This is a genomic window from Vreelandella titanicae (genome assembly GCF_014697095.1).
In the GTDB taxonomy this organism is placed as follows: Bacteria; Pseudomonadota; Gammaproteobacteria; order Pseudomonadales; family Halomonadaceae; genus Vreelandella; species Vreelandella titanicae.
This window is the reverse complement of the sequence record NZ_CP059082.1, coordinates 1315719-1431061: the sequence shown is the minus strand read 5'-3', so window position 1 is coordinate 1431061 and position 115343 is coordinate 1315719. Positions and strand designations below refer to the sequence as shown.

Annotated in this window: 109 protein-coding genes, 1 tRNA gene and 7 pseudogenes (2 of these 117 cut by a window edge); 69 read left to right on the top strand and 48 right to left on the bottom strand. The window is 55.4% G+C overall.

All coding sequences use genetic code 11. The features are described from left to right. From HZS52_RS06770 to HZS52_RS06750, 5 genes are all read right to left on the bottom strand, one after another. On the bottom strand, positions 1-134 hold the 5' end (the start) of the coding sequence (locus tag HZS52_RS06770; RefSeq protein WP_190374387.1) for a LysR family transcriptional regulator. The gene continues 775 nt to the left of window position 1, outside the view; only the first 134 of its 909 coding nucleotides appear in the window; it begins with the start codon at positions 132-134; the stop codon falls past the left edge of the window. A gap of 2 nt (positions 135-136) precedes the next feature. Next, positions 137-1048, bottom strand: a complete 912-nt coding sequence (locus HZS52_RS06765) for a LysR family transcriptional regulator (protein WP_053856945.1) — start codon at positions 1046-1048, stop codon at positions 137-139. A 79-nt stretch (positions 1049-1127) separates the two neighbouring features. Next, positions 1128-2099 (bottom strand): M23 family metallopeptidase, encoded by a 972-nt coding sequence (locus HZS52_RS06760; protein ID WP_190374386.1) that lies wholly within the window; start codon positions 2097-2099, stop codon positions 1128-1130. Continuing rightward, entirely contained in the window at positions 2096-2773 is a 678-nt protein-coding gene (locus HZS52_RS06755; protein WP_190374385.1) for a DsbA family protein, read from the bottom strand. The genes HZS52_RS06760 and HZS52_RS06755 overlap by 4 nt, the downstream gene beginning before the upstream one ends. A 101-nt stretch (positions 2774-2874) precedes the next feature. Next, positions 2875-3789 carry a cation diffusion facilitator family transporter gene (locus tag HZS52_RS06750; RefSeq protein ID WP_190374384.1) on the bottom strand — a complete coding sequence of 305 codons (915 nt, stop codon included), beginning with the start codon at positions 3787-3789 and terminating at the stop codon, positions 2875-2877. Between the two features lie 240 nt (positions 3790-4029). Here HZS52_RS06750 and HZS52_RS06745 point away from each other — a divergent pair, with 240 nt between their 5' ends. Then, positions 4030-4884, top strand: coding sequence for a sensor domain-containing diguanylate cyclase (locus HZS52_RS06745; protein WP_190374877.1), 855 nt, complete (start codon positions 4030-4032; stop codon positions 4882-4884). A 245-nt stretch (positions 4885-5129) separates the two neighbouring features. Here the strand turns inward: HZS52_RS06745 and HZS52_RS06740 are convergent, their stop codons facing one another. The 5 genes from HZS52_RS06740 to HZS52_RS06720 form a co-directional block, all read right to left on the bottom strand. After that, on the bottom strand, positions 5130-6125 hold the full coding sequence (locus HZS52_RS06740; protein ID WP_027958390.1) for an isoaspartyl peptidase/L-asparaginase family protein: 996 nt from the start codon (positions 6123-6125) through the stop codon (positions 5130-5132). Beyond that, positions 6122-6919, bottom strand: coding sequence for an amino acid ABC transporter ATP-binding protein (locus HZS52_RS06735; protein ID WP_027958391.1), 798 nt, complete (start codon positions 6917-6919; stop codon positions 6122-6124). Before HZS52_RS06735 ends, HZS52_RS06740 begins: the two co-directional genes overlap by 4 nt. Further along, positions 6916-8016, bottom strand: a complete 1101-nt coding sequence (locus HZS52_RS06730) for an amino acid ABC transporter permease (RefSeq protein ID WP_223828073.1) — start codon at positions 8014-8016, stop codon at positions 6916-6918. The genes HZS52_RS06735 and HZS52_RS06730 overlap by 4 nt, the downstream gene beginning before the upstream one ends. 9 nt (positions 8017-8025) lie before the next feature. Then, positions 8026-9183, bottom strand: a complete 1158-nt coding sequence (locus HZS52_RS06725) for an amino acid ABC transporter permease (protein WP_027958393.1) — start codon at positions 9181-9183, stop codon at positions 8026-8028. Positions 9184-9314: 131 nt separating this feature from the next. After that, on the bottom strand, positions 9315-10349 hold the full coding sequence (locus HZS52_RS06720) for an amino acid ABC transporter substrate-binding protein (RefSeq protein ID WP_190374383.1): 1035 nt from the start codon (positions 10347-10349) through the stop codon (positions 9315-9317). 293 nt (positions 10350-10642) lie between these two features. On the opposite strand from HZS52_RS06720, the gene HZS52_RS06715 reads away from it, so the two are divergent. Next, the gene (locus HZS52_RS06715; RefSeq protein WP_190374382.1) at positions 10643-11521 is read left to right on the top strand and encodes a LysR family transcriptional regulator; all 879 of its coding nucleotides are present in this window, start codon (positions 10643-10645) and stop codon (positions 11519-11521) included. Here HZS52_RS06715 and HZS52_RS24350 read toward each other — a convergent pair. Further along, positions 11520-11892: pseudogene (locus HZS52_RS24350) on the bottom strand (integrase core domain-containing protein); the annotation flags it as partial. The gene HZS52_RS06715 and the pseudogene HZS52_RS24350 sit on opposite strands and share 2 nt — an antisense overlap. Before the next feature lie 391 nt (positions 11893-12283). Between HZS52_RS24350 and HZS52_RS06705 the strand changes: the two are divergent. Beyond that, complete coding sequence (locus HZS52_RS06705; protein ID WP_022521385.1) at positions 12284-12769, top strand: hypothetical protein; 486 nt, start codon at positions 12284-12286, stop codon at positions 12767-12769. Positions 12770-12896: 127 nt separating this feature from the next. Here HZS52_RS06705 and HZS52_RS06700 read toward each other — a convergent pair whose 3' ends face one another. Both HZS52_RS06700 and HZS52_RS06695 read right to left on the bottom strand, forming a co-directional pair. Next, positions 12897-13289, bottom strand: coding sequence for a histone-like nucleoid-structuring protein, MvaT/MvaU family (locus tag HZS52_RS06700; RefSeq protein ID WP_027958395.1), 393 nt, complete (start codon positions 13287-13289; stop codon positions 12897-12899). A 427-nt stretch (positions 13290-13716) separates the two neighbouring features. Next, a complete protein-coding gene (locus HZS52_RS06695) occupies positions 13717-13941 on the bottom strand; it encodes an MFS transporter (protein ID WP_190374381.1) in 225 nt (74 codons plus the stop codon). Between the two features lie 205 nt (positions 13942-14146). On the opposite strand from HZS52_RS06695, the gene HZS52_RS06690 reads away from it, so the two are divergent. After that, a complete protein-coding gene (locus HZS52_RS06690) occupies positions 14147-14335 on the top strand; it encodes a hypothetical protein (RefSeq protein ID WP_039857510.1) in 189 nt (62 codons plus the stop codon). Positions 14336-14414: 79 nt separating this feature from the next. Here HZS52_RS06690 and HZS52_RS06685 read toward each other — a convergent pair whose 3' ends face one another. Continuing rightward, the gene (locus tag HZS52_RS06685) at positions 14415-15299 is read right to left on the bottom strand and encodes a LysR family transcriptional regulator (RefSeq protein WP_041157235.1); all 885 of its coding nucleotides are present in this window, start codon (positions 15297-15299) and stop codon (positions 14415-14417) included. A gap of 161 nt (positions 15300-15460) precedes the next feature. Between HZS52_RS06685 and HZS52_RS06680 the strand changes: the two genes are divergently transcribed. From HZS52_RS06680 to HZS52_RS06625, 12 genes and pseudogenes are all read left to right on the top strand, one after another. Then, on the top strand, positions 15461-16438 hold the full coding sequence (locus HZS52_RS06680) for a hydroxyacid dehydrogenase (RefSeq protein WP_223828072.1): 978 nt from the start codon (positions 15461-15463) through the stop codon (positions 16436-16438). 42 nt (positions 16439-16480) lie between these two features. Next, positions 16481-17161 carry an RraA family protein gene (locus HZS52_RS06675; RefSeq protein ID WP_138800734.1) on the top strand — a complete coding sequence of 227 codons (681 nt, stop codon included), beginning with the start codon at positions 16481-16483 and terminating at the stop codon, positions 17159-17161. Between the two features lie 2 nt (positions 17162-17163). Beyond that, positions 17164-18420, top strand: a complete 1257-nt coding sequence (locus HZS52_RS06670; RefSeq protein WP_027957848.1) for an MFS transporter — start codon at positions 17164-17166, stop codon at positions 18418-18420. A gap of 482 nt (positions 18421-18902) precedes the next feature. Then, positions 18903-19886 (top strand): TRAP transporter substrate-binding protein DctP, encoded by a 984-nt coding sequence (dctP, locus tag HZS52_RS06665; RefSeq protein WP_200890205.1) that lies wholly within the window; start codon positions 18903-18905, stop codon positions 19884-19886. Between the two features lie 23 nt (positions 19887-19909). Next, positions 19910-20434, top strand: a complete 525-nt coding sequence (locus HZS52_RS06660) for a TRAP transporter small permease (protein WP_039857514.1) — start codon at positions 19910-19912, stop codon at positions 20432-20434. Continuing rightward, the gene (locus HZS52_RS06655; RefSeq protein ID WP_190374380.1) at positions 20434-21729 is read left to right on the top strand and encodes a TRAP transporter large permease; all 1296 of its coding nucleotides are present in this window, start codon (positions 20434-20436) and stop codon (positions 21727-21729) included. Before HZS52_RS06660 ends, HZS52_RS06655 begins: the two co-directional genes overlap by 1 nt. A gap of 2 nt (positions 21730-21731) precedes the next feature. After that, positions 21732-22667 (top strand): SMP-30/gluconolactonase/LRE family protein, encoded by a 936-nt coding sequence (locus HZS52_RS06650; protein WP_190374379.1) that lies wholly within the window; start codon positions 21732-21734, stop codon positions 22665-22667. After that, positions 22667-23830, top strand: a complete 1164-nt coding sequence (locus HZS52_RS06645) for an amidohydrolase family protein (protein WP_141440437.1) — start codon at positions 22667-22669, stop codon at positions 23828-23830. The genes HZS52_RS06650 and HZS52_RS06645 overlap by 1 nt, the downstream gene beginning before the upstream one ends. A 210-nt stretch (positions 23831-24040) precedes the next feature. Further along, positions 24041-24862 carry a tripartite tricarboxylate transporter substrate binding protein gene (locus HZS52_RS06640; protein WP_223828071.1) on the top strand — a complete coding sequence of 274 codons (822 nt, stop codon included), beginning with the start codon at positions 24041-24043 and terminating at the stop codon, positions 24860-24862. 336 nt (positions 24863-25198) lie between these two features. Continuing rightward, positions 25199-26155: a Bug family tripartite tricarboxylate transporter substrate binding protein gene (locus HZS52_RS06635; protein WP_190374378.1), complete on the top strand. Its 957-nt coding sequence runs from the start codon at positions 25199-25201 to the stop codon at positions 26153-26155. Between the two features lie 149 nt (positions 26156-26304). Next, entirely contained in the window at positions 26305-26772 is a 468-nt protein-coding gene (locus HZS52_RS06630; RefSeq protein ID WP_190374377.1) for a tripartite tricarboxylate transporter TctB family protein, read from the top strand. Between the two features lie 14 nt (positions 26773-26786). Then, positions 26787-28292: pseudogene (locus HZS52_RS06625) on the top strand (tripartite tricarboxylate transporter permease). A 240-nt stretch (positions 28293-28532) separates the two neighbouring features. Here the strand turns inward: HZS52_RS06625 and HZS52_RS06620 are convergent. The 5 genes from HZS52_RS06620 to HZS52_RS06600 are packed head-to-tail and all read right to left on the bottom strand — an operon-like array spanning position 28533 to position 33243. After that, complete coding sequence (locus tag HZS52_RS06620; RefSeq protein WP_190374376.1) at positions 28533-29618, bottom strand: ABC transporter ATP-binding protein; 1086 nt, start codon at positions 29616-29618, stop codon at positions 28533-28535. After that, entirely contained in the window at positions 29615-30469 is an 855-nt protein-coding gene (locus HZS52_RS06615) for an ABC transporter permease (protein ID WP_223828070.1), read from the bottom strand. The genes HZS52_RS06620 and HZS52_RS06615 overlap by 4 nt, the downstream gene beginning before the upstream one ends. Continuing rightward, positions 30453-31286 carry an ABC transporter permease gene (locus HZS52_RS06610; protein ID WP_190374375.1) on the bottom strand — a complete coding sequence of 278 codons (834 nt, stop codon included), beginning with the start codon at positions 31284-31286 and terminating at the stop codon, positions 30453-30455. Before HZS52_RS06610 ends, HZS52_RS06615 begins: the two co-directional genes overlap by 17 nt. Further along, positions 31283-32107, bottom strand: coding sequence for an alkaline phosphatase family protein (locus HZS52_RS06605; RefSeq protein ID WP_190374374.1), 825 nt, complete (start codon positions 32105-32107; stop codon positions 31283-31285). The genes HZS52_RS06610 and HZS52_RS06605 overlap by 4 nt, the downstream gene beginning before the upstream one ends. Positions 32108-32163: 56 nt before the next feature. Next, positions 32164-33243 (bottom strand): ABC transporter substrate-binding protein, encoded by a 1080-nt coding sequence (locus tag HZS52_RS06600; RefSeq protein ID WP_223828069.1) that lies wholly within the window; start codon positions 33241-33243, stop codon positions 32164-32166. A 269-nt stretch (positions 33244-33512) separates the two neighbouring features. Between HZS52_RS06600 and HZS52_RS06595 the strand changes: the two genes are divergently transcribed. Further along, on the top strand, positions 33513-34289 hold the full coding sequence (locus tag HZS52_RS06595) for a UTRA domain-containing protein (protein ID WP_190374373.1): 777 nt from the start codon (positions 33513-33515) through the stop codon (positions 34287-34289). 95 nt (positions 34290-34384) lie between these two features. Here the strand turns inward: HZS52_RS06595 and HZS52_RS06590 are convergent, their stop codons facing one another. Next, complete coding sequence (locus HZS52_RS06590) at positions 34385-34621, bottom strand: hypothetical protein (RefSeq protein WP_190374372.1); 237 nt, start codon at positions 34619-34621, stop codon at positions 34385-34387. 348 nt (positions 34622-34969) lie between these two features. Between HZS52_RS06590 and HZS52_RS06585 the strand changes: the two are divergent. Beyond that, a pseudogene (locus tag HZS52_RS06585) lies at positions 34970-35428 on the top strand (IS5 family transposase); the annotation flags it as partial. Between the two features lie 118 nt (positions 35429-35546). Then, positions 35547-35675 (top strand): annotated as a pseudogene (locus HZS52_RS24345) (IS3 family transposase); the annotation flags it as partial. 156 nt (positions 35676-35831) lie between these two features. Here the strand turns inward: HZS52_RS24345 and HZS52_RS06580 are convergent. After that, positions 35832-37409 carry an aldehyde dehydrogenase (NADP(+)) gene (locus HZS52_RS06580; protein ID WP_190374370.1) on the bottom strand — a complete coding sequence of 526 codons (1578 nt, stop codon included), beginning with the start codon at positions 37407-37409 and terminating at the stop codon, positions 35832-35834. A gap of 23 nt (positions 37410-37432) precedes the next feature. Next, a complete protein-coding gene (gene araD1, locus HZS52_RS06575) occupies positions 37433-38419 on the bottom strand; it encodes an AraD1 family protein (protein WP_190374369.1) in 987 nt (328 codons plus the stop codon). 249 nt (positions 38420-38668) lie between these two features. Here araD1 and HZS52_RS06570 point away from each other — a divergent pair, with 249 nt between their 5' ends. The 7 genes from HZS52_RS06570 to HZS52_RS06540 all read left to right on the top strand — a co-directional run bounded on the left by HZS52_RS06570 (position 38669) and on the right by HZS52_RS06540 (position 45339). Beyond that, positions 38669-39679, top strand: a complete 1011-nt coding sequence (locus HZS52_RS06570) for a TRAP transporter substrate-binding protein (RefSeq protein WP_223828068.1) — start codon at positions 38669-38671, stop codon at positions 39677-39679. 67 nt (positions 39680-39746) lie between these two features. Further along, positions 39747-40286 carry a TRAP transporter small permease gene (locus HZS52_RS06565; RefSeq protein WP_190374368.1) on the top strand — a complete coding sequence of 180 codons (540 nt, stop codon included), beginning with the start codon at positions 39747-39749 and terminating at the stop codon, positions 40284-40286. Next, complete coding sequence (locus HZS52_RS06560; protein WP_190374367.1) at positions 40283-41557, top strand: TRAP transporter large permease; 1275 nt, start codon at positions 40283-40285, stop codon at positions 41555-41557. The genes HZS52_RS06565 and HZS52_RS06560 overlap by 4 nt, the downstream gene beginning before the upstream one ends. 74 nt (positions 41558-41631) lie before the next feature. Further along, positions 41632-42792 (top strand): alpha-hydroxy acid oxidase, encoded by a 1161-nt coding sequence (locus tag HZS52_RS06555; protein ID WP_223828067.1) that lies wholly within the window; start codon positions 41632-41634, stop codon positions 42790-42792. A gap of 34 nt (positions 42793-42826) precedes the next feature. Further along, the gene (locus HZS52_RS06550; RefSeq protein WP_190374365.1) at positions 42827-43780 is read left to right on the top strand and encodes a 2-hydroxyacid dehydrogenase; all 954 of its coding nucleotides are present in this window, start codon (positions 42827-42829) and stop codon (positions 43778-43780) included. Positions 43781-43887: 107 nt separating this feature from the next. Then, positions 43888-44565 (top strand): GntR family transcriptional regulator, encoded by a 678-nt coding sequence (locus tag HZS52_RS06545; protein ID WP_190374364.1) that lies wholly within the window; start codon positions 43888-43890, stop codon positions 44563-44565. A gap of 318 nt (positions 44566-44883) precedes the next feature. Next, the gene (locus HZS52_RS06540) at positions 44884-45339 is read left to right on the top strand and encodes a dihydroxy-acid dehydratase domain-containing protein (RefSeq protein WP_317890289.1); all 456 of its coding nucleotides are present in this window, start codon (positions 44884-44886) and stop codon (positions 45337-45339) included. Between the two features lie 168 nt (positions 45340-45507). Here HZS52_RS06540 and HZS52_RS06535 read toward each other — a convergent pair. Continuing rightward, positions 45508-46944, bottom strand: a pseudogene (locus tag HZS52_RS06535) (IS1182 family transposase). Positions 46945-47092: 148 nt separating this feature from the next. On the opposite strand from HZS52_RS06535, the gene HZS52_RS06530 reads away from it, so the two are divergent. The 8 genes from HZS52_RS06530 (at position 47093) to HZS52_RS06495 (ending at position 53709) form a co-directional block, all read left to right on the top strand. After that, positions 47093-47719, top strand: a complete 627-nt coding sequence (locus HZS52_RS06530) for a tyrosine-type recombinase/integrase (protein ID WP_190374363.1) — start codon at positions 47093-47095, stop codon at positions 47717-47719. A gap of 345 nt (positions 47720-48064) precedes the next feature. Further along, on the top strand, positions 48065-49207 hold the full coding sequence (locus HZS52_RS06525; protein WP_190374362.1) for an NADH:flavin oxidoreductase: 1143 nt from the start codon (positions 48065-48067) through the stop codon (positions 49205-49207). After that, positions 49176-49895, top strand: coding sequence for a TetR/AcrR family transcriptional regulator (locus HZS52_RS06520; RefSeq protein ID WP_190374361.1), 720 nt, complete (start codon positions 49176-49178; stop codon positions 49893-49895). Before HZS52_RS06525 ends, HZS52_RS06520 begins: the two co-directional genes overlap by 32 nt. Before the next feature lie 228 nt (positions 49896-50123). Next, positions 50124-51155, top strand: coding sequence for an ABC transporter substrate-binding protein (locus tag HZS52_RS06515; RefSeq protein WP_083025692.1), 1032 nt, complete (start codon positions 50124-50126; stop codon positions 51153-51155). Beyond that, positions 51152-51916: an ABC transporter permease gene (locus HZS52_RS06510; RefSeq protein ID WP_190374360.1), complete on the top strand. Its 765-nt coding sequence runs from the start codon at positions 51152-51154 to the stop codon at positions 51914-51916. The genes HZS52_RS06515 and HZS52_RS06510 overlap by 4 nt, the downstream gene beginning before the upstream one ends. Next, positions 51913-52680 (top strand): ABC transporter ATP-binding protein, encoded by a 768-nt coding sequence (locus tag HZS52_RS06505; RefSeq protein WP_190374359.1) that lies wholly within the window; start codon positions 51913-51915, stop codon positions 52678-52680. The genes HZS52_RS06510 and HZS52_RS06505 overlap by 4 nt, the downstream gene beginning before the upstream one ends. Before the next feature lie 25 nt (positions 52681-52705). Further along, positions 52706-53005, top strand: a complete 300-nt coding sequence (locus tag HZS52_RS06500) for a hypothetical protein (RefSeq protein ID WP_190374358.1) — start codon at positions 52706-52708, stop codon at positions 53003-53005. 269 nt (positions 53006-53274) lie between these two features. After that, complete coding sequence (locus HZS52_RS06495) at positions 53275-53709, top strand: tripartite tricarboxylate transporter permease (protein ID WP_223828124.1); 435 nt, start codon at positions 53275-53277, stop codon at positions 53707-53709. 217 nt (positions 53710-53926) lie between these two features. Here the strand turns inward: HZS52_RS06495 and HZS52_RS06490 are convergent. Then, positions 53927-55358 (bottom strand): annotated as a pseudogene (locus tag HZS52_RS06490) (IS1182 family transposase). Positions 55359-55766: 408 nt separating this feature from the next. Between HZS52_RS06490 and HZS52_RS06485 the strand changes: the two are divergent. The 14 genes and pseudogenes from HZS52_RS06485 to HZS52_RS06425 form a co-directional block, all read left to right on the top strand. Beyond that, a pseudogene (locus HZS52_RS06485) lies at positions 55767-56108 on the top strand (transposase); the annotation flags it as partial. 38 nt (positions 56109-56146) lie between these two features. Further along, positions 56147-57151, top strand: a complete 1005-nt coding sequence (locus HZS52_RS06480) for a DUF4238 domain-containing protein (protein ID WP_190374356.1) — start codon at positions 56147-56149, stop codon at positions 57149-57151. Between the two features lie 85 nt (positions 57152-57236). Further along, entirely contained in the window at positions 57237-58238 is a 1002-nt protein-coding gene (locus HZS52_RS06475) for a hypothetical protein (RefSeq protein ID WP_190374355.1), read from the top strand. Between the two features lie 221 nt (positions 58239-58459). After that, positions 58460-60166: a class I SAM-dependent methyltransferase gene (locus HZS52_RS06470; protein WP_190374354.1), complete on the top strand. Its 1707-nt coding sequence runs from the start codon at positions 58460-58462 to the stop codon at positions 60164-60166. Between the two features lie 357 nt (positions 60167-60523). Beyond that, positions 60524-61825, top strand: coding sequence for a tyrosine-type recombinase/integrase (locus HZS52_RS06465; protein WP_190374353.1), 1302 nt, complete (start codon positions 60524-60526; stop codon positions 61823-61825). Between the two features lie 547 nt (positions 61826-62372). Further along, a complete protein-coding gene (locus HZS52_RS06460) occupies positions 62373-62576 on the top strand; it encodes a helix-turn-helix transcriptional regulator (RefSeq protein ID WP_190374352.1) in 204 nt (67 codons plus the stop codon). After that, the gene (locus tag HZS52_RS24625) at positions 62573-62698 is read left to right on the top strand and encodes a hypothetical protein (RefSeq protein ID WP_263365327.1); all 126 of its coding nucleotides are present in this window, start codon (positions 62573-62575) and stop codon (positions 62696-62698) included. Before HZS52_RS06460 ends, HZS52_RS24625 begins: the two co-directional genes overlap by 4 nt. Continuing rightward, on the top strand, positions 62695-63021 hold the full coding sequence (locus HZS52_RS06455) for a hypothetical protein (RefSeq protein WP_190374351.1): 327 nt from the start codon (positions 62695-62697) through the stop codon (positions 63019-63021). Before HZS52_RS24625 ends, HZS52_RS06455 begins: the two co-directional genes overlap by 4 nt. Next, a complete protein-coding gene (locus HZS52_RS06450) occupies positions 63011-63256 on the top strand; it encodes a hypothetical protein (protein ID WP_190374350.1) in 246 nt (81 codons plus the stop codon). Before HZS52_RS06455 ends, HZS52_RS06450 begins: the two co-directional genes overlap by 11 nt. An 11-nt stretch (positions 63257-63267) precedes the next feature. Further along, on the top strand, positions 63268-64218 hold the full coding sequence (locus HZS52_RS06445) for a toprim domain-containing protein (RefSeq protein ID WP_190374349.1): 951 nt from the start codon (positions 63268-63270) through the stop codon (positions 64216-64218). Beyond that, complete coding sequence (locus tag HZS52_RS06440; protein WP_190374348.1) at positions 64215-66170, top strand: DUF927 domain-containing protein; 1956 nt, start codon at positions 64215-64217, stop codon at positions 66168-66170. The genes HZS52_RS06445 and HZS52_RS06440 overlap by 4 nt, the downstream gene beginning before the upstream one ends. Beyond that, entirely contained in the window at positions 66160-66888 is a 729-nt protein-coding gene (locus HZS52_RS06435; protein WP_190374347.1) for a hypothetical protein, read from the top strand. Before HZS52_RS06440 ends, HZS52_RS06435 begins: the two co-directional genes overlap by 11 nt. Beyond that, complete coding sequence (locus HZS52_RS06430) at positions 66878-67156, top strand: hypothetical protein (protein ID WP_190374346.1); 279 nt, start codon at positions 66878-66880, stop codon at positions 67154-67156. Before HZS52_RS06435 ends, HZS52_RS06430 begins: the two co-directional genes overlap by 11 nt. A gap of 12 nt (positions 67157-67168) precedes the next feature. Then, positions 67169-67642 (top strand): hypothetical protein, encoded by a 474-nt coding sequence (locus HZS52_RS06425; RefSeq protein ID WP_190374345.1) that lies wholly within the window; start codon positions 67169-67171, stop codon positions 67640-67642. Between the two features lie 241 nt (positions 67643-67883). On the opposite strand, the gene HZS52_RS06420 is transcribed toward HZS52_RS06425, so the two are convergent. Continuing rightward, positions 67884-68399 (bottom strand): hypothetical protein, encoded by a 516-nt coding sequence (locus HZS52_RS06420; protein ID WP_190374344.1) that lies wholly within the window; start codon positions 68397-68399, stop codon positions 67884-67886. Positions 68400-68703: 304 nt separating this feature from the next. After that, positions 68704-68780 (bottom strand) — tRNA-Arg (locus HZS52_RS06415). A 144-nt stretch (positions 68781-68924) separates the two neighbouring features. Here HZS52_RS06415 and HZS52_RS06410 point away from each other — a divergent pair. Then, positions 68925-69920 (top strand): TRAP transporter substrate-binding protein, encoded by a 996-nt coding sequence (locus HZS52_RS06410; RefSeq protein WP_022521381.1) that lies wholly within the window; start codon positions 68925-68927, stop codon positions 69918-69920. A gap of 107 nt (positions 69921-70027) precedes the next feature. After that, positions 70028-70993: a LysR family transcriptional regulator gene (locus tag HZS52_RS06405; RefSeq protein ID WP_190374343.1), complete on the top strand. Its 966-nt coding sequence runs from the start codon at positions 70028-70030 to the stop codon at positions 70991-70993. A gap of 14 nt (positions 70994-71007) precedes the next feature. Here the strand turns inward: HZS52_RS06405 and HZS52_RS06400 are convergent, their stop codons facing one another. Then, the gene (locus HZS52_RS06400; protein ID WP_190374342.1) at positions 71008-72399 is read right to left on the bottom strand and encodes an FAD-binding oxidoreductase; all 1392 of its coding nucleotides are present in this window, start codon (positions 72397-72399) and stop codon (positions 71008-71010) included. Positions 72400-72667: 268 nt separating this feature from the next. Between HZS52_RS06400 and HZS52_RS06395 the strand changes: the two genes are divergently transcribed. The 3 genes from HZS52_RS06395 to HZS52_RS06385 are packed head-to-tail and all read left to right on the top strand — an operon-like array spanning position 72668 to position 75489. After that, entirely contained in the window at positions 72668-73705 is a 1038-nt protein-coding gene (locus tag HZS52_RS06395; protein ID WP_190374341.1) for a TRAP transporter substrate-binding protein, read from the top strand. Next, positions 73706-74230 (top strand): TRAP transporter small permease, encoded by a 525-nt coding sequence (locus HZS52_RS06390; RefSeq protein WP_223828066.1) that lies wholly within the window; start codon positions 73706-73708, stop codon positions 74228-74230. Continuing rightward, on the top strand, positions 74227-75489 hold the full coding sequence (locus tag HZS52_RS06385) for a TRAP transporter large permease (protein ID WP_088699473.1): 1263 nt from the start codon (positions 74227-74229) through the stop codon (positions 75487-75489). The genes HZS52_RS06390 and HZS52_RS06385 overlap by 4 nt, the downstream gene beginning before the upstream one ends. Positions 75490-75588: 99 nt before the next feature. Here the strand turns inward: HZS52_RS06385 and HZS52_RS06380 are convergent, their stop codons facing one another. Further along, positions 75589-76641 carry a GlxA family transcriptional regulator gene (locus HZS52_RS06380; RefSeq protein WP_039857585.1) on the bottom strand — a complete coding sequence of 351 codons (1053 nt, stop codon included), beginning with the start codon at positions 76639-76641 and terminating at the stop codon, positions 75589-75591. Positions 76642-77196: 555 nt separating this feature from the next. Between HZS52_RS06380 and dctP (HZS52_RS06375) the strand changes: the two genes are divergently transcribed. From dctP (HZS52_RS06375) to HZS52_RS06365, 3 genes are all read left to right on the top strand, one after another. Next, positions 77197-78222 (top strand): TRAP transporter substrate-binding protein DctP, encoded by a 1026-nt coding sequence (dctP, locus tag HZS52_RS06375; protein ID WP_190374340.1) that lies wholly within the window; start codon positions 77197-77199, stop codon positions 78220-78222. Positions 78223-78284: 62 nt separating this feature from the next. After that, positions 78285-78791: a TRAP transporter small permease gene (locus tag HZS52_RS06370; protein ID WP_027957883.1), complete on the top strand. Its 507-nt coding sequence runs from the start codon at positions 78285-78287 to the stop codon at positions 78789-78791. Further along, positions 78788-80071: a TRAP transporter large permease gene (locus tag HZS52_RS06365; RefSeq protein ID WP_009286147.1), complete on the top strand. Its 1284-nt coding sequence runs from the start codon at positions 78788-78790 to the stop codon at positions 80069-80071. Before HZS52_RS06370 ends, HZS52_RS06365 begins: the two co-directional genes overlap by 4 nt. 138 nt (positions 80072-80209) lie before the next feature. On the opposite strand, the gene HZS52_RS06360 is transcribed toward HZS52_RS06365, so the two are convergent. After that, positions 80210-81265: a substrate-binding domain-containing protein gene (locus tag HZS52_RS06360; RefSeq protein ID WP_190374339.1), complete on the bottom strand. Its 1056-nt coding sequence runs from the start codon at positions 81263-81265 to the stop codon at positions 80210-80212. A 129-nt stretch (positions 81266-81394) separates the two neighbouring features. Between HZS52_RS06360 and HZS52_RS06355 the strand changes: the two genes are divergently transcribed. Genes HZS52_RS06355 through HZS52_RS06335 form a run of 5 tightly spaced genes read left to right on the top strand, consistent with a single transcriptional unit; the run spans position 81395 to position 87411 of the window. Further along, on the top strand, positions 81395-81889 hold the full coding sequence (locus tag HZS52_RS06355; protein ID WP_190374338.1) for a formate dehydrogenase subunit gamma: 495 nt from the start codon (positions 81395-81397) through the stop codon (positions 81887-81889). Further along, the gene (locus tag HZS52_RS06350) at positions 81886-83442 is read left to right on the top strand and encodes a formate dehydrogenase beta subunit (protein ID WP_190374337.1); all 1557 of its coding nucleotides are present in this window, start codon (positions 81886-81888) and stop codon (positions 83440-83442) included. The genes HZS52_RS06355 and HZS52_RS06350 overlap by 4 nt, the downstream gene beginning before the upstream one ends. After that, positions 83439-86330, top strand: coding sequence for a formate dehydrogenase subunit alpha (gene fdhF, locus HZS52_RS06345; RefSeq protein ID WP_190374336.1), 2892 nt, complete (start codon positions 83439-83441; stop codon positions 86328-86330). The genes HZS52_RS06350 and fdhF overlap by 4 nt, the downstream gene beginning before the upstream one ends. Then, entirely contained in the window at positions 86327-87154 is an 828-nt protein-coding gene (fdhD, locus tag HZS52_RS06340; protein ID WP_190374335.1) for a formate dehydrogenase accessory sulfurtransferase FdhD, read from the top strand. Before fdhF ends, fdhD begins: the two co-directional genes overlap by 4 nt. 11 nt (positions 87155-87165) lie before the next feature. Beyond that, positions 87166-87411: a formate dehydrogenase subunit delta gene (locus HZS52_RS06335; protein ID WP_022521360.1), complete on the top strand. Its 246-nt coding sequence runs from the start codon at positions 87166-87168 to the stop codon at positions 87409-87411. Between the two features lie 101 nt (positions 87412-87512). Here the strand turns inward: HZS52_RS06335 and HZS52_RS06330 are convergent, their stop codons facing one another. Beyond that, positions 87513-89300 carry a methyl-accepting chemotaxis protein gene (locus HZS52_RS06330; protein WP_190374334.1) on the bottom strand — a complete coding sequence of 596 codons (1788 nt, stop codon included), beginning with the start codon at positions 89298-89300 and terminating at the stop codon, positions 87513-87515. A 440-nt stretch (positions 89301-89740) separates the two neighbouring features. Between HZS52_RS06330 and HZS52_RS06325 the strand changes: the two genes are divergently transcribed. Beyond that, positions 89741-90667: a YihY/virulence factor BrkB family protein gene (locus HZS52_RS06325; protein WP_022521358.1), complete on the top strand. Its 927-nt coding sequence runs from the start codon at positions 89741-89743 to the stop codon at positions 90665-90667. A 2-nt stretch (positions 90668-90669) separates the two neighbouring features. On the opposite strand, the gene ureG is transcribed toward HZS52_RS06325, so the two are convergent. The 8 genes from ureG to HZS52_RS06285 all read right to left on the bottom strand — a co-directional run bounded on the left by ureG (position 90670) and on the right by HZS52_RS06285 (position 97809). After that, on the bottom strand, positions 90670-91308 hold the full coding sequence (gene ureG, locus HZS52_RS06320; protein ID WP_009286151.1) for an urease accessory protein UreG: 639 nt from the start codon (positions 91306-91308) through the stop codon (positions 90670-90672). Positions 91309-91337: 29 nt separating this feature from the next. Continuing rightward, a complete protein-coding gene (locus HZS52_RS06315) occupies positions 91338-92093 on the bottom strand; it encodes an urease accessory protein UreF (protein WP_190374871.1) in 756 nt (251 codons plus the stop codon). Beyond that, complete coding sequence (gene ureE / locus HZS52_RS06310) at positions 92083-92610, bottom strand: urease accessory protein UreE (RefSeq protein WP_022521356.1); 528 nt, start codon at positions 92608-92610, stop codon at positions 92083-92085. The genes HZS52_RS06315 and ureE overlap by 11 nt, the downstream gene beginning before the upstream one ends. A 199-nt stretch (positions 92611-92809) precedes the next feature. Further along, positions 92810-94525: an urease subunit alpha gene (gene ureC / locus HZS52_RS06305; RefSeq protein WP_022521355.1), complete on the bottom strand. Its 1716-nt coding sequence runs from the start codon at positions 94523-94525 to the stop codon at positions 92810-92812. Then, a complete protein-coding gene (locus tag HZS52_RS06300; RefSeq protein WP_190374333.1) occupies positions 94522-94842 on the bottom strand; it encodes an urease subunit beta in 321 nt (106 codons plus the stop codon). Before HZS52_RS06300 ends, ureC begins: the two co-directional genes overlap by 4 nt. A 153-nt stretch (positions 94843-94995) precedes the next feature. After that, positions 94996-95298, bottom strand: a complete 303-nt coding sequence (locus HZS52_RS06295) for an urease subunit gamma (RefSeq protein ID WP_022521353.1) — start codon at positions 95296-95298, stop codon at positions 94996-94998. Between the two features lie 37 nt (positions 95299-95335). After that, a complete protein-coding gene (locus HZS52_RS06290) occupies positions 95336-96220 on the bottom strand; it encodes an urease accessory protein UreD (RefSeq protein WP_159177683.1) in 885 nt (294 codons plus the stop codon). Positions 96221-96447: 227 nt separating this feature from the next. Beyond that, the gene (locus tag HZS52_RS06285) at positions 96448-97809 is read right to left on the bottom strand and encodes a diguanylate cyclase (protein WP_022521351.1); all 1362 of its coding nucleotides are present in this window, start codon (positions 97807-97809) and stop codon (positions 96448-96450) included. 188 nt (positions 97810-97997) lie between these two features. Here HZS52_RS06285 and parS point away from each other — a divergent pair, with 188 nt between their 5' ends. The 6 genes from parS to HZS52_RS06255 all read left to right on the top strand — a co-directional run bounded on the left by parS (position 97998) and on the right by HZS52_RS06255 (position 102951). After that, on the top strand, positions 97998-98447 hold the full coding sequence (gene parS / locus HZS52_RS06280) for a type II RES/Xre toxin-antitoxin system antitoxin (RefSeq protein ID WP_022521350.1): 450 nt from the start codon (positions 97998-98000) through the stop codon (positions 98445-98447). Continuing rightward, complete coding sequence (locus tag HZS52_RS06275; RefSeq protein WP_089691167.1) at positions 98444-98908, top strand: RES family NAD+ phosphorylase; 465 nt, start codon at positions 98444-98446, stop codon at positions 98906-98908. Before parS ends, HZS52_RS06275 begins: the two co-directional genes overlap by 4 nt. A gap of 242 nt (positions 98909-99150) precedes the next feature. Then, on the top strand, positions 99151-100119 hold the full coding sequence (locus HZS52_RS06270) for a metal ABC transporter solute-binding protein, Zn/Mn family (protein ID WP_089691169.1): 969 nt from the start codon (positions 99151-99153) through the stop codon (positions 100117-100119). A 22-nt stretch (positions 100120-100141) separates the two neighbouring features. Continuing rightward, entirely contained in the window at positions 100142-100924 is a 783-nt protein-coding gene (locus HZS52_RS06265) for a metal ABC transporter ATP-binding protein (RefSeq protein ID WP_089691170.1), read from the top strand. A gap of 3 nt (positions 100925-100927) precedes the next feature. Then, complete coding sequence (locus HZS52_RS06260; RefSeq protein WP_009286157.1) at positions 100928-102034, top strand: metal ABC transporter permease; 1107 nt, start codon at positions 100928-100930, stop codon at positions 102032-102034. Beyond that, complete coding sequence (locus tag HZS52_RS06255; RefSeq protein ID WP_009286158.1) at positions 102031-102951, top strand: metal ABC transporter permease; 921 nt, start codon at positions 102031-102033, stop codon at positions 102949-102951. Before HZS52_RS06260 ends, HZS52_RS06255 begins: the two co-directional genes overlap by 4 nt. Before the next feature lie 97 nt (positions 102952-103048). On the opposite strand, the gene urtE is transcribed toward HZS52_RS06255, so the two are convergent. From urtE to HZS52_RS06205, 10 genes are all read right to left on the bottom strand, one after another. After that, positions 103049-103756, bottom strand: a complete 708-nt coding sequence (urtE, locus tag HZS52_RS06250) for an urea ABC transporter ATP-binding subunit UrtE (RefSeq protein WP_009286159.1) — start codon at positions 103754-103756, stop codon at positions 103049-103051. After that, complete coding sequence (gene urtD, locus HZS52_RS06245; RefSeq protein WP_009286160.1) at positions 103756-104592, bottom strand: urea ABC transporter ATP-binding protein UrtD; 837 nt, start codon at positions 104590-104592, stop codon at positions 103756-103758. The genes urtE and urtD overlap by 1 nt, the downstream gene beginning before the upstream one ends. Further along, positions 104589-105758, bottom strand: a complete 1170-nt coding sequence (gene urtC, locus HZS52_RS06240) for an urea ABC transporter permease subunit UrtC (protein WP_009286161.1) — start codon at positions 105756-105758, stop codon at positions 104589-104591. The genes urtD and urtC overlap by 4 nt, the downstream gene beginning before the upstream one ends. A gap of 3 nt (positions 105759-105761) precedes the next feature. Beyond that, a complete protein-coding gene (urtB, locus tag HZS52_RS06235; protein WP_039857605.1) occupies positions 105762-107375 on the bottom strand; it encodes an urea ABC transporter permease subunit UrtB in 1614 nt (537 codons plus the stop codon). 105 nt (positions 107376-107480) lie between these two features. Continuing rightward, positions 107481-108842, bottom strand: a complete 1362-nt coding sequence (gene urtA, locus HZS52_RS06230) for an urea ABC transporter substrate-binding protein (RefSeq protein ID WP_009286163.1) — start codon at positions 108840-108842, stop codon at positions 107481-107483. Positions 108843-109304: 462 nt separating this feature from the next. After that, positions 109305-110807: a tripartite tricarboxylate transporter permease gene (locus tag HZS52_RS06225; RefSeq protein WP_009286164.1), complete on the bottom strand. Its 1503-nt coding sequence runs from the start codon at positions 110805-110807 to the stop codon at positions 109305-109307. A 54-nt stretch (positions 110808-110861) separates the two neighbouring features. Then, positions 110862-111344, bottom strand: a complete 483-nt coding sequence (locus HZS52_RS06220) for a tripartite tricarboxylate transporter TctB family protein (protein WP_022521342.1) — start codon at positions 111342-111344, stop codon at positions 110862-110864. A gap of 107 nt (positions 111345-111451) precedes the next feature. Further along, positions 111452-112450, bottom strand: a complete 999-nt coding sequence (locus tag HZS52_RS06215; RefSeq protein WP_022521341.1) for a Bug family tripartite tricarboxylate transporter substrate binding protein — start codon at positions 112448-112450, stop codon at positions 111452-111454. Positions 112451-112641: 191 nt separating this feature from the next. Then, positions 112642-113373, bottom strand: coding sequence for a response regulator (locus HZS52_RS06210; RefSeq protein WP_022521340.1), 732 nt, complete (start codon positions 113371-113373; stop codon positions 112642-112644). A 24-nt stretch (positions 113374-113397) separates the two neighbouring features. Beyond that, positions 113398-115104, bottom strand: coding sequence for an ATP-binding protein (locus HZS52_RS06205; protein ID WP_190374332.1), 1707 nt, complete (start codon positions 115102-115104; stop codon positions 113398-113400). 101 nt (positions 115105-115205) lie between these two features. Between HZS52_RS06205 and HZS52_RS06200 the strand changes: the two genes are divergently transcribed. After that, positions 115206-115343, top strand: the beginning of a protein-coding gene (locus HZS52_RS06200; RefSeq protein WP_009286167.1) for a DUF481 domain-containing protein. 633 nt of this gene lie beyond the right edge of the window; 138 of the gene's 771 nt are visible here — the first part of the coding sequence; its start codon is at positions 115206-115208; its stop codon lies off the right edge, out of view.

Genomic DNA, 115343 nt, shown 5'->3' with positions numbered 1-115343 from the left:
CGCAGCAGACGGTGGAGCTTCGCCGCCGACTGGCTGCACGCTTCAGCCGCGGCTTGCACGCTGCCGTGCCTGGCAACGGCGGAAAGCGCCTTTAAGGCCTCAAAGCGTAGCGGTGATTCAGGAGAGAGTGCCATAGTTAACTGCGGTAGGCGAGCGCCGGGTCGGCACGTAGCCGCTCGGCAAGAAAATCAACGAAGGTACGCACACTGGCGGCACGCCCACGGCCCGCTGTCACCCAGATATTGATGGGAATGGCCACTGGTTCGAAACGCGTTAACACGCGCCGTACTCGACCTTCGGCTTCACTGGCAGCCACCTGGTAAGACAGCAGCCGAGTAAGCCCGGCACCTGCCTCGACCGCCGTTAACGCCGCATGAATAGCGCTGATGCGCAGCCGTGGCGAGGGCGTTACTTCAATGCGTTTGCCCTCCTCCTCGAACCACCAGTGGCCGCTCAAGTTGCCGCCTTCGGCCACCACGGTAGGCAATGCTTCCAGTTCTTGCGGGTGCGTTGGCTCATTGTGCTCGGCCAGCCACGCGGGGCTTGCACAAACTACCTGCCGCACCTCACCGACTGGCACGGTCAAGTGCTGACAATCCTGGGGCACATGGCCGATGCGCACCGCCACATCGATGCCCTCCTCCTGCAGGTTGACCGGTCGATCGATCAGTTCAGCGCGCACCTGCACGTCAGGGTATTGCTCCAGATAATCGACGATCTGCGGGGTAACGAAGTACTCGCCGAACAGCACCGGCGCGGTCACCTGCAACAGGCCACGTGGGGTAAGGTAACTGCCGGTCGCAGCGGCCTCGGCCTCCGCAAGCTGAGCAAGCACCTGCTGGGCATCCTCCAGATACCGGCGCCCCGCCTCCGTCACGCGCACCTGCCTTGTGGTGCGCTGTAACAAGGCAACGCCCAAGCGCGCCTCAAGCGCTGCCACCGCCCGGGTAACCCGAGGCGGCGACAACGCAAGCTGCCGTGCGGCGTCCGCAAAGCTCTCCAGTTGCGCCACCGCTGCAAACACGCGCATCTCTTCGAATCTATCCAAGGCAGCTCCAGAGTCAGGGGAGTAATCACCATTAATACAAAGCAATGGAGCACTGAGTTTCATTGCCCGTAAATTACAATCACGTCTTAACAGAGGACGTCCCAATCGCTTGCTCTAAACGTCGCCTTACTTCGTATAGCGAGGTTTGATATTCCAGGCGCGTGGGTTGTTCACCCAGGATAATGCGGCGCCCTTGAACGAGAGGATCAACAGGCCGGTCATCCACTCTCACTTCATAATGCAAGTTGGGGCCAGTTGCGACGCCGGAGGCACCTACTTCACCTAGGGTTTCTCCAGCATTGACCAAGCTCCCGACTACAAGGTGTGGGGAAAAGCGGCTTAGGTGCGTATAACGGCTGATAGCCCCCGTATCGTGTTCTACTTCCATCACGCGACCATAACCGCCTTGGCGGCCGATGAAGGAAATGCGTCCAGGTGCGGTGGTTATTACCGGTGTGCCATAAGGAGCGGCAAGGTCAATGCCATTATGAGGACGAACGCCGCCATACACCGGATGCCGCCGATTTCCAAAGCGAGAAGTCAGCCGTGCGCCAAGAACCGGCAGTTGCAAAGTGTCTAAAAGCGTTTCGTTCTTGAAGAGCATCACGCGGCCTTTTTTAGCTACCGGCCATACCACCTCTAGTCGTTCTGCCTGATTAGACAATCCCGCATAACTTAGACGCGGAGGCCCCACGCGGGAGCCATCCTGGTGTCGATCTTCTTCCCACAATAACTGGATACGCTCACTACCTGAAAATTCAAGAGGCGTCTCCATGAACTCGCCCAGCAACGTTTCCAGCTTGGTAACGAAACGTGCGGGAACCCCCTCCGCTGACAAGGCATCATAAAGCGAGGTTTCAACAATCACATCACGCCCAAAGGTCAAGGTATCGAGGCGAGGCTGAGTCGTGGAGCGCCCTTGTTCGGTAGCTGCTTGCAACCCGTTTAATGTCGGGTCTGACGGCGAGAGTAAGAGGTGCTCTCGCCAACCGCCCTCGACCAGCGCGGGGCTTAAACTCATAAGCCCTATCAGCAACCAGCGCTGATTCATTGGGCTTTTGCTTCTTCAGATATCTCCTCGATTTCACTCTTTACGACATCAATCAGCTCCTGCATACCAAAGGGTTCTAGCAGCTCACCGTTGACAAAAAAGGTTGGCGTCTGGCGAATCTGATTCGTTTTGACGTCTGCCATGTCTTGGTCAATCACCGCTTGCACCTCAGCTGAGTTGAGTTGCTCCTCAGCGGCAGCTCGGTCAAGACCGGCTTGGCTGGCAATCTCCAAGATAGCTGATTCATCGAAACGGCCATGAGATGCCCATTGATCCTGACGAGAGAGCAGAGCTTCGAGTACCGGTTCGAATACGTCCTGGTGTCGAGCGACTTCCAGCACGCGTATGGCCGTATCAGAAACCTCACCGTGGAAAGGGGTGTAGCGCACGATTAGCTGCACTTGCTCAGGATAGGTCTCCAGAATACTTTTGGTGAGAGGATAGAAAGCACGGCAGGCTTCGCAGGCCGGGTCGAAAAATTCCACAATGGTGACAGGTGCCCCTTTCGGCCCCAGGATCGGTGAGTGTGAACGCACCAAGGAGCTCTCGGCCTGTCCAGCATCCTCACTCGCCGCCTCAGCTTGCATGCCCAACAGTGCAGGTTTCGATACCACCACGATGGCAGCTGTCAGCATCAACGTACCCGCAAGCATAAAAGTCGCTTTTTTGAACATTTTTCTCTCTCGATTTCAGTGATTATTTGGCAATTTAGGCCAAGATTTGATTGCACAAACCAAGCTAAATGACTGCCTATGTAGACCAGCGTTAGCATGTATTATTCATGCCCATAAAGGTTGGCATCCTGATGTGCGTGATCAATATGCTCAAACTCTAAGCTGGAATGGACAATGTTGAAGCGCGTTTTTAACTGCTCTTTGATCTCTGTCTTAATCGACTCAAGCTGCTGCCAGCCTGCTTCCGTAATGACCACGTGGCAGTCAAGGGCGGCCATGTTTTCCTGCATCTGCCATAGGTGCACATGATGAATATCGTGGACACTTTCGACACCACGCACGGCTTCAATGACGAGTTGACCGTTAATATCTGGGGGAGAGCCCAGCATCAGTGTACGGATAGGCCCCCCAATCTCCGAAAAGGCGAGGTAAAGGATATACAGAGCAATACCTATCGTAATCGCAGGGTCTACCCAGCGCATGTCGTAGAGCAGAATTAATGAACCGCCGATAATCACAGCGATGGAGGCGAACGCATCAGACAGGTTATGCAGAAAAAGGGCGCGAATATTGACGCTACCTTTTTGCATTGACCAAGTAAGCATGGCGGTGAGGGCATCGACAACAAGAGCGACGCCACCGATGATAACGACCAACCAACCCTGGATCTCTGGCGGTTCAATCATGCGCATGGCGCCTTCGTAAATCAGATAGAGGCCAACGAGAATGAGCGTAGTGTAGTTAATCAGTGCTGCCACTATCTCGATTCGGCCATAGCCGAAGGTCATTTGCGCATCGGCGGGCCGTCTTGCGATCTTGCGCGCAGCAAAGGCAATAACAAGCGCTGCCATATCAGAAAAATTATGCAGCGCATCAGCGATCAGCGAGAGGCTGCCCGCCATAATACCGCCGACGATCTGGGCGATGGTTAATAAGCCATTTGCCCAAATGGAAATACTGACACGTCGGTCGCCAGAGGCAGGATCAATGTGGGGATGATCATGATGATGTCCCATATATAAACCTCGTTAAGTTTTTTCATTCCCGGTACTATAAAACCTCTAGTAACTAAAGCTTCAACCCCTGAATGTCGTCCGTTGGCACTCGCCCCGGGAGGGCAAAGCCTACCCTGGCGATGGCCGATACGCGCTTGTCATTACGGGAGTGACCTTTCCCCCAAAATTTCCAGAATTCTTTATCGTCCACTTCGCGATTGCTCTATAGTCGAGGAACGCTAACCGGATTATCCCTTGTCTATGACCGTTGACCTGCAAGCCCTTTACCCCAAACTGATTCACCTGATGCTGGACACCGTCTTCGTGGTCGATAAAGACAACCAGATCGTCTTCGTGAGTGATGCCTGTGAGTCGCTGCTCGGTTACCTTCCTCAAGAGTTGATCGGCACTCTAATCACGAACTACATGCACCCTGACGATTTAGCCGCAACGCGGGACTCCATTGTTCGTGTGATGAGCGGTAAGCCCCATATTGATTACCGCAACCGCTATATCCGCAAAGACGGCGGTATCGTGCATATCCTGTGGTCTGCCCGCTGGTACGAAGCAGAGGAAGTGCGGGTCGGTGTAGCGCGCAACGTCACAGCGCTTATGCAGGCCGAGGAAGAGTTACGCTACCTCGCCCACCATGATCCACTGACAAAGTTGACCAACCGAGCGCTCTTCTATGACCGCCTTACCTTGGGCCTGAGCATGGCCCATCGCTATCAGAACAACCTGGCATTGCTATTTCTGGATATTAACGACTTCAAAAGCATCAACGATATTCATGGACATGCGGCGGGTGACCGGGTGCTCTGCACGGTAGCAAGACGATTGGAAGGCTGTGTACGCGAGACGGACACGGTGGCCCGCATGGGCGGTGATGAATTCACGGTGCTGTTAACGGACATCAAGTCAGCGCACACTGTGACAGAAAAGGTGGAACAGATTCTCACGGTCATGAACGAGCCACTAGGCGCTGAATTCGGCGAGGTCAAAATGCCATCCTGCAGCATCGGCGTGGCCTGCTACCCCGCCGACGGGGAAGACGCCGATACCCTGCTGAGCCGTGCTGACAGCCATATGTATCAGATCAAAAGGCGCAGCCGTTAGCGGGTGATGAACCACCGAAGGAGATCGACTACAACAAGCAGCGGCGGCAGAGATGATCAGCCCGGAGGCTTTTGAAGCCCGGATAATCGCTTAAACCAATGTCTATCGTTGCTGGAGAAGAATGACAGAGCAAAGGACTGAGGAACGAACACCGTAGGTGCTTCACTTATTGATTGAGTTCCAGATTATAGCCAAGATGGTAGGAAGCCATTGGCTTCCCAACCTCTTTTTCCCTTAATATCCGATTAGCCATGCACTCGGTCGTCTTCTGCATAAATCGCAGTGTGAAGCTGACCGTAATCATCCCTCCACGCCCGATACATGCCAGGTGTATTGAAGCTCAACTGGGTTTTTCCATTCGGTGACACGGCGATAACGCCACCCTGTCCTCCTAACGTTTTTAGCTCCTGATGGACGACTTCGTCACAGGCCCTATGAAGATCGCGGCCAGCAAAGCGCATGCGGGCGGCTATGTCATGCCCTACTACAGCACGCATGAAGTATTCACCGTGCCCTGTCGCCGATATCGCTGCACTACGGTCGTCTGCCCAAGTGCCCGCGCCAATAATCGGCGTGTCGCCTATACGTGAGTAACGTTTATTAGTGATGCCGCCGGTCGATGTGGCGGCTGCGACATGACCATGGCTATCAAGAGCAACAGCCCCTACGGTGCCAAATTTATGTCCCGAGTTATCATTTACCACAGTTTCTTCAATATGGTGATCAGCGTGGCTTGGTTCGAGACTGGGGGCTGTTGAGCTAGAGCGGTTGCCCTGCCATTGACGACGGCGTAGCTCGGTATCAAACCAATCATTGGCTACTTGAGGCTGATTCTGCTCACGCAAGAAACGATCGGCGCCTTCTCCAGCCAACATGACATGATCACTGTGCTCCATAACAGCACGAGCTCCACGGATCGGATTACGGACATAATGAGCACCCGCAATGGCACCTGCACTCCGATCAGCTCCGTTCATTATAGCAGCATCCATTTCATGAATGCCGTCTGCAGTGAACACAGCACCTTTGCCTGCGTTGAACCAGGAACACTCTTCTAGCGACACGACACAGGCCTCAACTGCATCCAGACTGGTGCCACCTGCTGCCAGTATCCGGTGGCCAGCATCAATAGCTTGGCGCAAGGCCTCATGAATCGCGTCCTCATCCTGAGGCGACAACAAGCCGGGGGTTAGCACACCGGCGCCACCGTGAATCGCAATGGCGATAGGGGGCTTATTCATGCAGCAGTTACTCCATGGTCGAGAATCTGTGTCAGGAATCGCTTGGTACGGGCTGACTGAGGGGTATCAAAGAACTGCTGCGGTGGAGCTTCTTCAACGATTTCGCCCTGATCCATAAAGACAACACGGTCGGCGACGCGCCGCGCGAACCCCATTTCATGAGTGACGCACAGCATGGTCATGCCATCATTGGCAAGATCCACCATTACCTCCAGTACTTCAGCAATCATTTCGGGATCTAGTGCCGAAGTAGGTTCGTCAAAGAGCATTATTTTTGGCCGCATACACAATGCTCGAGCTATAGCGATACGCTGCTGCTGGCCACCTGAGAGTTGGCCAGGATATTTATTGGCGTGCTCTCGCATCTGAACACGATCCAGAAGAGACAGCGCATACTCAATCGCCTCCGCCTGGGGAACCCTCAAATTCGCAGTTTGAGGCAGCGTACAATTCTTGAGTACGCTCAAGTGGGGAAAAAGATTGAAATGCTGAAAACACATCCCGACGTTGCGCCGGATCCGTTGCAGGCGCTTACGGTTTTCATCCAGCGTTTCTCCTAGCACGGTCAGAGACCCTTGCTGATGCCGTTCCAACTGATTGACGCAGCGAATCAACGTTGATTTTCCAGACCCCGAAGGCCCACAAACCACAATACGCTCGCCACTGGTTACCTTGAGAGAGATGTTTTTTAGCGCGTGGAAGTCGCCATACCACTTGTTGAGATTGTCGATGCTAATCGCAGTAGTGTCGTGGTTAGCTGATACTGTGCTGCTGAATTGGGATGCAGTACTCATGAGCGACTCTTTTCCATTTGTTTTTCCAAATGTCGCGCGTAGCGAGACAACGTGAAGCAGATCGTAAAAAAGAATAAGGCTAGGAAGAGGTAGACCTCATGCTCGAGTCCGAGCCATTCAGGAGCTGCTGTGGTACTCATCGCGATACCGACGACATCAAGCACGCCGACCACCACGACGAGGGTGGTTTCTTTGAAGAGACCAATGAACTGGGTAAGCAATGGAGGTATGGTGTTACGTAAGACCTGCGGCAGAATGATCAGCCCCATCGTTTTCCAATAGGAAAAACCCAGGGCTTTTGCGGCTTCATATTGCCCACTTGGCATGCCCTGCAGGCCGCCACGAATGGTTTCTGCCATATAGGCCGCAGTGAACATAATCAACACGATCAGCACGCGCAGGAAAATGTCGATGGTCATCCCTTCGGGGAATAGCAGTTGGATCATGAGCGACGCCATAAACAGCAGCGTGATCACCGGTACCGAGCGCACGAGCTCGATATAAAGTACTGAAAGTAGTTTGATCACCGGCTTATTAGAGCGTCGACCGAGGGCAAGCAGAATCCCCATCGGCAGAGCGAATAGCATGCCGATTACGCCAAGAAATACGGTAACCAGAATCCCTGCAAATTTCGTTGAGGAGACCTCGGGCAGGCCAATACCACCCTTTAGAAGCCACCACATCAAAAACGGAAGAACGATTAGGTATCCCAACACCCAGCGGCGATCAATTTGCTTGATATACAGCAAAGGCAAGATTGCCGCTGCTAGACCGAACGCGATATTGACGCGCCAAATTTCGGTATCAGGATAAAACCCATAGACAAATAGCTCGATACGTTGTGTCACTGGTAGCCAGCAGGCTCCGCCACCGACACAATCGGCCTTGCTGTCGCCAACAAAGGTAGCGGAGAACAGCAACCAATCCAGTGCGAGCGGAGTGAACCATACCAATAGCGCCAATGTGATCAGGCTCAAACAAGACTGAAATGGAGTAGGGAAGAGTTGCGTCTTGATCCATCGAGTCACTTGATGCCCCAAAGGATGGTGAGGTGGTACTTGTACACCGCTATGACTTTGTGTAGCTGATACGGTCATCATCGCTCCTTAACCGTGGGTGCGCAGGCTGATGCGGTAGTTGTAAATATTCATCAGCAGCGATGTAATGAGGCTAATAGCGCAGTAGGTAGCCATCACTAAGGCAATGCATTCGATCGCCTGGCCAGTTTGGTTAAGCGTTGTGCCTCCCGTGGCAGACACTAACTCCATGTAGCCTACGACCACGCCCAAAGAAGAATTCTTAATGATATTGAGATAGGTGCTGGTGACTTGGGGAACCATTGGGTAAATTGCTTGGGGTACGATCAGACGCAGCATGGTAGGCATTTCAGAGAAGCCTAAGGCGCTGGCTGCTTCGTACTGGCCGCGTGAAACAGACTGAATCGAGCCCCGCACGATCTCGGCAATATAGCTCGCGCTATAAAAGGAGAGCGCTAACCAAAGAGCCAGTAGCTCGGGTGGTAAGTTGACCCCACCTGCAAAGCCAAAACCTCGCGAAACCGGCACATCCCATTGCCAGGAACTACCAGTAAAGAGGTATACGAGTATCGGAACTGCGATGGCACCGGCCAATATCGCTGGCCACACTGGAGGGCCAAATCCCTTCCATTGTAAACCTGCTCGATAACGTGCAATCAGTGCGTAACCGAGGACAGCGCCTCCGATGATAGACACGACTCCCCAGCCGACTAAAGAACCATCGGATGCCCATGCAACGGTCAACCCACGGTTGCTAAGAAAGGCACCATCCTGAAAAGAGATCGCTTGGCGAACATTAGGGAGGGCCAGCATAAGCCCGTACCACCAAATCAAATGCACAATGAGTGGCACGTTTCTGAGGAACTCAACTGCTAGGTGACTAAGACGCCCAAGCAGCCAATTTTCAGAAACGCGGCATACACCAAGGAAGACACCAATAATCGTCGCGAAAACAATACTCAATACTGAAACAAGTAATGTGTTGAGAAGCCCTACTGCATAAGCACGCAAATAGGTATCATTCGGGCTATAGTCAATCAGTTGGAAGCTAATCGCATAGCCAGCCCGCTCTTGAAGAAAACCGAATCCCGAGGCGATGCCTAAAGCATCAATATTCGCACTGGCATTAGTGATCAGCACATAGAAAGCAACAGCAACAACGGCTAACACAATACACTGCTGTAATGCGCTGAGTACGCGGGCGTTATGAACAATCTTGGTCCACATAAGTGTTACCTGTTGTTAGGCCGTGTGATGACGAAATAGCAGTTGAGACATGAGAGGCAAGACAAGGGCGGCCTGATAGCCTTATTGTTCGAACGCCCCAGTCAGTCAATGCCTACTAAGTAGGCACAGAGTTATCGAACGGGAGCAGCGTAGAGGATGCCATCATCGCTCCACAGACGATTAAGCCCGCGCTCGAAATTCAGTGGAGTATCGGGACCGACATTGCGATTGAAGATCTCTTCATAGTTCCCGACCTGTTTGATGGCCTGGTATGCCCATGCATCATCCAGCCCGAACTTCTCTCCAATATGACCATCGCTGCCAAGCAGCCGCGCAACGTTGGGGTTGTCAGAATTATTGCGCATTTCTTCGACATTCTCTGACGTCACGTCGAGCTCTTCAGCATTCATCAATGCGAAGGCTGTCCAGGTAACAATATCGCGCCATTGAGCATCACCCTGAGGGACATAAGCACCCAAAGGCTCCTTTGAGATGGTTTCGGGTAGAAGGGTAAAGGCATCTGGATCAGCAAACTGTGTTCGCCTTGACGCAAGGCCACTCATATCGTTGGTGATGGCATCACAGCGGCCATGCTGAAAGGCGTTATACAATTCAGTGCTCTTCTCGATCACCACAGAGCTATAACTCATGTCGCGACGACCAAAGTAATCCTCAAGATTTTGCTCGGAGGTAGTGCCGGGAGAAAGGCAGAAGACAGCCCCATCGAGCTCTTCGATAGTGCTAACACCGAAGTCGGCATGCGTCATTACACCTTGGCCGTCATAAAACCAAGGTGTTGTGAAATCAACCCCGAGGTTGGCGTCACGCGAAGCTGTCCAGGTAGTAGCGCGAGCCAGCACATCCACCTCTCCTGAGGCGAGTGCAGTAAATCGGTTTTTCGCCGTAGTGATCACGAAATCGACCTTACTGGCATCACCGAGTACCGCTGCGGCCACGCTGCGACAGAGATCGACATCCATCCCACCCCATTCACCGTCATCTGTTAGATGAGAGAAACCTGCCTTATCGCTGCTGACACCACAGCGCAGTGTGTCGCGGGATTTCACATCTTCGAGCAGACTTGCTTGAACGCTGCCCATCATGGAGATACCAACACTTAGAACACTGTAGACTGCACATTTTTTCAATAAGAGTGTTTTTTTCATATCTTTATCCTTGTTTCGTCAAGATTTTAATCTGACTTATTATTGATATTGCTTTGTTTCTTCTCGATAACTCTACTCCCCCTAAGAATCGCTCGCGAGTGCTGACTGATCGCCATTCTTGCACCCAGTATCTAATATACGGATAGTCTAATATTAAAGATGCCCGCTAATCTGGCACACTAGCTACCAGTTCCAGTGCAGTTCTCAAGTAATATTGGTTAGCAATTTTATTGAACTTCCGCATATGGCTTACAAACAGAGACTGCTATCCCTAAGGTCTATCTGGAGACGACATGGACATTACTTGGTACCAAGATTTTCTAGCACTTGCGGAAACGGGCAAGTTCACAGCTGCTGCAAGCTTAAGGCAATGTTCACAATCTACTTTAAGTCGCAGAATTCAGTTGCTGGAAAATCACCTAGCCACACAGCTTTTTGATCGACGTGTCACACCTATTCGCCTGACCCCATCTGGTAAAGCGCTCACGCCTACTGCGTCTGAGTTAGTACGGCTTTCTCAAGAATGCGAACAGAGTGTAAGAGTACTTGACCACCCTTTGACCTTTGCATCGTTGCATACGCTTGCCTGCAACTTCTTTCCACAATGGATATCTCAGTACTCCACTCTAGACGAACCATTATTTACACGGATCGATACAGGGCATAAAAGTACCGAGAATTATTACATGTCACTTGTGTCTGGGCGCAGCGACTTTATTCTGTTCTACCGTGACATTGAATCGGAGCGGTATTTTCAGCGCGATGACTTTGAAGTGCTCTCGCTAGGAACAGAAGAGCTTTATTGGGTAGGCACACCGGAGATGGCCAAATTGTGCCAACAGTCTCATGGCACTATTCCTTGGCTCACTTATGCCAGATCGGCTCAATTACATGAATTATCGCGACCTCAAGTAGCTCGGCATCCTGAACCAAATCGCCTAAAAAGAACCTTCGAAGCTACTGTATCAGAAGCGCTCAAGCCTATGGTTTCGTTAGGGATGGGCATCGCCTGTATGCCACATAACATGATAGCTCCTCTAGTCGAGGAAGGCCGGTTGGTTAGACTATACCCCGATATGCCCTCGAATCATTTAGAGATAATTTTGGTGAGATGGCTAGGTAATCATGATGCAACTGCTGATACTTTCTGGAAGCGTCTTAGCAGCAATTAGTATCGATGACGACCTTGGCGTGATGAGGGCTGGTGAACCAACGCTCGTTCAGACATTCATCTCGAAACCGCCCGTTGAACGATGCGATGTGGGCGTTATGATTGATTTTTCCAGACTCAATTAAAAACAGTGCAACGTCACGCTGATGAGCCCACGTCAACATAGCGCGCCCACAGAATTCCTTTCCATCATCTGTACGAATGGTGCTAGATGGCCCACGCTACACAGCCAGTTGATCCAGAATCTGCGTTAATGACAGCCCATAGCATGCTCGGGCACGATGGCCATGCTTCATGGGTATCGTCGTCGACAACGGTTAAGTTCTTTATCCCTCGTACTTCAGCGGTACGGTCAAATACAAAATCTATTGATCAGACCTGATCAAAGCACAAGAACCTACGAACAGCCATTACGGCTTTATACTACTGCGATAGGGTAGCTATCAGATTACGACCCGTGTGAGGCTTAGCATCTACATCCCCCCAGCACCGCCGAGGAGAATCACTGCATTAGTAAAGTTAAATTTGCGAGCCCGCTCACTACCACTAATATTAGAAGGCGCCGTCCGAATCACTGCACGGAACTAAGGTGTTGTGGTTGCTTGCTGGGGTAGGTGCCCATAGGCCTGCACCCACATGAATTGCTTTAGAGCACTCTATCGGGCAGCAGAGGAAAGCCTCTATAGCCTATGTGGTCATCAGTCGCCCTACGCTTATGCTCGGCTTCTAGTTGAGCGGAGCTAAAAAATAAAGGGAAATGGGAATGTTAAAAAACAGCTATTTAATCTCTCGTTCGACCGCCACGGCTCTTTCTCTGCTGCTATCTTCCTCGGCTTTGGCGGATGAGGTGTACAGCGAGACAGCAACCGGTATGGTCGAAGCCGCTGTTCAAGCGATCTGCGAGGGTGATAAAGAAAGACATCTTTCAATGCACCAGCGGAAAATTGAACCCGATCTATATTATGAGGAAAAATTCTCTGCCTTCCATACAGCATGCAGAGATAACGGTATAGCAGATATTGAAACGACATCTGATTTTGATGATGCATTAATGCAAGAGCAAAAGCGTCGATTTCACATTGATGCAAACATCGTCATGGGAGACGGGTCTGTGTACGCAACCACGTTTCGAGTGATTTGGGGGTCGTTCAACGTGCCAGAGGGTAGCAACTCAGTCGAGGCGTGGAGATTGGGCGGCCTTAGTAGAGTAGAAGTACCTATCCTCAGGGAAGACCTGTCGCGAAATTAACGGATGGCTGATGGACTTACTCGTAGCACATCGCTTAAATAATTTTTCGCTCACTGAGCGGGCTCAGTGAGCGTTTTAAAGGGTAACTTTGCCAAGCTGGCGTTGTCACCACTAATAAAAATTAGTCTTATTGCGCGATTTCTTTCACAACCCAACTGACCACTTCTTCATTACCAAATTCAGCCTTCCACTCCTGGATAACTTTGTGATTCCCGCCACGGGTTTCTACTACCTCACCAGTGTGTGGGTTCTTGTATACCTTCAAGGGACGTTTTTTACGCCCATCTGTGCTGCTGGTGCTTACCTTTCCAGCTTTTGCTGGTTTAGAGCGGTAAGATGGGTCAAGCATTTCACATACGTCGCGCGCTAATTTTCCGTGCTCAGTCATAAGTGCTTGTAGTCTTTCTTTGAATTCAAGCTCTGCTTTTAGCTCACTGTTGTTTTCCAGCGCTTGCAGCTCTTCCTGCAGCTGCTTTAACATCTGTTCTTTTTTGAGATAGTTACTCAGTACCGACGCCATAGTCTAAATTCCTATATTTTTAAAATTTAAGGTAACCCTTAAACATATATCTTACGCATTATAGCTTTAATATAGCCATTGAGAAAAGGAAAGCTCAATTTTGATCACTGGGTATGGGGCGCGCCAGTTGGCCACACCCCAAAAAGGGCCTGCGAGAAATCGCAGGCCCCTCTTAAAAGTGGGGACGCTGGAGCCAAAGGTAACCAGCCTCCTAATCGTTATCCGGTAGTGAGAGTGTCCCACTAAGACTCTATCCACGCTAGTTGCAACTCCCCAGTGCCAAATGCTGGGAATACTACTAGGAAGTTGCCAATGCATTCCACAAAGTTGTGGGGTGTATCACTCTCCTACTCAAAGTATCGGTAAAACCGTTGAATCCCTATATTCGAGCCATACCCGTTTAAGCGTCCTGCTCTCGGGACAGGGCTCATTTCGGAGCATGCTTCAAAGCGATCAGCAGCGTGGGAACACCGATGAGCGCCGAAATAGACATGACCGACCAGGGATCAAAATGGTCAACGATAACTCCTCCGACCAATGCGCCTGCTGCAATCGCGCCGTTATAGGCGGAAACGTAGAGCGAAGATGGCGCTTCGGGACCGTTAAGGTGTGCGGCAGCCTTAAACACCCACGTCTGCATCAGCACCGGCAAGGCCGTGTAGGCCGCCCCCAGACCAGAAGCAGAGCGATAGCAAGCGCATGGTTCGTACCTGCGAAACTCAGCGCGGCGAGACTGCCGATCAGCAGCACCATTGTCGCGAAAAGTGTGGGTCGGTAACCGAGTGACATGATTGGAGCAATGCCGAAATTACTGATCAGTCCCGCGGCTCCATAGGCAAGCAGCAGGCCGCCAATCCATGCTCCCTGTTAGCCACAATGTGGACAGCTTTGGTTATCGCACAGACATGCTCCCCAAAGGGCTGGATATCAACAAAGAGAGCTGGAGCTGGTTGATGGGCATAAGCGTTAATATCAAAGTGCTTGCGCCAGGTAAGTGGCCAGTAACCCTAAAGGCGAATGCGGCCCAGGTGATCGCGCATTACTAGGGCCTGTTGACGTTTCATCAGCGTAGCGGGGACGGCTCGGGCAAGTGCGATATTGTATCTACGACTTCCGTAATGACGGCTATTCTCGATAAACACCAAACTCTCCCGCAACTTCCGCCAGCTTATTGTGTAACGCTGTCAGTAGCTCGGCCTTGGCCGAACTGGCGCGATGGATCATGCCAATTTGTCTGAAGACTTGGGGCTCACCGAACGGCAATGTCAGCATGTCGCGACCGTTCTCGCGCACCGCGACATTTGGCACGATGCTGGCACCAAGGCCCGCGGCCACGCACTCCACGATGGCTGGCACGGTGTCGATCTCAGCGATGTCCTGCACCGCTATGCCTAGCCGGGCCAGCTCGTTGTTGATCATTGCGCCCAGCGGCACGTTACTGCCAAAGCGCACGAAGGGCAACGTTTCCAGCAACTGCTGAACCGGCATCGGCGGTGTTCCGGGCGGCGCTATCACCACTAACGGCTCGCGTATGAACGGCGACCACAAGAGATCGCGCGACACGCCGGAGTGCTCGGCGACCACCGCCACATCCAGCCGGTCGGCGTTGACATCACTGATCAGCGTCGAAGACATGCCCACTCGTAGGTTTACGTTCAGCTCGGGGAACTCCTGTCGCAGTGCCACGATGGCACGTGGCAGTAGGCCGATAGTACTGGTGCGCACCGAGCCAATATTGAGCGTACCCGTTATCTGCTTCCCGGACAGAACGCCACGCGTTTCATCCACCAAGGCCAGAATCTGTTTAGCCGTTTCAAGCATTTTCAGCCCCTGGAGGTTGAGGCTAGGAGGGCGGGAGTCACGATTGAACAGCTTGGTATCCAGTTCCTGCTCAAGCGAATGGACCTGTTGGCTAACAGCGGAAGGGGTCAAATTTACAATCAAGGCCGCCCGCGCGAATGTGCCATGCTCAGCGATCGCTACGAATGTTCGTAGTTGGCGAGTGTCCATAAACCCTCCTTAAATGAAGAAATGCTTAACATAAAGGCAAATTTTATTCGCTTTTGTATAAAAAATCTTCCTGTATTCTAAAAATCAATTCGAAAGCAGTCGCCTGTGATGCTACGCCGATCAGTGTCCGGCTGCCCTCGTTACAACAGGGAGGATCTGATTTGGCACTACAACCTTTGATTCTAATAACAGGCCCCGACCTTGCCCCCACTGCAAAGCAAATGGCCGAAGACGCTGGCTATACCCTTGTTCACACACCCCCCTATCCATCTGAGGAGGTACTCGCTGACTTCCTCAAACAGTACGACCCGGTTGGGGTCGTGTCTCGAATGGGGCAATTTGGTGCCGGTGCTGTCGCAGCAGGGAAATCGCTGCGCGTTATCTCCAAGCATGGCGCAGGCGTCGACAATATCGACATCGATGCAGCAACCCAACATGGTATCCAAGTCATCCGGGCGGCAGGTGGCAATGCAGTTTCTGTTGCGGAACACACGGTTGCTCTAATGTTCTCGACGATCAAACGTTTGCTGCCACTGGATGCAGGCATGCGGGCAGGACGCTGGGAAAAGGCGGGATTCCTCGGTCGAGAATTATCCGGCATGCGTTTAGGTCTAGTGGGTGGCGGCGCCATCGCTGCCGCCGTAGCGAAGCTGGTGAAAGGCATGGATCTCGACGTGCTCGTCTACGACCCCTATGCCTCGGTGGACGCCATCGAAGCTATGGGCGCACGCCGCGCCGAACGCATCGAGGACCTGCTCCGCCAATCGGACATCGTCAGCCTGCACTGCCCCCTTACCGAAAGCAATACGCACATGCTTAACGCCGCGATGCTCGCCCTGATGCCGGCCGACAGCTACGTCATCAATACTTCTCGGGGTGGTCTGATCGACGAGGCGGCCCTGCTTGCCGCCCTAGAGAGTGGGCATATCGCAGGCGCAGGACTAGACACTTTCGAACAGGAGCCGCCATTGGACGTGAACGCTCTGGCCGCGTCTGAGCGAGTCATTCTCACGCCCCATATCGCAGGCGTCACCAAAGAAGCTGGCAAGCGCGTCGGCGAACTGGCGGTAAGCGGTATCGTGGACTTCCTCGCTGGAGAAACCCTACCGAAAGCCCGCTTGGTCAACACCCTAGCCTGAACGCACCATCTTTAATGTTGAGTCACATGACGGAGTAATGCCATGACAGTCGGAAATAGAGTTCTTCAGCGCCAGCGCCGTGTCGACGACGACCTCGTTAAGGCGTTCGCAGTACTGCCCGTAGCGGTGGTCAGCGATAGCATGTCCCGCGTCTTCGCCGGTGGCCCAGACCTTCGCCCGATGCATCGCGCTGGCAATTTAGCCGGGGTCGCCCTTACTGTTCGTACGCGCCCCGGTGATAACCTGATGCTGCACAAGGCCATCGACATGGCCCAGCCCGGTGACGTCATCGTCTGCGATGCCGGAGGGGACACCACCAATGCCCTGATGGGTGAGTTAATGCTGGCTTACGCGGTCAAGAAAGGCGTTGCGGGTTTCGTGCTCAACGGTGCGCTGCGCGACCTGGACGGCTTTCGCGATACCAACCTGCCGACCTTCGCCGTGGGCGTCACGCATCGCGGCCCATACAAAAACGGGCCAGGTGAGATCAATACTCCGATCAACCTTGGCGGGATGGTTATCGAGCCGGGCGACCTAATTCTGGGTGACGCCGATGGCGTGCTGGCCGTTCCCTACGCTGATGCCGAGACAGTGCTAAAAGCCGCCCAAGCGAAACAGGCCTCCGAAGAGAAGCAAATGGTCGCCATACATACTGGCGAGAACGACCGCACCTGGGTCGATAAGGCTTTGGAAATGACGGGCTGCAGCCTCCTGCGAGGCTGAGTTTGCACCTGCCCAAAGCCGCCGCCCCGCTGGCAAACGCTCGGCTTCGCGCGTACTTGGCGGGTAACGCGGCTTCGGCTGTTGGCACCTGGGCGCAACGTGTGGTGCTGCTATGGCTCGCCTGGGAGATGACACAGTCGAGCTTCATGCTAGGGCTAATGGCAATGGCGGACCTGCTGCCATCAATGGTCGTGGCTCCCTTTGCAGGCACATTGGTCGATAGACAAGACAAAATTCGCCTAGCCCTGTGGCTGCAGCTTCTCTCAATAGCGCCGCCTTGCATTATGCTGATTGCCATAATGGCCGAGCTTGTCAGCCCGACAATGTTGCTAATCGTGGCTGGATTAACTGGCATCCTGAACGGATTCGATCATCCAACGCGTATGGTCGTTGTCGGTAGCATCGTCCCTAAAGAAGATGTGCCTGGAGCGATAACGATCAACTCCATGGTGTTTAACCTTGCGCGGATGTTAGGTCCAGCCGCCGCCGGCATGGCGCTAACGCTGGAAGCACTTTGGTCGGTCTTCTTATTTAACACAATTAGCTATTTGCTCTTTGCACTGATACTAGCGCGGCTTTCCCAATCAGAAAATACTAACCAAAGGCGAGGGTCTGAGGGACTGGAAGGGTCGACGGAAGGCAAACTCAGCCACTCAACATGGTCAGCGGTAATACATGCACTGACTGGACATCACAAGCTCTTGCTGCTGTTCTTCGCCCTTCTAGCGCTATGTTATAGGCCTATTTTCGAATTATTACCGGCTTTTGCCGGTCAGGTCGTTATTGGAGAAGCAGCAAGAGCAAAGGCCTTCTCTTTGATGACATCAGCTCAAGGGCTCGGTGCGATAGGCGGTGGGTTGATGACCTCCTTCTTACTAACAAAAGGCTCTCCTCTCTCACTGGCCATAGGCTTCGGACTATCGGCAATATTGGCATGCGGATTATTTCTGATTAGCCATGTGTTATGGGCAGGATTATTAACCCTCGCCTGTTTGTCAGGAGCCATCCTGGCCAATGGTGTGTGTACGCAAGTTGTTCTGCAGACACAGGTGCCAGAGTCGGTGAGAGGAAAAGTGCTGTCACTCTATACAATGATCTTTCGAGGCCTACCAGCGATGGGGGCTATGGTAGCCGGACTAATCGCCGAGAATACATCCAACCGCGTCATCTTCGGCTTGAGCAGCCTACCAATAGTAGCAATGTTGCTTGTGCTGCTAGTGGCTCTAAACAAGGATCGAAAAAAGCTGAGTGACTCATAGCCCTTGAATCTGCAGAAGACTTCAAATCAATAACGTTCATAGATACGTTACTATTATGGGTTACTAGATAATCTGTAAAACCTCATCATTTTCCTCTTTTGATACAGATTGGCGGAGTTCGATTCGGCGCGCTTCCCGTTCCAAGATTGTCTCCCCCCCGATACAGTCGTATAGGTTGATATCGCCTCAGGTACGTTTGCATCTTTTTGCTACGCCATGCCAATAAACTACCACTAAAGCGGCATATACAAGTCTATAAAAACACGAATTTTTAATAAAGAAATTCTTCATACTTCTTCAAGAAAAACGCGCTTTATACAGAAACTCTTTTCATGTTCCACTTCTGCTAGAAACACGCTTACCAATGGCTTAGATGCCCGTGGTTCGCGTCTTTTCGATCATAGATCAACATCTAACAACATGCGCTGTACCGCCAGTTCCTCGAACGGTAGAGACATAACAACGATTAATGAGGTATCGATATGAAAGCCTTCAAGCCCTCTTTGGTAACTAGCCTACTCATCATGGGTATAGCCACGACAGGTGCTGCTCAAGCCGCTGATTGGACCGGCTACACCTATTCGTCGGTTTCCACTACCGCGGCAGTAAAGGGAATGCAGCGCATCATAGACCGTACTGAAGCTGAAACCGAAGACCTGTCGATCACGCTGCATTTGGGAAAGACACTGCAGATTGCCTCCAGCGATATTACCCAGGCGGTCGGTAATGGCTTTATCGATTTCTCGGCTGATCTCTTTTTTTCCGGCAATGTGCCCATAGCGCGTATCCTCAATCTGCCAATGCTGATCCAGAACGATGAGGAGTGGGATAAAGCCTACGCGGCCATGTCTCCCTATCTCACGCAAGGCTTCGCCGAGCAGGATGTTACCTTTCTGGGCGCTTATCGCTACCCTCAACAAGTCATTTTCACCTCGTTCGAGATCGACTCCCTCGACGATCTCGAAAGTCATAAGATCCGCGTGACCTCGCCCGAGCAGGGTGCCTTCGTCGAGGCCTTCGGGGGCTCACCGATCACCCTATCCGGCTCCGAGGTTCCAACTGCCCTGGAGCGCGGCGTAATTGATGGTGTGCTAACAGCCAGTGCGGGCGGTGCAAAAAACTGGCACGAGTTCCTCGACTACAACTACCGATTACCGGTGAACTACGCCTATAGCGCCATTATCGCCAATACCAACGCCTACGAGTCCCTGAACGAAGCCGATCGCGAAACCTTCGCCACCATCATCAGAGAGGAGGCTTCTAACATCACCGAGGCCTTCCTTCTAGACGAGCAGGCCCAAAAGGAATCTCAGGGGGACGCTGGCATGACCATTGTTGAAGCAAGTGACGCAGAGATCGTCAAGGCCCAGGAAGCCCTCGCCCCCTTCTGGCAGGAATGGGCCAGCGAAGCCGGTCCTGAGCATGAACAGGCACTGCAGGATGTGCTCACAGCGCTCGGCAAGTAATTGATCTTTCAGAGGATCTCAACATGTCTGCCTCCCAACATGAAACAAGAAAAGGGCCGGCCTCCGCCGGCCCCATCTTTGACGTACTCTCCGCTATTGTGCGCATTCTCGCTAGCGCTGGGCTAATAACGCTAACGGTATTGGTCGTCGCCGAGATCGGATCACGGTTGCTTTTCAACAGTTCCCTACATGTAGTGGAGGAGCTCTCCGGCTACTTGGTTATCGCCACCACTCTGTTCGGCGCTAGCCTAGCAATCAGGAACAATGCATTGTTTCAGGTCGGTTTTATATACGAAACCTTGCCGCCTCGGGTCAGACAGGTGCTTGGTCTGGTGTACGTCGCGCTAGCCATGGGCATCTGCGGTGTGCTCGCCTGGCACTCCTTCCTGCTCGTCATGAGTTCGTTCGCACGCGGCAACGTGGCGCCCACCGCCCTGATGACACCGCTTTGGATCCCGCAGATGCTGCTGCCTGTGGGCCTGTCCGTGATGACCCTATTCCTGTTAGAACGTGCCTTGCTGCAACTAGGCATCGGAGGACAGCGCTGATGGATGCAATCATTGCCTTTTCCGTCTTGCTGCTACTGATCCTAGGCGGTCTTTGGGTGCATTTCGCTGTAGGAGCCGCGGCCCTTGGGTATCTTTGGCTGATGAAGGGATTTGCTGGCTGGAATGCCCTTGGAATGGTTAGCTGGGGGGCATCCAACAGCTTCACTCTAGCCGCCATTCCGCTGTTCATCTTGATGGCGGAAATCCTGCTCGGCAGCGGCCTGAGTGGCCGTCTCTATAACGGCATCGCACCCTTCATGCGCCGCCTGCCGGGCGGACTGCTACATACCAACATCATAGGCAGCGGCATCTTCGCCGCCGTCGCTGGCGGCAGCGCTCCCACAGCCGCAGCCATGTCGACTGTAGCCCTGCCAGCCCTATCCGCACGGGGCTACCAGAAGCGTATCATCGCAGGCTCACTGGCCGCCGGTGGCACCCTGGGCATATTGATTCCACCCTCGATCACCATGATCATCTACGCCACCTTCACCGAAACCTCCATCGCCAAGCTGTTCGCGGCCGGGCTGGTGCCCGGTATCCTGCTGGCTGGCTGCTATAGCCTGTTTATTGCCGCGCGCTCGCTACTCAACCCCTCGCTGGTGCCACGCGACACCACCCAGTTGCGGCTTTCCGATTACCTGAAGGCGGCGCTGGATGTCGTGCCATTCATGATATTGATCAGCTTCGTACTGGGCAGTATCTATTCGGGCATCGCTACGCCTACCGAGGCCGGTGCTGTTGGCGTAGTTGGGGCAGTAGTGATCGCTGCCGCCTACCGCAGGCTCAGCTTGAGCATATTGCGCAAAGCCATCTCACGTACCCTGGTGATGAGCGGCAATGTTCTGTTTATCGTCTTCATTTCGATGATTTTCGCCTACGCCACCGCGCTATCCGGCGTCGGCGAGGATCTGGTTAGCTGGGTGTCCGAGGCGGACATGTCGCCGTTCGTTTTTCTAATGATCTTGCTGGTCACCTTCGCCATCCTCGGCTGCTTTATGGAAGGTCTAGGCATGATCGCGATCATTGTACCGGTCATCTTTCCAGTGCTGATGGCGATGAATATCGACCCAGTGTGGTTTGGCGTGTTCGTGGTCATCCTGGTCGAGCTCGGCCAACTGACGCCGCCACTGGGCATTATCCTGTTCGTGGTCGCCAGTTCGGACCCCACCGTTAAAGTCGAAGACGTCGTCATGGGTGTGCTGCCCTTCTTCCTGATCATCCTGGCCTTCCTGGTTCTGCTGATCTGGTTCCCCGATATCGCCCTGTGGCTCCCAACCACGACCTTTGGAGGTTGAACATGGCATTCCCCCACCCCGACCCGATACTGATTGAGGCCGAGGTTTTCACCACACTGCCGACGTCACTGAGAAGATCCGGCCAACGCTCTTACTGGGCGGATCGCAACCGGCGCGGGGCGGTGGTCGACAGCTTCATTGAGGGCCCATCCTTCGATCTTGAGGGCAACCTGTGGTTCGTTGATATTCCCTTCGGTCGGGTCTTTCGCGCCTCACCTAACGGCGCCGTCGAGCAGATCACCGAGTACGAAGGCCAACCCAATGGCCTGAAGATCAATACGGGCGGGCACATCTACATTGCCGATTTTCGTAACGGCATCATGCAGTTGAATCCGAACACCGGCGAAGTGATCACCGCGCTGGGCGATGCTGACACCGAGGGCTTCAAGGGCTGCAACGACCTGCACTTCGGCCCCGACGGCTCGCTGTACTTCACCGACCAGGGCCAAACCGGCTTGCAGGATCCCTCTGGCCGTGTCTACCGCTGGCACCCGGACAGCGGTCGGCTGGACTGCCTTATCGACAAAGTGCCGAGCCCCAACGGGCTGGTGCTCGATAAGGCTGGCCATGCACTCTATGTGGCGGTAACCCGTGCCAATGCTGTCTGGCGTCTGCCGATCTCGGACAGCGGACGCGTGGTAAAAGCGGGGCTATTCCTGCAGTTTTCCGGCGGCCGTGCGGGCCCGGACGGTCTGGCGCTTACCAAGGATGGTGGCGTGGTGGTCTGTCAGACCGGCATGGGACTGGTTTGGGTACACGATGCGCTCGGTGTGCCAATCGCCGTGGTGAGATCCCCTCGTGGGCTCGGCACCACCAACTGCGCCTTCGGCGGGCCGGAAGGCCGTACACTCTTCATCACCGAGTCTGACACCGGCACTATTCTGCGCGCTGAGCTGCCCGTCGGCGGCTTTCCCATGGCTTCCGGCTGGGGTATGTGATGCTGACGACGAAGCCGCAGCCCTACGACAGCTTCCTTGCCTCCTGTTCCACGACCCAGCGGAATCACCAAGACAGTGACGATGCCGCCAACGAGCGACCCTGGCGCCGACGCCCCGTCGTAGACTCACCGAACCCGCCGCCGCGGCCGGACTGGCTCACCCAGGTTCGGGAGCCCTCGCTGGCTCCGGATCAGAAGATCGTCGATGCCCATCACCACCTTTGGGATCGCCGAGGCTTTCGCTATCTGCTTGAGGAGTTCACCGACGACATCGGCGACAGTGGCCATTGGGTGACTGCCTCGATCTACATCCAGTGCCGGACGATGTATCGCGCGAGCGGCCCCGAGGCCTATCGATCCGTCGGTGAGATCGAGTTCGTTCGCGGCCTCTCCGCTCAGTCGCGTAGCGGCCACTACGGGCCCACCGACGTGGCAACGGCCATCGTTGGCTATGCCGACCTACTGATGGGGGCCAGCGTCGCGCCGGTGCTCGAGGCGCTGATGGAGGCTGGCGGCGGGCGCTTTCGCGGTGTGCGCATGCCCGTCGCGGCGCATCCCGACCCCACCGTTCGTTCCAACCCCGTGCCAGCACCGGAGGGGCTGATGGTCAGCAAGCCCTTCGTCGAGGCAGCACGGCAGCTGTCCCGCCTCGGCCTGTCGTTGGATATATGGGCCTACCAAACCCAGCTCGACGAGGTAGCAACCTTGGCCCGCCGCCTGCCCGAGCTGACCATCGTTCTCGACCATGCTGGAGGGCCTCTGGGCGTCGGATCCTATCCCAGTCCTCATAGTGACCATAACTCGATCCATCGCCAGGCCTGGCGCGACGGTTTGGCGCGACTGGCCGAACTCCCCAATGTGATGCTCAAGATCGGCGGCTTTGGCATGCCGATCATGGGCTTCAGCTTCAACACAGGAAAGACGCCACCGAACTCACAGCACCTTGCCGATGCCATCGCCCCCGACGTGGACGCCTGCATTGAGCGCTTTACACCATCGCGCTGCATGTTGGAGAGCAACTTTCCTGTCGATAAGGGCAGTATCTCCTACGGCGTGCTGTGGAATGCCTATCACCGACTCACCGCCTCCTGGAGCCAGGAGGAACGCAACGCCGTGTTTCACGACACGGCTACACGGGTCTACCGGCTACCCGCCGGTTCATGACCTAACTAACCGCGCCGTTAATGAGCCATGCCCGCAAGTTCAACAACAAGATCGGAGTACGCCAACATGAAACAACGTTTTTTAAGCTTGTCCCTCGCCGCTGTCGCGTCGACTTCCCTCCTGGTCGGCACCAGCCTCGCTCAAGCCGACTATCCCGACAAACCGATCAACTTGGTGGTCGGCTACTCCGCCGGGGGCGGCACGGACGTCATGGCCCGCACAGTCGCCAAGTATCTGGAGGAGCAGTTGGGCGACGGCGCCACGGTGGTGGTTAAGAACATGCCTGGCGCGGGCGGCCAGATCGGATTTTCGGCGCTAGCCTCGGCCAGTCCAGACGGCTACACGATTGGCACCATGAATCTGCCAGCTGCCCTGGCGCTGACCTATGACCGCGAGGCTGACTACGACGTGGACAGCTTCACCTGGCTGGCCAACTTCGTCTCCGACCCTAATACCCTAGTGGTGCCGAAAGACTCTGACATCGCCTCGGTGGAAGACCTGATCGCGTACGCCAGGGACGTCCAAGGCAAGATGCCGGTGGGCCTGTCCTCGCTAGGCGGCAACGACCATTTCTCCGCTATCCAGTTCGCCGAGGCGGCCGACATTGAACTAAACTACGTACCGTTTAATGGCGCAGCCCAGGCGCGCAGCGCACTGATGGGCGGGCACGTGGCCATGGGCACCATGGCATATAGCCAGACGGTGGGCTTTGAAGATGAGCTACGCGTACTGGCCGTGCTGGCTGACGAGCGCCTGGAACAAGCCACCAACGTGCCGACGGCGAAGGAGCTCGGCTTCGATATCGAAATGGGCTCGTTCCGCGGCTTGGCGGCACCGGCCAACCTACCGGTTGACATCCGCTCTGCTCTGCTGGGCGCCCTTGAGGATGTGGCCGAGGACATCAACTTTAGCTCCGACATGGCACAGCAGGGCAACCCGCTGAGCGTCATCTATGGGGAAGACTATCGAGCCCTGGCCGAGGCCCAGGATGAGTTGGCGCGGCGCACCTGGGAAGAGACGCCCTGGAAGTAATCTTATTTAACAGACCGACGCGAGGCACTGCTGTCCCGCGCCGGTTTATCTCTATTTCATCCCCCCGGCGCACCAGCCTCACTCAATACATAGTCACACTGAATTACTCCCACTCCCCCCGACCATAGTCGTAAGCCCTTTACTGGCCGTTCGTCATAGCATTAGCGGCCAACCCCGATGACATGGGCTTTATCGCCTATCCTCCCCATAGATACAGAAAAACTTACCACACAGTTAAACATTATTCGCTTTAATCAAGTAATTCTGTACTGTTCACTGCACTAGACAGGCTTTGCCATTTAGACCATCCGTGAATGTAAACGGGAGTACAACAATATGCTCACTAAGTTTTCAACCATCGCCGCCACTCTCTGCCTCGCAAGCATTACCTCGGCTCAGGCCCTCGCCGACTATCCAGAGAAAAAGATAGACCTGATCGTCGGCTATGCGGCAGGTGGTGGAACCGACGTAATGGCCCGCACCGTTGCGCCTTTCCTTGAGCAGTATCTTGGCGACGACGCTACCGTCGTAGTAAAGAATATGCCCGGCGCCAGCGGCCAGATCGGTGTAACCGCCACGGCCCAGGCCGATCCCGATGGTTACACTATCGGCACCTACAACCTGCCCGGCATGATGGCCCGCACCCTTGACCGCGACGCCGACTACGACGCCGATAGCTTCACCTACCTGGCCAACGTGGTAGACGATCCCAACGTGATCGTCACACCTAAGAGCAGCGACATCGACAGCATGGAAAAACTGGTCGCTGCAGCCCAAGAACGTGATGGCGCCATCACCGTCAGCATGTCAAGCCTCGGCGGCGATGATCACTTCTTCCTTATTCGGCTCTCCGAGGAGACCGACGCTGACTATACCATCGTTCCCTTCTCAGGCTCCGCGCCAGCACGTAGTGCGCTTATGGGCGGTCATGTCGCAATGGGGATCATCAACTTATCGGAGGTGGTTAACTTCCGTGACGAGCTAAATGTGCTGGGCATTGCCACCAACGAACGTTCTGAACTACTGGAAGGTGTGCCGACCTTTACCGAGCAAGGCTACGATCTTGTCAACGGTTCGCTGCGTGGGTTTATTGCCCCCTCCGGCCTGCCGGAAGAGGTCGAGGCCAGCCTGATTAGTGCCTTCGAGAAGACTTACGAGGATCCAAAATTCCAAGAGGCGATGCTCAAATCTGGGAATCCTATCAGTCTGACGACAGGCGATGATTTTCAAGCACTGAACGCAGAGCAGCTTGAACTGGCCGAGCGTGTTTGGGAATCCTCACCCTGGAAATAAAGTGATTGGCCGGGGTGTTCGATCACCCCGGCTGGCCATAACCAGCCCCCTTCGTCACGCCCCGTCACTGAATAAACGTCCCCTCCACCATGTCGCTCGACTCGCTTGGTGGTAGACGCTCTACGAGCAAGCCAGCCAGAGAATAGAACATGAAACAAACCACTTCAGGGCAAGGACCTCATCCCGACCTCATCACCGGTATCGCCATCATCGTTGTCGCAGGGTTTCTTCTGCTACGCACACCCGACATGCCGACCATGAGCTCGTTGCTGCCAATAACAATGCTGAGCACGCTAATCGGGCTCTCTGTATTAATGATCTTACGGGTTTTCGTCGCTACTCGAAGCGAGCGTTTTAAAGCCCCGCGACACCAAATATTCGAGAATTTGCCGCGCTTTTTCGGCATCGTCGTGGCCATTGGGCTCTACGTGGCCAGCGTGAGCTTGATCGGCTTTTACACAACCACCGCGGTTATGGTGCCTTTGGTGGCATGGAGCTTCGGCTATCGGGATATCAAGCGGTTGCTGCTGGCGGATCTGATATTCACCGGAGGCTTGGCAATAATTTTCGCCTTGCTGATGGGTCAGGATCTCCCCACTGAATTCTTCATGCGCTGAAAGAGGGCTGACACATGTATGGAAGTTTGATTGATGCACTCCCAGCGGTGCTGTCTCTCGGTAATTTCGCCGCTGTCGTGCTCGGCGTTATAACGGGCATCTGTATTGGTGCCTTGCCCGGGCTCAGCGCCACCATGGCAATCTCGGTACTGATTCCCTTCACCTTCGGCATGGATCCACTAGTGGCACTAGGCATGATGGCCGGTATCTATAACGGCGCCATGTACGGTGGTGCTATTCCCGCGGTGCTGCTGCGCATTCCCGGCACCCCCGCCGCCGTAGCCACCAGCTTCGACGGCTACCCAATGGCCCAGCAAGGCAGGGGCGGCTATGCGCTTCAGGTCTCAGTGGTGTCATCCGCCATCGGTGGCATCGTCTCAGCCATCGTGCTCATGCTATTGGCCCCGCCGCTGGCCAAGGTAACACTGCTGTTTGGTCCCTCCGAGGTTTTCTGGGTCGCCGTCTTCGGCCTCTCGGCCATCGTCTTCCTGCTCGGCGGCGACGTCCTCAAGGGCTTGTTGAGCGCCTGTTTCGGCGTTTTCGTCTCGCTGGTCGGGCTAGACTCTATCTCCGGATATGACCGCTACACCTTCGGCCACTTGGAGTTACTCGACGGCATCAACATCGTGGTGCTGCTCGTCGGGCTCTACGCCATACCGCCGGCAATCGCCCTCCTGGAGGAAGTCGTGGATGTCGACACCTCCACGGCCAAAAAGCTCAATACGACGAGCCTCTGGAAGGCCTTTCCGAGCATGCTGAGATTCTGGAAGACTTGGCTGCGCTCTTCGGTGATCGGCGTGTTCGTCGGCATCCTGCCGGGCGCTGGCGGATCAATGGCGGCCTTTCTCAGCTACAACGAAGCACGTCGCGCATCCAGTAATCCCGAAGACTGGGGCAAGGGATAACCCGAGGGCGTAGCGGCCTCCGAGACTGCCAACAACGCCGATACCGCCTCAGCACTGATTCCCGCCTTGACGCTCGGCATCCCCGGCACCGCGGTGGCTGCAGTGATGCTCGGTGGCCTGATGATTCACGGTCTGCAACCTGGCCCGATGCTCTTCCGTGACAACCCCGGCATTGTGTTCGGCTTCATGTGGCAGTTCCTGTTCGCCGCCATCTTGCTGATCGTACTTGGCGGCGCCCTGGCCACCAACAGCTTTGCACAGGTTCTGCGTCTGCCGCGCCCACTGCTTGGCGCTTTCATCATCACCCTGGTTCTAGTGGGGGTCTACTCGATCAATGGCCGGATGTTCGACGTCTACTTGATGCTGGGCTTCGGTTTTATCGGCTACTTTATGGACAAGCTGAAGTTCCCATTGCCCCCAGTCGTGCTGGGCCTAATTCTCGGTGGCTTCGCCGAGCAGAACTTGCGTCTGGCTCTGCGGATTGGTGGAGGCGATTGGGCAGCCTTGGCAGCGAATACAACGTCAAAGGTGCTTATTGCCATGATTCTTCTTGTCATTCTTACGCCACTCTTTTCACGACTGTCCCGCCGTAAGAAGAGTCAGTCGACGGCATAGTACCCCCGTTAATAATTTATGCCCTCCGGTCTGATATGGCATGAAAGCGCGGCGCCCCTGCCGCGCTTCTTCTGTTGTTTGCCTCCGGTGACCAAGGGGATGTCAGCCCTTCATTCGCTTCGACTACTGGCACTTCAGCGGGCGTTCTCTTCTGCCGGCGCTGGCTATCGTTACAATATGCCTTGCCACCGCTATGCTTTAGAGCGCCACTGATAAAGGCACATGATAAACGGGGCCTAATTACTCTACGAACGCCTGAACCTCATCGAGGTCCACCACCACCCCTACTTGGCTGCCTTCCGTGAGCAGATGCCGGCTACCACGGTTAAGCGTATCGACAGAGAGCACCACCCCGGCGCACTCCACCGAATAGCGCACGATGTTGCCGAGCAGCTGGCAGCGGCGAATGATCCCGGGGCACTCCGGGCCAGGGCGATCCGGTCGTTCCACGTCCATCGCTCCTTCAGTCAGCGGCTGGAGGTAAAGGGCCTCTGGCCGCAGCGCCACGCGTGCTGAGTCGAAAGCCTCTCCCAGCAGTGGACGGGCCTGATTGCCGAAAAGTACGTTGTAGTGCCCCATAAAGCCCGCTGCTTGGTAATCCCTGGGCCGCGTATAGAGCTCTTCGGCGCTTCCCTGCTGCAGGATGTGCCCGTCATGCATCAGGAAGATACGATCAGACATCACCAATGCCTCTTCCTGGTCGTGGGTCACAAACAGGGTCGTCAGCCCTAATGTCTGCTGGATATCGCGCAGTTGCTGGCGCAGATGGCCGCGGATGCGGGCATCGAGCGCTGATAGCGGCTCATCCATCAATAGGATACGTGGCTCAACCACCAACGCTCTGGCTAACGCCACGCGCTGGCACTGCCCGCCGGAGAGCTGGTGGGGAAACTTGTCAGCATGCACATTGAGCTCTACCAGACGCAGTACCTCATCCACCCGGCGGCGGCGCTCCTCATGCGGCACCTTCTGCATACGCAGGCCAAAGGCGACGTTGTCGGCCACCCGCATGTTGGGAAACAGCGCATAATGCTGGAAGACCATGCCAACACCACGCTGCTGCGGTGGAAGCGCGGTGATCTCTTCGCCATCCACCACGATTCGCCCCTCATCCAGCCGATTCAGCCCGGCAATAGATCGCAACAGGGTCGATTTTCCGCAGCCAGAGGGCCCCAGCAGCGTGACGAATTCACCCTTGGCGATCACTGCATCGATGTGCGAAAACACCTGGGTAGTGCCGAAACGCTTGGCCAACCCCTCGAGATGGAGATAGCCAGAGGCCAGGGTGCTGTCGTGGGCTAACGGCGCACCGTTTAGGGTCGTCATGGGTTGGCCCCCTTGGTAATGGCGTGACCGGCCTGACGGTTCCCCAACCAGGTCAGCAACAGGGTGAACAGGAAGAGCGTTATCACCAATGCGCTGGTGAAGTGGCCGCTGGAGCCACGCATATTGTTGAGATACACCTGCAGGGTCTCGAAGCGCGTGCCTACCAGCATGTTGGCGAAGACGAACTCGCCGATCAGGAAGGAGAAGGACAGGAAAACAGCGACCTGCACCCCCACGCGGATGTTGGGAAGAATGACCAGGAAGAAGGCCTTGAAGGGCGTTGCCCCCAGCAGTTGCGCAGCTTCCATCAGTGACCTTACATCGATGGTGCGCAGGCTGTTGGCAATGGCCCGGTAGACGAAGGGCAGCGCGATCGTCACGTAGGTAAACATCAGAATCCAGGGGGTGCCCACCAGGGGCAGCGGGCCGCCAGCGTAGAGTTGCAGCAGGCCTACCGAGGAGACCACAGGAGGCACGGCAAAGGGCACCAGGATGAGGCCACTCATCCAGGCATCCAGCCGGGGATAGCGGGTATGCGCCAGGAACGCCACCGGCACCACCAGCACCAAACTCAGCACCAGCGCCCCTACTGTGACCAGCATTGAGCGGGCGAAGGCCCACTGAAAGCGCGGTGTACTCCATAGCTCCCAAAACCACTTCAGGGTCAGCCCGTCAGGCAGGAGGGTGGCTCCCCAGCTGGACGCCAGCGCATACCCCAGGGTGGCGAGCAGCGGCAGTAGCGTGAACACACTCCACACCACCAGTGCATAGGGAGATGGCCAGGCAAGGCGACATATTGGCAGTGGCGATACCCCAGATCGGGAAAGGGTGAGATCAACGCTCTGCGACATAATGGCTCCTGCGCACTATCCACTGCTGAATCAGGGTGACCATTGCCAGTAACCCGACCAGCACCAGCGCCAGGGCGCTGGCCAGATTGGGCTGCAGGAAGAGATCCCCCGAGACCAGATTGGCGATACGGATAGTCATGAGGTTGTAGCTGGTATTGACCAGCGCATAGACAGTGGCATAGGCGCCCATGGCGTTGGCGATCAGAATCGTCAGCGTCCCCGCCAGTGCCGGTCGGAGGATTGGCAGACCGATATGGCGCCAGTAGGCGATGCGCCCGGCACCCAGCAGACTGGCAGCATCCCGCCACTCTGCCCGCACCCCCTCGAAGGCAGGAAACAGCAGCAGTATGCCCAGGGGAATCTGGAACCAGGTGTAGATCACGATCAGGCCGTTGCGCGAATAGAGCGAGAAGCTATCGATCAGCCCCACACGCTGAAGAGCGATGGTCAACACCCCGTTGGCGCCCATCAGGATGATGAACGCGAAGGCCAGCGGCACACCGGCAAAGTTGCTGGTCATGTTTGTGAAGGCGATCATCCAGCGCCGCAGCGGGCCGCTGGTGCGGGTCAGGCTGTGGCATGCCAGGGTGGCGATGATCAGCCCCAGCAGGCTCGAAATCAGTGAAATCTCCAGGCTGCGCCCAATGGCCTGACGAAAGAAGGGCGAACCCGCGATCTCCCTGAAGTGGCCGAGTCCCCAGGCGCCCTCGACGTGGAAGGCACTGATGGCGATCCAGCCGAGCGGCGCCAGTTGGAAGGCCACGAATACCAGCGCAAAGGGTACCAGCCATAGCCAGGCGGGCAGCAGGCGCTTCACGACGCCGCCCTCCCCTCGGCCAGCAGCTCGGCGTGATAGGGTTTGTCATGCTCCAGGCCCAGCAAGGTGGCCAAGGTACCGCACAGCCTTGGCTGCTGCAGCGATGCCACCGGCGCATGAGCAAACGCCTCGCCAAATAGCCACAGTGGCACCCGGCGCTCCTCCTCCAGCAGGCCCGAGTGAGAACCGTCGGCGTTCATGCCGTGGTCGGCGGTCACCATCACCTGGTAGCCCTCAGCCAGCCACTGCGGCAAATAGTCGGCCAGGGCGCTATCGACGCGACGTGCGGCGTTGCGGTACTGGGGCGACTCACCACCATGGCGATGGCCGGCATCATCAACATTCATGCTGTGCACCAGCAAAAAGTCTGGGGCGTTGAGCCGGCGCAGCGCTTCGGCGTCGCTGAACAGGTGATCGTCAGGGTAGTGATCCTGCCAGTAGAAGAGGCCCACCTGGATCGCGCTCTCCGCATTCTGGTGGAAACGGTGGCGGGCAGGCACGAAGGGAGCCTCAAGATAGAGCTCGCTGACCCAGTGATAGGCCGCTGCCGCAGTACGCCGCCCTTGACGAACCGCCAGATCGAACAGGCTGGTGCCGGTTGATCGGCGTACCACTTGGTTATGCACCACCCCAGAGTCCACAGGCCGGTCGCCGGTCAGCAAACACTCATAGAGGGGACGGGACATGGCTGGCAGCTCGCAGTTAAGCGCGTGGAAGCTGCCACGGCCCGCTTCACAGAGGGCATGCAGGTGGCCCATAGCGTGCCGCCCCACGGCATGGTTAAGGCCATCGAGCACTACGAGAATGATGCGCTGAGACATCACAGGCTCCTTGCCGCCTCCTGAGGAGACGGCAGTTAGTCGGAAAGAGGAGGCGGTTACTGCTGATGGATCAGCACCTGGGACTGCCACTGGCTCGGCAACTGCCGTGCGCTCATTTCCCAGGCGTCGAAATCCTCTACCGCACGGGCATTGGCGTACTGCTCATTGGGCAGCAGTTTGGCGGCGATCTCGTCGGGGAGGGTCAGGTGCTCGGCGCGAATCGGGCGGGCATATCCCTCCGCCAGGTTGAACTGCCCTTCGTCAGAGAGGATGAACTCGCGAGCCAGCTTGGCCGCGTTAGGATGCGGGGCGTGCTTGTTGATGATGGTGGCGTAGCCAGAAGTCACCGAGGCATCGCCAGGAATGACCACATCGAAGGCATCACGGTTGATCTGATCACGGTAGTTCAGAGCGTTGAAGTCCCACATCAGCGCAACCTCGACCTCCCCCTTCTCGAGGTTGGCGATGCTGGGATCCGCCAGTGACAACCGCCCCTGGCGGGCCAGCTCGGCAAATAGCTCCAGCCCTGGCAGCAGGTTATTTTCATCACCACCGTTGGCATAGGCGGCGGCGAGCACAGCGCTGTTAGCCTGAGCCGCTTGCCCTACGGCGCCCAGCGCTACGCTGTAGTCGCCCTCAAGCAAGTCAGCAAAGGTGCGCGGCCGTTCCGCTTCCGGCACTAGCTGCTTGTTGATCATCAAGGCGATAGTGCCGGTATAGCCCAACACCCAGTGGCCGTCCTCATCCTTGGCCCAATCGGGAATCTCTTCCCAGGTCGTTGGCTTGTAGGGCTGAGTCACGCCTTCTGACACGGCGATGGGGCCAAAGCTGATGCCCACGTCACCGATGTCAACGGTGGCGTTTTCACCCTCGGCCTTGAACTTGGCTATCTCCTCGGCGGAGCTCATGTCGGTATCCATGTGCTCCAGACCATACTGTTCGTGCAAGTCGGCCCAGGTGTCTTTCCAGTTGGCCCAAGAGTCCGGCATGCCGACACTATCGACGCGCCCCTCCTCCTGGGCAGCGGCGATCAGTTCGGACAGGTCGGTATCCGCTTGGGCCGGGCTTGCGAGAAGCGCCGTTCCGAGCGCAGCGGTTAGCGTCAGTTGCAGCAGCGACGAGCGTGTCGGATTCACAGTATGGCCTCATTCGGTTAGTCAGGGTGATGCCGCCATCTGGTCTAGTTCAGTAACGGCTGACAAAAGGCATACTAGGGGGTGGAAATGACAAAGGCATGTCGCTTGAATGACATTCACATGTACTTACAATAGCGGCAATTGCTGCTGAAATTGGCGGTTATAGCTCAGACATGTCATCACCCTGACATGATACCTTCGCTAAAATAGCCTGCAGACGACTGCGTGCGAGCTTACGCAGTCTGAACTAGACCAGAAGCGAGCTTCCTTTGACCACTACGCTGCCACACGCCACGCCATTTAGCGCGAATAACGCTTCACCCTGTCTGACGCCACCGACCAGCCGCCTTCAGCAGGCGCTACTGGGCATGCTGGCCGAGGAGGCCCCCTCTGCCACTGGGCGCCTACCCTCCGAACGACAGATGATGGAGCGCTTCTCAACCACACGCATCACACTGCGTGAGGCGTTGATGCAACTGGAGGCCGAAGGTCGCATCTATCGGGAGAGCCGCCGCGGCTGGTTCGTCTCCCCGCCTCGTCTTCGCTACGACTTACTCGCCTCTCTGCCGTTCAAGGAGATGGTAGCGTCCCAGCAGCGCCACCCGGAAACCGAGGTACTCAAAGCCACCCAGTGCCCCGCCCAACCCAGGGTAGCGGCCCGTCTGGGTATCCTGGAAGGAGCACCGGTTTTCCACATCATCCGGGCACGCCGTATCGATGGGCGCCCCGTGCTATATGTCGAACACTACCTACGCGCGGACTGCTTCCCCGGGATTCTCGCGCACGACCTCGTGACCTGCTCACTCACCGAGCTCTATCGCAGCCACTACGGCATACGCATCAGCCGTGTCAGCTTCGAGCTCTGCTCCACGGTGCTGCATTGTCGTGCGGCTGAGGCACTGCGCGCGGCCTCAGGAGGGCCTGCTCAGCGCGTCACTCGCATCAACTACGACCAGAATGGCCGAGCCATCGATTACGACGATGAGCTTTGGCGGCATGATGCGATTGAACTCACTGTGTCGGCGGCGCCGCAGAGTAGTGCGTAGCGCCGCCCCGACGCGTTATAGAGGAACCTTAACCGTTTCGTGCATCAAGCACCCTTGAGCCAGAGCTGCTTTCTGAAAACGGCAATCACGCCATGTTAGAGGGCTTCAACTGAAGCATCCGGAGGAGAAACGCAGCCACCCTGGTCGTCGATATGCTGTGTACCGACAGCGCACACCAGCGGGTCTTCTGGGGCGTCTCCGAAGGCATGCTGGCCGCCATGCTTATCGTGCTGGCGGGCGATGCCGGGCTGACCGTATTGTAAAAAGTGATCACCGTCCTCAGCCTGCCTATGTTTATCATGATGTTCGTGCTCTACCGCGGCCTCTCGCATGAGAAACTCAGCGAAATCAAGGTAGGCGCACCGCCCAATCAGAAAGAGCTAAGGAAGATTAGGTGGTAAAAAACAGGGGGCTGCGAGTGATTGCAGGTTCCTGTTTTTGATTGTCTCGTTCGGTAGGTTGAGTCTGTGAGCGTAAGAAAGACACTTGAACGTTACTCCGTAGTCAACGCAAGTCTCTGCTTATCTATCTCGGACAGCTGGATTGCGCCGTTTAAGATCAATTTAAAGGGTAGGCGAAACGTTGAAATATCATGCCCACTAGCCTCAGTCTTCTTAAGCAGCTTATGTTAGGCTAATTTTAGTAGTTGGTTTATCAGGTACTAGATGCATGAAAAGGGGGCTAACGACCCAAACCCGACAGACCGTGGGCGACCCGGAACTAAACGGCACCTACTGACTGATCGAAAGGGAACACCGCTGGCGGTCGTTCTCTCCGGGGCCAATATGCATGACAGTGTTCCCCTATCTGTCCTGCTAGACGAGGTACCCCCCGTCGCTGGTCGTCTGGGTCGTCCTCGCCAGCGACCTCGTAAGCTTCACGCCGACAAGGCATACGACTTTGCTCGTTGTCGCCGTGCCTGCAGTAGACGCCATATTCAGGCTCGTATAGCCAGACGTGGTGTGGAAGATACTCAGCGACTGGGACGACATCGCTGGGTGGTTGAAAGAATCTTCGCCTGGCTGGAACAGATGCGTCGGCTCGCAACACGATATGAGCGGCGTACTGACATCCACTATGCGTTCACTTTACTGGGCTGCTCCCTGATCTGCTTGAAGCGACTCACGCGACAGTTTTGAAAGGCGCTCTAACACTGACCGCCACATCTCCCACGAAGCCATCTACAACGCGCTTTACCTCTTGCCGCGCGGCTCGCTCAAGAAGGAACTGATTGCCTGTTTGCGCCAGGGTGAAGGTAAACGACGCCCTGGCAGCTATGGCGGTGGAAAACCAGCTGTTGTATCACTCAACCATTTAGACCATCAGTTTGAAGTAACAGCGCCAAATGTTGCTTGGGTGACGGACATCACTTACATCCGAACGTACTAAGGCTGGCTTTACTTAGCGGTGGTTATCAGAGTGCGCGAAAAACCCCGCACTCAAAAAGTACGGGGTTTTTCGCGCACTCTGATAAAACAAGGGGCAGCCCATGGCTGCCCTCTACTGACAGGCTGCGAGATAGGCCGCTTTCCATGGGGTTGCTTACGCTTCGCGTTTGCCATCCACCAAGCGCGACAGCTGCCATGGGTTGCCGTCCTTGAGCGGCTCGGGCAATAGCCCTTCCGGCAACGCCTGGTAGCACACCGGGCGCAGGAAGCGGAAGATCGCAGCACTGCCTACCGAGGTGGTGCGGCTGTCGGAGGTCGCCGGGTACGGCCCGCCGTGAACCATGGCGTGGCACACCTCGACCCCGGTTGGCCAGCCGTTGGCGAGAATCCGCCCGGCCTTGCGCTCGAGTACCGGCATCAGCGCCTTGGCCGCTTGCAGATCGCCGTCGTCCATCTGCAGGGTAATGGTCAACTGGCCTTCGAGCTGGGCCGCGACACGCTTTACTTCATCCTGGTCGGCACACTCGATGACCAGCGAGGTAGAACCGAACACTTCTTCTTGCAGCTCGGTCTCGTTCAGGAAGTCGTTCGCCGTGGTGACAAACAGCCCCGCCTGGCACTGGTTGGGCGACTCGCCCACCTGGCCACGTGCGGCTTCACGCACCTTGCTGCTGTTGGACAGCTGGCCAACACCCTGCTGGTAAGCATCGTAGATGCCCGGCGTGAGCATGGTCTGGGGCGCGCTGCCCTTCACGCCTTCTGCAGCGGCCTCGACGAAGGCATCGAGCTCGGCGCCCTTGACCGCAATCACCAGCCCAGGATTGGTGCAGAACTGGCCTGCACCCATGTTGAGCGAGCCGACGAAGCCTTCGGCGATCTGCTTGCCGCGTGCCTTGAGCGCCTCGGGCATCAGGAACACCGGGTTGATCGAGCTCATCTCGGCATATACCGGGATCGGCTGCGGACGCGACTGAGCGGTCTTCATCAGCGCGGTACCGCCGCTCCGCGAGCCGGTAAAGCCCACCGCCTGGATACGCGGGTCGGCGACCAGCGCCTGGCCGATCTCGCTACCCGAACCGAACATCAGCGAGAAGGTGCCTTCAGGCAGCCCGCGCGCTTTCACTGCACGCTGTACCGCACGGCCGACCAGTTCGGAGGTGCCGGGGTGGGCGGAATGGCCCTTGACGATCACCGGGCACCCGGCGGCCAAGGCCGAGGCGGTATCGCCGCCGGCCACCGAGAAGGCCAGCGGGAAGTTGCTGGCACCGAACACCACGACCGGGCCCAGGCCGATATGGCGCTGGCGAAGGTCGGCGCGCGGCATCGGCTGGCGGTCCGGCATGGCCGGGTCGATGCGCACGTCGAGCCATTCGCCGGCACGCACCACGGAAGCGAACAGGCGCAGCTGGCCGCAGGTACGGCCGCGCTCACCTTCCAGGCGGGCCTTGGGCAGGCCGGACTCGGCCATGGCGCGCTCGATCAGTTCATCGCCGATGTCCTCTATCTCGCTGGCGATGGTCTCGAGGAATACCGCGCGCTCCTCGAGAGAAGTCTCGCGATAGGTGGCGAAGGCCGTCTCGGCGAGCTCACAGGCACGCTCGACCTCAGCCTTGGTACCACCCAAGTAGGTCGGCTCGAGGATCTCGTTGGTGGCCGGGTTGATGGCGTTGATGGGCTTGGAACTGCCGCTGACGGCGTCCTGGCCAATGAGTAACTTGCCTTCTAGGGTCATGTCGAACTCCTTGCTGTTTGCTGTCAAAGCGATTTCACGTCGATAGGCGCGCTGTCCGCTTCAAAGCGTAGTGGATTGCGCAACGGACGGCCGAAATCGGCGAGGCTGATCTCGAAACGGTCACCCTCGCGGGTGCGAATGTCATCGGCGAAGCTCAGCGTGGCGGTGCCGAAGAAATGCACATGCACGTCGCCGGGCCGACGGAAACCGACGTATTTGAAGTGATGGTGCTCGAGGTTGGCCAGACTGTGCGCCATGTTGACCTCACCGGTGAGGAAGGGTTTCTCCCATACCGTCTCGTTGTCACGCACGATACGGCTGACCCCCTCCAGATGCGCAGGCAGTTCACCTACCATTAGTTCGGGGCCGAAGCTGCAGGCCCGCAGTTTCGAGTGGGCCAGCCACAGATAGTTGAAGCGCTCGGTGACGTGGTCGGAAAACTCATTGCCGATAGCGTAACCCACCCGCCACGGGTGGCCGTCATCGCCAATCACATAGAGCCCGGCCAGCTCTGGCTCCTCGCCAGCGTCCTCGGCGAAGTGCGGCACGGGGATCTCGGCCTCGGGGGCCACCACGCAGGCGCCGTCGCCCTTGTAAAACCATTCCGGCTGGGCACCGGGGGTGCCAGCCTGGGGCTTGCCGCCCTCGACTCCCAACTTGAACATGCGCATGGAGTCGGTCAGTTCGGATTCGCTGACTTGCGTCTTGGCATGCATGGCCGAGCGCGTGTCCGCGCTGCCTAGGTGGGTGAGTCCGGTGCCGGTGACCAGGCAGTGAGCCGGGTCCGGATGGGTCAGCGGGGGCAACAGGCTTTTTTCGTCGATCAACTGGGCATAGTCGAGCCGGGTCTCGGTCGCTGCGGCTTCGACGATGTCGGCCAAGGAGCGCCCCGCGGCGATGGCGCGGCGGGCCAGGCTGTAGGTATCTGCATCGAGCAGCCGAACTTGGCTGTCACTTTCGACCTGGGCGGCATGCACCTGGCCTTGATATACACATTGAATCAATCGCATGCGACCTCCGTTGGTTAGGTTCTCAATGACGCGTTGATGCCGAATCAGCCAAGCAAGGCCAAAAGGCCTACGGAAGACTCATCGGTTATGACTAAAGTCTAGATGAAAATAGATTCTAGTATACTAGTATATCTCATTGTGAAATAAGCTCAACCGATCGATCCGGTGAGCGTTGCAGCGCTGAGTGCCAGTTGAAACTTGTCAGGCATAGGCATCGGATAATATCAATATAAAATTAAGGGTCTTAGCATGAGTGAGTGTAATTTGGTGCAGGCAAAGAAAGGATTCGTCCTGCTAGTCACGGCTTCCGCAATGATGATTGCTTTGGATTCTCAGGCTCAAAGCACAGCCACAATTAAGGTTGCAAATTACTTTGCCGAAGATCATCCACAAAACGTCGCATTACGGGAACATTTCAAGACATCAGTGGAAGAGAATTCCGACATGTCTGTGCAGATATTTCCCAATAGCGAACTGGGAGATGAGCGCCAGTACACTAATGGCGTGCGAAACGGCTCTATTGAGATGGTCGTTGCTGGCATGGGTCTCCAAACGGCAGAACCCAAGATTGGCTTTACCGAATGGCCGTTTCTTTTCGAAACATACGATCAGGCCAACACTTTGCTAAATGGTGTAGTCGGTGACGAAATCGAGCCGCTGTTCCGCAAGCTAGGTACGGAACCGCTAGGTTGGACAGCGAACGGCTTCCGAGTGGTCTCGAGCAATCGTCCGATCACTAGCATGGAGGACTTCGAAGGGCTTCGTATGAGGATGCCTAACCTTGCAATGTATGTAGATGTTGGCCAGGCACTGGGCGCCAACGTGCAAACGCTGGGTTTCTCGGAAATCTTTACGGCGCTGGAGCAGGGGGTCGTTGATGGTCAGGACAATCCTTATGCCACGCTTTACAATTCCGGTTGGTATGAAGTTCAAAGCAACGTTCTAGAAAGCCGGCACATGTTCAGCCCCAATATTTACCTCATGAATAAGAAGTTCTTCGATAACTTGAGCGAAGAGGACCAGGATGTCATCAAGCTAGCTGCCGAAGAAGCGATGGAAATGGAATGGCAGCTCATGCAGGAGTCTGAAGAAGACATCAAGGCCAAGCTTAAAGAGGAAGGCCTGACTATTCATATGCCGAGCGATGATTTCCGCCAGAACATGGTCGATGCCATGGATCCTCTCTACGAAGATTTTTATGAAGAGTATGACTGGGCTAAAGACCTGGTAAACAAGGTAAGAAACTACTCGGAGCAGTAACGGTGTGCGGAGCCATGCCAGAAGCATGGCTCCGTAATAGTAGTCCCCCCATTCCCGAGAAGTCGTTATGAATTTTAAGTTATTGAATGCTTTAGAGCATCTACTCAAGGGAACGATTTTCGTATCGCTAACCCTGATGGTAATTTTCGTTTTTCTGAATGTAGTTCTGCGCTACATGTTCAATAGCGGGCTGGCCTGGTCGGGCGAGGTTGCTCGATATTTATTTGTGTGGATCATCTTTTTGGGCTCGGTGATCGCCGTTAAGGAACAGAGCCACCTTGGCGTAGACATCCTCGTCAGCAAGCTTAACCTGTCTGTGCAAAAGATTTTATATACAGTCTCGACAGTATTAATTGTGGGTGTGCTAGCTCTGGCGCTTGATGGCTTGCTCGGGCTCATCGAATTGAACGCAGGGATAGGTAGCCCGACATCTGATATTCCAGTGAATACCTATTACTACGCTGGCGCAGTTTCTGTCGTACTCATGTCGATCATCTTTGTGATCCATACGGTACGTTTTGTTTTATTCAACAAGAGTGCGCCGCCATGGGCAAATTTGCCCAGCGACCATAAAGAGACGGAAAAAGCTATGGAGGAAGAGTCATGATCTGGCAGTTTTTGCTGGTACTGTTCTCGTTGCTGCTGATCGGGATGCCTGTTGCCTTCGCTATGATGATTGCTGCATCGGTCATGTTGTTTCTCGTAGGTATTTTCAACACGAGCACATTGGCAGAGTATCTTATTACCGGTGCCAACAGCTTTTCCCTTATGGCGATACCGTTCTTTATCCTTACCGGGGAAATCATGAACGCGGGAGGTGTCTCGAAGCGAATTGTCGATTTTGCCTCCTCCTTAGTGGGGCATTTCCGCGGTGGCCTAGGTTATGTAGCAATCATTGCCGGTGTTGTGTTTGCTGGTCTGTCCGGCTCGGCCGTTGCCGATACCGCTGCACTGGGCGCTATTCTGATCCCTATGATGGTTGCTCAAGGTTACAATAAAAATAGTACTACGGGCTTAGTGGCGTCGGTAGGCATCATTGGTACAGTCATTCCCCCCAGTATCCCCATGATTCTGTACGGCGTAGTGGGTGGTGTATCTATTACTCAACTATTCATGGCGGGCATCGTCCCTGGGCTCATTATGGCCCTGGGCATGATGCTGGTTTGGTATCTGTTATCAAGAACGACAACAGCCGGCCGTGTTGAGAAGGCAACCGGACGCGAGCGCCTGCACTATTTCTTGCGTGCTTTCTGGGCGCTATTGCTACCGGGCATTATTATCATAGGGTTGCGCGGCGGCGTATTCACGCCGACCGAGGCTGGCGTGATCGCCGCCGTATATGCGCTGCTTATAAGCTTCGTCTACCGAGAGATCAAGGTCAGTCAACTCTATGATGTACTGGTCGGGACGGCGAAAACAACTGCAATTGTGATGTTGATCGCCTCTGCTGCAATTGTTACTGCGTATGCAATTACGGTGGCCCGTGTACCTGCGGAACTGGCAACAGTACTTGGAGGTATGACCGAAAACCCGACCGTCATGTTGCTGATTATCATGGCCTTCCTGCTACTTGTCGGTTGCGTAATGGATATGACTCCCGCTGTTCTAATTTTTGCGCCGGTGCTGATTCCTGTAGTTGAAAGTTTGGGCATCGATCCGGTCTATTTCGGTGTCCTCATGGTTATCAACCTGTCTATCGGATTAATTACTCCGCCAGTAGGAACTGTGCTCTATGTGGGCTGCAGTATAAGTAAAATAAGTTTGTTAGATATAACGAAAGGTATATGGCCGATGTTGGCAATGTATTTTGCGGTATTGATCAGTTTCATACTTTTCCCGCAGATAGTTACTGTTCCCATGGAATGGTTGTCTAAGTAGGTGAGCACTAATCAACTGATCAGAATTAACCAATATATAGCAGGTATAAAATGGATAGGTGTGCTTACTCAGGATTGAATTACCGCAAGGCTGTCAATGTCGAGGAGCTACGTGCGATTGCCAAGCGTCGTCTACCTAATTTTGTCTATGAGTATATTCATGGCGGCTCAGACGATGAAGTGACTCTTGAGCGTAATCGTGCGATCTTCGACAAGTATTACTTTACTCCCAGAACGCTAACGAAGGTTAGCAAGCAGCGCAGCCTGGAGACGTCAATTTTTGGTAAAAAAATTTCTATGCCAGTGCTGATCGGGCCTACCGGCTTCAATGGCATGGTGACTAAGGATGGTGATACGAAGTTAGCTAGGGCAGCGACACACTACGGTATTCCTTTTACCCTCAGCAATGCCTCGACCACCTCCTTGGAAGACATCTCTAAGATAGATGGCCTATGGCATTGGATGCAGATTTATTTCTATCGCAACCGTGATTACGTTAAGAAGTTAGTCGAGCGCTGCAAGGAGGCCAATTACGATACGATCGTTGTTACTACCGACAGTGCTATATTTGGTAACCGTGAGTGGGACAGAAGAAACTATTCACGACCTTTAGTGCTAACTATGAGAAACAAGTTGCACGTGTTAACCAAGCCGCGCTGGCTCAATGATGTACTAATTCCCGATGGCATACCTCAATTCAAGAATCTTGGCGACCTGCTGCCTCCTGGCGAGACGTCGGTAAAGGGCGCAGCCGCTGTGTTAGGCCAACAGCTCGATCCTTCGCTTAACTGGGATGACATCCGTTGGCTCCGGGACGAGTGGAAGGGCCGGCTTGTCATAAAAGGTATTCTGTCTGTCGAAGAAGCAGCCACCGCAGTAGAAGTCGGTGTCGACGGGATCGTACTCTCGAACCATGGCGGGCGTCAGTTGGATTACTCCGTTTCCCCGATGGAGCTAATTGCCGATATCAGAGCAAAAGTCGGGAATCAGCTCGCCATACTCGTCGACAGTGGCTTCCGACGTGGCAGCGATGTCCTGAAGGCCCGGCTATTGGGAGCCGACGCTGTGTTACTCGGCAGAACCACACTCTATGGCTTAGGGGCAGGTGGCCAGGAGGGCGCTGAGCATGCCTTGAACATCATCCGTGAGGAGATGGATCGAATACTCGGCCTCCTAGGCTGTAACGACCTCTCGGAACTCGATTCCGCATCTCTAATGGTGTCATCGTCTCGTTGATGTTTGCCCACTTTCCATCAGAATGGAACTAGTTATGGATACTCAAAACATTCCGAATGTTCTTGTTTTTGGCCCCAAGTCCCCCGATATTCTTGAGGCAATAAGCGAATTCGCGAATCCTATCGCCTACTGGCTGCATGGCTCTCTTGAGGCGTGTCTTGAAGCTTGTGAAGGCAATTTCCGTGCCGTGGTGAATACAGGAGAACAGCAAGTAAGCGCCGAACTTATGTCGCGGCTGCCTGCGCTGGAAGTCATAAGCTGCTTTGGGGTGGGGTATGACGGTGTCGATGTCGGAGAGGCCTCCCGGCGTGATATTGCCGTAACTAACACGCCGGATGTACTGACTGAAGATGTCGCCGATCTAGCAGTGGGGCTAACACTTGCGGTAAGGCGTAATATCGTTGCTGCGCACAGATACGTTTGTGACGGCTCCTGGGAAAGGCAAGGCCCTATGGCGCTCTCAGCTCAGGTCAATGGCAAGCGTGTTGGCCTGGTCGGCCTGGGGCGCATTGGCAAGGCTATCGCTCGCAGGCTTCAGGCGTTTCAGTGTATTTTGCAATATTATGCAAGCACTGAAAAACCTGAGTTGCCATATCGCTTTTATAGTGACTTGGTTCGACTTGCTGAGGAGAGTGACATTCTAATCGTGACGTTGCCGGGCGGTGCTAACACTGACAAGATCATAAACCGTGAGGTCATGCTTGCTCTAGGCAACACTGGCTGTCTGATCAATGTCTCACGAGGCAGTGTGATTGATGAAGATAGTCTTATCGAGCTTCTCGAGACCCGAGCCTTGGGGGCGGCAGGTCTTGATGTCTTTCGCAACGAACCACATGTGCCTGAACCGCTAAAACACATGCAAAACGTCGTTCTGCAGCCACACGCCGGAAGTGGAACTTGGGAGACCCGTTTTTCCATGCGTGATTTGGTGGTTGAAAATTTGCGCTGCCATTTCAATGGGTTGCCATTAATAACGCCGGTTAACTAACTAGTGAGATATTGATGATAGCCTTCGTTTCGTACTTGAGTGGCTTGCTATAGTCACTTAAGCGAAGCTGATATAGGTGAATTTATGGCCCTGCTGGAATATTGAGTATGAATATAATGAAGAGCAATCAAGCAGTCTCTACGAGCAGCTTCGCATACGCCACTATACGTGACAGGATAATTAACCTGTCCCTGAAGCCGGGAGAAAAGATTTCGGAAAAAGAGCTTGCTGATGAATTCAGTCTTAGCCGGACGCCGATACGGGAAGCGATGATCCGGCTCCAGTATGATGGCTTCGTGGATATCCTTGCACAGCGGGGTACTTACGTCACGCCAATTAAGAAGGATACTGTGATGGCGGCGCATTATGCGCGTTCCACACTTGAGTGTGCCCTAGTCCAGGATGCAGCTAGGCAATGTACTGAACAGCAGATCATTGATCTGAAGCTAAATCTTGATGAGCAGGAAGCTGCCTGTCGTAGAAAGACCTACCTTGATATCGAGCGCCTTGACGAAGAATTACACGCAAAAATAGCGGAAGCAGCCGGTTATAGTGAAGTATGGGACGTTATTTATCCTGTACGTCTACATATCAACCGGGTACGGATGCTATTTCTTGAAGAGCAGCGTATTCCATCCATTATCAGTGAGCATGCTGCCTTGATAAGTGCTATTGAGGCTCGCGAACCGGCACAGGCGCTAGATGCCATGCAAATTCATCTCTCTTATATTCAGACGAACCTAGCCAAACTGGCTGATGCTTACTCGGAATATATTAATAGCTAGTAGTAATTGAAAGTTAACACCTAACAGGTCACCGCACACGGGACTACAGTGTTTCCCTCCTGTCAGGTTGCGCGGGGTCGGTGGCCGACAGATTGGAACTACGCACCGGGATAAGCCCCAGGAGATAGAACTAATCGGCCGCATTTTTTTCTACTGCGCTGAGCCCGCCTTTTTCATCGTGGGGCCGAACGATCGTTTTGAAGCCAGTGGCTGTCGGCACGAACCTGCCTCAACAACTTTTGTTTTAACAATTCGACTTGGTTAGGAGAAGCGCTATGCTCCATGATCGCAATAATAGGCTAGAAGTGTCCGGAGAACATAGGGCAGTCCAAGGATGGTATTCGTGAAGCAGGAGGGAACTCCTCGAGTTTCCTATGCACCCCTTTCGCGAGAAAGTGCGGCGTTCGACAGCGGCGCTGGAACGCAACTTGGCTTACCTGGGATTCGGCCGAATTCCTGCACGATTACCCCCTGGACGGCGTGGTGCTGGATACCGGCTGCGAAAAGACCACCCTGTTCTGCCTGATGGCGGCGCCAACCGTCAATATTCCCGCCATCATGCTTTCGGGCGGCCCCATGTTCAATGGATGGCGCGGTAATGAAAGTATCGGATCGGGAAGCATTATCTGGGCATTGTGCAAACGTTTGGCAGCTGGCGACATCGGCTACGATGAGTTTCTTTTTCGGGCCACCAAATCCGCGTCTTCCATTGGTCGAGGGAAATGCGATATATCAGTCCACGCTGAATGTCCGCTCTTGGCCCTGGCCGTGTGAAAACAGAAAAATCTGGCCCGACTCAAGAACCTTTGCCTTCAGCTGCCCGTTAGCCTCATCTGAGCCTTGGCTCCTATAATTGCCGACCACTGATGTTGAAAATCATTGAGCTATCAGAAACCAGCTACAGTCGCTATCACAGCCCTAAAATAAAGAGGAAAAGGGCTGTTACGCCCTCGCAGCCCTCATTATCTCATTGACTCCCAAAATCTTTATGACGCGCTTCAAGTTGTACGCTAGCACATGAAGACTCATTTCCGTGCTCACATTTCTAAAACGCTTTGTCGCGAAGTGTGTCGCACCCATCCACGCCTTTAGCGAGCCGAACGGATGCTCCACCGTTTGTCACCTTAGGCGCATCACCTCTGGATTCCAATCGAGACGTGACTGCGCAGATTCAAGCACATCTTCATGTTCCCAACGTCTGATCCGTCGTTGTTTGCCAGTCGTGCATTTTTCTTTCATGGCGCAGCTTGCGCATGCCGAGCTCCAGTAAGTATGCAGCTTCATTGCCTTTTCTATCGTTTCATATCGCCATATGAGCCGCTGACCAGCGGGACAAGAATATTCATTACTTTCAGGCAAGTACCGGAATGCGTCTCTTGGGAAAAAGCCCTTTGCCTGGTTTGGAGATGTCATCGGCTTGGGCAGGTAGGTCGTTATCCCTGCTTTATGGCAGGCGAGAATTTCTTCACCTTTGAAATAGCCTCTGTCAGCTACAACCTTCAGCTCCTTGATGCCAGTGGCTTCACGAGCTTGCTTCGCCATATTGAAAAGCTGCCCACGGTCATGTCCGACGTTGGTCACCTCATGAGCCACAATTAAATGGTGCTGGCTATCGACCGCTGTCTGCACGTTGTAGCCTACTGTCCCGGTGCCTCTGCCACTGGTAGCCATCGACCTAGCATCTGGATCCGTCAAAGATACTTGCTGATCCGGAGATTGCAGCCTCTGTTCCTCAACAGCTTGTAATCGTGCCGTTTCTTCCCTGAGCTTTATAATTTTCTCCTTTAGGTGTTTCGTCTTGGCCTCGGCCAGGGCGGGCTCAGTGTGATCGGCTGTATCTAGCTGACTGAGATACCGGTTGAAGCTTTCTTCGATCTGCTCAAGGCGACGCTTCATCTTGGTCGCTGTGAAATTGCGATTACGGTTGTTGACGGCTTTGAACTTGCTGCCATCGATGGCCACGATGGCTTGGGAGAACAGCTCCAGTCGCCGGCAAAGCACGATGAACTCTCTACATACACGGCGGATGGCATCGCCATTGTCCTTTCGAAAATCGGCAATCGTCTTGAAATCGGGTGTTAAACGCTCAGTCAGCCACATTAGCTCGACATTACGCTGGGTCTCGCGCTCTAACCGGCGGCTTGATTGGATACGATTTAGATAACCATAGATGTAGAGCTTCAGAAGAACAGCCGGATGATAAGCCGGTCTCCCGGTAGCGTGCGGATCAACACTTTTGAAGCCCATATCTTTAAGGTGAAGCCCCTCAACAAATGCCTCAATGGCACGAACCGGGTTATCCTCGGCGATGAAGTCGTCCAAAAGCGTAGGGAATAACGTGCTTTGGTCTCGGGCCTCGCCTACCACGAATCGCTTCATCACCATTTCCTCTGGAGACCTTGGCAAAGTATAGCGGCCACTACGTTTTCACACAGCCTCGGTCGAGCCTCGACTGTAAATTAACCTTAGCACATGACGAGCGTGAATTGAGCCATTCTTTGACCTCCACCTGATGGAGGAACATGCCATGAACTTTTTGACTGAAATCTCCTATACACCTACACCTTGGAATAAAGGCAAGTTGGTTGGGCAGAAGGCGCCTCTGCGTCTTCGAGATATCTGGGCAATACGTGTTCGCCTACAGCTCGCCAAAAAGACGAGAGACCTCGCCCTCTTCAATTTAGCCATTGATAGCAAATTACGGGGCTGCGACCTCGTCAATTTACGAATACGGGATATAGCCCATGGTACGTGCATATCCCCACGGGCCATTGTGATGCAGCAAAAGACACATCGACCTGTCCAGTTCGAAATTACCGAGCAAACCCGCATTGCTATTATGGATTGGATACAGCTTGCTCAACTCAGAAACGAAGACTTCTTGTTTCCCAGCCGAATCAATAGCGAAAAGCATCTCTCTACGCGCCAATATGCCCGTATTGTCAAAGCTTGGGTTACCGAGATAGGTCTAGATGCGTCAATTTATGGCACGCACACGATGCGTCGTACGAAAGCTTCGCTGATATACCGTCGCACGAAAAACTTGAGGGCAGTGCAACTGCTCCTGGGTCATACGAAGCTTGAAAGCACCGTCAGGTATCTAGGGATAGAGGTAGATGACGTGTTAGAAATGGCAGAACAGACAGAAGTTTGATGAGAGTAAACGACGGCCTATTTCGGGCCGTCGTTGCCCGGCCAAATGCTGACATTTATCGATTTCTGTTGTAAGGAAAAATTTTGCATTCTTCACACAGTGGTTTTATTCGGCAGTCACCACAATGTTAAGTAGCAGTCGACACTCTGGCTTCCAGCCCAGTGGAAGTGAGAACGCCTATGAGTGGTGTAACATGAGGGCCGAAAGCGCCAAAGAAGCCGCGTAATCTCTGTTTTTAGTCGTTGTCATCTCAGCAGTGTATCGGGACGATAGGTGTTTTCAATTGTCCCATCCCCCAAATAACTCTTAAAGTGTACCGAATGGTACTTTTTGAGAGATTAACTCATGGTTAACGTTTCGCAATATCCGAACCTGTTCAAACCCGGCGCACTATCTGGTCTCAGCTTGACCAACAGTCTTATCCTGGCCCCCATGACCCGCACTAGCGCTGAAGCTGATGGTCGTCCCACTGAGCGTATGCGGGACTACTATCGTGATTTTGCCCGCGGCGGTTTTAGCCTGCTGATCACCGAGGGAATCTACACCGATGAGCGCTTTAGTCAAGGTTATGACTACCAGCCTGGCTTGGCCAATCTGGCGCAGCAAGAGGCTTGGCAACCGATTGTCGAGGCCGTTCAGACGGAGGGGGCAAAGTTCGTGGCACAGCTAATGCACGGTGGTGCCCAGACCCAAGGCAACCGATTCGTCGAGGACACGGCAGCTCCCTCCGCCGTGGCACCAAAGGGTGAAATGCTTGGGTTTTATGGAGGGCAAGGTCCCTATCCAACGCCCCGCCCGATGAGTGAGGCGGACATCCAGGAGGCCATCGCCGGTTTTGCGGCGGCTGCACAGCGGGCCCAAGCTGCTGGATTCGACGGCGTCGAGCTCCACGGAGCCAATGGTTACCTGATCGATCAGTTCATCTCTGAGTATTTCAATCACCGTGATGACGCTTGGGGTGGCAGCCTCGAAAGGCGGCTGGCCTTTCCTATCGCGGTGATACGGGCTGTGCGTAAAGCAGTGGGCAGTGATTTTCTAGTGGGTATGCGTCTGTCGCAAATTAAGGTTACCGACTCGAACTATCGTTGGGCGGGCCGTGAGGAAGCCGCCATCATCATGACCACCCTAGAAGCCGAGGGGCTCGATTACTTGCATTTCTCCGAGCTTGACGCCCTCACACCGGCCTTTGAAGGGACAGACAAGAGCTTGGCGGCACTGGCCAGCGAACTGATTGATATCCCAGTGATTGCCAATGGTGAATTGGGGGCTCCTCAGGCTGCCGAGGCAATTATCGCTCAGGGAGGGGCCGACTTTGTGGCTATCGGCAAGGCGGCCTTGGCTAATCACGACTGGCCACACAGGGTACGCAACAACCGTTCGCTGACGGCATTGGACTTCGCTATGTTGATGCCACGTGCGAACTTGTCTAATGAGGACGCTTGGCGGGAGCAACATAATGTCTCGGCAACTCTTGATGTCGGTCGATAATCAGCAAGGCCACGGCCGCAAGGCTAAGGGCGAAGCCACTCGACAACGCATTGTCGAGTCGGCAGCTGAGCTCTTTCACGCCCAGGGCGTCGATGGTACCGGTTTGGAGCAGATCCTGCGTCAGGCCGGTGCAGGCAAGAGCCAGTTCTACCAGCATTTCCGCAATAAAGATGCACTCGTTTGCGAGGTCGCCGTTTGGTGGGAGCACCGCCTCTTTGCGTCTATGGAAGTTCACGAACTAGATAGCCTCGATACGTTAGAGCGGTGGCTTCTGTCCGCGGTTGATCAGTTGGAAGTCGAGCATTGTTATCGTGGCTGTCCGATAGGCACTTTGGCGGCTGGCCTACATGACAATGATGAAACCACCCGTGCTGCTGTTAGCCAGTGTTTCCGGGCACTTGACTCTCGTTTACGTGATGCCCTGCATCAGAGTCAGCAACGGGGTGAGCTTAGCGAGGAGGCTGACCTTGAGGCAATTTCCCATTTCATTCTGGCCAGTCAGCAAGGTGCTGCGACGCTCACCAAGGCCTATGGTGAGAGCAGCGCTGGCCGGCTGGTGATCGTCCAAGCAATGCAATATGTGCGCTCTTATTCGGTAAACGGTCAAGAGCAGTCAGCTAGTGCCACTGCTAAACGAACGCCATCACTGTCAGCAACGACGTTAACTAAGAGCCCACTATCCGGCTGATACCTTGTACATTTAAGTCCACGTCGGTATCGCTCCATGACCTCGCTGGAACATGAGCACGAGCAGGAATGTTCTGAGAAGCCGCAAATTCATTGTCTTACAGACACCATCCCGTGCTTGGATTTAAAGAATATATGAGTATATGAATTTGTCGTATACAACCGTTTTGGTTATATGCAGCAATCGTATAGGATACATGGTCACTCATTTTCCAATGGAGAGATCGCCATGCCCCGTTTCCTTCGCCCTTTGGCAATGCTAACGGCGATATTTGTTGGCACCACCAGCCAGGCTGATGATCACCTCACTACCCTGGAAGTTGGCTACATGCCGATATTACCGGTCGCCCAACTGTTTGTGATGGAAGGAGAGGGTTGGACCGAGGAAGCGGGACTGGAATTGGAGCTAACACGCTTTTCGAGCGGCCCGGCCATGGTTCAGGCGTTGGCCTCTGGCGAGCTTGACGTTATGTATTTCGGTATCGGCCCGGCGATGGTAGCCCGGGCTAACGGCGTCCCCATCAAGGTTCTCGCCTCTAGCATTCAGGAGCAGATCGGTCTGGTGGCACGTGGCGAACTAGCGGACCATTTCGAGCGCGCTGGCGATGATGGTGCGCAGGCTATTGCCAGCTTCACCGCCGCAGAGGGCCGCAAGCCCAAGATCGCCACGTTCCCTCAAGGCTCGGTGCCGGATACCGTGCTGCGCTATTGGTTGATCGAACAGTTAGGTGTGGGTTTGGAAGCCGTTGAGATCGTCGCCATGGGTGCCGATCGTGTCCAACAGGCACTGCTCGCGGGTGCCGTAGATGCCGCCTCTATTTTGGAGCCAATTCTCACCACCGTGCAGCAACGTGACAATCAGGCCCGCGTGGTGGCCCGCGCCGATGCCATGCTTCCAGGCCAGCCGGGGGCGGTATTGGCTGCTCGTGAAGCCGCGCTGGCGGACCATCCTGAGGCTATGCAGGCGTTAATGGCACTGCATGTACGAGCCACCGAGATGCTCGTTGAAAATCCCAACAGTGCAGCACCCCATGTCCGCGAATTCGTCGGCAAGCGCTTGATTCCTCTGGAAACTGTAGAAATGGCGCTCGCCTCTCCCTCATCTAATTACGGTAGTGATCCTCACGCCATTCGCGAGGGCACTCGGCGGATGCATGACTTTCAGATCGAACAAGGCTCTTTAAATGAGTCTGTGGACCTCGACGCCCTGTTTGATACGTCCTTGTATGACGCCGTCATCGCGGAACGTGACAGCAAATGATGGTAGTTATAACTCGCGCCCAACGCACTCTCTATAGTGTACTGGGGCTCACCGGATTTCTGCTTTTCTGGGAACTTTCGCTGCGCAGTGGACTGTTGCCCGGCAGCTTGGTGCCCTTGCCGTCATCCATTCCCGGCGTACTGTGGCTTGAACTGCTCGATGGCATCTGGTTTGACGTAGTGCGCTCAAGCCTTAGCCACTACAGTGTGGGCGTGTTACTGGGTTCGACTTTAGGCATTGCCGTGGGCATATCGGCTGCGCTGCTGCCCAGGTTTAATGCTGCGCATGCCTGGCTTGCTAGATTGCTACGACCCATTCCGCCGCTGGCATGGATTCCTTTCGCCATCATTTGGTTCGGCATAAATCCTTCTGCAGCCGCCTTCATCATCAGCATTGGCGTTTTCTGGATCAATTACTTCGCCAGCTACAGCGCTGTGCACTCGATTGATCCTGGCTATGACGAAGTGGCACGCGCCTTTGGTCAGCAGCGTTTTCTGGCTCGGTTGACCAAGGTCAGCTTGCCTGCGGCGGCCCCAGGTATTCTCAGCGGTCTGCGTGCCGGACTCGGTCAGGGTTGGATGACCGTGGTGGCCGCTGAGCTGTTCGGCATCCCTGGTATTGGCCAGCGCATGATGGAGGCTTCTAGCCTGCTGGCGACTGATATCGTGGTGGTTTACATGTTGACCATCGCCGCCCTTTACGCAACCTTCGACTTCCTGTTCATGGTAGTGCAGCGCAGATTACTAAGGTGGCAATCATGACCGACACTAGCATGACGATGCACCCGGTGCTCAGCGCGCGGAACGTCAGCCTAGGTTTTGACGGCACCACCATCTTGGCCGGTGTTGATCTGGCACTTCACCCTCAGGAGTTCGTGGCCGTTGTGGGTGCTTCAGGGGTTGGAAAGTCGACCCTACTACGAGCTTTGGCTGGCTTGCTTGCCCTACAATCGGGACGAGTAGAGATACCCGCCGCCATCACACCAGACACTCGCGCCTGGTCAATGGTTTTTCAGGCACCAAGGCTTTTTCCTTGGCGCAGAGTACGGGGTAACGTGGAATTAGGCTTGGAGGGCCTTTCGCTTTCTAAAGCCGAGCGCCGCCGCCGCGCTTTGGAGCCTCTGGCGCTAGTGGGGCTTGATGAATTCGCTGAACGTTGGCCCCATACGCTCTCGGGTGGTCAGCAGCAGCGGGTCGGTATTGCCCGGGCGCTTGCTGTTCAGCCCAGGGTGCTGTTCATGGACGAGCCCTTCTCTGCGCTTGACGCTATCACTCGGCGCCGACTTCAACAGGAGTTGGTTGAGCTACGTCGACGTACCGAAGCCGCCATTGTCTTTATCACTCACGATATAGAGGAAGCCGTCCTGCTTGCCGACCGGGTGATGGTTCTAGGCAATGGCGAGATGGGTCAGCCAGCACGGGTGGTTGAGACCCTTGAAGTCGACATGCCTCTAGATGATCGCCGTGACCATCCCGAATTCGCACCTCTTGTGCAGCGTGTCGAGAAAATCATCGGCAACCACTGATCAAGCAACTTTCTTGGAGATAACCATGCCGCCCCTTCACGTGCTGCTTCACGCGCCCACGGCTGAGGCTTTGATTCGTGCCCGCCGTAATGCCGCCAACTTGCAAAAGGCCCGGCCAGATGCCGAGGTACTGATAGTCGCTAATGCCAGCGCCGTGGCCGCCGCCCTAACCACTCCTGACGAAACCGACTCAATGCTGCGGTTATGCCGTAATTCCCTTGTGGCCCAAGGGCTCGACAATACCCGTGCCCTCACTGAGGTAGATGCGGCAGTAGCTACACTTGCTGAACTCCAAGCAAAAGGCTGGGCCTATATCCGCGCATAAAACCTTAGCGCTTTGAATTAGTTATAGCAAAGTAAAGCGTCACACTCTCGTCCTGAGCAACGTCTTTGTACTTCCTGAAGTGAGGCGCCCTGCGGTTCATTTTTCAAAATGCAGAGCATGCAGTGCTTGCTCGCGTCAATTCGACCTGTACTACCAGATCGGTAACCACTACCCCAACCTATTGTGGATCACTCGATTAAAGTAGTAATCATGACTCACATTAGCCGTATTAAAGTGGTGTCTGCGATAGTGAGTGGTTAACGAAGAGAATCGCCAGTCTTCTAACCCCTGAATCTTTTGGTACTGGCAATCTCGTAGGGGGTGCCGCAGCCGAATCAAGCAACAGTGCCAACAATGCTTCGGCGATGATTCCATCGCTAACAATAGGGATTTCGTGCATTTTAGTCACTGCAGAGGTGATCGGCGCCCAGATGATCATGGGCTTCAGGGCAGCCCACAACTATTTACGAAATCGCCTGATGTGGCGTGTTGCTTTATGTGGCAGATGCTGCTCTCTAAAGATGGAGTGGGTGCCTTATTTATTCGTCCTACCTCGCAAGGGACTTTCGCACTTCTTTTATTGGTTGTGTTTCACAGGTTTAGAAAATGCTACGGAAGGGTCCTCAGAACTAACAGCGCAACGAAAAAAATCACGCTTTTATTGCCAAATTTATGGACGGCGGTCAGACAATATTCATAGCTGACTGCCGGTATCGGCCGAGGCTGTGTGAAAACCTAAAAATCAGTTGGCGGTGCCAGTGTTCAGTCGTATTGGCACGACTATCGGCTAGCAAGACAGATTAGAGCGCTTTCATTTCTTATGCCCAATCCGACGTTAATCGAGATAAAGCCTAAGAAGCACTTACTAGAGAACGTTATTGGCTACCACAAGCTTGGCAGAGCTAGGTCCGGACTAAGGCCTTATGCCTGCAATGCCTGGATCAAACCCTTGGGGCCGAGGATATTCATGACGCGTTTCATGTTGTAGGCAAGCACATGAAGACTCATTTCCGTTCCGACGTTCTTAAGCCCTTTGGTTAAAAAGTGTGTCGCACCCATCCACGCTTTCAACGTGCCAAAGGGATGCTCAACCGTTTGACGACGGATGCGCATTATATCCGGCCTCTGATCCAGACGTGATGTTACCGCCTCCAATACTTCTTCGTGTTCCCAGCGTTTAATGCGCCGATAAATACCTGTGGTGCATTGCGACTTCATTGAGCAGTTCGGACAGGCCGAACTCCAATAGCAATGTAGCGTCTGGCCTTTTTCGACGTTCTTGAAGCGCCAAATTAGCCGCTCTCTCGCGGGACAGCGATATTCATTACGTTCGGGCACATACCGGAACGCTTCCCTGGGAAACATACCTTTGGCCTGGTTTGGCGAGGTTTTAGGCTTAGAGAGATACGTCGTAATACCGGCCTCATGACAGGCAAGTATTTCATTACCTGTAAAATAACCGCGATCAGCGACGACGTGTAGATCACTGACGCCGCTAGCATCGCGTGCTTGCTTGGCCATCTGGTAAAGCTGACGCTGGTCACTGCCGACATTAGTGACTTCATGGGCGACAATCAGATGATGCTGGCTATCGACAGCCGTCTGCACGTTGTAGCCTACGATTCCCGTTCCTCGCGCAGTCATGGAGCGAGCGTCAGGGTCTGTCAAAGAGACTTGCTGGTCAGGGGACTCAGTTCTTTGAATTCCAATGGATTGTAGTTGCTGAACTTCTTCTGTTAGGGAAGCGATCTGTTCCTTCAAACCAGTCGTCCGCATTTCTGTGATAGCGGCGGCGCCTTGATCCATTGCATCGAGCTGACGTAAGTAACGCTCAATACTTTTATCAATTTCTTCTGCCCGCCGCTTCATCTTAGCCAAGGTTGAAGTTACGGTCTCGATTGTTGACTGCCTTAAATTTGCTGCCATCAATCGCCATTACCGAATGTGAAAAGAGCCCGAGACGTCGACATATCATGACAAAGTCGCGGCAAGTAGCTTGAATCGCTTTGCCGTTGTTTTTGCGGAAATCTGCGATCGTTTTGAAATCCGGCGCTAGGCGTTCCGTTAGCCACATGAGTTCAACATTACGCTGTGCCTCACGTTCCAGACGGCGGCTAGATTGTATGCGATTGAGGTAGCCGTAGAGATAGATTTTTAAAAGAATGGCGGGGTGGTAGGCGGGCCGACCCGTCGCATGAGGGTCAACGCCATTAAAGCCCAGCTGTTTGAGATCAAGGGCGTCAACAAAAGCCTCAATAGCCCGAACTGGATTGTCTTCAGTAACGAAATCATCCAGAAGCTCAGGAAACAACGTAGCCTGGGACCGGGATTCACCTGCGACGAAACGTTTCATCGGTACCTCCCACGATCAGTCATGGGTAGAGTATAGCGACAGCTACGTTTTCACACAGCCTCGGCCGGATTAGGAATCTTATTCCATATTAATAACAGGGCACATGACGACCCAAAACGGAAAAGCTGGTAATTGCAGCCTCGCGTGTACCAATCCTAGCGTGCCATGAACATCAAAGCTGACGATGAGCGACAATTGCCAAATCATGCTGCCCATGACGCCGAGATAAATAACTTCGCTTGGGCCGCCATTAGTATCCGATGGTGCGTCGAGCAACTACCTTGGTATAGAGAGCCTGAGGCTTCTCATTACCGAAAATCATGTACTGCTGTTATTTTATGAATCCACGACTAAGAGCTCCTTTCAAAACCCTTGAAATAGCTCGCCTGCGTGCCTAGCTTAGCTAATATGGCTAAGAAGGTTGTACCTGATGAACTCTGGAAAATTGTCGAGCCGCTCTTGCCACCTGAACCACCCAAGTCTGATGGTGGCAGGCCACGTGTTTCCAACCGTGCCGCCTTAACCGGCATCCTGTTTGTGCTTAAGTCAGGCATCCCCTGGGAGATGTTACCTCAAGAAATGGGATTCGGTTCCGGCGTCACTTGCTGGCGACGGCTGCGTGACTGGCATGAAGCCGGTGTCTGGAAAAAGCTTCATCAGACGTTGCTGGAATACCTGCAAGAAGCTGATCAACTGGATTGGGATCGTGCTTGCATGGATAGTGCCTCCATCAAGGCAAAAAAGGGGGGCAGCCATCGGCCCAAAGCGGCCATCCCAGCAGAAGCGGCATGCTGGTTAAGCAGTGTTATGCATCCGGCACGATAATCTATGTTATGCCTTGCGGGAAGTTTTGGAGTTTTGAATTGAATCTGCAGAAGAAGAAAAAGCAGCACTTTGTGTGGCGCAAGTATCTGGAACCATGGTCCGAGACGGATCGCATATACTGTCTCATGGACGGAAGGATATTTAAGTCCGGGCTGATGGGAGTCGGTCAAGAACGATATTTTTACAAACTTAAGGAATTAACCGAAGCCGAGATCAAGATTATTCAAGCCTTCATTGATCAAGATAAAAGACCATTGATCCGAAAGCTCAATCATGGGTGGATAGATTTCTTTAATCAGGTCTTTAAGATTAGAGATCTGCTTGACAGCCATGGTGTGTCACACCCAGAAGTAGATAAAATGCTAGATGTGCTGGTTCATAATTTTGAGGAAGATTTCCATGGCAGGATAGAGTCTGATGCCATTAAATTCCTGGAGATGCTGTATCGCAAGGATCTCTCGTTCTATGACGATGAAAATGAGTTGATCGATTTTTTGTTTTTCATATGTCAGCAGTATTTCAGAACCCAAAACATTGATAGCAAGGTTCAGGCGGCGATTGGTTCCTTTAATGGGTTTAACATCGACGCAATGTGGGCTGTTCTTAGACATACAAGTGCAACGAGTGTTGGGTTTAGCCTGTACCAAGATAGAGCAAATTTTCGTCCGGTACTCATAGATAATACTTCGAATATTCCGTTTGTTACTGGCGACCAACCAGTAATTAATACTCATGCTATTGGGTTGAGTCTTGAGGAAATCCCATCTGAGCTTGAGTTTTATTATCCATTGACGCCCAAGCTAGCCCTTCTTCTTACTAGTGATCCAGATTTAAATAGAATGGGAATAATATCTATCGGAGAAGAAAAAGTTGCTATGTACAATAGGTTTATTCATTCGCAGGCTGGAAAGCAAGTCTATTCGTCCGAAAGAGCTGCTTTGGAGCAGCTTTTAAATGGACAGGCATAGGGGAAGGTATAACAATCGCATGTTGCCGGACTGAATTTTCGCTGCGCTTCAATCCAGCCGCAAATGCGGGCGCTAGGAGTTTATGATGGGATTACTGAATATAATTTTCGGCTCAAAGAAAAAAGGAAAAAGAAAAAGTCAACCTCCTTGTAGAGAGGCCGAAACGGAACTGACGTTCTTGGATAACTTCATCAGAATTTCATCTATAGATTTCTTTGGTCAGTTCAAAAAATCTCCTTCGGGCGAATGGATCGTTGGCTGGAGTGACAGCGACACGGAAAGGGGAATCGGAGGGCATCGAGAAAGGGGGCACGGAAGATATGTTCTTTACAACACGGTCGATAAAAAGTTGGTTCTCCAAGGTAAATTGGAGCGGCCAAACTCCGCAGATGTAGCAAACAATGGCAGCTTTATAGTAGAAGATTGGCATTTCGGTAGTGAGTTGTCTGGCACCTTTTACGTGTTCTCATGTTCTGGTGAAGAACTTGTTAAGAAGAAGTTTTCAGCAAACATCCTGAATAGCGCAATTTCAGATAATGGTCTATTAGCTGTTTGCCAAACCGCAAATGCCCATTCTGGGGATGACGGTAATTTATTGGTTGGCTTCCGTATAAAGGAGCGAGATGATGCCTTTTCCATAAACCCCTCTACGGGTTGGGCCGAAGCATATGTGTTTGATGAGGAATACTCTCGATTCGGTGTAGTACTGAAAGAGGTTGGAACTTTCTTCTACGGATCAGACGGGGTTCTGTTGGAACCACAAAAATTTTATCTAGCTCGATTGCGTAGCAATAAATACGACATTTCTTTAATTGCCGCCCAGGAAATCGTCAAATCAGATCAATCAAGCCTGGAGCAAGTGGAAGAGGCTCTCAAGGCTAGCTCAAAGGCAATCCAATCTGGAGCTGAGTGTAACGATTACTGGAGGTCTATAGCTCTGAAAGTAAATGGTTTAGCGAATGAGCGGCTCGGCAGGGACGAGGATGCGCTTGCAGCATTCGATTCCGCTCTAAAGCTAAACCCAAAAATCGGTATAAAGCGCAATGCTAATGCGATTCGAAAACGGCTCAACAACAAAAGCTTCTAACAAGGCGCATCAATCCTAGGCCTGCGGACGCTCTTTACATTGTGGCTGCGCCTCCATTCCAAGGGCGCAGTAATACACTCGTGCTCAAGCACTATATCAGTGGCTCCTAAAAGGCCGCTCTTGGCCGATAGCTGAATTGCCCAGCATCTCACTCACCACCAGAGGTGCACAAAACTGGTAAGGTTAAGTGCATTTCCGTGACTGCTTACCAAGGATTTGGCATGGCGAATTCCCAACCATTCATTACGTCAATGCGTTTCTACGACGACCACGCTGATCGATTGTTTGACCAGTACCAGTCCCTGAGTTTTGAAAATGCTCATGGTGAATGGCTGCATCAACTTCCTGAGCAGGCTGGTTTAGCACTAGACGTTGGTGCTGGAAGCGGGCGCGATGCTAAAGCACTTGCAGAGCGCGGTTGGCAGATAATGGCGGTAGAGCCCGCAGAAAAGCTGAGATCGCTAGGGCAAAGCCATACGCACGAACGGGATGTCAGTTGGATCGACGATACCTTACCTGCCTTGAATTGCGTCCGTCAGCTATCACAGCGCTTTCAACTGATACTGGTATCAGCGGTGTGGATGCATTTGCACCCTAATGAACAGCAGCGTGCTTTGCGGGTGCTTAGCTCACTGCTAGCGCCGGGCGGGCTTTTGGTAATTACCTGCCGTGAAGGCCCGGATAGTAATGAGCGTCAGTTTTTTTCCGTCAATATGGGCATGTTGGATAACTGGGCTCGTGATCTGGCGTTACTCCCCGTGCAGGCAAGTCATAGCGACGACCAACTTGGGCGCCAGGGTGTTGCTTGGCATCTACGTGTGTTCAGGCTACCTGATGATGGCACTGGGGCACTGCCTTCCCTTCGGCATATTATCGTTAATGACGACAAGGCATCTTCTTACAAGCTCGGTTTGCTACGCACGCTGACACGCCTTGCCGATAGCGCACCTGGCATAGTAATTTCACGAACAGAAGAATGGGTGACAGTACCTCTGGGAGCAGTAGGTCTCTTCTGGATAAAACTGTATCGTCCCTTATTGATAGAGCGTGATTTGCGCCAATCTCCCGGCGAGAAGGGGTATGGTTTCGCTAAGGATGATTTCTATCGCTTAAAGCAACTATCGCCACATGATCTGCGCATTGGCTCAGCCTTTTATGATCCTCAATGTGCTGCCACCGTCATGCGAGCAATCCGCGATGCCTGCCAAACAGTTCTAAAGATGCCTGCTCACTTCACCACCTGGCCCGGCAGCCAGCGGCCTGTGTTTGATGGAAGTTATCAAGGGCTACGCATACGCGAACAGGCCGTTCGACTTGATAGCGCCACGCTGGCTTCTTTCGGAACATTTCGTATTCCTACCTCACTATGGGACTCTATGAGCCGCTACGCCTGCTGGATCGAGCCCGCCATTGTTCATGAGTGGGCTCAGTTAATGCAGCGGTATGACACCACCTACGATATCGGCACATTGCATCTCGCCTTGCAGTGGCAAGAAAGTCGCCGTGACACACAGCAGGCGCGTCAACTGGTCACTCAACGTTTACTTGAACCGGCTCCACTGTCTTGCGTCTGGTCACAAAATGATCTGCACAGGCAAAATTACGCTATCGACCACTGCTTTCCCTGGTCACGCTGGAACAACAATGATCTATGGAATTTGCTGCCAGCGACAGCAAAAGCCAATCAATCCAAATCGGATCGACTGCCTGCAGCTCAAGTGATGCAAAAGGCTAAACAGGACATTATGCACTGGTGGCAATATCTCGATGCCAGTACAGTCTGTCAGCAATTTCGTGATGAAGCTGCCGTAGCACTGCCGCTTGCCACGCCAACGTCTTCTCTGGATGGAATTTTTAACAGCGCATTACTACAACGCCAACGATTGAAGGCGAATCAGCAACTTGCGGAATGGATGGGAGTGCACTGATAAGCCTGTGCCACACCTTGTGTCAGGTAAGAGCTAAAGGTCATTAGCTTGATGACAGTTATTAGATCAAATGTTGACGAGCTTGGCACACTGATGACACAGATTTGACACACGCAAAACAAAAGGGCCTACGCGTTAACGTAGGCCCTTGAAATGATGGCGCGCCCGGCAGGATTTGAACCTGCGACCCTCGGCTTCGGAGAACTAAACTCCCATATCTCCACCCACCCCAATAGACAAATCAAACCCCTATAAATAAGGCACTTAGGCCGTTTTCATGTTTATGCTTGTCTATTGAGGTCTGTGGTTATAGACTCAAAATGCAGTTACCAAAGTGGTAATGAAAAGGAGTCTGCCGTGATAACCACTGACCGCCAGCTAAAAGCGCTTAAGCCCAAAGGCACCGTTTATTGGGAAAGTGTGCAGTCACCCCATGGTGGCGGCTTGGCTATTCGTGTGCAGCCCACCGGATCAAAGGCTTGGTATTACCGTTACCGCTTCAATGGTAAGCAAGACACTTACAGCCTTGGCCGATACCCAAGCGTGGGCTTACTGGAGGCGAGGGAAAGCCACGGTGAAGCAGTAGCGCTACACGCTCAAGGCATTAACCCCAAGCACGCACAGCGTGATGAAAAGGCACGCAATGAGTCAGCCTGGACAATGGCCGTGCTTTTCGATCTGTGGCTTCAGAGCTACGCAAAGACACCCACGGTAAGGACTAAGCGCACGCCTTCACCGCTTGTTGTAGAGCAAGCGTGCTGGCGCTGGGGCCACTACCTAAAAGAGCGCGTTGGCTCCTTACTGGTCAAACACGTTGATGCCCGTACGGTGAAAAGCACCGTCTCCAAAATAGCGGGCACCCAATCACGCAACCAAGCGAGCAAGTGCTTAACCATGCTGCGGGCCATGCTGGCGTATGCCGAGGCGCATGGGCAGATCGACACCAACCCAGCGCAAGGTATCCAACCGGGGCAGTTAGGTGCCACCAAGTCAGCACCACGTGACCGCGTATTAAGCCTGGCAGAGATCAAACGCCTATGGGATGCGATAGAAAGCGCCCGCCTGGATGCCAGCGCAGCTAATGCGCTAAAGCTACTGATACTTACCGGGCAGCGCAGGGGGGAGCTACTAAAAACCAAGTGGCAGCATGTCGACCTTGATGGTGGCCGCTGGACACTGCCAGCCGAAACCACCAAGTCACGCCGAGAGCATACCGTTTACCTTTCAAGCGCAGCAGTTGAACTGCTAAGGCAGCAACAAGCCGTAACTGGTAATAGGGAGTACGTATTTGAAAGCCAGCGTTCTAGTGGCCAGCCGATTGGTGACGCCAGCCTGACTACCGCTATTGCACGGCTTCAGGGGCGCAAGCTGGCAAAGCAAAACATGAAAGCTCCGCTTGCTGATATGCCGCGCTTCAGCGTTCACGATCTGCGACGTTCATTCGCTACGGGCCTACTAAAACACTTTGGCACAGCGCCGCACGTTGTAGAGCAAATGCTGAACCACGCGCCAACAGATCGACTGATTGAAACCTACCAGCGCCACGACTACGCCAAAGAGCAGTGCTTAGCTTGGCAAGCATGGGGGAAGTTAGTCCTGGGAAATGTGGCAGAAAATAACGTATTCACGATGAAACTTTCGCAAGTTAAAGCCAATTAAGGTGCAAATAAATCAACTTTAAAGAACAAATAAGAAGCCACTTATGCAATGCAGTGGTGTGCAGTGAGGAACAGAATGGCACCTAATGTAACCAGATGGGGCACCCTGACCGTGCGGGTGGCGCATTATAGACAAGATATTGTAGAAGGCAACTATGGGCGCGCCTATATGCAGTAATGCCAATCAAAAGACATACTTGCACGCAAAGATGATTTAGCAGGACAATAGCAAACGCTGGATAGACATTCAGCAGAAAGGGCCAGCCCCCTTCGAGCGACCAAACTTTCAAGGGGCTGACCACAACCGCCAGAGGCGGAAAAGGTACTGCAGATACTCATATACACAAACGCACCACCCCATAAATCCAGTGCGCTAACACTGGTAGGGCGATGCGCAGAATGTAAAAGAGCATTGGCAACTGATTATCGAACCCTTCTGGATTCGGAACAGTGCCTTCAGCTAGCTTAACTGCATAGATGCATACAGACAAGCATAGCTTTTAACTGCACCCTTCCCGCCGCTGGCCTCAACCTTGAGGTAACAGCGTATGTCTCCAAGACTACTCACCGAAAAGCAGGCCGCTGAATATACGGGCTATCGCCCGACGACTTTCCGGCAATCTCGCTGGACAGGACAGCTAGGCGGCCACCCTGCCCCGAAATCTATCAAGATTGGGCGCGCTGTACGTTATGACCGGGCAGAGCTAGACGCCTGGATTGAGCGTATTACCAAGCTGGGGGCTAGCAAATGAAACTGACAGCCGCCCAACTCAAGCGCCTAACAGAACTCCTTACCCCCTACCGTAACCACCCGATCACTAAGCCAACGCTTGAACTGGCCTTACAGCTAGTGCGCTCGGAGGCTCCCGTATGAACAACCACGCCCGTACCCTAAACCTACCTACCCGCGACTTCACCGTTTATGCCTTCGCTGACGATGCGCCCCACACCGTGCGTGCTGACTGCGAACTGGCCGCGTTAGAGCAAGCACCCGTGTCTTGCTACATCGTTGTGGAGTACCCCAACCCGAAGCCCGGCCAGCGCTTTCTGGCAATGACTGCCGAGGATGACGTATTTGAAATTCCTGGCGGGCACTGGTCAGACGATGCCCAGAGAGCAGTGGCAGCGCTGAAGAAGCACCGCGCTGATATTCACGATCAGCAGCACAAGCGCAAGGGGGCTGCCAATGGACATTGAGAGCCTACCCTTCAGCGCTTTAGAACTTGCCGAGGCCAGCGCCCAACACAGTGCGCCGCGTTCGTTCCCATACCGCTTGGGCTTGGCTGCCCGTATTGATGAGAGCGTGAGCCAATACAGGAACAAGGCCGCATCCTATGAGCCGGGCACCGCTGAACATGACGCCTATCAAGCAGGCCGCGAGCATGGGAACCGGGTTATTGAACTGCTTAATTCGCTACAGCCGGGAGGCTGAAGGGGGAATGTATGGCCGCCATTACGGCAAAAAAAACCCGGCACGATAAGCGCCGGGGGCATGGCCTTAGCCATGAATCAGAGAGCAATCAGTATACCAGCATTGAGCAGGCGCTAGGCGATGCCCTGGCCGCGCATGGCGTTACCGGGCTGGCGATCCGTGCCGATGGTGATGTTCACCGCTTTGACACCGCCGAAAAGGCCAAAGGCAACCGCAATGGCTGGTACGTGTGCCCTTCGCTGGAAGTGGCCGTTTATGGCTTCTGGCATACCGGGGAACAGCACACCGTTACCACTGGCGGCAAGGCTGACCCCGCCGCTGCTGCCGAGGCACGTCTAGCCGCACAGCGTGCAAGGGAGCAACGCGACACTGAGCGCCGCCAACAACAAGCCAAGACCGCAGAGCAAGCCCGCCGCTGGTGGGCTGCTGCTGGCGCTGCTGACCCTGGCCACCCCTACTTAACCAAGAAGCGCCTAGCACCGCACAGCCTACGCCAGCGTGACTCCATGCTGCTGGTGCCGCTGTTCTTTGATGGGGATCTGGTCAACCTGGAACGCATCTTTCCTGATGGAGCTAAGCGCCCGCTGTTTGGTGGCCGTGCTAAAGGCGTGGCTGGGCTGGTGGGCAAGCTGGCTGGTGCTGAGCGTGTACTGGTGGCTGAGGGCTGGGCAACCGCTGCCGCGCTTTGTGAAGCAATGGCGCTGCCTGTGGTGGTGGCTCGCAATGCGGACAACCTGGAAGCCGTGGCCCGACGCTTACGCCAACGACTACCGGATAACGTCGCGATCACCCTGGCCGCTGATGACGACCGTTTCACCGATGGCAACCCAGGCGCAACCAAGGCCCGGCTAGCAGCACTCGCTATTGGGGCCAAGGTGCTGATGCCTACCTTTTGCGCTGACTGCAAGCGCTGCACCGACTTTGCGGACGTGGCCTTGTGCCGCAAGAAGCGTGGCCTATGAGTTGGGAGCCAGACGATAACCTGGACTTGTTTGGGCTGGATGAAAGCGACAAGCACCTCCCTACCCAAAATGACGTGTCCACCGGGGCCATGGTGTCCAACCGTGACAACCACGCGGCCTCCAGCGTGGACACCACACGGACACCACCCTTTTCCCCGTGTCCACAAGACGAGACCACCACCCTTGGCCAAGAGGTGGAACCGGACAGCATGGACACCCCGCCCGCTAAGATACGCGAGCCGTTTCGACCCGCTTTTACCACCTATTTAACCCATACCCGTTACGGTGTGCCCGGCCTCTACTTCCACGGCCAGCGGCAGCCAAAAGGCGATGGCGACCCAGAGCCTTACGATGTCTGGATATGCGGGCCGTTGGAGTGTAGTGCAGCGACCCACGACGAACGCAACGATAACCACGGGCTATTGCTGCGCTTCAAGTCACCTTATGGGGGCTGGCGTGAATGGGCGATGCCACTGCACTTGCTCAAGGGCAGCGGTGAAGAAATGCGCGGCGAGTTGCTGAATATGGGGCTACGGATAAACCCCGACGCCTACAAGCTGCTGAACAAGTACCTGGCGCAATGCCTGCCTGATGACCGAGTGATAGCGGCGACCCGTGTAGGCTGGCACCAGTTAGAAGGTGGCCGCGTGTTTGTCATGCCCCGGCGTACCTTGGGCAGTGTGGAGCTTTCCCGCCGCATTACCTTTCAAAGCGAGTACGGCACCCATGACGACTACGCCCACGCCGGAACACTGGCTAGCTGGCGCGAGCATATTGGCAGTTTATGCAGTGATAACCCGCTGCTAATTCTGTCGGTCTCTACCGCCCTAGCAGGCCCGCTGCTGGATATGACACACCGCAAGTCAGCGGGCATTCACTTGGTGGGCGATAGCTCCAACGGCAAGACAACAGCGCTAGAAGTCGCCGCCAGCGTATGGGGTGGCCCGGAGTTCATACGCACCTGGCGTGCCACGGGTAACGGCTTGGAAGGTGTGGCCGCTGCCCTAAGCGATACCTGCTTAATACTGGACGAAATAGGCGAGGCCGATGGCCGCGAAATTGGTGCGACCATTTACGCACTTGGCAACGGCACCGGGAAAGCACGCGCTAGCCGCAACGGCACCGCACGACGCCCTCACCGCTGGCGCATTGCGATTCTATCCAGCGGGGAGCGCACCCTGGCTGCCCACATGAGCGAAGCAGGCCAACGCCCCAAAGCAGGCCAAGCCGTGCGTCTGCTAGATATTCCCGCCAAGCGGAAGTATGGCGCGTTCGATCACCTGTACCACCTAAACGATGGGCGAGCCTTTGCAGATCACCTAAAAAGCGAAGTCACCCACCACCACGGCCACCTTGGCCCGGCTTTCATCGAACGGCTGGTAAAAGAACGCCGAGACCTTGCCGCCATGGTAAGCAAGTTTACCGACCTACCGAAGTTCGCCACCGATCACCCCTTACAAGGCCGTGCTGCTAAGGCGTTGGTACTGATTGGCTTGGCCGGGGAATTGGCCACTGAGTACGGGCTAACTGGTTGGCGCGAGGGGGAAGCCTTAGACGCGGCAGAGATTGCCTTAAAGGGCTGGCGTACCTTTCAAGGCGGTGTGCAAACCGAGCACGAGCAAATCCTGGTCAGCGTCCGGGCCTTCATTGAGCGCCATGGAGACAGCCGCTTTAGCGACGTGGACGGAGACCCCAGGCACACCCACACCGTACACAACCGGGCTGGTTATTGGCGTGACCAACCGGATGGCCGCGTTTACCTATTGACGAACGAAGCCTTGAAAGAAGCGTTACGCGGGTTCGACTCACGAAGGGGGCTAGATGCACTGGATTCAGCAGGCTGGATAGCAGAGCGCGAAGGCGGCAAGCGTTCTGTGCGCGTACAGATCAACGGAAAGCGTTCACGGCTATACGCCGTACGACCGGATGAAGGGGGCGAATATGAGTCTTGAGAACTTATACCAACAGTACGCAGGCAGCACAGAGGCCGCCCAGTGGACACCGGACACTATGCCGTGTCCACCCCGTGTCCACGCTGAAACCCGCATGGTTGAGCCAAGTGGACACCATGGCCCCCGTGGACACCACCAAATAGATAAGCAGGAATACAAGCCCGAACAGGTGCCCGCCACCCCGGCAGAGATTGCCACCATCATTGGTGGCCTTAAAACGGCTGGCCGTTCGCTTGGGCTGGTGGAAGCGCTGGCGCGTGAGGCCATGGCACAGCTAACACGGGAAGCTGCCGCTGAGCTGGCCGTGGTACTGGATGATGCCTTTGCAGTGGCACCGGATGACGCCGCCGCCCGTGCCCACTGCCGCCGCTTGCTAACCGACCCGCAAGCGCTGGCAGCCGCTAAGGCGGTATGGCCAAGCTTGCCGCCGACCCTGGCAGCTATCCCCCAGGCAATCACCGCCGCGCCCGTGGTCGATTATGCCCCGCGCTGGCTGCGCCTGATACGTGAGAACTGCCCACTGGTGCCGGAAGATGAAAAGCTGCTTACCCGCTGCTTAGCGATGCGACCATCACGGGAGGCCCTGGAAGCGGCCAAGCAGTACGTCATCACCTGGAAACACGCGACCAGTATCGAGCCACGACAGGCCGCCCAAGACAACGCAGGACGACGCGCCGCTAACAACGAACTACTGGGAGGCAACCGCCATGCTGGATGAAGCCACCATGGAAGCCCGCCGCCTGGCTGCCAGTTTGCGCGGCATCGACGCTGACTTAGCAGAGAGCGCCAACGCCGTATCGCTGGCACTGGAATCAAAACCCGATCAAGACACGTTGATGGGCTGTGCGGCCACGCTGGAAACCATCGAGCAGCGACTACCACTAGGCACACTGGCCGCCCTGGTGCGTGTGCGCCTAAGCCACCTGCAAAAGCTGGTGAACGCCATGCTCGACAATGACACCCAACCACCGCCAACCGCCGCGTAAGGAGCCAACACTATGACCATTACCCGCGAAGCACTCGCCCAGGCAGCCGCCAACGGGCAAGCCCTCAGCCACTTAACCGCCGGGCAAGCATGGGCCGCACACAAACTGTGCGTACCCCCAGAGCGCTTGCAGAAACCACTGGCCAGCCATATTGCAGCGCTACTGGATAACGTCGAACGCAAGGCCCGCCGTGAGTTCTTCGGAGGCGTGGAGCACAACGACACTGATGCAATGATTAGCCGCGCCTATGACCAACAGCAACCGCCCTTTCTGCGACTGCCGATATTGGAAACCTTGAAGGAAGGGATGGACACGTTCTTTCCTGGCCTGAAGCCTGCCGGGTACGATGACAGCGGCGAAGCGGTGTATGCCCTGGCTGACCTTGCCCACGCCTTGGAAGTCAGCGAGGCCGAGCTATTACAACACGCCGAGCAGCGAGGGCTAACCGACCGGATACAGCGCCAAACCGTGCACCGGATACACTGAAGCAGCAAAGCAATAACCAACGCCCTGGCAACCGCTGGGGCTTTTTGTTGGTGCGCAGTCAATGATTCCGGGTAGGGAAAAGTAGGGGTAGCGAGGTGCAAAACGCAACGGTAAGGGCAACAAAACGCAACACTTAAAAAGGTGCGCAACAGCTACATCTGATGGTGGTTGTGCAACTGGATCTAAAGCTTAAGCACCACCCGAAGGGGTAACGTACAAAAATCAGCCTGCCTCTCTTACCTTAGCGTAATTGATGTACTCGAATTTGCTGATTCACGCCCTCAACCTGCATTTCATATCCCCCATTTCGCTGAATAATAATAACCCTTGGGCTGTAGCTATAGTGATAGAGGTAGGAGTAGCTGCTTTGCTGCCATATCTGACCATTCATCAACCGAAAAATAGTCTCACCTTCCCAGCCCTCGAATTCCCCATCAATGTTAGTTTCAATTATGTTGCCACTACTTCCTGAGCCGACACTTCCCCCACCAACCTGCTGCACACTCAAAGCCTTACCACCGAGTATTATTTGACCACGGCTAGGACAAACCACCACTTCCGGATAATACTCATAGAGATATTCATACTCATGGGTAACTTCCCAGAATGAGCCATCTATTAACTGGAAGACCTCGCCGTGATTGCCCATAAAGGGCGTTGGTTCCTGAATACTGCTCTGATAGCAACTCGCCCACGCCGAGTACGGTGCAGCAACCAGCAGCACCACAAATATCAACCTAAAAGCTCTTTTGCCCATTTCACTCTTCCCCTTAGTATTATTTATTGGTTACTTCAGGCCTAAAACATGATGCAAAAGTGGCGTCTGCTGCCAGTAGACTTTATTGCTGGATTCTTCTTCCGCTAATCAAAGCAACAAAACGCAACATCTATGGAGAAGCGCAACGACTGACCTACTGCGAAACCTTAACGGCAAACAGCATTACTGGATAGCGTCGATTTAAAACGGTTTGGGATTGCCTTTTGTGGTTACTAATGTGGTTACAGCCACCATTCCCACAAAGCAAAAAGGCCTACGCGTTAACGTAAGCCCTTGAAATATATGGCGCGCCCGGCAGGATTTGAACCTGCGACCCTCGGCTTCGGAGGCCGATACTCTATCCAACTGAGCTACGGGCGCTTGTGGGTGCGTATCGTAACTGTGCAGGGGCGCTGTGTCCAGCCGTATGGCGCTTGAGTACCTTTAGTCAATTGACCGTTTTCCCTGGTGTGGTGCATGCTTTGGGAGCACTTCTGCACCTTAGTCCATTGGGAACACAATAAAATGAAAACATTTGCACGTAGCACGCTGGCACTGGGCATCTCACTGGCGCTGGTAAGCGCCGCGAACGCCGCTGATTTTGCTGATATGGATCCCGTTACCCTGCGCCTGGCCCATGTGGTCAATGAACAGGATGGTTTCCACATCGCCGCCACCAAATTTGAAGAGCTGGTAGAAGAGCGCACCGACGGCAAGGTGGATATCGAGATCTACCCCAACGCCACCTTGGGTGACGAACGCACGCTGTTGGAAGGCATGCAGATCGGCACCGTGGACATGGGCGTGATTACCAACGGGCCGGTAGCCAACTTTGTCGAAGAGATGGCGGTATTCGAACTGCCTTTCCTGTTCCCCTCCCCGGAAGCCGCTTATGAGGTGCTCGATGGCCCGATTGGCCAGGAGCTGCTCGATAAGCTTTCCGAGGTGAACCTGAAAGGTATGGCCTACGCCGAACGCGGTTTCCGCAACCTGACCAACAGCGAGCGTGCTGTAAACTCGCCGGAAGATCTGGACGGCCTGCGCATCCGCGTGATGGAAAACCCGGTCTACACCGACACCTTCCGTGAGCTGGGCGCCAACGCGATTCCCATGGCGTGGACTGAAGCGCTCACCGCCATGCAGCAAGGCACCATCGATGGTCAGGAGAACCCGGTGAACGTCATTCACTCGTTCAACCTGGATGAAACCCAGAACTACATGACCCTCTCCCGCCACACCTATGCGCCGGCGATTTTTGTGATGGGTATGCCCGCCTGGAACCAGCTGCCTGAAAACGCCCAAGAGGTACTGCTAGCGGCGGCCCAGGAAGCAGCGGAGCATGAGCGCCAGGTGAACGCAGAGATGGAGAGCGAACAGCTGCAGGCCCTGCGCGATGCCGGCATGGAGATCAACGACGATCCAGATATGGAAGCCTTCCAAGCCGCCGTTGCGCCGGTGTATGAGAAGTACGGCGAACAGTTCGGTGATTACCTGCCACGCATCCAGGAAGCGCTCAAGTAATTCGCTTCCCATCGAGGCAAGCCCGACAGTAGATACAGTGCTTTTACAGCAGTGGCTGAGGGCCGTTCCCACTCCGGAACGGCCCTTCCAACCAAGAGACACGCCTGATGGCTGAAACCACCCATACGAAGCTAGCGAACAGGCTCAATAAGATAAATCTCAATTTACTATTGGTTTTTCACACGCTGTATTGGAAAAGGAGTTTGACGCTCACCGCACAAGCGCTTTGTCTGACGCAGCCGGCCGTCAGCCACTCGCTGAAAAAACTCCGCCTGTTAATGGACGACCCGCTTTTCATTAAGACGTTGGAGGGCATGCAACCGACCCCGCTTGCCCGGCAGATGGATGCCGCCGTAGGCAAAGGGCTGTTCTACCTTGATCAGGCAGTTCACAGTAATAACGAGTTTTCGCCTGCCACATCAAAGCGGGAGTTTCGGGTCAGTTTGGTGGACTATGTCAGCCAACAGCTACAACCCAAGCTTATTCAGCACTGTTTAGAACACGCGCCAGATTTGTGTTTCAACATGCTCTCCACGCGCATCGCAAGTGCAGAGGGCGCCCAGCAAGTCCTTCAAGAGCAGGATATCGACTTGGCGGTGGTGCAGTTCGAAACCTTGCCGCTCACCTCTCATCATGAGTACCTGTTTGACGATGTGATTGGCTGTGTGGGTGATGCGACATTTCATGGCGAGAGTAGCGCCATTACCCTTGAGGCGTTTTTAAACTCCCCCCAGGTCGCTTTGTCGCATCGTGAAGACAGCCCGCTGTTAATCAATGAAAAACTGAGGGAGTTGGGGTTAGAGCGGAAAATCGTCGCCAAGACGCCCTACATCAATCCGCTGCAGGAAATATTGGTGTCCACAGCACTGCTCTGCGTGGTGACAGAGAGCGCGGCAAGGGTCATTTGCCGCAACAATAGCTTGAAGTTCTACGCTCTGCCCCTGGACGTACCGGCGTTCAAAGTCTGCCTGTGCTGGGATGAAAGGAAGGATCACGATCCAGGCATACACTGGTTGCGGCAATTAACCCGGGAGCTGATGACACCAGCCCCCTCCACCCAGGGCGACACTTAATCAAACCGCCAAACTCACTCCACCGCCACGACTTTGCCGCGGTTCAACAGTAGCTTGGGATCCAGAGCGACTTTCATGCGCTTCATTAAAGCGATCTCCTCGCTGGAGCGGGAAATACTTAGGTAGTCGCGTTTTTCGAGACCAATGCCATGTTCGGCAGAGATTGAGCCGCCGTACTCTTTCAGGGGCGAGTAAACCAACTGCTCAACTTGGCGGCGGCTTTGCGGGCTGTCGTCGCGCACCGTGATCATGATGTGCAGGTTGCCATCGCCAAGATGGCCGAACACGATCATTTTTCCTGTTTGCGGAAACTGCGCCTTGAGGTTTTGCTCCAGGGTATCGACGTACGCGTCCATATGGGGAATCGGCAGGCTGATATCATAGGAGAACATCGGCTTCAGCTGGTGCACCAGCACTTCGATATCCTCTCTGATCGCCCAGATCCCCTGGCGCTGGGCACCGGAATTGGCTAGTACGGCATCGGTGATCAAGCCCTCTTCCATCGCCTTTTGCAGAATCTCGGAGAAATGCTCCGCATCCTGGGCGTCATCTAGCCCCAGGGTTTCGATGATCGCGTAGAAAGGCGAGTCGTCGGCCAGCGGGGGCGCGTGCTTGCCACTCTCGGTGGTCACCAGCTTGTAGTGGCTATTCCACAACGCCTCGAAGGCGCTAAGGCTATTGGCGAGCTCTTGGGAGACCCTGCGTAACAGCTGGGTCAAGGCATCGAAGGAGGGCACCGCGACCAGCGCGGTTTGTTCGCTGGGCATATGGGGCTGCAGCCGGAGTACTGCACGGGTGACGATACCCAGCGTGCCTTCGCTACCGATAAATAGCTGTTTGAGGTCGTAGCCAGCGTTATTCTTGAGCATTTTGTTCAGCGAGCTGACCACGGTGCCATCGCTAAGTACGGCTTCCAGTCCCAGCACTTGCTGGCGCATCATGCCGTAGCGAATGACCCGTATGCCGCCCGCATTGGTGGCGATATTGCCGCCAATGGTGCACGAGCCCCGAGCGCCAAGGTCGAGCGGAAACTGCATATCGATCTCCGCCGCGGCTTCCTGCACACGCTGGAGCGTCACCCCGGCCTGAACCTGAATCGTAGAGCCGACCAGATCGATCTCTTCGATCTGATTCATCAGCTCCAGGGAAACCACCAGTTCCTCCGGGCTGGCTTCACCCCCGTGCACAATGCCGGTCATTCCGCCATGGGTCACTACAAGCTGGTCGGCCTGATAACATAAGGCCATCACCCTGCTAAGCTGTTCGGTATTACGGGGCCTTACAATGGCCTTGGCACGACAGGGCGCCCCGGTAAACCAGTCGACGCTACGCTGGGAGACATCTTCACCGAGCAGCACGCCTTCTGGGCCGACTACCGCTACTAGGTCGTTAAGCAACTTGTCCATTGGTTATTCCTGTTTTAGCTGGCGTTGCCATGGGTAGCAAGACTTAGCCATCGACTAAACCTTACAATTGCCTTCCAAGGCATTTAATCAATCGTAATGTTTGCAGGCTAGCGCTAACTATCACCACTCTCAAGCCCCAGATCTATAAAGATTTTTTGGATTATTATCGCGAATAGTGGAATGAAAATAAGTAATTTGCCCTGTTAGTTCGATGTGATATAGATGAAGCCCAATAAGACAATAAGAACAGCCACCACTAGGAGATAATGTGAATCACAACGCCCGCTTCACCGCTCACGCCGCATCCTGTTATACAAGTAAATTCAAACAGTTAAACTTGATATTGCTATGCGCTGGCCTGCTTGGTTTACCGCTAATGGCCCACGCCGAGGAAATAACGCCTACCAATCTGCGCTTAGCGACCGTGGTAAATACAGAAGATACTTACCATATCGCCGCCGAGCGGTTTCAGCAGTTAGTCAGCGAACAGACCGACGGCGCGGTCTCTGTCGAGATCTTCCCCAACGCTTCTCTGGGAGACGAGCGCACCATTCTGGAAGGCATGCAGATCGGCACTGTCGATATGGGCGTGATCACCAACGGGCCCGTGGCCAACTTCGTTGATGAGTTCTCAGTGTTTGAGCTGCCTTTCCTCTTCCCTTCCGCCGAATCTGCCTACTCGGTGCTGGATGGTGAGATCGGCCAGGAGATACTGGGTAAATTAGAGAATGTGAACCTTAAAGGGCTGGCGTTTGCTGAGCGCGGTTTTCGCAATATCACCAATAGCCAGCACGCGATTAATGCGCCCCAGGATCTCGAAGGCCTGACACTGCGCGTCATCGAGAACGAGGTCTATGTGGATACGTTCCGGGAACTCGGCGCCAATGCCGTGCCCATGGCCTGGACAGAAGCGCTGACCGCCCTGCAACAAGGCACGATTGATGGTCAGGAAAACCCGGTTAACGCCATCCATGCCTTTAACCTGGCGGAAACCCAGGACTACCTCACCATGACACGGCATATCTATGCGCCAGCGATCTTCATTATGAGTTTACCCGCCTGGAACGGCCTTCAAGAGGAGGTTCAGGAGATCGTACTCGATGCCGCCAGCGAAGCTTCTAGCTATGCCAGAGAACAAAATGCCATCATGGAAGCCGAGCAGTTAGCCGAATTAGCTGAGGCAGGCATGGAAATAAATGAGTCGCCCGATATCGCCGCATTTCAGGAAGCCGTTGCCCCGGTGTATGAGAAGTACGGCGATCAGTTCGGCGACTATCTGCAACGCATCCAGGAGGAAGTGAAGTAAGTGCCCACTCACACGCATCCATTGGTAACGTTGCTACAGCGTACTGAACGCTTTCTGGACTCCATTCTCCAGCCCGTGGTCTTTGCGGGCATGGCGGCGCTGATTGGGGTGATTACCCTGCAGATCGTCTCTCGTGTGCTATTCACCGCGGTGGGCTGGACTGAGGAGGTCGCCCGCTTTCTGCTGGTGTGGATCACCTTCTTAGCCGGCACCTTGGCGTTTCAGCGCGGGCGGCATATTGCCGTGACCTTTGTGGTGGATGCCCTGCCCGGCCGCCTGCGCCAAATCGCACGTATTGCCGCCCTGCTGGTAGTGCTGGCGTTTATGATCACGCTGATCGTGATCGGCTACCGCTATATGCAGGTACAGAGCTTTCAGAAATCCGCCTCGCTGCGGCTGTCGATGACCTACGTCTACGCGGTGATGCCAATCTGCGCGGCGATTATGGCTTGGTACGCGCTGGTCGATATCATCGAGCTGCTGATTAACGGCGAAACCACCCAGCCCCAGGAGGAGTCCCTATGACGCTGCTGCTGTTTGGGCTGTTCTTCCTGTTTATGCTGCTGGGCGTGCCGATCGCCTTTGCCATTGGCGCCAGCACGCTCTATGCGCTCTATCAATCCGGCGTGCCGCTGATGGTGGTCACCCAGCAGATGTTCCAAGGCATTAACTCCTTTGCCCTGGTCGCGATCCCGATGTTTATCCTCGCTGGGGATTTAATGGCCCAGGGTAAGGTGAGCGAAAAGCTGGTCAGCTTTGCCGATTCGCTGGTCGGTTTTATGCGCGGCGGGCTCTCTGTGGTCTCGGTGATGGCGGGCATGTTCTTTGCGGCCATCTCCGGCTCTGGCGCCGCGACCACCGCAGCGGTGGGTTCCAGTCTGGTGCCGGAGCTAAAGCGCAAAGGCTACGACCCGGCCTCGGCGGCCAGCTTAATTGCCGCCAGCGGCACGATAGGGGTGGTGATTCCACCCTCGGTGCCGATGATCATCTACGCGGTGATCGCTCAGCAGTCGGTCTCCAAGCTGTTTCTAAACGGCTTTTTGCCGGGTCTGGCGATGGGGCTAGGATTAATGGCCATCGCCATTGCTCAGGCGTATAAGCGCCAGTACCCCAAAGGTACGCCGCTCTCGCTGGCAACCATCTGGACGACCTTTAAAGACGCCAGCTGGGGATTGATGACGCCGGTGATTATCCTCGGGGGTATCTTCTCCGGTATCTTCACGCCTTCAGAAGCAGCAGTAGTGGCGGTGAACTACGCCATGCTGGTGTCGCTGTTTGTGTATCGTGACCTGACCCTGCCACAGGTGTATAAGCTGCTGATCCGTTCGGCGATGACCACCGCGGTGATTATGCTGGTGATTGCCATGTCGGCGGTGCTGAGCTGGACGCTGTCTAGCTGGCAGGTGCCGGGAGCAATTGCCCAGGCCGTGCTGTCGCTGTCTACCAACCCTTATGTGATTATGCTGCTGATCGTGGGGATTATTCTGCTCACTGGGGTGTTTATCGAAACCGCCAGTGCGCTGATTATCCTCACCCCGGTGCTGTTGCCGTTGGTGCTGCAGCTGGGGATTGATCCGATCCACTTTGGTTTGATTATCGTGGTGGGGCTCTCGATCGGCATGATTACCCCACCGGTGGCGATCAACCTCTATGTGGCCTCATCAATCACCCAGCTACCGCTGGAGCGCATTACCCGCGCGATCATCCCTTACCTGCTGGGGCTGATCGGGGTGCTGCTACTGGTGGTTTATGTGCCGATTATGTTGGGTTGGTCAGGTGGTTAAACCAGCGTTTGCACTTTTTAAAGAGAGCCTTATTGGCTCTCTTTTTAAGGTGGCGCTTATCTAGTCTCAGTGCATTCATCGTGAATTCAAATAAGAAGTTCACATTGAATGCTCGCCAGCTTGGCACGACTTTCGAAACTGTCCCGGTGTTACTTCAAAGAGCTGGAAAAAACAGCTGCGAAAATGAGAGATACTCACAAAACCGGTGGCAACTGCCACTTCGGCAACGGGCTTGTTAGTTTGCTGAAGGAGCTGGCGCGCACGCGTTAGACGAAGTTCCATATAGTATCGAGAAGGGCTAGCATTAACGTAATTACCAAACATACGTTCTAACTGGCGTCTCGAAATATTAACCCAATTAGCTATTTCGGATATGGATAAAGGCTCTTCAATATTATTTTTCATCAATTGCAGTGATATTTTCAATTTTTCTGGCAGAGTGAGGTTTTGATCGACACCTATCGTTGAAATATCTGGGGAGTCTAAGCCCTTATCACAGCTAAGCATCTCTTCAACTGCACTGACCACCTCATTGCCACAGTCAGTTCTGACTACTTCAAGCATCATGCTCAATGAGCTACTCGCCCCGGCACAGCTGATACGATTACGATCCACAATAAAGCTACGGCTAGATACCGATACATCCCAGAACTGCTCTGCCATCATCGCGCGGCCATCAGGATGATAAGCACACTGGTAGCCGTTCAATAATCCCGCCTCTGCAAGGAAGTAGGCGCCGTTCCATAACCCTCCTAACATCATGTCTTTACTGTCAGCATGCCTCAGTTTGCTGCGCAGTAGGAGGGTTGTTTTAGGAAGTACACGCAGGCCACCGCATACAATCAACACATCAATATTGAGGCTTGTAGCATCGAACTGGTCTAACGAATAATCCGCGGCTACCTCAATACCTAAGTCAGAAACCGTTGCAGGCGCCTCGCTACCCACCACCAAGACCTCATACATCGTAGTAGATTGCATTAAATTCGTTGTAACGAGTGCATCCACAGCGCCAGTGAAAGCCATCATTGAAAAATTCTCTAGCAGTATAAAAGCTACTTTTTTTGTTATCTTAGGCTTCCCTAAAGAGTCAGTCGAAGAAATGTAAGCCATGTTTTTATTTTTCAATATGCTTGAGAATTTATCCTTCATGATGAACCTCAATTTTTTAAGTCATAGTTATTGTTAAGCAAAAATCACGCCATGGAAAAATAAACCAATAAAATCAGGATAATTAGAATTCACCAATACCACAAGATCTCAAACCCAACCATGTAAAACCTGCCCAATCTTGTATCAAATTGACCAATTTACACGAACCCTACGTGACTGGTTAAAAATTAAAAAATAGTTATATTATTTAAAAACCTTATAGTAAAAGTACGAATTTCAACCGTATTAGCCAATCGAGTATTACATCAGTCGGCTTTCACTGAACTTTTCGATATCACACTGGGTAGAGATGGCTTTGTCATTTTCACTCATGAGCCTACTACTAACACAACCTTAGCCTCTAGCGTCCCGCGGCGCGAATCTTCCTCTCGCCTTACTTCGTCAGATAACAAAAACATACCCATCGCCACGTACTTTTTAAAAGTTCATCAAATGTCGCTATTTAGGCCCTTAGTGTCGCAAAAAATACCTTTTCGAAAGTCGTAACTGATTCAAGATGAAAATCCATCCCCCTGTCCTCTGAGAAATAAACTTATGAATAATCCTAAAAGCAAAAAAGTTACTCTGGGCGCTGCAACTCTTTTGTCCTTAACAACCATCGGGAGTGTCCAGGCAGAGAACATCTCGTTGAAATTCCATAGCGGGCTTTCACAATCTCGCCCTGAAGCAGAGCAGATCAACAGATTCGCTAGCTTAGTGAGTGAAAAGTCAGATGGCGAGCTTGACATCGAAGTCTACCATGCAGGCGCCTTAGGTCTTAAAGAAGCCGACATGCTGAGAGTATTGCAGCAGGGCATGGTCGATATGGCACTACTGTATGGTGAATATTACACACGTGATGCGCCTGCCTTGGCATCTGTATATGCTCAGGGCGCCATTACGGAATCTTCCCAACACGATGAAATTCTTGATGTCATCAGGGAGCTATATGAAGACGGCTTCTCAGAGTGGGATATTCAGATCGTTGGTGGCGTCGTCGCCCCTATTTTCGATGTCGGCTTGCACTGCAAAGAGCCGGTACACTCCTTAGCAGATCTACAGGATAAGAAAGTCCGTGTCTGGTCCAGACACCTTGTGGATACTTTTGAATTATTGGGCATTTCAGCTCAAGTCATTCCGCAAAACGATATGTATATGGCACTTCAAACAGGCGTTGTAGATTGTGCCTATTACTTATCTACCGTGGCCCCTACCGTTTCGCTTCAAGAAGTCACCGAGTACGAGTCTTACTTACATCCTTGGGCAGCCTCACCATGGCTTTTTGGTATCAGTGAACAAGCGCTATCCCGCCTCAACGACAACCAACGTCAGGCTCTGGAAGAAGCTGGTAAAGAGATTTGGAACGAGACCCGCGCCACTGCGGTTGACCCAGAGCGCGAAGCGCAGGCGCGTCAAGAGCGTAAAGAATTGGGAATCACCATGCTTCCCGACTTCTCAGATGATGACGTTGCAACCTTTGTAGACGCCGCTTGGCAGGCGTGGCAAGCCATGGCGGAAAACGCAGGCGAGGACGGCACACGCTACTACGAGACAGTCACCCAAGCGATCTCCAAAGAGTAATGGGTACATAAACCAATCGAGAGCCAATACCTATTGGCTCTTTCTTTTTGGAGCTAGTCGTGATGATGAGAAAAATCAACACTGTACTGAACCATACCGCCTATGCCTTCTTTCTATTGGGCGTCATGAGCGGTATCGCGATGACGGCACTGATATTCGTCAGCACCTTGATGCGCTATCTGGGTGGTCATCCTTTGCGTTTTTCCGATGAGCTGGCGGGGCTGCTGTTCTTAACATTGACCTTCCTTTGTCTACCTTATGTGCTCAATAAGGGCCGCCACATACGCATAGAGATACTCGTCAACCTGATGCCAGCAGGGATCGCGAGGATAATGGACTTTATTGGCGTCGTCGTATTACTCACGTTCTGCGCCATCTTCGCCTTTGAGTCCTGGAATTTCATGAACTTCTCGTTCTCGCTCAACTCGCGTACGGATATCAGTAGCATTCTCTTATGGCCGTGGATGGCCATCATGCCTTTTTCCATGATGCTGTGCATCTTGATTCAGCTCAGCCATGGTTTTAAACAGCCCACGACAGACACTGCCTCAGCGGAGGATGCGATATGAGCTGGTTACTCTTGAGCGGGGCGCTAGTTCTATTTTTAACCAGTGGCGCAATCCTAGGGGCGGCGCTGGGGCTTACGGGTCTACTCCTGCTTCACTTTCAAGCTAACGGCGCCACCCCCTTGGCGATTAACGCAACTTGGAACATGCTAACGGATTTTACGCTAAGCGCAGTTCCTCTATTCATATTTTTAGGTGAAATACTTCTCGCAAGCGGCGTGTCAAAACGCGTCTATAACGGCCTAACCCCTCTGTTCGCGCGTGTTCCAGGGCAATTACTCCATACCAACATTGCCGTCTGCACGCTGTTTGGTGCGGTTAGCGGATCAAGCACCTCTACCGCAGCCGCCATAGGCGCAGTTGGCTATCCTGAACTGACAAAACGTGGGTATAAGCCAAGTGTAGTGGTGGGTACGTTAGCTGCAGGGGGCACCCTTGGGCTTCTCATTCCCCCCAGCTTGGCATTGATCATCTACGGAGCAACTCAAAACGTCTCTATCGGCCAGCTCTTTATCGCTGGTATGCTGCCAGGCTTGCTCATTGCTGCCGCCTTTTCCACATGGATCATGATCCGCTCTAAAATTGGCGAGCCAGTAACCCCTACGTTTAAAGAGAAAGTGACCTTCAAGCACGTAATAACTGGACTCAAGGAGATATGGCCTCTTCCCGTACTTATTTTCTTCGTGCTGGGAACTATTTACCTGGGGATCGCGACGCCTACGGAGTCGGCGGCTTTGGGCGTAGTGGCCAGTATCGTTTTAGGTTTAACATGGGGTGATTTAACCTTCAAAAGACTATGGCAGGCGTTTAAGCACGCCTCGATCATGTTTACCGCTATCGGTATGATTTTGATTGGTACAGTGATCCTTTCTCAAGCCGTCAGCCTACTAGGCATTCCTCGTACTGCAGTCGAAACGATTGGCAACTTTGGGCTAGGCCCATATGGCATACTGCTGATGATCGTCATCGTCTATATCGTGCTAGGTTGTTTCTTTGATGGCATATCACTGCTTCTCATGACTCTCCCCATCACCTTCCCGATGATCACAAGCTTAGGGTTCGACCCCATCTGGTTCGGTATTATTGTCACGCTACTTATAGAGATCGGTATGATAACGCCGCCCGTAGGACTCAATCTCTTTGTCCTATCATCCATTTCTAAAAATGAAGTTAATTTAACATCTGCTGCAAAGGCCTCCTTGCCTTACTGGCTTATTTTACTTGGCGCTATAGGAGTATTTACGCTATTTCCCAACATCATTTTGTGGGTCACTACCTTTTAGAATAACTGCAATCCACTAAATGATATTGCTGAACTATAGGCCCTCTCTAGCTACAGAGAGAGCCTATAGTTTAAATGCGATACTCATGATACTTAAACCGATGTAGCTATCTCTAGCACTCTTCCAATCAGCACGACCTTATAAAAAGCTGGCGATCTCAATCACGCAGCCACACTGGCTCGGGCTATACCCCGGCAGGCGCTGCACCGCCTCCTGGAAGGAAGCGCTGCGCAGCGCTTGCAAAAAGTCGTCAAATTTAGGCTCTTTCAGGGAGCGTTTGTGGCAGGCCAGCAAGTAGTCTTCGGTGGCCAGCGGCACAAAATCAAGTCCAAAACGCTGCGCAGCTGCCTCGACACCGAAGCCTGCATCCGCCATTCCCGCCGCTACATAGGCCGCCACCGCCGAGTGGGTGTACTCCTCAATCTCATAACCGTTCACTTTGGATGCAGCAATACCCGCCTCGGTCAGCAGGCCATCCAATAGCTCCCGGGTTCCCGACGACGCCTGCCGGTTTATAAACGTGGCCGACCTGTCGGCCAGCGCTGCAACGCCATCAATCCCCAACGGGTTACCCGGCGCCACCATTAGCCCCTGTTGGCGGGCGATAAAACCTACCAGCCGATGATAGCGAGGCTTGAGCAGTCGGCGGTATTTGCGCCGCATGCTCTCGCCCACCGCGCCTCTGGGAAGATGGCAACCCGCCAGATCGCAGCTATTGCGGTTAAGTGCCGCCAACGCTTCCAGAGGGCTGCAGTACTGCAGGTCAAGCTGCAGATCCCCCAAATGCTGTGGCAGTAGCTCTATCGCAAAACCGTGACTGGCGTGGAGACGCAGAACCGGGTGCACGCCTTCCTGGTGCTGCTGAATGGCAAGATTGAGCTCTGAGCTCAGGCTATCAAGCTGCGGGCTTAACCGAGCGGTGGCGCGTTGTTCGGCCCATAGCAGCTTTTCACCCAGCGGCGATAACCGCGCCCCTCGCCCACGCGCCATTTCTACCAAGGTGACACCAAAAAACTCTCCGCCCTGGCGCAGTAAATTCCACGCGTGACGATAGGAAATACCCGCCTCTTCGGCGGCATGGGTCAACTTGCCATGACGATGCACCGCCCCCAGCAAGCGCAGAAGGTTGGTATCGAGACGGTGCCCCTCCTCATCACTAAAGCACCAGGTGGGCGTTACCTTGATCCGTTTCATAGGCACACTATTTCATATTTTTAAGTCGATAACTTGATGCTAGCTTTGTATTAACCGTGATGCACGTCTTTTTAAATATGAAAAGCAGTGCATATTTAAAACATAATAAGCAGTCGTGAGGAAGGCATCATGAACCATTCCCAGGAGTGGGCGCCGCAGGCAATTCAGGCCGAGGTCGACGCCCTGAAACACAAGCCCGGCGCCCTACTGCCGATCCTCCACGCCCTTCAGGATCGCATCGGCTTCATTCCCGAGGCAGCGGTGCCCATCATCGCCGATGCCCTCCACCAGACACGTGCCGAGGTGCACGGCGTCATCAGCTTTTACCACCACTTTCGCACCACACCACCGGGGCGCCACGTCGTGCAGATCTGCCGCGCCGAGGCCTGTCAGTCGGTAGGGGCGCGCCAGCTCGAAGCCCACGCCAAGGCGCGTTTGGGGGTCGACTACCACCAGACCACGCCGGATCGCGAAATCACCCTCGAATCCGTTTACTGCCTGGGCAACTGCGCCTGCGGCCCGTCGATTCGCGTGGACGACAGCATACGCGGCCGCGTCACGCCGGAAGCCTTCGATGAATTGATGGATGAGCTACAAACCCGGCCGCTGGAGGTGATGGGATGAGCGTCCGCGTTTATGTACCTCGCGATACCACCGCGCTTTCGCTGGGCGCCGATACGATCGCCAGCCGGCTGGAGAGAGAGGCCGCCGCACGCGGCCAGTCAATCACGTTGGTACGTAACGGCTCCCGTGGCCTTGCCTGGCTTGAGCCGCTGGTGGAAGTCGACACCCCCATCGGCCGGTTCGCCTATGGCCCGGTAACGCCGGGGGATGTAGCGGCGCTGCTCGACAGTGGCCTGCTGGAAGGTAGCGTCAGCCACCCACTGGCGCAGGGCCCCACGGAAGAAATCGACTACCTCGCCCGCCAGCAGCGGCTGACTTTCGCGCGCATCGGTATTACTGACCCGTTATCGATTGAGGATTATCGCGCCCATAACGGTTTTTGCGGCTTGGAGGCTGCGCTGCAACGCGAGCCCCAGGATATCGTCGAGGAAGTCAAAGCCTCGGGGCTTCGCGGACGCGGCGGGGCGGCATTCCCCACCGGCATCAAGTGGCAGACGGTGCTCGATACGCCAGCCGATCAGAAGTACATCGTCTGCAATGCCGATGAAGGCGACTCCGGCACCTTCGCCGACCGTCTGGTGATGGAGTGCGACCCCTACATGCTGATCGAGGGCATGGCGATTGCCGGCCTCGCGGTGGGCGCCACCCAAGGCTATATCTACCTGCGCTCGGAGTATCCGCTGGCGAAAGAGATCCTCGACGAAGCCATTTGCCGTGCTGAGACCACCGGGTATCTCGGCGACGACCTGCGCGGCAGCGGCCGCACCTTTCATCTGGAAGTACGTCTGGGCGCCGGAGCGTACATTTGTGGCGAAGAGACATCGCTTCTGGAAAGTCTGGAGGGCAAGCGCGGGCTGGTGCGCTTCAAGCCACCGCTGCCCGCCATCGAGGGCCTGTTCGGCCGCCCTACCGTGGTCAACAACGTGCTCTCATTAGCTGCAGTGCCATTTATTCTCGCCGAAGGCGCCGAGGCCTACGCTAATCACGGCATGGGCCGCTCGCGAGGCACCCTGGCCCTCCAACTGGCGGGCAACGTCAAGCGTGGCGGTCTGGTGGAACTCGCCTTTGGCACCACTCTGCGCACGCTGATGGAGGATTTTGGCGGCGGTACGCTCACCGGAAAGCCCTTGCGCGCCGTTCAGGTAGGCGGGCCGCTGTGCGCCTACCTGCCCGAAAGCCAGTGGGATATGCCGCTGGATTACGAAACCTTCGCCGAGGTCGGTGCAGGCGTCGGTCACGGCGGCGTGGTGATGTTCGACGACAGCGTCGATATGGCCGAACAGGCGCGTTTCTCGATGGAGTTCTGCAAGGTGGAGTCCTGCGGCAAGTGCACGCCCTGTCGTATCGGCTCGACCCGTGGCGTGGAGGTAATCGATCGTATTCGCGCCAACGACAATCGCGAGGCCAACCTCGCCCTGCTGAGTGATCTTTGCGAAACGATGGTAGACGGCTCGCTCTGCGCCATGGGCGGCATGACCCCCTTCCCGGTGCAGAGCGCCCTGAAACACTTTGCTGAGGATTTCCAGCGGGCGGCGAACGGAGACAGATCATGATTCAGCACTTCGACCCCAGTCAGCATGCCAGCAACGCCGGGCATAGCAAAGACCTCGGCACGCCCTTCCCTGCTCAGGCCGTCGGCACTGCCTCGGTGAGCCTTGATATCGACGGCGTACCCATCAGCGTGCCGGAGGGCACCTCGGTACTGCGCGCCGCGGCCCTGGCGGATATCAACATTCCCAAACTGTGCGCCACCGACAGCCTGGAGCCCTTCGGTTCCTGCCGGCTGTGCGCCGTGCAGGTGGAGGGACGCCGCGGCCTGCCCGCCGCCTGCACCACGCCCGTTGCTGAAGGTATGAAGGTGACCACCCAGAACGAGCGGCTGGCCAAGCTGCGTCGCAACGTGATGGAGCTCTACATCTCCGACCACCCGCTGGACTGCCTGACCTGCCCGGCCAACGGCGACTGCGAACTGCAGGACATGGCCGGTAGCGTGGGGCTTCGCGAGGTGCGCTACGGCTTTACGGGCGAGAACCATCTGGACGCCGCCAAGGACGAATCCAACCCCTACTTCACCTTCGATCCCAGCAAGTGCATCCTCTGTTCACGCTGCGTGCGCGCCTGCGACGAAGTCCAGGGTACTTTCGCGCTAACCATCGATGGCCGCGGGTTCGAATCCAAAGTATCAGCAGGCCAGAGCGACGCCTTCATGGACTCGGACTGCGTCTCCTGTGGCGCCTGCGTGCAGGCCTGCCCCACCGCCACGCTGATGGAAAAAAGCGTGATCGACCACGGCGTGCCGGATCGCAGCGTGGTCACCACCTGCGCCTACTGCGGCGTGGGCTGCTCGTTTGAAGCCCAGATGAAGGGCGACCAGCTGGTGCGCATGGTGCCTTACAAGGGCGGCGACGCCAATCACGGCCACTCCTGCGTGAAGGGGCGTTTTGCCTTCGGCTACACCACCCACCCGGATCGCCTGACCACGCCGATGATTCGTGACTCAATCGATCAGCCCTGGCGCGAAGCCAGTTGGGAAGAGGCGATCAGCTTTGCCGCGAACCGTCTCAAGTCGATTCAGGCCGAGCACGGCCGCGAGAGCATCGGCGGTATCACCTCCTCGCGCTGCACCAACGAAGAGACCTACCTGGTGCAGAAGCTGATTCGCGCAGCGTTTGGCAACAACAACACTGACACCTGCGCGCGGGTGTGCCACTCGCCCACCGGCTACGGCCTGAAGACCACGCTGGGTGAATCGGCGGGCACCCAGACGTTTGACTCGGTGATGAAGTCGGACGCGATTATCGTGATCGGCGCCAACCCCACCGACGCCCACCCGGTGTTTGGCTCGCTGATGCGCAAACGCCTGCGCCAGGGGGCGAAGCTGATCGTCGCCGACCCTCGCCGTATCGACCTTTTAAAGACCCCGCACATGAGCGAGGCCCAACATCTGCCGCTGCGCCCGGGCACCAACGTGGCGCTGGTCAACGCGCTGGGTCACGTGGTGGTGACGGAAGGTCTGGAAGACAAGGCGTTCGTGGCCAAGCGCTGCGACACCGATGCCTATAACAGCTGGCGTGAGTTTATTGCTGAACCGCGCCACTCCCCGGAGGCCACCGAAGCCATTACCGGCGTGCCCGCCGAGGCCGTGCGCCAGGCGGCACGCACTTACGCCACGGCGGGCAACGGCGCGATCTACTACGGGCTGGGAGTGACCGAGCACAGTCAGGGTTCCACCATGGTGATGGGGATTGCCAACCTGGCCTTGGCCACAGGCAATATTGGCCGCGAGGGCGTGGGTGTGAACCCGCTGCGCGGCCAGAACAACGTCCAGGGTTCGTGTGACATGGGCTCCTTCCCCCATGAGTTGCCGGGCTACCAACACGTGGCCGACCCCATCGCCCGCGGCCGCTTTGAGGCCGTGTGGGGTGTGAAACTGGACGACGAACCGGGGCTGCGCATTCCCAATATGTTCGACGCTGCCATCGAAGGCACCTTTAAAGCGCTTTACGTGCAAGGCGAAGATATCGCTCAGTCCGACCCCAACACCCAGCACGTCGAGGCGGCGCTCACGTCGCTGGACTGCCTGATCGTGCAGGATATTTTCCTCAATGAAACGGCCAAGTTCGCCCACGTACTGCTGCCGGGTTCAAGCTTCCTGGAGAAGAATGGCACCTTCACCAACGCCGAGCGACGTATCAACCGGGTACGCAAGGTGGCAGCCCCGGTGGCCGGCAAGGAAGACTGGGAAGTCACCCAGGATCTGGCCAATGCGCTGGGCTACCCGATGCACTATACCCATCCCTCCGAAATCATGGACGAAATCGCCCAGTTGACGCCAAGTTTCGCGGGCGTCAGTTACGCCAAGCTGGAGGAGCGCGGCAGTCTTCAGTGGCCCTGTAACGCCGAGTACCCGCTGGGCATGCCGACTATGCACGAGGTTGAGTTCCCCATCGGGCTGGGACGCTTTGCAATTACCGAGTACGTGGCCACCGAGGAGCGGGCCAACCGCCGCTTCCCGCTACTGCTCACCACCGGCCGGATCCTTAGCCAGTACAACGTGGGCGCCCAGACCCGGCGCACCGACAACCAGCGCTGGCACGATGAGGACGTACTGGAGCTGCACCCTTCTGACGCCGAGCTGCGCGGCATCCGCGACGGCGACTGGCTGGGCATCACCAGCCGTGCCGGCCAGACGGTACTGCGTGCCCGGCTCAGTGAGCGCATGCAGCCCGGCGTGGTGTATACCACCTTCCACCACCCCGGCAGTGGCGCCAACGTCATCACCACGGACAACTCGGACTGGGCCACCAACTGCCCGGAGTACAAGGTCACGGCGGTGCAGGTGGAAAAAGTCAGCCAACCGTCGGCCTGGCAGCAACGCTTTAGCGCCTTTGACCTGGCCCAGCGTGATTACCTGGCCAAGGCCCAGCAGGAGGTTCCATGAGCATCCACCATACTCGCGACGCGGTAGCGCGCCAGCCGGTGGAGGTGCGCCGTGGCGCTAACGGCTGGTACACCGATACCCAGGAGGATCTACTGGCCCTGGAAAGGCCGGTGGCCCTGGTCTACAACGGCATCTCCCACGCGGTGATGATGGCCAGCCCGACGGATATTGAGGAGTTTGCCCTGGGCTTCAGCCTGTCAGAAGGCATCCTGGCCAACGTCGACGAGTGCTACGACCTCGATATCCACGAAGCACCCCAAGGCCTCACCGTTCACCTCACTATTGCCTGCCAGCGAATGGCCGAGCTCAAACAACGGCGGCGCAACCTGACAGGACGCACCGGCTGCGGGCTATGCGGCACCGAAGCCCTGGAGCAGGCCATCCGGCCAATTCCCCATGTCATGGCGCCGCAGTTGAGTGACGCCGCCATCCAGCGTTCCCTACGGGAGCTGTCCATCCACCAGCCGCTGCAGGCAGCCACTGGCGCCAGCCACGGTGCCGCCTGGTGCGATGCTTGGGGGAACATTAAACAACTGCGCGAGGATGTGGGTCGCCATAACGCCCTGGACAAACTGATTGGAGCCCTCGCCCGCGAGGCCAGCCCCCTCGGCGAAGGGTTCGCGCTGGTCACCAGCCGCGCCAGCTACGAGATGGTTCACAAGTGTGCCAGTGTCGGCATTGGTGCTCTGGTGGCGGTATCGGCGGCCACCGCCCTGGCCGTGGAGCAGGCCCAGGCATCGGGGCTGCTACTGGCAGGCTTTGCGCGGCCCGGCCGCCATCTGATTTACCATCGCCCCACGTCGGCGGCGATGGCACACGGCTGAGGAGGCACGCAATGTCGTCGAACCAAGATACTCACCTGATTCACATGACCAACCAGATCGCAGCTAACCTGGGGGGCGGTCGTGATGAAGAAATGGCAGCCGCGGCCACCTGTCGCCACCTGGAAACCTTTTGGGCACGATCAATGAAGCAGCGCCTAATAGCCACGCTGGAACGCGAGGATGCCGCGCTTTCACCACTGGCAAAGCGAGCCGTCAACTTGCTGGCGGAAAGATTGGCCAGGCGCCATAGCGGATAAACATCACAGGTGTTAACGCAACGGGGCTTGCCATCTGGCAAGCCCCGTTTTTTATACTCATCGTTTAAAAGCGCTGATACCACAAGCACTGGTAGCGAACGTTAGAACTCTTCCCACTCATCTGCAGCATGCTTTGCCGGTGAGGGCTTTGACGATGGCTGTGATGAGGAGTGCGATGAAAGCGCAGGGCGCTTCATGGCGCTAGCACTGCCACGTTGCTGAGGGGCCGGAGACGCTAGCGCTTCGTGCCGCGGCGTGGGCTCATCGTCACCAAGTACGAAGGAGTTGATTAACTGGCTCAGGTGCTCCGCATGGCGGCGCATATTGGCGGCGGCGGTGGTGGACTCCTGCACCATGGCGGCGTTCTGCTGGGTCATGGTGTCCATTTCAGCCACGGCAGTGTTGATCTGGCCAATACCGCTGCTCTGCTCTTTAGCGCCAGCGGTGATCTCACCGATCACATCGGTGACTTTCGCTACGCTGGAGACAATCTCACGCATGGTATCACCGGCACTGCGCACCAGCTTTGCACCGGAGTTAGTGTGCTGAACCGATGCATCGATAAGCGCACGAATCTCTTTGGAAGCATCGCTGGAACGACTGGCCAGAACCCTAACTTCTTGTGCCACCACGGCAAAGCCGCGGCCATGCTCACCTGCCCTTGCGGCTTCCACCGAGGCATTAAGTGCCAAAATATTGGTTTGGAAGGCAATCGAATCGATCATGCTGATGATCTCACTGATGCGCGACGCGGAGTCGTTAATATCGCTCATAGTGCTTTCCACCTGCCCCATAGAGGTCTCGCCTTCGCGGGCTACATCGGCAGTAGACTGCACCAGCGTATTGGCCTGCTGAGCATTGTCGGCGCTGTGATTAACGGTCGAGGTGATCTCTTCCATGGAAGCTGAGGTTTGCTGCAGATTCGCGGCCGCCTGCTCGGTACGGGTGGCAAGCTCATCAGAACTTTGTGAGATCTCCCCCGCGGCCTGGTGCACGCTGAGCGTACTGCTGCGTACATCACGTAGAGTGTCCTGCATACGCGCCACAAAGGCGTTGAACTGAACGCTAAGCTCGCCAACCTCATCGCTGCTTTCGACTGCCAAGCGACGGGTTAAATCACCGCGCCCCTGGGCAATATCATGCATAGCAGCGGTAGTACGCTTGATCGGCCCCAACGTGCGACGCGCCAAGCCATACGCTATCAGTGCAATCACAACAAAGAGACCTAGCCCCAACAGGGAGGCAAATATAATGTCCTGGCGCAAGTCGGCGGCAGCCGCGGCTTCAAGTTCGGCAATAGCATCGTCAGCATCGGTGACGTAAACGCCTGCACCAATGAGCCAGTCCCACTTTTCAAGGCGGTCAACGAAGGAGTGCTTGGGTTCAATTCTGTCGGTACCTGGGTAATCCCACATATAGCGGTAGAAGCCCCCACCTCTCTGGGCAACTTTAATGATCTCGCGAATCAGGTAAGTGCCATCGGGGGTTTGCGCATCGATCATGTTGGTGCCTTCACGCTCCGGTGCAGGCGCCGTGACGATATTGTTACCGTCATAGTCGTAGATAAAAATGTAATTGTTATCTTCAAAGCGCATGGCGCGCACCAATTCAGCGACCCGCTGCTTGGCGGCCTCATCGTTAGCACCGGCTTCTTCATATATGGGCGCGATGGCGGTGGTAGCCATTTGGACGATATCGCGCACCGCGTTGCGGCGCTCTTCAATCAACATTTCACGCTGGTTTGCCAACGTCTCGCGGGTGTCTTGGGCGCTGATGTAGGCTTTAAACCCGACCAGCACAACCGTCACTAACAGAAGAGGGAGCAGTACAAGCATCAGCACCTTGGTTTGTAAACCAAGGGCTCGTTTGGTAGCAGAAGGAGTGGACATATGTGAGCAAGTTCCAGAGTCAGTCTTGAGTGAAGAGTTTTTAGTAGTTATAGGAGCCTTATCGACCTAAAGTGCACGAACTTTACCAGTTTTTTTATTTTTTTACTTAAGATTCAAATAATTAGCAACTAATAATTAGGTTCATAACCTAAGTTAAGGTTATTCATAAAGTAAAGGTTCACTGTGAGGATGTGGTGGCCAGGGATGGCCCGTTTTAAGCAAGTCGCTTAACCACAATCTTCGGTTGCCCTGGTCTCTCTACCGCCTGGTCAGGGCGACCTTTTTGTTTGTAGGGCGGCGAGTTAGCTTCTACCTCTTACTACTCTCTCCTGAAGCCAGATCAGGCAATTCGGGACTTCCTTGATATTTGCCCTTGTTATTTGCCATTGCCATCAGCGTATCATGGCGATAGGGCCTAATGTCCAAGGAGAATAGCAAGCATGGTTCGAAACCACCCATTTGTTAGCGCTGTCTTGCTCCTGCTCCCTAGGTTGGTTCACTTTGCTTGGCGCGTATTACGCAATTTCCTGAAAAATCACGGTGTCCTGCTGGCCGGCGGAGTGGGCTACAACATCCTGCTCTCTATCGTGCCGCTTTTCGCCGTGCTCGTTGTGCTGTTAACCCAAGTCGTCGATCAGCAGCACTTACTCAATGTGCTGGCCGTACAGGCACGCCATATGGCGCCTGCCCACGCGGAAGTGTTGCTGGAGGCCGTTCGCAGCCTGCTGGAATCGCGAGATGTGATTGGCATTCTGAGCTTTCCCATTCTGCTCCTGTTCAGCTCATTCGCCTTTCGTATGCTGGAAGACGCCCTGGCGATCATTTTCCATGCGCCGGATAGCCCGCATATCAAACGCAGCGTTTGGGTTTCGGTAATGTTGCCCTACGCCTTTATGGTGGTACTGGGGGCGGCGCTTATGGTTCTCACGCTGGTAGTCACCCTGGCCAGTTCGCTTAATACGCTGGTGATGCTGCTATTTGAACGGGAACTGCCGCTGGCGGGATTTTCCGAGCCGGTGCTTAACCTGGCCAGTTTCACTGGGGTGTTCCTGCTGTTCAGCGCTATCTACAAAGTGCTGCCGGTGGTGCGCATCGCCTTACGTCGGGCAATCGTAGGGGGCTTTGTGGCAGCACTGCTGTGGGAGGGGGTTCGCCTGTTGCTGGTTTACTATTTCGCCAATCTCTCGTTCGTTAACGCCGTCTACGGTTCGCTGGCAGCGCTGGTGGTCGTACTGATTAGCCTGGAAGTGGGCGCCATCATTTTACTACTGGGCGCCCAGGTGATTGCCGAACTGGAACGTAATACCCGCCTTGGCCTGCCATGGCACGTCGACCCTAATCGCCAACCAATTACGCGGGTCGATTGACGTTAGCTAGCGGTCACTTCGGCCTGCGGACGCCGCTCATCAAGCATCCCTTTATCGAGAATAAAGCGGATAATCTCCTCAAGCCCTACTCCGTCATAAAGATTGGTGAACACGAAGGGCCGCTCGCCGCGCATTTTCTTGGAGTCGCGCTCCATTACCTCTAGTGAGGCGTGCACCTGCTCGGCGATATCGATTTTATTGATAATCAGTAGATCCGATTTGGTAATGCCCGGCCCACCCTTGCGGGGGATTTTGTCGCCTGCCGAGACGTCGATGACGTAGAGCGTTAGGTCGGAAAGCTCGGGGCTGAAGGTCGCCGAGAGGTTGTCGCCGCCCGACTCGACCATGACCAGTTCCAGCTTCGGGTGACGCGCCTGGAGCTCATCAATGGCCGCCAAGTTCATCGAGGCGTCTTCACGAATGGCAGTGTGCGGGCAGCCGCCGGTTTCCACGCCTAGAATACGGTCCGCTGGAAGAGCATCGTGCTTGAGCAGGAAGTCGGCGTCTTCGCGGGTGTAGATATCGTTAGTGACTACGGCGATATCGTAGTAATCACGCAGCGCTAAACAGAGTTGCTTGAGCAGTGCAGTTTTGCCGGAACCAACCGGGCCACCCACACCAACGCGTAAACAGTGAGTCATTGTTCTCTCCTCGTTAACTTCTAGGTCATCTAACTCCGAAACAGGCGCGAATATTGGGTTTCGTGCAAGGCGCTAGCCAGTGCTAGGCCGGGCAGCACCGGGCCCAGCTCTTCATCATCCAGCGTAAGTGCCTGATTAACGGCATTCACTAGCGCGGGGCGCAGTTGTTCAATTAATCGCTGGGCAGCGGTGTGGCCAAGCGGCAAGGCTTTACAGGCCACCGCTAGCTGGTTCTCCATCCACGCCCAGGCAAACCCCAGCAGCGTTTGGCGAACAGACACGCCACGGACGTGGGCCGTGTAGGCAAACAGCGTTACATAACCTGCTTGGGGCGGAAGCAAGGGTGGGAGTAATCCCTCACTTTGCAACTGCTGCTCTCTAGGCAACAAGTTCAAGCTGCCCAGTAGGCGTTTTAGCGAGGCGCCCAGCCTGCTATCTTCGGCGGCGAGCTCGGCGGTTTCCCGGGTAGCAGCCAGCCACTCATCCCACGCGGCAATTGATTTACGACCTTCTGCCATGTCCGCCTGGCCAAACGCCTGACCAAACGCATCATGCAACCGCGCCAGCACTGGCAGTTCGCAGCGGGTTAAGCCATCTTCCAGCACACCGTTTAGCCACTCGGCGAGGCTGGCTTCATCGCGCACCCAGTCCAGCTCAAAGGCGCTTTCCAGACCTTGGGAAAAGGCAAAGGCGCCGATGGGTAACGCTGGGCTCACCAACTGCATCAGCCCTAGCAGCGCTAGCTCATCACTTTGGCTTTCTAGCGCAGTGAGTTCAGTGGGCATGGTGGTGCTCATGCGAGTGGTCATGATCGTGGTCGTGTGAATGACCGTGCGAATGACCATGTGAATGTCCGCCACCTACTTGGTTATAAGCACCCGGCTCCGGGTCGAACGTTGCGTTGTGGTGCTCTAGTTCGGCACCTAACAGCTCGGCGAGCTCTTCCAACACGTGATCCGGCGGAAAGCGCACCCAGCCGCCCTCTTCATCTTCACCCAGCGCCAGCTGTACGTGGCGATTGCCAAGATGGTAGGCCAGCCGTGCCAGCGGTAAGCCAGCACTCACTCGCGCGGTAACCACCGGTTCTACCGCGGCGCAGACACGCACCACTTCGCCGCTTTCGGCTTTTAGACCTTCGCCGCTGCGCAGCACCGGGCCGCGATCAAGAAACAACCCCAACTCGCGCCCGCTATCGCTTTGGGCTTTTAAGCGCCCGCGAATACGTAATTCAAAGGGCAGCGTGAGCGTATCGCTAGCGGCGCTCTCCTCCACTGGCCCTAAACGTTCTATCAGTTTTAGCATGACTAGCGTCCTTTCTCGCTCAGTGCGGCTGTGCCGGGGGTAGGTCGTAGAGAGGGTCTTTTGCCATGGCCGGAAAATGTTCCATACATTTCCGGCATTTCCTCCATCCATGGAGGGCAGATGGCAAAAGTAGCGTACACGGACGTATTCACAGCGCCCTCTCGTAGGCCTACCCCCGGCGCCCCGGATAATCGCTCAATCAAAACAAGTGATACCGCTGAGCCAGCGGCAGTTCGGTGGCGGGCTCGCAGGTTAAAATTTCGCCATCGCAGCGCACTTCGTAGGTTTGCGGGTCGACGGTGAGTTCTGGGCAGGCATCATTCAGCTTCATATCCTGCTTGCGCACCTGGCGCACGTTTTTGCACGCCGCGAGTTCGCTATTTAGCCCCAGTGTCTCTTTGATGCCCGCATCCAGCGCGGCCTGGCTGACAAAGCTGAGCCGGGTTTGGCTGGCCGCACGGCCAAAAGCGCCGAACATATAGCGGTAATGCACCGGCTGCGGGGTGGGAATCGAGGCATTAGGATCGCCCATGGGCGCCGCTGCAATCATGCCGCCTTTGATCATCATCGCCGGCTTCACGCCAAAGAAGGCCGGTTTCCACAGCACCAGATCCGCCAGCTTACCGACTTCGATGGAGCCGACTTCATGGGCGATACCGTGGGTGATCGCAGGGTTAATGGTGTACTTGGCGATATAGCGCTTGGCGCGCAGGTTATCGGCCCCCAGGGCCTCATCTTCCGGCAGCAGGCCGCGCTGCACCTTCATTTTGTGGGCGGTTTGCCAGGTGCGGCAGACCACCTCACCGACCCGCCCCATGGCCTGGGAGTCAGAGGCGATCATCGAGATCACGCCCAAGTCGTGGAGGATATCCTCGGCGGCGATGGTTTCCCGGCGAATGCGTGAGTCGGCGAAGGCCACGTCTTCGGGGATATTGGGATCCAGGTGGTGGCACACCATCAGCATATCGAGGTGTTCGTCGATGGTGTTGACGGTGTAGGGCCGCGTTGGGTTAGTGGATGACGGCAGTACATAGGCTTTCGAGCAGGCGGTGAGGATATCCGGGGCGTGGCCGCCGCCCGCGCCTTCGGTGTGGTAGGTGTGAATGCAGCGCTCTTTGAACGCGGCCAGGGTGTCTTCCACAAAGCCCGATTCGTTTAGGGTGTCGGTGTGGATCGCCACTTGCACATCGTAGGCATCCGCCACGTTGAGGCAGTTGTTGATTGAGGCAGGTGTAGTGCCCCAATCTTCGTGCAATTTGAGCCCCATGGCGCCTGCTTGGAGCTGGAGCTCCAGGGACTCGGGCAGGCTGGCGTTGCCCTTGCCCAGAAAGCCGATATTCATGGGCATATCGTCGACCGCCTGGAGCATTTTGCCGATGTGCCATGCGCCGGGAGTACAGGTGGTAGCGTTGGTGCCAGTCGCCGGGCCGGTGCCGCCGCCCAGCATGGTGGTCACGCCGCTCATCAGCGCTTCTTCGACCTGCTGAGGGCAGATAAAGTGGATATGGGAATCAATGCCGCCCGCGGTCAGGATCTTCCCTTCGCCGGAGATGATTTCGGTGCCGGGGCCAATGACGATTTCAACATCAGGCTGTACGTCAGGGTTGCCCGCTTTTCCAATCGCGGCGATGCGGCCATTTTGAATGCCCACGTCGGCTTTGACGATACCCCACCAATCCAGAATCAGCGCGTTAGTAATCACGGTATCCATCACCGTGTCGTCGGCGCGCTGGCTTTGGCCCATGCCGTCGCGGATAACTTTGCCGCCGCCGAATTTCACTTCATCGCCGTAGTGGGTAGCATCCTGTTCGACTTCAATCCACAGCTCGGTATCGCCCAGACGCACGCGGTCACCCACCGTGGGGCCATACATATCGGCATAGGCTTGCCGACTGATCTTGTTAACCGGTTTCATTGTTTACCTCCGTCGAGCGCGCCCATGACATCGCCGCGAAAACCGTAAATTTCGCGCTTGCCCACAAAGGGAATCAACGTGACTTCGCGGGTCTGGCCAGGCTCAAAGCGAATCGCCGTGCCTGCGGCCACGTCCAGACGAAAGCCTCGGGTTTTATCGCGATTAAACACCAGCGCCGGGTTGGCTTCGGCAAAGTGGTAATGGGAGCCGATCTGGATCGGGCGGTCGCCGGTATTGGCCACCTCGACGCTAATCCGCTCACGTCCCGCGCACAGCTCGATATCACCTTCTTTTAACTTGTACTCACCGGGAATCATTTGGTTGCTCCTTTGTTTTTTTGTGAGGTGTTAGGCGAGAGGTGTGAGGTGTAAAGAGAGAGGTATGAGGGGTGCGTAACCCACTACTACTCACCCCTAACTATTCACTCCTCACCCCTCACAATCCACCCCTCACTCCTCACAATTAACCCCTCACACAATTGGCGTATGGACAGTGACCAGCTTGGTGCCGTCGGGGAAAGTGGCTTCCACCTGCACTTCGTCGACCATCTCGGCGACACCATCCATCACATCCTCACGGCTAAGGATCTCGCGGCCATAGCTCATTAAGTCCGCCACACTGCGGCCATCCCGGGCGCCTTCCATAATCTCGAAGCTGATCAGCGCTACTGCTTCCGGGTAATTGAGTTTTAAACCACGCGCCTTGCGGCGCTCCGCCAATTGGGCGGCTGAGAACAGCAGCAGCTTGTCTTTGTCTCTTGGGGTTAATTCCATGGAATGTGTCTCCAGCAGTGCATCGCAGTGATGCTAATTAGGTTAGCCAAATTCGTGGTGTATGTGCTTCACGCTCGATCCAGCGGGGGCGCAGCAGTTGCCAAGCCTGTTCGCATAACGCCCAGGCTTCGTTACGCGAGTTGCCTAAATAGCGCAGCAGCAGAACACCGTGGCGGACGGTGACCGCCCAGCGCGGGTTATCCGGCAGCGCTTCACGCAAGGCTTCAATGGCAGCAGGCGCGTCGGCAATCCCCACTGCCCAGAGCGTGGCCTGCACCGTGGCTCCGCCCTGACCCCATCGCCCGGCAAAGCGAGGGTGTAGTGGGTCTAGCGGTTGGCGCTCTAGCCACAGCGGTTTGCCATCTAGGGTTAAGCGGAAGTGCTGCTCAATGCGTCCGGAAACATAGGGTAAGTCGCTGGCCGGGCGGCCCAGCGCCATCACTTCCCAGCCCAGGCAACGGGCGCTGCCGTGAAGATCAATTTGGGTGCGCTGCTCGCCCTTGGAACCATCAAAGGCAATGGTCTCCTGGGGCAGCCATTCAAGTGTCGCGTCATCTTCAACGCTCAACCGGGTATGCTGCGTCCAGGCTACGCCCTGGCTGTCGGCTTTATAGAGTTTATTGGCAGCCGGGGTCGTCAGCAGCGCATGGGCACCGCTCTCTACATGGGCACTAATGGTAAGCGCATCGCCGCTGACTAAACCGCCCGGCGGGTGTAGCACATAGACATGGCAAGCCTCACCACTCCCTTCCGGGTAGAAGGGGCGCTGCACCCGCAGTGGCCCCTGATGGCGCGCCTGCACCATGCGCGTGGCGCCGTCGCGATGGGCGAAGGTGAGCGCTAACGAAGCCGCCCAATGGCGGCCTGCATCGAAGCGGTGGCCAGAGGCAATGTGTGGTTTGGCGAGTTCGCACAGGATCATGGGTTGCTACCGCTTCCTTTTCACTAAGCCTTTGACATAGGTAAGCAATTAATGCGCCAAAATGGTGAAAAGCCCTGCTGTGCGGTCAATGGTAGGGATGAACGGCGGTGACTGGCAGTGCTACGCATCTAGGCGCACCAAAACAGCACCACATCAGACCTCAAATGCACCAAATAAATGCACTCACTACTTGCTTAGTGCTCAGCCTACACTCACTCTTCACACCATTACTGCACAACGACCCGGTCACGCCCGCCGCGCTTCGCTTCATAAAGGGCCTGATCAGCACGCTGCAGGGAGTGGTGATAGTCTGGGTGACCATCGTGAAGCGTTACACCCACGCTAATCGTCACGTTAAGCAGCGTATCGGCACCGGCGAGCATCGGCTCCTTAGCCACCGATTGGCGTAAACGCTCAGCAAATAACCGGCTGCCGTCATGGTCAGTATTGACCAGCACAATCAAAAACTCCTCGCCGCCCATGCGAAACACGTAATCACCCCCACGGGTGGAGCGATCAAGGATGCTCGCCACCTGCTGCAGCACGTTGTCGCCGGCGTCGTGCCCATGGGTATCGTTGATCGATTTGAAGTGATCGATATCTACCATCAACAGCGCAAAGCAGTGCTCCGAGTGGCGGGCAATGTCTATTTCGCGACTAAGCACCACTGACAAAAACTTGCGGTTGAGCAACCGGGTTAAGCTGTCGCGCCCTGCATCCAAACCGGAGGCGCGCTCTAATACATTGTCGAGCAGCATCAACACCGTACGGGCGGCATCACGAATCTCGCCCAGCGCCTTAAGTCGCTGGCTAGCATCTTCATGCATCAGCACTTCCAGCCACTCACGATCCACTTGCTGAATATGGCGTGAAATAGTGGCAATCTCCGGCACGCCCTCGAACGCATGGCACGCTTTATGGAAGTACCACAGACCAAAATCGGAATTGGATAACCGCGGCAGCGTGGCGATATCCTGCTGGGCAGCTATGGCAAACATCAGCGCATTCTCCCAATTCAACAACGCCGAACGCTGGCGTTCACGCTCGTCGCCAATGCTCTGGGTGAGTGAAAACAGCTTGTACGCCTCTTCAGTGCGCGCATTACGGTCACTGGCCACCGAGTAGGCGTGGCTCATGATTTCCATGGCCATATCAATATGGTCGGAGACGTACACCGAGGCATCCCCCGGCGATAGCGGGCTTTTGAACGTGGCGTTGATCTGTTGATAAAACACCTGCTTAAGCTGCCGCGCTCCACTTAGCACCAGGTTGACCGGAATATCGATGCGGGCATGCACCTGCCCCACTTTTTCCTGCTGCTCAACCAGGGACTCAAAATCGGCGTGCTCAACGGCAAACATGGCCTTCAGCCAGCGCTGCATTGAGGGGTGTAAACGCTGCTCCACTTGATCGTTGGAGAGAAACAGCGAGGCATGCGGGTCTTCCAACATCACCCGGTAAAAGTGGTCAGCAAAGCTTTGCCCGTGGTGCTCTACCAACGTCTCGACTGCTTGCCGCAACGGTTTGGGCGTGCGCTCCAGAAGCGCTTGCCACTCGGCGGCGAGCTGATGTTTATCTTTATAGCGCATACCCCACCTGCTTCTTATTGATCAACAGCCAATATTACACGCCAAGCATTTTCGTCAACCGAACACAGAGCAGGGTTTTAGCGAATAAGCCCGCCAGATATCTTCTGTCATGTGCATCACTTGACGGCGGTAAAAGCATCATGTATATCAAATGATAGACTTTTGAAGTATCAAATGAGGATAACATTATGGATATCCACTTCACTCAATACCAGCCACCCAAAGCTTTGGCGTCCGGTTTCTGGCAACAAATTGGCTTGCCAGCCAGAGGCCGCAAGTTGCATGAGCTGTTGCATGAAGGGGTGGAGTATCGTGTTTATCCCCAGATTGCCAAGGTATCAGGTATTGAGCAGAAGGCACTGGCGCGCTACGTGGATATTCCCTCTGCTACGCTTAGCCGTCGCGCCAAATCGGGCCGTTTCAAAATGGCAGAGAGTGACCGGCTGTATCGCTTTGCTGAGCTTTTCAAGGCGGCACTGGATCTGTTCGAGGGGGACTCAGAGGGCGCCCGCGCCTGGCTACTCAAACCCAATGCCGGGCTAGGCGGTCGTCGCCCTGTCGAAATGAGCGCCACATCGGCAGAGTATCAAACGGTGTTGAATCTGATCGGGCGGCTGGAGCATGGTGTCTCGGTATGAGCGAGGTCACCGCCTATCGGCTGGTTAAGCGTAAGTTTCAGGAGACAGCGTTTGATGGCGAAGGCGCACGGCTTTACGGTGGGCGCTGGAACAGCCCAGGGAATGCCTGTGTGTATGTGGCAAGCTACGAGTCGCTGGCACTACTGGAAATTATGGTGAATCTGGAAAGCTATCGGCTGCTCAATGCGTATGCGCTGCTGCGCCTGACGCTACCAGCCGACAGTATTCTAAGCATTGGCGCAGAAGATCTACCAGAAAACTGGCAGGAAGCCCCAGCGCCCGCAGAGACCGCTGAACTTGGCGATGGCTGGCTGGCCTCAGGCCAAAGTCTGGCACTGGCAGTGCCAAGCGTGGTCGTGCCGAGAGAGCTCAACTACATGCTCAACCCGGCACACCCCTTATTCGATCAAATCGTCGCGACAGCCGAGGCACTGCCATTTCAACCCGATCCAAGACTTTGAACCAGGTGTGGATAACTTAAACCGTTCTTAGCAGATTTCAAAGGCGCGTTAGTAGCCCGTCTTACGTTTATTCCCGCAATACTCAGATACCCCTTTCAGCTCACCTCAGCGTCTTTTATCCGCTTGACATTTCATGAATAGCGCCACAAACTTAGCCAAGGCTATACTTCTTTCCTCGGGACAATCAGTTTACACAAAGCAATTTCAGCCCATCTACCTCATGACGAGTCTGGAGCTAAATAATGGCAACAAAATATGCCGTGATTCTATTGGGAACGCTGCCTTTTAGTGCGTTGGCAACTGCCGATGAAACGCCCTTAAACGTGGTGGCAACGATTGGGATGATTGCAGATGTAGCGCAGGAAGTAGGCGGCGAATGCGTTAATGTGGAAGCCATGATGGGCCCCGGCGTAGACCCCCACCTGTATCAGGCAAGCGCTAGCGACGTGGCCTTGCTGCGGGGCGCCGAACACATTCTCTATTCAGGCTACTCATTGGAAGGGCAGCTGGGGAGTGTGCTGGAGAATTTCTCGGCACGAACACCCACGCTTGCCGTGGCGCCCGCTTCCATTGATCCGGCGTCGTTGATCACCGCTCAGGATGTCTACGGAGTCGACCCTCACCTGTGGATGGATGTCTCTTTATGGGCCCAAACACTGCCCACCCTAAGCGATGCATTGAGCGAAGCACGCCCTGAGTGCGCCACGACGATTGAAACCAATACCGAGCGTTATCAGGCTCAGTTGCTAGCCTTGCATGAGTGGATTAAAGAGAGCATTGCCAGCATCCCCGAAGAGCAGCGTATTCTTGTCACCGCCCACGACGCTTTCAGCTACTTTGGTCGTGCCTATGACATTGAAGTGGAAGGGATTCAGGGCATCAGTACCGAAACCGAAACCGGGATCGCCGATATTCGCAGCATGGCGGATAGCGTTGTTGCCCGTAACGTGCCCGCCATATTTGTCGAGAGCACCATCAATCCACGCACCATTCAGGCAGTGATCGATGCAGCAAGGCAGCGCGGCCATGATGTGACCATCGGCGGCCAGCTTTATTCCGACGCCATGGGCGATGAAGGCACGGTAGATGGTACCTACATGGGCATGATCTACCGTAACACCCAGCACATTGTCGAGGCGCTAGGCGGTTCCTTGGCCCCGCTGCCAAAGGCACTGGATGACTGGGCCAGCGAGTGGCAACTCGCTCAATAAGCATTCGATAAGGCAGTGATCCATGGCGACATCCGACCTTACAGACACCGCACTGAGTATTAAAAACCTGACGGTGAGCTACCATAACCAGCCCGTGCTTTGGGATATCGATCTGGATATCCCCGCCGGTGTCATGGCGGGCATTGTCGGCCCTAACGGGGCGGGCAAGAGCACGTTGATCAAAAGCCTCCTGGGGCTGGTGCCGTCGCTGTCAGGCGAGGTGATGGTGCATGGGCGGCCTTACGCCACGCAGCGTAAACGGGTGGGCTACGTGCCCCAGCGCTCAAGCGTTGACTGGGATTTTCCCACCACTGCACTGGATGTGGTCACCATGGGGCTTTACGGGCGTTTAGGTTGGCTCAAAAGACCGGGGCGAAAAGAGCGCCACGAGGCGCAGGAAGCACTTGAGATGGTCGGTATGAGTGCCTTGGCTGAGCGCCAGATTAGCCAGCTCTCAGGTGGCCAGCAGCAGCGCGTATTTTTGGCCCGTGCGCTGGTGCAGCAAGCCGATGTGTATTTTCTTGATGAACCCATGGCGGGCGTCGATGCCACCACCGAGCGGGCCATTATCGATATCCTGCGCCGCCTGCGCGACGCGGGCAAAACGCTAATTGTGGTACACCACGATCTGCAAACGGTTCGCACCTACTTTGACTGGCTACTGCTACTCAACGTGCGAGTCATCGCCAGCGGCAAGGCCGAGGAGGTGTTCAAGATCGATCACCTGCGCCAGGCTTACGGCGGCCAAATCGCGCTACTTAACGACAATGAATCGTTAATGTTTTCCGCCTCAAAGGTGAAGTAACCCATGGTGTGGCTTGAGCTTTTATCTGACTACACCTTTCAGAATGTAGTCATTGGCGCCTCGCTGCTGGGGCTGATCAGCGGCCCGCTGGGCTGTTTTGCGGTGCTGCGTCGCCAAAGCCTGCTGGGAGACGCAATTTCCCACGCAGCCCTTCCCGGCATCTGTTTAAGCTTTATCATCACCGGCAGCCGGGATATTGGCGGGATTATTATTGGTTCACTGATCACCGGCTCCGCCGCCGCGCTGATTATGCTGATGCTAACGCGCTTAAGCCGCCTGAAAACTGACGCAGCCCTGGGCGCCTGCCTGAGTATCTTTTTTGCCGTGGGTATCGTTCTGCTCACCTATATACAGAGTACCAATAACGCCTCCCAGGGCGGTCTTGAGGCCTTTCTGTTCGGTCAGGCCGCCGCGACGCTGCGCTCCGATTTATGGGTGATGGGCAGCATTACGCTGGTTACGCTGCTGCTGCTTGCCGTCTTCTGGAAACAGGCCAAGCTGGTCACCTTTGATGCGGAGTACGCCCGCACGCTCGGCATGCCTATCACCGTGATTGAAGCATCGCTCACCGCTATGGTTGCGCTAGCAGTCGTCGTCGGCCTGCAGATGGTCGGTGTGATTTTGATGGCCGCCATGATCGTGGCACCCGCGGCCGCCGCCCGACAGTGGAGCCGCCACCTAGGCGGCATGCTCACCATCGCCGCAGGCGTCGGTATTGTCAGTGGTGTTTCAGGGGCAACCATCAGCACCCTATCGCGTGGCCTGGCAACCGGCCCGCTGATTGTCCTTACCGCAACCGCCATCGTGCTTATATCGTTGGCATTGGCGCCCGGCCGTGGCCTGCTGTGGGGTGTGATAAAGCACTATCGCCAGAAGTCAGCGCTGCAGAAACAGCAGCTACTTTATGCGCTATATAAACACTCGGCCGATCCCTCATGCGCCCCCTCAACACTCGGTTCACGCAGGATGCTCAACAAGCTTAAGCAGCAAGGCTACCTAACCCGCTCTCCACGCGGTGCCACCCCAAGCGACGGCGGCTGGGGGCTAACGGCACAGGGCCAGGCGGAGGCTAGAAGAGTGATCGCGGCTTTTGAGGAATTAGCATCATGATGGCAGAGCTACTGACCACAACTGCCCTGCCCATTATGCTAGTGGGCGCGATGGTAGGCATCGCCTCCTCGGCGGTGGGCACCTTTTTAGTGCTCCGCGGCAACAGCATGTTATCCGACGCAATCAGCCATTCGATTGTGTTTGGCATCGTCATCGTCTGGCTGCTGACCAAGCAACAGAGCGGGCCGGTACAACTGATCGGGGCCGCCCTCACTGGGCTGTTAACCGTCTTGCTCACCGAAGCCTTAGCGAGCACCAAACGGGTCAAGCAGGATACCGCTATCGGCCTGGTCTTCCCGGCTCTGTTCTCTATCGGCGTGCTGCTGTTGAATATTTATGCCAATGATGTGCATATCGACACGCATACCGTGCTGCTCGGGGAGATCGGTTTTGTCTGGCTGGATACACTCGACATCTTCGGCCTGCCCATCCCTCAGGCGCTGGTATCGATGAGTGTGATGACGGTGCTCAACTACGCGTTTATCGGACTCTTTTATAAGGAGCTGAAGCTGGCCACCTTCGATCCGGCGCTGGCCAAAACGTTCGGCTTTATGCCCTCGATTCTTTTCTATGTGCTGCTAATGCTAACTAGTTCCACTGCTGTGGCGGCCTTTGATGCGGTAGGCGCGGTGTTGTTTATCGCCTTTGCCATTGTTCCCGCCTCCGCCGCCTATTTGCTGACTGACCGGCTGTGGATGATGTTTATCATCGGTGCGCTAATTTCTATCGCCTCGAGTATTTCTGGCTACTACCTCGCAGTGTATCTCAACGTCTCCATTGGCGGCATGATGGCCGTCATGACTGGCGTATTCCTGATGCTCGCCTTTCTAGCAGGGCCACGCTACGGCGTGATTACCCAACTGGTCAAACGCCAACGGGCACGCCAGGCGCCGGTGGAGCCGCCGCCCAGCGTTTGAAGCCCAGCTTTTGGAAACACCGCTCATCCGCGCGCAAAAAAGCGACCGCCTTTCGACAACCGCTTGGCCGGGCAGGCGGTAACCGGGTGTGGATAACTTAAACCGTCAGATGCTGCTTGATCAGCTCATTGGAGAGCTCGCTGATCTCCCCTTTGGCCACCGGTCGGCCGCGATCCATAATCACAAAGCGGTCGGCGTATTTACGGGCAAAGGGCAGCTTCTGCTCCACCAGTAGTACCGTAAGGCCATCCTCGTTGATCAACTGACGAATCACCTGACCAATTTGGGCGACGATATTGGGCTGAATGCCCTCACCTGGCTCGTCCAAAATCAGCAGTTTGGGTTCGATGACCAGTGCGCGGCCAATCGCCAGCTGCTGCTGTTGCCCACCGGAAAGGTCGCCGCCACGGCGGTGTTTCATCTCTTTAAGCACTGGGAACAGCTCATAGACCCGCTCGGGAATCTTTTTTAGCCCGTCACTGCGGGCGGCAAGGCCGGTGCGCAGGTTCTCCTCTACGGTCAGCAGCGGAAATATCTGTCGCCCTTGAGGCACGTAGCCAATTCCCAACCGCGAGCGCGCCTCAACGGCTTTTTTAGTCAGCTCGATCTCGCCTGCCTCGGCGGTATAGCGCAGCTCGCCACTTTTGATGGCCACTTCGCCCATCACGGCTTTTAGCAGCGTGGTTTTGCCCACGCCATTGCGTCCCATCACGCAGGTGCACTGGCCAGCAGGCACCTCAAGGTCAAGATCCCAGAGGGTGTGGCTTTCGCCGTAAAACTGGTTGAGCTTTTCGATCGCTAGCATCAGGCGGCCTCCTCGTCATCGGCACCCAGGTAGACCTCGATTACTTTGGGGTCGCTGGAGACTTGATCCATGGTGCCTTCCGCCAGCACGCTGCCCTGATGCAAGACCGTCACCTGGCGGGCAATCGAACGCACAAAGCCCATATCATGCTCCACCACCACCACGGACTGTTTACCGGCCAGCCCGGTGAGCAACTCGGCAGTGCGCTCCATCTCCTGCTCGGTCATGCCCGCCACCGGTTCATCCACCAGCAGTAGACGCGGGCGCTGCATCAGCAGCATGCCGATCTCCAGCCACTGCTTCTGGCCGTGGGAAAGAATGCCCGCAGGTTGATGGCGCAGTGCTGTCAGGCCAATGGTTTCCAGTACGTCATCGATGCGGTCTTTGATCTCGCCGGTCATGCGGGCGGTCAGGGTAGGAAAAATCCGCTTGTCGGCGGCCATGGCCAGCTCCAGGTTTTCAAATACCGACAACGCTTCGAAAACCGTGGGCTTTTGAAACTTGCGGCCAATGCCCAGGCTGGCAATATCAGGCTCGTTCATGTGCAGCAGGTTATGGCGGCTGCCAAACCATACGCTGCCGCTGGTGGGGCGGGTTTTGCCGGTGATGATATCCATCATGGTGGTTTTACCCGCCCCGTTGGGGCCGATAATGCAGCGCAGCTCACCGTCGTTGATGGTTAGGTTGAGGTTATTGATGGCTTTAAAGCCATCGAAGCTCACGGTGACATCTTCCATGTAAAGGATCGGCCCGTGGCGAACGTCCACCGGCGAGGCTTGGGGCGCCATAAAATCGAACACCCGATCACGCTGGGACAGCGATTGCAGCAAACTCATGCGGAGGCCTCCTTGGATGTCTGTTGATGATCAGGGTTAGCCGAATCGTCGCGCTTGCGACGCTTGAGGTAGCGAAACAGCCCCGCTACCCCCTTGGGCAGAAACACTGTGACCAGTACAAACATCGCACCTAATGCAAACAGCCAGGCATCAGGCATGACGCCGGTAAAGATGGTTTTGGCATAGTTAACCAAAATGGCACCAATCACTGCGCCATAGAGTGTGGCGCGACCGCCCAGTGCGACCCACAGCACAATCTCGATGGAGAAAATCGGCGAGAACTCGCTGGGGTTGATAATCCCCACTTGCGGCACGTAGAGCGCCCCCGCCAGGCCTGCGAGCATCGCCGAGACCACAAACACAAACAGCTGAAAGCGCTCGACCCGATAACCGAGAAAGCGCGTACGCGCTTCGGCATCCCGAGTGGCCACGCTGACCCGCCCCAGCTTGCTGGTCACAATCGCACGGCACAGGATATACCCCAGCGCCAGCGCAACGCCGGTGACCAGGAACAACCCTAGGCGCGTGGCATCGCTGCGCAGGTCAAAACCGACGATTTCGCGGAAGTCAGTCAGGCCGTTATTACCGCCGAAGCCCATCTCGTTGCGGAAGAAAGCCAGCATCAAGGCAAAGGTCAGTGCCTGGGTGATAATCGACAGATATACCCCGGTGACCCGTGAGCGAAACGCCAAGAAGCCGAACACTAACGCCAGCAGCCCCGGCGCCAGCAGAACCATGGCAAAGGCGAACCAAGCCATATCGAAACCGTGCCAGAACCACGGCAGACTGTCCCAGTTCAGGAACACCATAAAGTCGGGCAGCACCGGGTGGCCGTAGGTACCGCGATCGCCAATCTGGCGCATCAGGTACATGCCCATGGCGTAACCGCCAATGGCGAAAAAGGCGCCGTGGCCGAGGCTCAAAATGCCCAGATAGCCCCACACCAGATCCACCGCCACGGCCAGCAACGCGTAGCTTAGGTACTTACCGAACAGGTTGACCGTATAGGCACCCACATGCAGTGGGTTATCCGGCGGCACTGCCACGTGCAGGATGGTGACCAGCGCCAGCGCGGCCAGTAGCACGCCGAGAAAAATCTGCGTAGAGCGCTCGCTGAATGGGCGTGTTAGCCAAAAATTCGTCGATGATTCGGTCGTTAAAGACATCGTTTAGCCCTCCGCAGCCCGGCCCTTCTGCGGGAAGAGTCCACGCGGGCGTTTCTGAATGAATAGGATAATAAAGACCAACACGATAATTTTGGCCAACACCGCGCCTGCCCAGGGTTCCAGCACCTGGTTAATGACCCCCAGCGATAGCCCGGCCACCAGCGTGCCCCACAGGTTACCCACGCCACCGAACACCACCACCATGAAGGAGTCGATGATGTAGTTCTGCCCCAGGTTGGGGCCGACGTTGGTGAGCTGGGAGAGCGCGACCCCGGCAAGCCCGGCCACACCCGAACCTAGCGCAAAAGTCATGATATCCACACGAGTAGCACGAATGCCCATGGAGCGTGCCATGGCGCGGTTTTGGGTCACGGCGCGCACCTCAAGCCCCAGCCGCGTGCGACGCATAATCAGCATCAGCCCGGCAAACACCACCAGCGCAAAGCCGAGCACGTACATGCGGTTGAGGGTTAATGAGAGCGCATCGTTAACCACCAGCGAACCGCTCATCCACTCGGGAGTGATGACGGTACGGTTAAGCGGTGAAATCACCGTGCGCACCAGCTGCTGCAGAATCAGGCTGATACCGAAGGTGGCTAGCAGCGTCTCCAGCGGACGGCCTTTGAGGAACTGGATAACACCGCGTTCGATCGCCACACCAGCCAAAGCGGCGACCATAAAGCCCGCGGGAATCGATAGAATCAACGCCAGCCCAGGCTGGCCGGGCAGCAACTGCTGCATCGCCCAGGTGGTGTAGGCGCCCAGCATCATCAGCTCGCCGTGGGCCATGTTGATCACACCCATGACCCCGAAGGTGATCGCCAGGCCAATGGCCGCTAGCACCAGCACTGAGCCGAGGCTCAAGCCGAAATAGAGCGTTTCCAGACCGCGATTGATTTTGAGCTGCTGCTCAATGCCCGCCAGGGAAGCGGCAGCGGCGTTGGCGACGACGGGATCATCGCTATTGGCTGCCCGGCTCAATGCCACGCGGGAACGGGGGTGTAGGCTGCCGTCCAGCGCTTCGACCCCAGCCATTTCGCCCGCTTCGGCGCGGTAGATCGCCACGGCCTGGGTCAGCCGGTAACGCACCTGCTCGTCCTCTTCCTGTTCGATCAAGTCGTCGAGAGTGGGCACCAGCTCACCATCTACTTCACCTAACAGGCGCTCGGCCGAGGTGCGGCGGCGTTCCACATTAGGCGAGTAGAGGTCAACCACCGCAATGGCGCTGCGCAGCTGATTACGTAGGTTGTTGTTGATGCCGATACGCTCCAGATCACGGCGGGACATCTCGCCCAGCGCTTCGCCGGTCAGTACATCGGCCACCGGCCAGTCGCGGCCACGGTTCTCGAGCACCAGCACAAAGCGGCCATCTTCGGTACGCTGCAAGCGGCCATCCAGCAAGGCCTGCAGCCAGTCTCGGGCGCGTTCGTCATCGCTTTGCAAAATGGCGGTGATTGCGTCGCCTTTGTCAGCGTAAGATTCAACGTCCAGCGCCTCTAACAACTCGAGCGCGGCGTCATCGTCGGCAGTATTCGTGGAGCTCGTTTGTGCTTGGGCGGTCACTGTGATGCTTAACAACAGTAGGCACAGCAGCCCTAAGGAAAGGAAACGCCTCATGGGGTTCTTCCTTTGGTTATCTAAAGAGGGGGAGTTAGCGTGCTCCCTCGCCACTTGGGCTTCAGCCTAGGGACGAGGGATCAGTATTACTCACTACAGGAGCTTTTACTCAGCGAGCGCCGCTTCGGCTTCTTCTGCTGCGGTGCTGCCACCGCACGAGCCGTTCACGACGTTGAAGTTGCCGCACTCCATCGGCTTGCGCCAATCGGCAATCAGGTCACGGGAGCCAGGCAGGTAGTCAGACCAGGCGTCGCCCGCCACGGTAGACGGTGTCTGCCAAACGATATCGAACTGGCCGTTGTCCTGAATCTCACCGATCAACACCGGCTTGGTGATGTGGTGGTTGGGCATCATCGCCGCATAACCGCCGGAGAGGTTAGGTACGGTTACACCGATAATGGCGTCTTTCACCGTATCGACATCCGTGGTGCCCGCTTTGCGAACCGCTTCGGCCCACATATTGAAGCCAATGTAGTGTGCTTCCATCGGGTCGTTGGTCACCGCCATATCGTCGCCGGTGTATTCGATCCAGGCATCGATAAAGTCGTAGTTGTCGTCGTTATCGACGCTCATGAAGTAGTTCCAGGCAGCCAAGTGGCCTACCAGCGGCCCGGTATCAATACCGGTGAGCTCCTGCTCGCCCACGGAGAAGGCGATGACCGGAATATCCGCAGCGTCGATACCCTGGTTGGAGAGCTCGGTATAGAACGGCACGTTAGCGTCGCCGTTAACCGTCGAGATTACGGCGGTCGGTTTACCCTCTTCACCGAATCGACGTATTTCCGCCACGATGTTTTGCCAATCGGAGTGACCGAACGGCGTGTAGTTGACCATGATGTCCTCATCCGCGATGCCGTGTTCATCCTTGAGGAAGGCCTCGAGGATACGGTTGGTAGTGCGCGGGTAGACATAGTCGGTACCCACTAGCGCAAAGCGCTCGATACCGACTTCGTTGATAAGGTATTCAACCGCAGGAATCGCCTGCTGGTTAGGCGCTGCGCCGGTGTAGAAGACGTTTTCAGAAGACTCTTCGCCTTCATACTGCACCGGGTAGAACAGCAGCCCGTTGAGCTCCTCTACGACGGGCAGTACGGATTTACGCGAAACCGACGTCCAGTTGCCGAAAATCACGTCCACTTCTTCCTGGTCTAGTAGCTCCCGGGCGCGTTCGGCAAACAGCGGCCAGTTAGACGCGGGATCAACCACCACGGCTTCTAACTGACGGCCGAGCAAACCACCGGCTTCGTTCTGCTGTTCGATAAGCATTTCGACGGTGTCTTTGAGGACGGTCTCACTAATCGCCATGGTGCCGGAAAGCGAGTGCAGGATACCGACTTTGATCGGGTCATCGTCTTGGGCGATGGCTTGGGTGCTGGCCCCCATGATGGCAGCGGTGAGTAAAGCGGTCGCGAAACGGCCACTTGAAAGGAAGGGGCGAGGGTGTGTCGAGCGTTTGAGAGTGTTCATTGTTAATCTCCTTGCACCCCTTATGGCTGGGGTTTGTTATGACCGAGGCTTGATGATTGGCTTCGCACTTGGGGTTGTTGTGTTAGCTCCCCCAATACGTCCACTAGCCATTACGTTCACTAGCCAATAACTCTTGCAAGGGATGCGCCAGATTGGCACAAAGTTGCCTTATAGCTATTTAATCAGCCACTTAATAATCATCACAAAATCTCAAAACTCACTACATGCACCAAAATAAAGCGCATTAACGCTGCTGAAGCACCCTCTCAATGCACCAATAAAAGACAGTGCACCAACTAAGTACTTGAACTTTTTAAACACAAAGCATTAACGCATTAGTTACTTATTTGTTACAAAACCACTCTTTATTATTAGTTAAAAAAGTAGATAAGAAAGCGCAGATAAAAAAAGGAGCCTTGGCATCACCAAGGCTCCTTGCTATTCACCCTTTAAGTAGTGGCGTTAAACAGCCACGTCGGGTGGAATTTTCTTACGGCGTTTTTTCAGTAACGGCAGACCAAGCGACAGCAAGGCGACGACCAGTAGGCCAAGCGAGATAGGCTTGTCGATAAAGGTCATCCAGTCGCCACCGGAGATCTGCAGCGCGCGACGCAAGGACTCTTCCATAATGTTGCCCAGAATCAGCGCTAAAATCAGCGGCGCCGCGGGGAAACCAAACAGGCGCATACCCAGGCCCACCAGGCCAAAACCGAGCAGCAGCAACAGATCAAACACACTGAAGCTCATGCCGTAGACGCCGATCATGCAGAAGATCAAAATCAGCGACAGCAGTAGCGGCTTGGGCAGATCAAGAATCTTGGCGATCAGCGGTATCAACGGCAGGTTAAGCACCAGCAGGAAGATATTACCGATATACATACTGGCAACCACGCCCCAGAACACGTCCGGACGCTCTGTCAGCATCATTGGGCCGGGATTGACCCCCATGACCAGCAGGGCACCCAGCAGTACTGCGGTGGTACCCGAACCCGGTACACCCAGCGTCAACAGCGGCACAAAGGAGCCGGTACAGGCGGCGTTGTTGGCCGCTTCCGGCGCGGCCACGCCTTTGATATTGCCCTGCCCAAAGGTGTCGCCATCTTTGGCAATGCGTTTTTCCATGCTGTAACCCAGGAACGAACCAATGGTCGCGCCAGCCCCCGGCAGAACGCCGGTGAAGAAGCCCAACACCGAGCTGCGGCCAACGGGGCCAGCGATCTCTTTGACTTCGCTACGAGTCAGTTTCAGCGAGCCAATCGCATTACGCGGCGCCTCTTTGCCACCACCGCCGCGCAGCAGCATGTAGAACACCTCGGCAAGCGCAAAAATCCCCAGCGCCACCACCAGGAAGTCGATACCGTCGAGAAGCTGAACGGAGCCGAAGGTAAAACGCTCGGTACCGGTCTGCATATCGATACCCACAATCGAGATAATTACCCCCACCACGGCGGCAATCAGCCCCTTGATCAGCGATTTATCCGACAGCGAGACCACGGCGGTTAAGCCCAGCACCATCAGTGCAAAGTACTCGGAAGGGCCAAAGCTTACGGCCACTTTGGAAAGCAGCGGAGCCACCAGCATCAAGAAAATAACCGATACCGTACCGCCCACAAATGACGAGTAGGCGGCAATCGCCAGCGCTTTACCCGCCAGACCTTTTTTGGCCATCGGGTAGCCGTCAAAGGAGGTTGCTACGGTACCCGCAACGCCGGGGGCGTTGAGCAGAATCGAGGAAGTAGAGCCACCGAAGATGGCGCCGTAGTAAACCCCTGCCATCAGGATCAAACCCGACGAGGGTTCCATGGCAAAGGTGATAGGAATCATCAGGGCAAGTGCACTGATAGGGCCAAGGCCCGGCAGCATGCCGATAATGGTGCCAGCAAATACACCGGCAAATACGTAGGCAATATTGATTGGCTCAAGCGCGATGCCAAAGCCGTACATCAAATTATTGAAGGCATCCATGGGAATTACTCTCTTAAGAACTGCTAGCGGAAAGACCTGCTAACAAGGCTTTGTTTAGAAAGGCAGCAAGCCAGTGGGCAGGTAAACATCCATCACCTTCGTCATGGTCAGGTAGAGCGCTAGCACTACCCCCAGCGACGTAGCGAGGTTGACCCCATGGCGGCGATAGCCGTAGTAGGCCGTCAATCCAACGCAGAGCAGCGTAGAAGCAAGTACAAAACCCAGCGGCACCAGCAATAGCGCGTAGGCGGCAATCGCCAACGAAGTCACGATGACCCGCGCCCAGGGCGTCAGTAGCAGCGGCCCGTGCTGCGCCTCTTCGTCGACTTCATCGGCACCGGCTATCGGGGTGGGTTTCTCAAAAAATAGAAACACCGACAGGATCAGTAGCGAGAAGCCTAATACTTTAGGAAACAGGTCAGAATCGACCGGGCGCGGCAGAGGAAAGGTAGGGATCTGCCACGCCATCGCGATATAGCCAACAGCCAATACCGCAAACACCAGTGCTAACCACTGATTGGTATTTAAACGAGTCATAGGAATCTCTCCGAAGGAGCCAACACGTCTCCCGCGGTTAACGCATATTGTTAACCGCGGGAGACGCCCAGCCACGCTTGGGCGACTGGGCGATACAAGGAGTAGGATTACTGGCGCAGTAGGCCAAGCTCGCTCAGCACGTCGCTGAACTGCTCTTGCTGCTGATCCAGGAAGGCGCCAAACTCTTCGCTGTTTTGGTAGGCGTCGATCCAGCCCAGTTGGTCGCTCGCTTCGCGCCATGCATCGGTTTCAAGCATTTCGGCGAACAGGTCTTCGTAGTAGGCCACTGCCTCTTCAGGCATATCAGGGGCGCCCATCACGCCGCGCCAGATATCGAAGGTGTAGTCGAAGCCCTGCTCCTGGTAGGTAGGCACTTCGCTCAAGCCACCGCCCAAACGCTCTTCAGAAGAGACGCCCAGCGCACGCAGTTGGCTGCCTTCACCCAGTTGGCCAACCGCTTCACCAGCGCCGCCGACCACGGCTTCAATATGGCCGCCCATTAGGTTAGTCATGGCGTCGCCGCCACCCGAAAACGGGATGTAGTTGACTGCCGAGGCTTCCATTCCGGCCGCAGAGGCTAAGCCTGCAATGGCAATATGATCCATGGAGCCAGGCGCACTACCACCGCCAACGCTCAAGCTGGGATCTTCTTTCAGCGCATTGAGCAGGTCTTCGAGGTTCTGATACTCGGAGTCTGCCGCGACCAGGATGATTGAGTAGTCGGTGTTGATCCGCGCGACCGGGGTAAAGTCGGTGTGGTCGTAGCGCGAAGCACCTGCCAGCGGCACCAGAATCATCGGCGGGCTGGTGGCAAACAGCTTGTGCGGGTTGCCGCTATCGCGGGCCACTTGGGCCCAGGCTACGGCACCGCCGCCGCCAGGTACGTTGATAGCAGCGAAGCTTTCATCGGCCAGCTCTTCTTGCTGAATCACCCGCGACATGGTGCGAACGAGAGTATCCCAACCGCCGCCTGGGTTAGCCGGTGCGACGAATTCGATGGAGCGTTCAGGTGTCCACTCTTGCGCCTGTGCGGCGGTGCTCATGCCTGCAAAGGCAGCAATGGGAAGAGCAAATACAGATAAACGCTTGAGGGTAAGCGACGTCATGATGGCGTTCTCCACGTATCAGTTTTGTTGTGTGATGAGTTTGCTGTGTAGAGCTTCTTATTGTGAGACTGCACGCCGCGAACGTTAGAAGACCACTACCCTGACCGACAAGCTTGTGCGCATAAAAGACAAAAAGTTCTTTATGGCTATTTTGTTCATTTTGTTCACGCGCGCCTAATTGCCACATTCCTTTATAGAGTGTTGAGCCACTCGTGTGCTGCCTCCAACAGCCGATAGCGGCGCTCAGGCCGCCCTACATCACCATAGCCCAGCTCCGCACTCACCGCCTGTTCAGCAACTAAAAACTCTAAATAACGGCGGGCGGTTGAGCGGCTGGCACCCATGATGCGCGCCATCTGCATGGCGGTGAGCGAGTCGGGTGCGTCGGCCAGGGCATCAATCACCCGGCGCAGCGTCAGCCGATCAATACCTTTAGGCAGGGCTTGGCTTTTAGCACGCAACGGCTCGCCGGGCTTCAGGCGCGCCAGCACGGAGTCCAGTTCATCCTGATTCATCTCGGCACGGTTGGCCAAGGCTTCACGCTCGCGACGGAAGCGAGTCAGCATTTGCGTCATTCGCGCGGCTTCAATGGGCTTGATCAGGTAGTCGAATACCCCACCACGCAGCGCCTCGCTGATGGTTTCTACTTCCCGGGCAGCGGTAACCATGACGATATCCACATGCACGTAGTCGCGGCGAATCGCCCATAGCAGCTCCAGGCCTTCAACATCGGGTAGGTAGGCGTCGAGCAAGATCAACTGGATGTTGGTGGCCTGTTCCGCCATGATCGCCTTGGCTTCGCTACCGTTGCGCGCCATGCCCACCACATAAAAGCCGTCGCTCTGTTCAATAAAGGCCCGGTGGATATCGGCAATGCGAAAATCGTCTTCAATGACCAAAATGCCGTACTGCCCATCAGACATTGCGTTCCCCCCTAGCCGTCGTGGTCACTGTTTTTGAAATTGTTGTTGAGACTGCTGTTGGTCTTGCTGCGCACACAGCGAGCGGTCGAGCACCGCGATAAAGCATGCGCCCCCCAGCTCGCTCTCCTCCAGGGTCACGGCGCCGCCGTGCTGGCGGCAGAGCCTGGCTACCAGCGCCAGGCCAATGCCCTGGTGTTTGCCCGTTTTGGTCGAAAAGCCTTCCTGGAAAATCGATTCGGCGAGCTGGGCAGGTACTCCGGGCCCGTTGTCCTCCACTTCGATCAACAGCTGCTCCCCCAAATCGGTGAAAAACAGGCGTACTTTGGGCGCTTTACTCGGCCCATTCAGCGCTGCATGGCAGGCGTTGTCCAGCAAGTTACCCACCACGCTCATCATCACTTCTTGGCCGGTGGGCGTTAGCGGGCAGGAGAGCGAGCTTTGCTCATCGACTTCCAACGCTACGCCCAGCTCCCGCGCCCGGGTAAGTTTACCCAGTAGCGTACCGCTAAGCACGGCGTCGGCCACGTTGCGCATTAAAAAGCTCATCTGCGCCTGGGCGCGTTCGGTTTCTTGATGGATCAGCGCGAGGGCTTCCTCGATGCGTTCTAACTGCAGTAATCCTGAGATGGTATAGAGCTTATTGGAAAACTCGTGGGCCTGGGCACGCAGCATATCCACATCACGGCTGGCTTGGGTAAGCGCATGGGAAAGATCGACAATTTCGCGACGGCTGCGGAAAGTGGCCACCGCCCCCTCAATCTCGCCTTCGTGCAGAATCGGCACGCGGTTGACCACTACCGGGTGATCGCCCAGCCACATCTCCTGGTCGAACTCCTGCTCTCCGCGTCGGAGCACCTCCAATAGCCGCGAATTGGGCACGACCTCGCGGATGGGCTGCCCCAGCAGCACATGCTCATCGTCCAGGTTGAGAAAGCGCCGCGCCTGCTGGTTGACCAAGGTAATATGACCTTCACGATTAACCGCCAGAATGCCCTCATGGATCGACTGCAAAATGGCCTCTTTCTCCATAGCCAAGCGGGCAATCTCGTAGGGTTCCAGGCCTAAAATGACCTTTTTAAGATGCTGCGATAGCCAGTAAGCACCGGCAAAGCCGAGACAAATCATCAGCGCCACCAGCGCCCAGCCAAAGCTGTTGTAGCGGGCTACGTCCATGGCCACGCGATCCATCATAAAGCCGACGGACACCAGGCCAATGATATTGCCCTCTTCATCCCAAATGGGCGCTTTGCCACGAATGGCAGTGCCCAATGACCCGGTTGCCTCGGATACATAGTATTGGCCATGAATCAGCGCCTGGTCATTATCGCCCCCCACCATTGGCTTCCCAATCCGCTCCGGCACGGGGTGGGAATAGCGAATACTTTGGGCGTTGCCTACAACGACATAGCGCGCGCCCGTTTCATGGCGAACGCGCTCTGCGAGGGGCTGAATAATGAAAGAGGGGTCGGGAATTGAAAAGGCGTTGATAATTTGCGGCATCGACGCCACCGTTTTGGCCACCGCCAGCGCTCGCTCGCCCATCTGCTGGCTAATAATTTCTGCCTTGCGGTGATTGAGGTAGGTGCCCTGCGCCAGTAGCATGCCTGCCAACAGTAGTCCGACTAACAGCATTACCTGAAGGCGAAAACTGCGTTTATACCAGCTGCGCCTTGCGCGAGTGCGGCGCCAGCGCTGCAGGTCGGCTAACGTTCGGGGGCGGGAAGCGCTCATAGGTAGACTCGAAATGCGTGACCGCGCCATTATGGCACGCGCCAGCCAACGGCGTTAATCGCCGTCACCCCAGAGTCATCGTTCGCTGATATAATGGCCCAATGCCGAAATCAAGGAGGGATGTAGTGGCGATCGTTAGATGGATACTCTTGCTGGCCTGCTGGCCGCTATGGCTAACCGTGGCATATGCCAACCCGTTCTACGCTCCACCGCCTCCCCAGGAAGATGCGCCCGTGTTC

Coding starts and splice junctions, on each gene's coding strand:
- HZS52_RS06760 (WP_190374386.1), bottom strand. CDS start 2,099: ATGAATCAGCGCTGGTTGCTGATAGGGCTTATGAGTTTAAGCCCCGCG.
- HZS52_RS06755 (WP_190374385.1), bottom strand. CDS start 2,773: ATGTTCAAAAAAGCGACTTTTATGCTTGCGGGTACGTTGATGCTGACA.
- HZS52_RS06750 (WP_190374384.1), bottom strand. CDS start 3,789: ATGGGACATCATCATGATCATCCCCACATTGATCCTGCCTCTGGCGAC.
- HZS52_RS06745 (WP_190374877.1), top strand. CDS start 4,030: ATGACCGTTGACCTGCAAGCCCTTTACCCCAAACTGATTCACCTGATG.
- HZS52_RS06740 (WP_027958390.1), bottom strand. CDS start 6,125: ATGAATAAGCCCCCTATCGCCATTGCGATTCACGGTGGCGCCGGTGTG.
- HZS52_RS06735 (WP_027958391.1), bottom strand. CDS start 6,919: ATGAGTACTGCATCCCAATTCAGCAGCACAGTATCAGCTAACCACGAC.
- HZS52_RS06730 (WP_223828073.1), bottom strand. CDS start 8,016: ATGACCGTATCAGCTACACAAAGTCATAGCGGTGTACAAGTACCACCT.
- HZS52_RS06725 (WP_027958393.1), bottom strand. CDS start 9,183: ATGTGGACCAAGATTGTTCATAACGCCCGCGTACTCAGCGCATTACAG.
- HZS52_RS06720 (WP_190374383.1), bottom strand. CDS start 10,349: ATGAAAAAAACACTCTTATTGAAAAAATGTGCAGTCTACAGTGTTCTA.
- HZS52_RS06715 (WP_190374382.1), top strand. CDS start 10,643: ATGGACATTACTTGGTACCAAGATTTTCTAGCACTTGCGGAAACGGGC.
- HZS52_RS06705 (WP_022521385.1), top strand. CDS start 12,284: ATGTTAAAAAACAGCTATTTAATCTCTCGTTCGACCGCCACGGCTCTT.
- HZS52_RS06700 (WP_027958395.1), bottom strand. CDS start 13,289: ATGGCGTCGGTACTGAGTAACTATCTCAAAAAAGAACAGATGTTAAAG.
- HZS52_RS06690 (WP_039857510.1), top strand. CDS start 14,147: ATGCTCCCTGTTAGCCACAATGTGGACAGCTTTGGTTATCGCACAGAC.
- HZS52_RS06685 (WP_041157235.1), bottom strand. CDS start 15,299: ATGGACACTCGCCAACTACGAACATTCGTAGCGATCGCTGAGCATGGC.
- HZS52_RS06675 (WP_138800734.1), top strand. CDS start 16,481: ATGACAGTCGGAAATAGAGTTCTTCAGCGCCAGCGCCGTGTCGACGAC.
- dctP (WP_200890205.1), top strand. CDS start 18,903: ATGAAAGCCTTCAAGCCCTCTTTGGTAACTAGCCTACTCATCATGGGT.
- HZS52_RS06660 (WP_039857514.1), top strand. CDS start 19,910: ATGTCTGCCTCCCAACATGAAACAAGAAAAGGGCCGGCCTCCGCCGGC.
- HZS52_RS06655 (WP_190374380.1), top strand. CDS start 20,434: ATGGATGCAATCATTGCCTTTTCCGTCTTGCTGCTACTGATCCTAGGC.
- HZS52_RS06650 (WP_190374379.1), top strand. CDS start 21,732: ATGGCATTCCCCCACCCCGACCCGATACTGATTGAGGCCGAGGTTTTC.
- HZS52_RS06645 (WP_141440437.1), top strand. CDS start 22,667: ATGCTGACGACGAAGCCGCAGCCCTACGACAGCTTCCTTGCCTCCTGT.
- HZS52_RS06640 (WP_223828071.1), top strand. CDS start 24,041: ATGGCCCGCACAGTCGCCAAGTATCTGGAGGAGCAGTTGGGCGACGGC.
- HZS52_RS06635 (WP_190374378.1), top strand. CDS start 25,199: ATGCTCACTAAGTTTTCAACCATCGCCGCCACTCTCTGCCTCGCAAGC.
- HZS52_RS06630 (WP_190374377.1), top strand. CDS start 26,305: ATGAAACAAACCACTTCAGGGCAAGGACCTCATCCCGACCTCATCACC.
- HZS52_RS06620 (WP_190374376.1), bottom strand. CDS start 29,618: ATGACGACCCTAAACGGTGCGCCGTTAGCCCACGACAGCACCCTGGCC.
- HZS52_RS06615 (WP_223828070.1), bottom strand. CDS start 30,469: ATGTCGCAGAGCGTTGATCTCACCCTTTCCCGATCTGGGGTATCGCCA.
- HZS52_RS06605 (WP_190374374.1), bottom strand. CDS start 32,107: ATGTCTCAGCGCATCATTCTCGTAGTGCTCGATGGCCTTAACCATGCC.
- HZS52_RS06590 (WP_190374372.1), bottom strand. CDS start 34,621: ATGCGAGAGGCCGCGGTAGAGCACGAACATCATGATAAACATAGGCAG.
- HZS52_RS06580 (WP_190374370.1), bottom strand. CDS start 37,409: ATGACCCTAGAAGGCAAGTTACTCATTGGCCAGGACGCCGTCAGCGGC.
- araD1 (WP_190374369.1), bottom strand. CDS start 38,419: ATGCGATTGATTCAATGTGTATATCAAGGCCAGGTGCATGCCGCCCAG.
- HZS52_RS06570 (WP_223828068.1), top strand. CDS start 38,669: ATGAGTGAGTGTAATTTGGTGCAGGCAAAGAAAGGATTCGTCCTGCTA.
- HZS52_RS06565 (WP_190374368.1), top strand. CDS start 39,747: ATGAATTTTAAGTTATTGAATGCTTTAGAGCATCTACTCAAGGGAACG.
- HZS52_RS06560 (WP_190374367.1), top strand. CDS start 40,283: ATGATCTGGCAGTTTTTGCTGGTACTGTTCTCGTTGCTGCTGATCGGG.
- HZS52_RS06550 (WP_190374365.1), top strand. CDS start 42,827: ATGGATACTCAAAACATTCCGAATGTTCTTGTTTTTGGCCCCAAGTCC.
- HZS52_RS06545 (WP_190374364.1), top strand. CDS start 43,888: ATGAATATAATGAAGAGCAATCAAGCAGTCTCTACGAGCAGCTTCGCA.
- HZS52_RS06530 (WP_190374363.1), top strand. CDS start 47,093: ATGAACTTTTTGACTGAAATCTCCTATACACCTACACCTTGGAATAAA.
- HZS52_RS06525 (WP_190374362.1), top strand. CDS start 48,065: ATGGTTAACGTTTCGCAATATCCGAACCTGTTCAAACCCGGCGCACTA.
- HZS52_RS06520 (WP_190374361.1), top strand. CDS start 49,176: ATGTCTCGGCAACTCTTGATGTCGGTCGATAATCAGCAAGGCCACGGC.
- HZS52_RS06515 (WP_083025692.1), top strand. CDS start 50,124: ATGCCCCGTTTCCTTCGCCCTTTGGCAATGCTAACGGCGATATTTGTT.
- HZS52_RS06510 (WP_190374360.1), top strand. CDS start 51,152: ATGATGGTAGTTATAACTCGCGCCCAACGCACTCTCTATAGTGTACTG.
- HZS52_RS06505 (WP_190374359.1), top strand. CDS start 51,913: ATGACCGACACTAGCATGACGATGCACCCGGTGCTCAGCGCGCGGAAC.
- HZS52_RS06500 (WP_190374358.1), top strand. CDS start 52,706: ATGCCGCCCCTTCACGTGCTGCTTCACGCGCCCACGGCTGAGGCTTTG.
- HZS52_RS06480 (WP_190374356.1), top strand. CDS start 56,147: ATGCTGGTTAAGCAGTGTTATGCATCCGGCACGATAATCTATGTTATG.
- HZS52_RS06475 (WP_190374355.1), top strand. CDS start 57,237: ATGGGATTACTGAATATAATTTTCGGCTCAAAGAAAAAAGGAAAAAGA.
- HZS52_RS06470 (WP_190374354.1), top strand. CDS start 58,460: ATGGCGAATTCCCAACCATTCATTACGTCAATGCGTTTCTACGACGAC.
- HZS52_RS06460 (WP_190374352.1), top strand. CDS start 62,373: ATGTCTCCAAGACTACTCACCGAAAAGCAGGCCGCTGAATATACGGGC.
- HZS52_RS24625 (WP_263365327.1), top strand. CDS start 62,573: ATGAAACTGACAGCCGCCCAACTCAAGCGCCTAACAGAACTCCTTACC.
- HZS52_RS06455 (WP_190374351.1), top strand. CDS start 62,695: ATGAACAACCACGCCCGTACCCTAAACCTACCTACCCGCGACTTCACC.
- HZS52_RS06450 (WP_190374350.1), top strand. CDS start 63,011: ATGGACATTGAGAGCCTACCCTTCAGCGCTTTAGAACTTGCCGAGGCC.
- HZS52_RS06445 (WP_190374349.1), top strand. CDS start 63,268: ATGGCCGCCATTACGGCAAAAAAAACCCGGCACGATAAGCGCCGGGGG.
- HZS52_RS06440 (WP_190374348.1), top strand. CDS start 64,215: ATGAGTTGGGAGCCAGACGATAACCTGGACTTGTTTGGGCTGGATGAA.
- HZS52_RS06435 (WP_190374347.1), top strand. CDS start 66,160: ATGAGTCTTGAGAACTTATACCAACAGTACGCAGGCAGCACAGAGGCC.
- HZS52_RS06430 (WP_190374346.1), top strand. CDS start 66,878: ATGCTGGATGAAGCCACCATGGAAGCCCGCCGCCTGGCTGCCAGTTTG.
- HZS52_RS06425 (WP_190374345.1), top strand. CDS start 67,169: ATGACCATTACCCGCGAAGCACTCGCCCAGGCAGCCGCCAACGGGCAA.
- HZS52_RS06420 (WP_190374344.1), bottom strand. CDS start 68,399: ATGGGCAAAAGAGCTTTTAGGTTGATATTTGTGGTGCTGCTGGTTGCT.
- HZS52_RS06410 (WP_022521381.1), top strand. CDS start 68,925: ATGAAAACATTTGCACGTAGCACGCTGGCACTGGGCATCTCACTGGCG.
- HZS52_RS06405 (WP_190374343.1), top strand. CDS start 70,028: ATGGCTGAAACCACCCATACGAAGCTAGCGAACAGGCTCAATAAGATA.
- HZS52_RS06400 (WP_190374342.1), bottom strand. CDS start 72,399: ATGGACAAGTTGCTTAACGACCTAGTAGCGGTAGTCGGCCCAGAAGGC.
- HZS52_RS06385 (WP_088699473.1), top strand. CDS start 74,227: ATGACGCTGCTGCTGTTTGGGCTGTTCTTCCTGTTTATGCTGCTGGGC.
- HZS52_RS06380 (WP_039857585.1), bottom strand. CDS start 76,641: ATGAAGGATAAATTCTCAAGCATATTGAAAAATAAAAACATGGCTTAC.
- dctP (WP_190374340.1), top strand. CDS start 77,197: ATGAATAATCCTAAAAGCAAAAAAGTTACTCTGGGCGCTGCAACTCTT.
- HZS52_RS06370 (WP_027957883.1), top strand. CDS start 78,285: ATGATGAGAAAAATCAACACTGTACTGAACCATACCGCCTATGCCTTC.
- HZS52_RS06365 (WP_009286147.1), top strand. CDS start 78,788: ATGAGCTGGTTACTCTTGAGCGGGGCGCTAGTTCTATTTTTAACCAGT.
- HZS52_RS06360 (WP_190374339.1), bottom strand. CDS start 81,265: ATGAAACGGATCAAGGTAACGCCCACCTGGTGCTTTAGTGATGAGGAG.
- HZS52_RS06355 (WP_190374338.1), top strand. CDS start 81,395: ATGAACCATTCCCAGGAGTGGGCGCCGCAGGCAATTCAGGCCGAGGTC.
- HZS52_RS06350 (WP_190374337.1), top strand. CDS start 81,886: ATGAGCGTCCGCGTTTATGTACCTCGCGATACCACCGCGCTTTCGCTG.
- fdhF (WP_190374336.1), top strand. CDS start 83,439: ATGATTCAGCACTTCGACCCCAGTCAGCATGCCAGCAACGCCGGGCAT.
- fdhD (WP_190374335.1), top strand. CDS start 86,327: ATGAGCATCCACCATACTCGCGACGCGGTAGCGCGCCAGCCGGTGGAG.
- HZS52_RS06335 (WP_022521360.1), top strand. CDS start 87,166: ATGTCGTCGAACCAAGATACTCACCTGATTCACATGACCAACCAGATC.
- HZS52_RS06330 (WP_190374334.1), bottom strand. CDS start 89,300: ATGTCCACTCCTTCTGCTACCAAACGAGCCCTTGGTTTACAAACCAAG.
- HZS52_RS06325 (WP_022521358.1), top strand. CDS start 89,741: ATGGTTCGAAACCACCCATTTGTTAGCGCTGTCTTGCTCCTGCTCCCT.
- ureG (WP_009286151.1), bottom strand. CDS start 91,308: ATGACTCACTGTTTACGCGTTGGTGTGGGTGGCCCGGTTGGTTCCGGC.
- HZS52_RS06315 (WP_190374871.1), bottom strand. CDS start 92,093: ATGCCCACTGAACTCACTGCGCTAGAAAGCCAAAGTGATGAGCTAGCG.
- ureE (WP_022521356.1), bottom strand. CDS start 92,610: ATGCTAAAACTGATAGAACGTTTAGGGCCAGTGGAGGAGAGCGCCGCT.
- ureC (WP_022521355.1), bottom strand. CDS start 94,525: ATGAAACCGGTTAACAAGATCAGTCGGCAAGCCTATGCCGATATGTAT.
- HZS52_RS06300 (WP_190374333.1), bottom strand. CDS start 94,842: ATGATTCCCGGTGAGTACAAGTTAAAAGAAGGTGATATCGAGCTGTGC.
- HZS52_RS06295 (WP_022521353.1), bottom strand. CDS start 95,298: ATGGAATTAACCCCAAGAGACAAAGACAAGCTGCTGCTGTTCTCAGCC.
- HZS52_RS06290 (WP_159177683.1), bottom strand. CDS start 96,220: ATGATCCTGTGCGAACTCGCCAAACCACACATTGCCTCTGGCCACCGC.
- HZS52_RS06285 (WP_022521351.1), bottom strand. CDS start 97,809: ATGCGCTATAAAGATAAACATCAGCTCGCCGCCGAGTGGCAAGCGCTT.
- parS (WP_022521350.1), top strand. CDS start 97,998: ATGGATATCCACTTCACTCAATACCAGCCACCCAAAGCTTTGGCGTCC.
- HZS52_RS06275 (WP_089691167.1), top strand. CDS start 98,444: ATGAGCGAGGTCACCGCCTATCGGCTGGTTAAGCGTAAGTTTCAGGAG.
- HZS52_RS06270 (WP_089691169.1), top strand. CDS start 99,151: ATGGCAACAAAATATGCCGTGATTCTATTGGGAACGCTGCCTTTTAGT.
- HZS52_RS06265 (WP_089691170.1), top strand. CDS start 100,142: ATGGCGACATCCGACCTTACAGACACCGCACTGAGTATTAAAAACCTG.
- HZS52_RS06260 (WP_009286157.1), top strand. CDS start 100,928: ATGGTGTGGCTTGAGCTTTTATCTGACTACACCTTTCAGAATGTAGTC.
- HZS52_RS06255 (WP_009286158.1), top strand. CDS start 102,031: ATGATGGCAGAGCTACTGACCACAACTGCCCTGCCCATTATGCTAGTG.
- urtE (WP_009286159.1), bottom strand. CDS start 103,756: ATGCTAGCGATCGAAAAGCTCAACCAGTTTTACGGCGAAAGCCACACC.
- urtD (WP_009286160.1), bottom strand. CDS start 104,592: ATGAGTTTGCTGCAATCGCTGTCCCAGCGTGATCGGGTGTTCGATTTT.
- urtC (WP_009286161.1), bottom strand. CDS start 105,758: ATGTCTTTAACGACCGAATCATCGACGAATTTTTGGCTAACACGCCCA.
- urtB (WP_039857605.1), bottom strand. CDS start 107,375: ATGAGGCGTTTCCTTTCCTTAGGGCTGCTGTGCCTACTGTTGTTAAGC.
- urtA (WP_009286163.1), bottom strand. CDS start 108,842: ATGAACACTCTCAAACGCTCGACACACCCTCGCCCCTTCCTTTCAAGT.
- HZS52_RS06225 (WP_009286164.1), bottom strand. CDS start 110,807: ATGGATGCCTTCAATAATTTGATGTACGGCTTTGGCATCGCGCTTGAG.
- HZS52_RS06220 (WP_022521342.1), bottom strand. CDS start 111,344: ATGACTCGTTTAAATACCAATCAGTGGTTAGCACTGGTGTTTGCGGTA.
- HZS52_RS06215 (WP_022521341.1), bottom strand. CDS start 112,450: ATGACGTCGCTTACCCTCAAGCGTTTATCTGTATTTGCTCTTCCCATT.
- HZS52_RS06210 (WP_022521340.1), bottom strand. CDS start 113,373: ATGTCTGATGGGCAGTACGGCATTTTGGTCATTGAAGACGATTTTCGC.
- HZS52_RS06205 (WP_190374332.1), bottom strand. CDS start 115,104: ATGAGCGCTTCCCGCCCCCGAACGTTAGCCGACCTGCAGCGCTGGCGC.